Annotated in this window: 98 protein-coding genes and 2 tRNA genes (2 of these 100 running past the window's edge); 27 read left to right on the top strand and 73 right to left on the bottom strand. The window is 71.9% G+C overall.

Translation table 11 applies throughout. The features are described from left to right. On the bottom strand, nt 1–706 hold the 5' portion of the coding sequence (gene dusB, locus AC3AGO_RS23265; protein WP_487822164.1) for a tRNA dihydrouridine synthase DusB. The gene continues 431 nt to the left of window position 1, outside the view; the window shows 706 of its 1,137 coding nt (coding positions 1–706); its start codon is at nt 704–706; the stop codon falls past the left edge of the window. A 137-nt stretch (nt 707–843) separates the two neighbouring features. Beyond that, on the bottom strand, nt 844–1,725 hold the full coding sequence (locus AC3AGO_RS23260) for a helix-turn-helix transcriptional regulator (RefSeq protein ID WP_487822163.1): 882 nt from the start codon (nt 1,723–1,725) through the stop codon (nt 844–846). A gap of 103 nt (nt 1,726–1,828) precedes the next feature. On the opposite strand from AC3AGO_RS23260, the gene AC3AGO_RS23255 reads away from it, so the two are divergent. Next, nucleotides 1,829–3,313 (top strand): MFS transporter, encoded by a 1,485-nt coding sequence (locus AC3AGO_RS23255; RefSeq protein WP_487822162.1) that lies wholly within the window; start codon nt 1,829–1,831, stop codon nt 3,311–3,313. A gap of 99 nt (nt 3,314–3,412) precedes the next feature. Here AC3AGO_RS23255 and AC3AGO_RS23250 read toward each other — a convergent pair whose 3' ends face one another. Beyond that, nucleotides 3,413–4,795, bottom strand: coding sequence for a glycine--tRNA ligase (locus AC3AGO_RS23250; RefSeq protein ID WP_487822161.1), 1,383 nt, complete (start codon nt 4,793–4,795; stop codon nt 3,413–3,415). Between the two features lie 162 nt (nt 4,796–4,957). Here AC3AGO_RS23250 and AC3AGO_RS23245 point away from each other — a divergent pair, with 162 nt between their 5' ends. The 4 genes from AC3AGO_RS23245 to AC3AGO_RS23230 all read left to right on the top strand — a co-directional run bounded on the left by AC3AGO_RS23245 (nt 4,958) and on the right by AC3AGO_RS23230 (nt 8,272). Further along, nucleotides 4,958–5,968: a metal ABC transporter substrate-binding protein gene (locus AC3AGO_RS23245; protein ID WP_487822160.1), complete on the top strand. Its 1,011-nt coding sequence runs from the start codon at nt 4,958–4,960 to the stop codon at nt 5,966–5,968. A 120-nt stretch (nt 5,969–6,088) separates the two neighbouring features. Then, on the top strand, nt 6,089–6,853 hold the full coding sequence (locus AC3AGO_RS23240; protein ID WP_487822159.1) for a metal ABC transporter ATP-binding protein: 765 nt from the start codon (nt 6,089–6,091) through the stop codon (nt 6,851–6,853). Continuing rightward, nucleotides 6,850–7,770, top strand: a complete 921-nt coding sequence (locus AC3AGO_RS23235) for a metal ABC transporter permease (RefSeq protein WP_487822158.1) — start codon at nt 6,850–6,852, stop codon at nt 7,768–7,770. The genes AC3AGO_RS23240 and AC3AGO_RS23235 overlap by 4 nt, the downstream gene beginning before the upstream one ends. A 79-nt stretch (nt 7,771–7,849) precedes the next feature. Then, nucleotides 7,850–8,272: a Fur family transcriptional regulator gene (locus AC3AGO_RS23230; RefSeq protein ID WP_487824777.1), complete on the top strand. Its 423-nt coding sequence runs from the start codon at nt 7,850–7,852 to the stop codon at nt 8,270–8,272. Between the two features lie 244 nt (nt 8,273–8,516). Here AC3AGO_RS23230 and AC3AGO_RS23225 read toward each other — a convergent pair whose 3' ends face one another. The 4 genes from AC3AGO_RS23225 to AC3AGO_RS23210 all read right to left on the bottom strand — a co-directional run bounded on the left by AC3AGO_RS23225 (nt 8,517) and on the right by AC3AGO_RS23210 (nt 11,202). Then, nucleotides 8,517–9,326 (bottom strand): isoprenyl transferase, encoded by an 810-nt coding sequence (locus tag AC3AGO_RS23225; protein WP_487822157.1) that lies wholly within the window; start codon nt 9,324–9,326, stop codon nt 8,517–8,519. A 103-nt stretch (nt 9,327–9,429) separates the two neighbouring features. Next, on the bottom strand, nt 9,430–10,215 hold the full coding sequence (gene recO, locus AC3AGO_RS23220; RefSeq protein ID WP_487822156.1) for a DNA repair protein RecO: 786 nt from the start codon (nt 10,213–10,215) through the stop codon (nt 9,430–9,432). A gap of 349 nt (nt 10,216–10,564) precedes the next feature. Beyond that, a complete protein-coding gene (locus AC3AGO_RS23215; RefSeq protein ID WP_487822155.1) occupies nt 10,565–10,960 on the bottom strand; it encodes a hypothetical protein in 396 nt (131 codons plus the stop codon). After that, nucleotides 10,957–11,202 (bottom strand): hypothetical protein, encoded by a 246-nt coding sequence (locus AC3AGO_RS23210; RefSeq protein ID WP_487822154.1) that lies wholly within the window; start codon nt 11,200–11,202, stop codon nt 10,957–10,959. The genes AC3AGO_RS23215 and AC3AGO_RS23210 overlap by 4 nt, the downstream gene beginning before the upstream one ends. Before the next feature lie 180 nt (nt 11,203–11,382). On the opposite strand from AC3AGO_RS23210, the gene AC3AGO_RS23205 reads away from it, so the two are divergent. Then, the gene (locus tag AC3AGO_RS23205; RefSeq protein ID WP_487822153.1) at nt 11,383–12,237 is read left to right on the top strand and encodes a helix-turn-helix domain-containing protein; all 855 of its coding nucleotides are present in this window, start codon (nt 11,383–11,385) and stop codon (nt 12,235–12,237) included. Next, nucleotides 12,218–12,427 (top strand): DUF397 domain-containing protein, encoded by a 210-nt coding sequence (locus AC3AGO_RS23200; RefSeq protein ID WP_487822152.1) that lies wholly within the window; start codon nt 12,218–12,220, stop codon nt 12,425–12,427. Before AC3AGO_RS23205 ends, AC3AGO_RS23200 begins: the two co-directional genes overlap by 20 nt. Here AC3AGO_RS23200 and AC3AGO_RS23195 read toward each other — a convergent pair. The 3 genes from AC3AGO_RS23195 to leuA form a co-directional block, all read right to left on the bottom strand. Then, the gene (locus AC3AGO_RS23195) at nt 12,413–15,739 is read right to left on the bottom strand and encodes a tetratricopeptide repeat protein (RefSeq protein ID WP_487822151.1); all 3,327 of its coding nucleotides are present in this window, start codon (nt 15,737–15,739) and stop codon (nt 12,413–12,415) included. The two genes, AC3AGO_RS23200 and AC3AGO_RS23195, sit on opposite strands and share 15 nt — an antisense overlap. A gap of 194 nt (nt 15,740–15,933) precedes the next feature. Beyond that, a complete protein-coding gene (locus tag AC3AGO_RS23190; RefSeq protein ID WP_487822150.1) occupies nt 15,934–16,632 on the bottom strand; it encodes a TerB family tellurite resistance protein in 699 nt (232 codons plus the stop codon). A 133-nt stretch (nt 16,633–16,765) separates the two neighbouring features. Beyond that, nucleotides 16,766–18,484 (bottom strand): 2-isopropylmalate synthase, encoded by a 1,719-nt coding sequence (leuA, locus tag AC3AGO_RS23185; RefSeq protein ID WP_487822149.1) that lies wholly within the window; start codon nt 18,482–18,484, stop codon nt 16,766–16,768. A gap of 297 nt (nt 18,485–18,781) precedes the next feature. Here leuA and AC3AGO_RS23180 point away from each other — a divergent pair, with 297 nt between their 5' ends. Next, complete coding sequence (locus AC3AGO_RS23180; RefSeq protein ID WP_487822148.1) at nt 18,782–19,870, top strand: M4 family metallopeptidase; 1,089 nt, start codon at nt 18,782–18,784, stop codon at nt 19,868–19,870. Between the two features lie 35 nt (nt 19,871–19,905). Next, complete coding sequence (locus AC3AGO_RS23175) at nt 19,906–20,172, top strand: protealysin inhibitor emfourin (RefSeq protein WP_487822147.1); 267 nt, start codon at nt 19,906–19,908, stop codon at nt 20,170–20,172. 45 nt (nt 20,173–20,217) lie between these two features. Here AC3AGO_RS23175 and era read toward each other — a convergent pair whose 3' ends face one another. From era to AC3AGO_RS23130, 9 genes are all read right to left on the bottom strand, one after another. After that, complete coding sequence (gene era, locus AC3AGO_RS23170; protein WP_487822146.1) at nt 20,218–21,162, bottom strand: GTPase Era; 945 nt, start codon at nt 21,160–21,162, stop codon at nt 20,218–20,220. Nucleotides 21,163–21,228: 66 nt separating this feature from the next. Further along, a complete protein-coding gene (locus AC3AGO_RS23165; RefSeq protein ID WP_487822145.1) occupies nt 21,229–21,582 on the bottom strand; it encodes a cytidine deaminase in 354 nt (117 codons plus the stop codon). Between the two features lie 82 nt (nt 21,583–21,664). Further along, on the bottom strand, nt 21,665–22,027 hold the full coding sequence (locus AC3AGO_RS23160) for an MmcQ/YjbR family DNA-binding protein (RefSeq protein WP_487822144.1): 363 nt from the start codon (nt 22,025–22,027) through the stop codon (nt 21,665–21,667). 74 nt (nt 22,028–22,101) lie between these two features. Next, a complete protein-coding gene (locus tag AC3AGO_RS23155) occupies nt 22,102–23,481 on the bottom strand; it encodes a hemolysin family protein (RefSeq protein ID WP_487822143.1) in 1,380 nt (459 codons plus the stop codon). Beyond that, nucleotides 23,478–23,978 carry an rRNA maturation RNase YbeY gene (ybeY, locus tag AC3AGO_RS23150; RefSeq protein ID WP_487822142.1) on the bottom strand — a complete coding sequence of 167 codons (501 nt, stop codon included), beginning with the start codon at nt 23,976–23,978 and terminating at the stop codon, nt 23,478–23,480. Before ybeY ends, AC3AGO_RS23155 begins: the two co-directional genes overlap by 4 nt. 12 nt (nt 23,979–23,990) lie before the next feature. Next, complete coding sequence (locus tag AC3AGO_RS23145) at nt 23,991–25,085, bottom strand: PhoH family protein (RefSeq protein WP_487822141.1); 1,095 nt, start codon at nt 25,083–25,085, stop codon at nt 23,991–23,993. Nucleotides 25,086–25,177: 92 nt separating this feature from the next. Beyond that, nucleotides 25,178–26,332: a carbohydrate kinase family protein gene (locus tag AC3AGO_RS23140; RefSeq protein ID WP_487824776.1), complete on the bottom strand. Its 1,155-nt coding sequence runs from the start codon at nt 26,330–26,332 to the stop codon at nt 25,178–25,180. Between the two features lie 310 nt (nt 26,333–26,642). Next, on the bottom strand, nt 26,643–27,989 hold the full coding sequence (locus AC3AGO_RS23135) for a glucarate dehydratase family protein (RefSeq protein WP_487822140.1): 1,347 nt from the start codon (nt 27,987–27,989) through the stop codon (nt 26,643–26,645). Further along, nucleotides 27,986–28,927: a 5-dehydro-4-deoxyglucarate dehydratase gene (locus tag AC3AGO_RS23130; RefSeq protein WP_487822139.1), complete on the bottom strand. Its 942-nt coding sequence runs from the start codon at nt 28,925–28,927 to the stop codon at nt 27,986–27,988. Before AC3AGO_RS23130 ends, AC3AGO_RS23135 begins: the two co-directional genes overlap by 4 nt. Nucleotides 28,928–29,195: 268 nt before the next feature. Between AC3AGO_RS23130 and AC3AGO_RS23125 the strand changes: the two genes are divergently transcribed. From AC3AGO_RS23125 to AC3AGO_RS23100, 6 genes are all read left to right on the top strand, one after another. Then, on the top strand, nt 29,196–30,047 hold the full coding sequence (locus tag AC3AGO_RS23125) for an HAD family acid phosphatase (RefSeq protein ID WP_487822138.1): 852 nt from the start codon (nt 29,196–29,198) through the stop codon (nt 30,045–30,047). A gap of 36 nt (nt 30,048–30,083) precedes the next feature. Then, nucleotides 30,084–31,055 carry a pyridoxal-phosphate dependent enzyme gene (locus AC3AGO_RS23120; protein WP_487822137.1) on the top strand — a complete coding sequence of 324 codons (972 nt, stop codon included), beginning with the start codon at nt 30,084–30,086 and terminating at the stop codon, nt 31,053–31,055. Between the two features lie 838 nt (nt 31,056–31,893). Continuing rightward, nucleotides 31,894–32,289: a type II toxin-antitoxin system RelE/ParE family toxin gene (locus AC3AGO_RS23115; RefSeq protein WP_487822136.1), complete on the top strand. Its 396-nt coding sequence runs from the start codon at nt 31,894–31,896 to the stop codon at nt 32,287–32,289. Beyond that, nucleotides 32,286–32,615 (top strand): helix-turn-helix domain-containing protein, encoded by a 330-nt coding sequence (locus tag AC3AGO_RS23110; protein ID WP_487822135.1) that lies wholly within the window; start codon nt 32,286–32,288, stop codon nt 32,613–32,615. Before AC3AGO_RS23115 ends, AC3AGO_RS23110 begins: the two co-directional genes overlap by 4 nt. 453 nt (nt 32,616–33,068) lie before the next feature. Beyond that, nucleotides 33,069–33,233: a hypothetical protein gene (locus tag AC3AGO_RS23105; RefSeq protein WP_487822134.1), complete on the top strand. Its 165-nt coding sequence runs from the start codon at nt 33,069–33,071 to the stop codon at nt 33,231–33,233. A gap of 95 nt (nt 33,234–33,328) precedes the next feature. Beyond that, a complete protein-coding gene (locus AC3AGO_RS23100) occupies nt 33,329–33,877 on the top strand; it encodes a hypothetical protein (protein WP_487822133.1) in 549 nt (182 codons plus the stop codon). Between the two features lie 46 nt (nt 33,878–33,923). Here AC3AGO_RS23100 and AC3AGO_RS23095 read toward each other — a convergent pair whose 3' ends face one another. The 9 genes from AC3AGO_RS23095 to hrcA all read right to left on the bottom strand — a co-directional run bounded on the left by AC3AGO_RS23095 (nt 33,924) and on the right by hrcA (nt 42,925). Further along, nucleotides 33,924–34,307, bottom strand: coding sequence for an alpha/beta fold hydrolase (locus tag AC3AGO_RS23095; protein WP_487822132.1), 384 nt, complete (start codon nt 34,305–34,307; stop codon nt 33,924–33,926). 555 nt (nt 34,308–34,862) lie between these two features. Next, complete coding sequence (locus tag AC3AGO_RS23090; protein ID WP_487822131.1) at nt 34,863–35,786, bottom strand: ribonuclease Z; 924 nt, start codon at nt 35,784–35,786, stop codon at nt 34,863–34,865. Between the two features lie 42 nt (nt 35,787–35,828). Beyond that, the gene (locus AC3AGO_RS23085) at nt 35,829–36,206 is read right to left on the bottom strand and encodes a histidine triad nucleotide-binding protein (RefSeq protein ID WP_487822130.1); all 378 of its coding nucleotides are present in this window, start codon (nt 36,204–36,206) and stop codon (nt 35,829–35,831) included. A gap of 86 nt (nt 36,207–36,292) precedes the next feature. Beyond that, nucleotides 36,293–36,904, bottom strand: a complete 612-nt coding sequence (locus AC3AGO_RS23080) for a hypothetical protein (protein ID WP_487822129.1) — start codon at nt 36,902–36,904, stop codon at nt 36,293–36,295. 854 nt (nt 36,905–37,758) lie between these two features. After that, a complete protein-coding gene (locus AC3AGO_RS23075; RefSeq protein ID WP_487822128.1) occupies nt 37,759–38,685 on the bottom strand; it encodes a carbohydrate kinase family protein in 927 nt (308 codons plus the stop codon). A 173-nt stretch (nt 38,686–38,858) separates the two neighbouring features. Then, a complete protein-coding gene (locus tag AC3AGO_RS23070; RefSeq protein WP_487822127.1) occupies nt 38,859–39,596 on the bottom strand; it encodes a 16S rRNA (uracil(1498)-N(3))-methyltransferase in 738 nt (245 codons plus the stop codon). After that, nucleotides 39,593–40,687, bottom strand: coding sequence for a nitronate monooxygenase (locus AC3AGO_RS23065; protein ID WP_487822126.1), 1,095 nt, complete (start codon nt 40,685–40,687; stop codon nt 39,593–39,595). Before AC3AGO_RS23065 ends, AC3AGO_RS23070 begins: the two co-directional genes overlap by 4 nt. 87 nt (nt 40,688–40,774) lie before the next feature. Beyond that, nucleotides 40,775–41,908 carry a molecular chaperone DnaJ gene (gene dnaJ / locus AC3AGO_RS23060; protein ID WP_487822125.1) on the bottom strand — a complete coding sequence of 378 codons (1,134 nt, stop codon included), beginning with the start codon at nt 41,906–41,908 and terminating at the stop codon, nt 40,775–40,777. After that, the gene (hrcA, locus tag AC3AGO_RS23055) at nt 41,909–42,925 is read right to left on the bottom strand and encodes a heat-inducible transcriptional repressor HrcA (protein WP_487822124.1); all 1,017 of its coding nucleotides are present in this window, start codon (nt 42,923–42,925) and stop codon (nt 41,909–41,911) included. A 183-nt stretch (nt 42,926–43,108) separates the two neighbouring features. Here hrcA and AC3AGO_RS23050 point away from each other — a divergent pair, with 183 nt between their 5' ends. The 3 genes from AC3AGO_RS23050 to hemW all read left to right on the top strand — a co-directional run bounded on the left by AC3AGO_RS23050 (nt 43,109) and on the right by hemW (nt 46,107). Next, nucleotides 43,109–43,846 carry an MBL fold metallo-hydrolase gene (locus tag AC3AGO_RS23050; RefSeq protein ID WP_487822123.1) on the top strand — a complete coding sequence of 246 codons (738 nt, stop codon included), beginning with the start codon at nt 43,109–43,111 and terminating at the stop codon, nt 43,844–43,846. A 153-nt stretch (nt 43,847–43,999) separates the two neighbouring features. Then, nucleotides 44,000–44,824, top strand: coding sequence for a DUF3097 domain-containing protein (locus AC3AGO_RS23045; RefSeq protein ID WP_487822122.1), 825 nt, complete (start codon nt 44,000–44,002; stop codon nt 44,822–44,824). Nucleotides 44,825–44,874: 50 nt separating this feature from the next. Then, nucleotides 44,875–46,107, top strand: a complete 1,233-nt coding sequence (gene hemW, locus AC3AGO_RS23040; RefSeq protein ID WP_487822121.1) for a radical SAM family heme chaperone HemW — start codon at nt 44,875–44,877, stop codon at nt 46,105–46,107. Nucleotides 46,108–46,120: 13 nt separating this feature from the next. Here hemW and AC3AGO_RS23035 read toward each other — a convergent pair whose 3' ends face one another. Further along, complete coding sequence (locus AC3AGO_RS23035) at nt 46,121–47,932, bottom strand: SpoIIE family protein phosphatase (RefSeq protein WP_487824775.1); 1,812 nt, start codon at nt 47,930–47,932, stop codon at nt 46,121–46,123. A gap of 243 nt (nt 47,933–48,175) precedes the next feature. Here AC3AGO_RS23035 and AC3AGO_RS23030 point away from each other — a divergent pair, with 243 nt between their 5' ends. Further along, nucleotides 48,176–50,758 carry an ATP-binding protein gene (locus tag AC3AGO_RS23030; RefSeq protein WP_487822120.1) on the top strand — a complete coding sequence of 861 codons (2,583 nt, stop codon included), beginning with the start codon at nt 48,176–48,178 and terminating at the stop codon, nt 50,756–50,758. Further along, nucleotides 50,755–51,402 (top strand): response regulator, encoded by a 648-nt coding sequence (locus AC3AGO_RS23025; RefSeq protein ID WP_487822119.1) that lies wholly within the window; start codon nt 50,755–50,757, stop codon nt 51,400–51,402. Before AC3AGO_RS23030 ends, AC3AGO_RS23025 begins: the two co-directional genes overlap by 4 nt. A gap of 36 nt (nt 51,403–51,438) precedes the next feature. Here AC3AGO_RS23025 and AC3AGO_RS23020 read toward each other — a convergent pair whose 3' ends face one another. After that, complete coding sequence (locus tag AC3AGO_RS23020; protein ID WP_487824774.1) at nt 51,439–53,334, bottom strand: AMP-dependent synthetase/ligase; 1,896 nt, start codon at nt 53,332–53,334, stop codon at nt 51,439–51,441. 220 nt (nt 53,335–53,554) lie between these two features. Beyond that, on the bottom strand, nt 53,555–55,426 hold the full coding sequence (gene lepA / locus AC3AGO_RS23015; RefSeq protein WP_487822118.1) for a translation elongation factor 4: 1,872 nt from the start codon (nt 55,424–55,426) through the stop codon (nt 53,555–53,557). Nucleotides 55,427–55,623: 197 nt separating this feature from the next. Between lepA and rpsT the strand changes: the two genes are divergently transcribed. Then, the gene (gene rpsT, locus AC3AGO_RS23010) at nt 55,624–55,890 is read left to right on the top strand and encodes a 30S ribosomal protein S20 (protein ID WP_487822117.1); all 267 of its coding nucleotides are present in this window, start codon (nt 55,624–55,626) and stop codon (nt 55,888–55,890) included. 346 nt (nt 55,891–56,236) lie between these two features. Here rpsT and holA read toward each other — a convergent pair whose 3' ends face one another. Then, nucleotides 56,237–57,226: a DNA polymerase III subunit delta gene (gene holA / locus AC3AGO_RS23005; protein WP_487822116.1), complete on the bottom strand. Its 990-nt coding sequence runs from the start codon at nt 57,224–57,226 to the stop codon at nt 56,237–56,239. Nucleotides 57,227–57,322: 96 nt separating this feature from the next. Between holA and AC3AGO_RS23000 the strand changes: the two genes are divergently transcribed. Together AC3AGO_RS23000 and AC3AGO_RS22995 are read left to right on the top strand one after the other, a co-directional pair. Beyond that, on the top strand, nt 57,323–57,577 hold the full coding sequence (locus AC3AGO_RS23000; protein ID WP_487822115.1) for a hypothetical protein: 255 nt from the start codon (nt 57,323–57,325) through the stop codon (nt 57,575–57,577). Between the two features lie 109 nt (nt 57,578–57,686). After that, nucleotides 57,687–58,241: a MarR family winged helix-turn-helix transcriptional regulator gene (locus AC3AGO_RS22995; protein WP_487822114.1), complete on the top strand. Its 555-nt coding sequence runs from the start codon at nt 57,687–57,689 to the stop codon at nt 58,239–58,241. Nucleotides 58,242–58,275: 34 nt separating this feature from the next. Here AC3AGO_RS22995 and AC3AGO_RS22990 read toward each other — a convergent pair whose 3' ends face one another. The 11 genes from AC3AGO_RS22990 to AC3AGO_RS22940 form a co-directional block, all read right to left on the bottom strand. Beyond that, nucleotides 58,276–59,325, bottom strand: a complete 1,050-nt coding sequence (locus tag AC3AGO_RS22990; protein WP_487822113.1) for a Rieske 2Fe-2S domain-containing protein — start codon at nt 59,323–59,325, stop codon at nt 58,276–58,278. Between the two features lie 5 nt (nt 59,326–59,330). Next, complete coding sequence (locus tag AC3AGO_RS22985) at nt 59,331–59,558, bottom strand: recombinase-like helix-turn-helix domain-containing protein (RefSeq protein WP_487822112.1); 228 nt, start codon at nt 59,556–59,558, stop codon at nt 59,331–59,333. A 91-nt stretch (nt 59,559–59,649) separates the two neighbouring features. Further along, entirely contained in the window at nt 59,650–60,570 is a 921-nt protein-coding gene (locus AC3AGO_RS22980; protein ID WP_487824773.1) for a PDR/VanB family oxidoreductase, read from the bottom strand. A gap of 118 nt (nt 60,571–60,688) precedes the next feature. Beyond that, nucleotides 60,689–62,374 carry a thiamine pyrophosphate-binding protein gene (locus AC3AGO_RS22975; RefSeq protein ID WP_487822111.1) on the bottom strand — a complete coding sequence of 562 codons (1,686 nt, stop codon included), beginning with the start codon at nt 62,372–62,374 and terminating at the stop codon, nt 60,689–60,691. A 40-nt stretch (nt 62,375–62,414) separates the two neighbouring features. Further along, nucleotides 62,415–63,212, bottom strand: coding sequence for an SDR family oxidoreductase (locus tag AC3AGO_RS22970; protein ID WP_487822110.1), 798 nt, complete (start codon nt 63,210–63,212; stop codon nt 62,415–62,417). 183 nt (nt 63,213–63,395) lie between these two features. Continuing rightward, entirely contained in the window at nt 63,396–64,166 is a 771-nt protein-coding gene (locus AC3AGO_RS22965) for an SDR family oxidoreductase (protein WP_487822109.1), read from the bottom strand. After that, entirely contained in the window at nt 64,166–64,687 is a 522-nt protein-coding gene (locus tag AC3AGO_RS22960; RefSeq protein ID WP_487822108.1) for a cupin domain-containing protein, read from the bottom strand. The genes AC3AGO_RS22965 and AC3AGO_RS22960 overlap by 1 nt, the downstream gene beginning before the upstream one ends. An 88-nt stretch (nt 64,688–64,775) precedes the next feature. Next, nucleotides 64,776–65,621: an alpha/beta fold hydrolase gene (locus AC3AGO_RS22955; RefSeq protein ID WP_487822107.1), complete on the bottom strand. Its 846-nt coding sequence runs from the start codon at nt 65,619–65,621 to the stop codon at nt 64,776–64,778. After that, entirely contained in the window at nt 65,618–66,487 is an 870-nt protein-coding gene (locus tag AC3AGO_RS22950; protein WP_487822106.1) for an aspartate dehydrogenase domain-containing protein, read from the bottom strand. The genes AC3AGO_RS22955 and AC3AGO_RS22950 overlap by 4 nt, the downstream gene beginning before the upstream one ends. Next, on the bottom strand, nt 66,484–67,548 hold the full coding sequence (locus AC3AGO_RS22945; RefSeq protein ID WP_487822105.1) for a VOC family protein: 1,065 nt from the start codon (nt 67,546–67,548) through the stop codon (nt 66,484–66,486). Before AC3AGO_RS22945 ends, AC3AGO_RS22950 begins: the two co-directional genes overlap by 4 nt. A 101-nt stretch (nt 67,549–67,649) precedes the next feature. Next, complete coding sequence (locus AC3AGO_RS22940) at nt 67,650–69,137, bottom strand: aldehyde dehydrogenase (protein WP_487822104.1); 1,488 nt, start codon at nt 69,135–69,137, stop codon at nt 67,650–67,652. 352 nt (nt 69,138–69,489) lie between these two features. Here AC3AGO_RS22940 and AC3AGO_RS22935 point away from each other — a divergent pair, with 352 nt between their 5' ends. Beyond that, nucleotides 69,490–71,037, top strand: a complete 1,548-nt coding sequence (locus AC3AGO_RS22935) for an MFS transporter (protein WP_487822103.1) — start codon at nt 69,490–69,492, stop codon at nt 71,035–71,037. 244 nt (nt 71,038–71,281) lie between these two features. On the opposite strand, the gene AC3AGO_RS22930 is transcribed toward AC3AGO_RS22935, so the two are convergent. From AC3AGO_RS22930 to AC3AGO_RS22905, 6 genes are all read right to left on the bottom strand, one after another. Beyond that, nucleotides 71,282–73,822 carry a ComEC/Rec2 family competence protein gene (locus AC3AGO_RS22930; protein WP_487822102.1) on the bottom strand — a complete coding sequence of 847 codons (2,541 nt, stop codon included), beginning with the start codon at nt 73,820–73,822 and terminating at the stop codon, nt 71,282–71,284. An 860-nt stretch (nt 73,823–74,682) separates the two neighbouring features. Then, the gene (locus AC3AGO_RS22925; RefSeq protein WP_487822101.1) at nt 74,683–75,444 is read right to left on the bottom strand and encodes a ComEA family DNA-binding protein; all 762 of its coding nucleotides are present in this window, start codon (nt 75,442–75,444) and stop codon (nt 74,683–74,685) included. A 1,381-nt stretch (nt 75,445–76,825) separates the two neighbouring features. Beyond that, nucleotides 76,826–77,671: a DegV family protein gene (locus AC3AGO_RS22920; protein ID WP_487822100.1), complete on the bottom strand. Its 846-nt coding sequence runs from the start codon at nt 77,669–77,671 to the stop codon at nt 76,826–76,828. 21 nt (nt 77,672–77,692) lie between these two features. After that, nucleotides 77,693–78,472, bottom strand: a complete 780-nt coding sequence (locus AC3AGO_RS22915) for a hypothetical protein (protein ID WP_487822099.1) — start codon at nt 78,470–78,472, stop codon at nt 77,693–77,695. 124 nt (nt 78,473–78,596) lie between these two features. Beyond that, nucleotides 78,597–81,491 carry a leucine--tRNA ligase gene (leuS, locus tag AC3AGO_RS22910; protein ID WP_487822098.1) on the bottom strand — a complete coding sequence of 965 codons (2,895 nt, stop codon included), beginning with the start codon at nt 81,489–81,491 and terminating at the stop codon, nt 78,597–78,599. A 264-nt stretch (nt 81,492–81,755) separates the two neighbouring features. After that, nucleotides 81,756–81,828, bottom strand: a tRNA-Ala gene (locus AC3AGO_RS22905). 183 nt (nt 81,829–82,011) lie between these two features. Between AC3AGO_RS22905 and AC3AGO_RS22900 the strand changes: the two genes are divergently transcribed. Continuing rightward, the gene (locus AC3AGO_RS22900; protein ID WP_487822097.1) at nt 82,012–83,463 is read left to right on the top strand and encodes a glycosyltransferase 87 family protein; all 1,452 of its coding nucleotides are present in this window, start codon (nt 82,012–82,014) and stop codon (nt 83,461–83,463) included. On the opposite strand, the gene AC3AGO_RS22895 is transcribed toward AC3AGO_RS22900, so the two are convergent. The 8 genes from AC3AGO_RS22895 to AC3AGO_RS22860 form a co-directional block, all read right to left on the bottom strand. Next, on the bottom strand, nt 83,442–83,675 hold the full coding sequence (locus tag AC3AGO_RS22895) for a hypothetical protein (RefSeq protein ID WP_487822096.1): 234 nt from the start codon (nt 83,673–83,675) through the stop codon (nt 83,442–83,444). The two genes, AC3AGO_RS22900 and AC3AGO_RS22895, sit on opposite strands and share 22 nt — an antisense overlap. 6 nt (nt 83,676–83,681) lie before the next feature. After that, nucleotides 83,682–83,864 (bottom strand): hypothetical protein, encoded by a 183-nt coding sequence (locus AC3AGO_RS22890; protein ID WP_487822095.1) that lies wholly within the window; start codon nt 83,862–83,864, stop codon nt 83,682–83,684. 153 nt (nt 83,865–84,017) lie between these two features. Beyond that, a tRNA-Ala gene (locus AC3AGO_RS22885) sits at nt 84,018–84,090 on the bottom strand. 97 nt (nt 84,091–84,187) lie between these two features. Then, complete coding sequence (locus AC3AGO_RS22880; protein WP_487822094.1) at nt 84,188–84,838, bottom strand: histidine phosphatase family protein; 651 nt, start codon at nt 84,836–84,838, stop codon at nt 84,188–84,190. A gap of 44 nt (nt 84,839–84,882) precedes the next feature. Next, entirely contained in the window at nt 84,883–85,323 is a 441-nt protein-coding gene (gene rsfS, locus AC3AGO_RS22875) for a ribosome silencing factor (protein ID WP_487822093.1), read from the bottom strand. 135 nt (nt 85,324–85,458) lie between these two features. Beyond that, nucleotides 85,459–87,156: an LCP family protein gene (locus AC3AGO_RS22870; protein ID WP_487822092.1), complete on the bottom strand. Its 1,698-nt coding sequence runs from the start codon at nt 87,154–87,156 to the stop codon at nt 85,459–85,461. Continuing rightward, the gene (gene nadD, locus AC3AGO_RS22865; protein WP_487822091.1) at nt 87,153–87,779 is read right to left on the bottom strand and encodes a nicotinate-nucleotide adenylyltransferase; all 627 of its coding nucleotides are present in this window, start codon (nt 87,777–87,779) and stop codon (nt 87,153–87,155) included. Before nadD ends, AC3AGO_RS22870 begins: the two co-directional genes overlap by 4 nt. Nucleotides 87,780–87,823: 44 nt before the next feature. Further along, nucleotides 87,824–87,982, bottom strand: a complete 159-nt coding sequence (locus tag AC3AGO_RS22860) for a hypothetical protein (protein ID WP_487822090.1) — start codon at nt 87,980–87,982, stop codon at nt 87,824–87,826. A gap of 357 nt (nt 87,983–88,339) precedes the next feature. On the opposite strand from AC3AGO_RS22860, the gene AC3AGO_RS22855 reads away from it, so the two are divergent. Next, complete coding sequence (locus AC3AGO_RS22855) at nt 88,340–89,512, top strand: M48 family metallopeptidase (protein ID WP_487822089.1); 1,173 nt, start codon at nt 88,340–88,342, stop codon at nt 89,510–89,512. An 86-nt stretch (nt 89,513–89,598) separates the two neighbouring features. Here AC3AGO_RS22855 and AC3AGO_RS22850 read toward each other — a convergent pair whose 3' ends face one another. The 5 genes from AC3AGO_RS22850 to proB all read right to left on the bottom strand — a co-directional run bounded on the left by AC3AGO_RS22850 (nt 89,599) and on the right by proB (nt 94,712). After that, nucleotides 89,599–90,729 carry an SCO2583 family membrane protein gene (locus tag AC3AGO_RS22850; RefSeq protein ID WP_487822088.1) on the bottom strand — a complete coding sequence of 377 codons (1,131 nt, stop codon included), beginning with the start codon at nt 90,727–90,729 and terminating at the stop codon, nt 89,599–89,601. Between the two features lie 75 nt (nt 90,730–90,804). Beyond that, entirely contained in the window at nt 90,805–91,530 is a 726-nt protein-coding gene (locus AC3AGO_RS22845) for an SCO2584 family spore wall biosynthesis protein (RefSeq protein ID WP_487822087.1), read from the bottom strand. Between the two features lie 101 nt (nt 91,531–91,631). Next, complete coding sequence (locus AC3AGO_RS22840) at nt 91,632–92,921, bottom strand: glutamate-5-semialdehyde dehydrogenase (protein ID WP_487822086.1); 1,290 nt, start codon at nt 92,919–92,921, stop codon at nt 91,632–91,634. 76 nt (nt 92,922–92,997) lie between these two features. Continuing rightward, entirely contained in the window at nt 92,998–93,423 is a 426-nt protein-coding gene (locus AC3AGO_RS22835) for a hypothetical protein (protein ID WP_487822085.1), read from the bottom strand. 179 nt (nt 93,424–93,602) lie between these two features. After that, the gene (proB, locus tag AC3AGO_RS22830; protein WP_487824772.1) at nt 93,603–94,712 is read right to left on the bottom strand and encodes a glutamate 5-kinase; all 1,110 of its coding nucleotides are present in this window, start codon (nt 94,710–94,712) and stop codon (nt 93,603–93,605) included. A gap of 318 nt (nt 94,713–95,030) precedes the next feature. On the opposite strand from proB, the gene AC3AGO_RS22825 reads away from it, so the two are divergent. Next, entirely contained in the window at nt 95,031–97,133 is a 2,103-nt protein-coding gene (locus tag AC3AGO_RS22825) for a hypothetical protein (RefSeq protein ID WP_487822084.1), read from the top strand. A 115-nt stretch (nt 97,134–97,248) separates the two neighbouring features. Here the strand turns inward: AC3AGO_RS22825 and obgE are convergent, their stop codons facing one another. The 11 genes from obgE to mreD all read right to left on the bottom strand — a co-directional run. Beyond that, nucleotides 97,249–98,688, bottom strand: coding sequence for a GTPase ObgE (gene obgE / locus AC3AGO_RS22820; protein WP_487822083.1), 1,440 nt, complete (start codon nt 98,686–98,688; stop codon nt 97,249–97,251). A gap of 206 nt (nt 98,689–98,894) precedes the next feature. Then, nucleotides 98,895–99,155, bottom strand: a complete 261-nt coding sequence (gene rpmA / locus AC3AGO_RS22815; protein WP_487822082.1) for a 50S ribosomal protein L27 — start codon at nt 99,153–99,155, stop codon at nt 98,895–98,897. Between the two features lie 14 nt (nt 99,156–99,169). Continuing rightward, entirely contained in the window at nt 99,170–99,493 is a 324-nt protein-coding gene (gene rplU, locus AC3AGO_RS22810; protein WP_487822081.1) for a 50S ribosomal protein L21, read from the bottom strand. 244 nt (nt 99,494–99,737) lie between these two features. Beyond that, on the bottom strand, nt 99,738–103,988 hold the full coding sequence (locus AC3AGO_RS22805; RefSeq protein ID WP_487822080.1) for an Rne/Rng family ribonuclease: 4,251 nt from the start codon (nt 103,986–103,988) through the stop codon (nt 99,738–99,740). A gap of 277 nt (nt 103,989–104,265) precedes the next feature. Continuing rightward, nucleotides 104,266–105,048, bottom strand: a complete 783-nt coding sequence (locus AC3AGO_RS22800; protein WP_487822079.1) for a TIGR03936 family radical SAM-associated protein — start codon at nt 105,046–105,048, stop codon at nt 104,266–104,268. A gap of 236 nt (nt 105,049–105,284) precedes the next feature. After that, nucleotides 105,285–106,565 carry a hypothetical protein gene (locus tag AC3AGO_RS22795; RefSeq protein ID WP_487822078.1) on the bottom strand — a complete coding sequence of 427 codons (1,281 nt, stop codon included), beginning with the start codon at nt 106,563–106,565 and terminating at the stop codon, nt 105,285–105,287. Nucleotides 106,566–106,702: 137 nt separating this feature from the next. Next, the gene (locus tag AC3AGO_RS22790) at nt 106,703–108,625 is read right to left on the bottom strand and encodes a TIGR03960 family B12-binding radical SAM protein (protein WP_487822077.1); all 1,923 of its coding nucleotides are present in this window, start codon (nt 108,623–108,625) and stop codon (nt 106,703–106,705) included. Nucleotides 108,626–108,769: 144 nt separating this feature from the next. Then, nucleotides 108,770–110,320 (bottom strand): CYTH and CHAD domain-containing protein, encoded by a 1,551-nt coding sequence (locus AC3AGO_RS22785; RefSeq protein WP_487822076.1) that lies wholly within the window; start codon nt 110,318–110,320, stop codon nt 108,770–108,772. Between the two features lie 49 nt (nt 110,321–110,369). Continuing rightward, the gene (gene rodA / locus AC3AGO_RS22780) at nt 110,370–111,569 is read right to left on the bottom strand and encodes a rod shape-determining protein RodA (RefSeq protein ID WP_487822075.1); all 1,200 of its coding nucleotides are present in this window, start codon (nt 111,567–111,569) and stop codon (nt 110,370–110,372) included. Continuing rightward, the gene (mrdA, locus tag AC3AGO_RS22775; protein WP_487822074.1) at nt 111,566–113,728 is read right to left on the bottom strand and encodes a penicillin-binding protein 2; all 2,163 of its coding nucleotides are present in this window, start codon (nt 113,726–113,728) and stop codon (nt 111,566–111,568) included. Before mrdA ends, rodA begins: the two co-directional genes overlap by 4 nt. Then, nucleotides 113,725–114,193, bottom strand: the 3' portion of a protein-coding gene (mreD, locus tag AC3AGO_RS22770; protein WP_487822073.1) for a rod shape-determining protein MreD. 356 nt of this gene lie beyond the right edge of the window; only the last 469 of its 825 coding nucleotides appear in the window; the start codon falls outside the window, past its right edge; the stop codon is at nt 113,725–113,727. The genes mrdA and mreD overlap by 4 nt, the downstream gene beginning before the upstream one ends.

Below are 114,193 nucleotides of genomic sequence, written 5' to 3'. Positions count from 1 at the left end.
AGCCGCGGCCCACCACGACGCCGTCGCAGCCCGTCTCGCACACCATCCGCAGCGCGTCGTCCGCCGACCAGATGTCGCCGTTGCCCAGTACGGGGATCTCCGGGACGGCCTCCTTGAGCGCGGCGATCGCCGACCAGTCGGCGGTCCCGCCATAGTGCTGCGCCGCCGTACGCCCGTGCAGCGCGATCGCGGTGACGCCCTCGTCGACGGCGATCCGGCCGGCGTCCAGGAACGTCAGATGGTCGTCGTCGATGCCCTTGCGCATCTTCATCGTCACCGGCAGCCCGCCCGCGTTGTTCACCGCCTCGTGCAGGATGGCGCGCAGCAGGGGCCGCTTGTACGGGAGGGCGCTGCCGCCGCCCTTCCGGGTCACCTTCGGCACAGGGCAGCCGAAGTTGAGGTCGATGTGGTCGGCCATGTCCTCGTCGGCGATCATCCGGGCCGCCTTGCCGACGGTGACCGGGTCCACGCCGTACAGCTGGATCGAGCGCGGCCGCTCGGTCTCGTCGAAGTGCACGAGCTGCATGGTCTTCTCGTTCCGCTCGACCAGCGCGCGCGTGGTGATCATCTCGCTGACGAACAGACCCTTGCCGCCCGAGTGCTCCCGGCACAGCGACCGGAACGGCGCGTTCGTGATTCCCGCCATCGGCGCCAGCACCACGGGGGGCTGGACACGGTGGGTGCCGATCTGCAGCGCCTGGGTCATCGCGTGCGTTCCTCCTGTTCGGGGCGGGCCGGTTCGGGGCCGGGCAAGGGGGCCGACCTCCTATTGTCCCCCAGCCCTGTGGGTGGTTTGCGCCGTTCCCCGCGCCCCTTGTCGTGCGCCGTTCCCCGCGCCCCTTGTCAGCGCAAGCACTCCAGCCGGTGCCGGGTCTCCTCGTCCGCCGGGACGAACGTGACGATGCGGTGTGCGTTCGGATGCGGGCTCAGCCAGAGGCTGCGGCTCTCCAGCCGGAGCCGGCCCGCGCGCGGATGCTCGTACCGCTTGACGTGCGGCGCGGGGCGCGCCACCTCGAACTCCCGCCACAGCTCCCGGAATTCCGGCGACCCCTCCTCCAGCCGCCGCAGCGCCGCCTTCCACACCGGGTCGTCCACGTGCTCCGCCATCGCCCCGCGGAACTTGGCGATCTGGTCGCGCAGCATCTCGTCCCGGTCCAGGAAGAGGGCGTGCCAGTACGGGTCCGTCAGCAGCAGCCACAGGCAGTTGCGGTCCTCGGGAGGCATCCGCTCGATGTCGCCGAAGACCCGCGCGTGCGGGCCGTTGGCGGCCAGCATGTCGTAGCGGGCGTTCGCCACGACGGCCGGCAGCGGCTCCAGCTCCCGCAGCAGCAGCCGCGCCGAGTCCGACACCATCGGGCACTCCGCGTCCGGCAGCGGGTCCGGCGCCCCCGCCAGCGCGAACAGGTGCTCCCGCTCGCCCCGGTCCAGCAGCAGCGCCCGCGCCAGCGCGTCCAGCACCTGCACCGAGACCCGGATGTCCCGCCCCTGCTCCAGCCACGTGTACCAGGTGACGCCGACCGCCGAGAGGTGCGCGACCTCCTCGCGGCGCAGCCCCGGCGTACGGCGCCGCTGTCCGCGCGGCAGCCCCACCCGCTCGGGCGCGATCCGCTCCCGGCGGCTGCGCAGGAACGCGGCCAGCTCACGCCGCCGCGCCCCGTCGCCGTCGGCGCGGGGCGCCGGTGATGCGGCCGGCGGGGCCGCGGACCCGGGAACTGTCGTCGTCATGCCTCCAGGGTGCGGCAGGAGCCCACCCTGGTTCCAGGTGCTCCCGGTACCAGGATGAAGACTGTCTGGTACCAGGCTGAGAGTTCGACGACCGTCGTACTCCATGAGCCCCAATATCAACACCGTGACGACTCACGGCACTTCATCACGTACACCGCACACCCCCGCCGCCACGGGCCCGGCGGAAACAGCTCCCGCACCGGACTCCGCACCGGTCCTCGGCCCGCTCGGGCTGCTGACCGTGCTACTCGGCGCGGCCCTGCCCATGCTCGACTTCTTCATCGTCAACGTCGCCCTGCCCAGCATCGAACGCGATCTGCGCGCCTCCCCCGCCACCCTCGAAATGGTCGTCGCGGGCTACGCCGTGGCGTACGCCGTGCTGCTCGTCCTCGGCGGCCGGCTCGGCGACACGTACGGTCGCCGCCGGCTCTTCCTGTGGGGCGTGGCCGCCTTCGGTGTCACCTCGCTGGCCTGCGGACTCGCGCCCGGCGCCTGGTGGCTGGTGGCCGCGCGGGCCGCGCAGGGCGCCGCGTCCGCGCTGATGCTGCCGCAGGTGCTGGCGACCATCCACGCGACCACGCGCGGCCCCCGGCGCGCCCGCGCGCTCAGCCTGTACGGCTCGCTCGGCGGGATCGCGGGCGTCCTCGGCCAGGTGCTCGGCGGGGTACTGGTCGCCGCCGATGTGGCGGGCACCGGATGGCGCGCGATCTTCCTGGTCAACGTGCCCGTGGTGGTGGCGGCCCTGCTGCTCGCCATGCGCTCCGTACCCGACAGCCGCTCCCCGCGGCCGGCCCGCGGCGACACGGCAGGGGTGCTGCTCCTCGCCGCCGCGCTCACCGCGCTGCTGCTGCCGCTGACGGAGGGCCGCGCCGCGGGCTGGCCGCTCTGGTCGGTGGCGCTGCTCATCGCGGCGCCCTTCCTCGGCTGGGCGTTCCTCGCGACGGAGCGCCGCGAGGAACGCCGGGGCGGCAGCCCGCTGCTGCCGCCGTCGCTGCTGCGCGAGCCGGGCGTCCGCAGGGGCCTCGCACTCGGGCTGCCGATCTTCCTGGGCTTCAGCGCCTGGATGTTCGTCATCGCGGTGACGCTCCAGCAGGGCCTGCGGTACGGGCCCCTCGCGGCCGGTCTGACCCTCGTCCCCATGGGGCTGCCGCAGTTCGTGTCCTCGCTCCTCGCGCCCCGGCTCGCGGAACGCCTCGGCAGCCGCGTCGTGGTCCTCAGCGCCGCGCTCCAGGGCGCCGGGCTCGTCCTCGTCGGGCTGGCCGCGCTGGCGTACTGGCCGCGCCTCGACGCGCTGCTGCTCGCACCGGGGCTCGCCGTGACCGGTCTGGGCCTCGGCCTCCAAGTCCCCATGTACTTCCGGCTCGTGCTGGCGGCGGTCCCCGCCGACCGGGCCGGCGCCGGCAGCGGACTCGCGGCCACGACACAGCAGGCCTGCCTGGCCCTGGGGATCGCGACCCTCGGCTCGCTGTTCCTGGCGCTGATCCCGGCCGTGGGGATGCGCGACGCGCTGCTCGCAGTACTCGCCGTGCACGTGGCGGGCCTGGCCGGAATGGCGGCGATGGGCCTGCGCCTGCCCCGGGCCCTGTGAGGGCGGGGCGGCTGCCGGCCCGCCCTCACCACACACGCGCAGAGGCCCGGTTCCGACGGCGTCCGTCGGAACCGGGCCTCTGCGCAAGCGAGTTGCGGGTCAGCAGCCCAGGAGGCGGGCGCCCAGGTAGGCCTCGATCTGGTCGAGGGAGACGCGCTCCTGCTTCATGGTGTCGCGCTCTCGGACGGTGACCGCGTTGTCGTCGAGGGTGTCGAAGTCGACGGTGACGCAGAACGGGGTGCCGATCTCGTCCTGGCGGCGGTAGCGGCGGCCGATGGCGCCCGCGTCGTCGAAGTCGATGTTCCAGTGCCTGCGCAGCGCCTCGGAGAGACCGCGCGCCTTCGGCGACAGCTTCTCGTTGCGGGACAGCGGCAGCACCGCGACCTTGATCGGGGACAGCCGCGGGTCGAGGCGCATCACGGTGCGCTTCTCCATCTTGCCCTTGGCGTTGGGGGCTTCGTCCTCGATGTAGGCGTCGAGCATGAAGGCCAGCATGGCGCGGTTCAGACCGGCCGCGGGCTCGATCACGTACGGCACCCAGCGCTCGCCGGCCTCCTGGTCGAAGTACGACAGGTCGTGGCCGGACGCCTTGGAGTGCGCGGTGAGGTCGAAGTCGGTGCGGTTCGCGACGCCTTCGAGCTCGGAGAACTCACTGCCGCCGAAGTTGAAGCGGTACTCGATGTCGGCGGTGCGCTTCGAGTAGTGGGAGAGCTTCTCCTTCGGGTGCTCGTACCAGCGGATGTTCTCCTCGCGGATGCCGAGGTCGCGGTACCAGTTCCAGCGCTCCTGCATCCAGTACTCGTGCCACTCCTCGTCCTCGCCCGGCTTGACGAAGAACTCCATCTCCATCTGCTCGAACTCGCGGGTCCGGAAGATGAAGTTGCCCGGAGTGATCTCGTTCCGGAAGGACTTGCCCTGCTGGGCGATGCCGAACGGCGGCTTCTTGCGCGAAGTCTGCTGCACCTGCGCGAAGTTGGTGAAGATGCCCTGTGCCGTCTCGGGGCGCAGGTAGGTGCGCGAGCCCTCGTCCTGGACCGGGCCGAGGAAGGTGGAGAGCAGGCCGGAGAACTGCTTGGGCTCGGTGAAGGCGCCCTTGTTGCCGCAGTGCGGGCAGTTGAGGTCGGCGAGGCCGTTGGCGGGCAGCTTGCCGTGCTTGGCCTCGTACGCCTCCTCCAAGTGGTCCGCGCGGAACCGCTTGTGACAGGAGGTGCATTCGGTCAGCGGGTCGGTGAAGGTCGCCACGTGACCGGACGCCTCCCACACCTGGGGGGCGAGGATCACCGAGGAGTCGATGCCGACCACATCGTCGCGGGAGGTGACCATGGAGCGCCACCACTGGCGCTTGATGTTCTCCTTGAGCTCCACACCGAGCGGCCCGTAGTCCCAGGCGGCGCGCTGACCACCGTAGATCTCGCTGCAGGGATAGACGAAGCCTCGGCGCTTGCTCAGGCTGACGATGGTGTCGATCTTGTCGGCGGCCACGGTGCTCTCTTCATCAACGACGACGGAATACCTCAGATTACCGAGCACTGAGGGGCCTGAATCAAATCGGTTCTCCCCTCGGACAGATGCCCGGACCCACCGTACGCTCACGCCCCGTAAGGCATTTGACAACGGTTTCCAACTAGACCGAAAATGAGTGTCATGAACGCTCGACGACGCCTCATACGGATCACCGCAGCCACCACCGCACTCGGCCTCGGCACGCTCGCCCTCGCAGGCTGCGGCGGCGACTCCGCGAGCGCCGGCAAGGAGAACGGCAAGCTCAAAGTCGTCGCGTCGTTCTATCCCATGCAGTTCCTCGCGCAGGAGATCGGCGGGAAGCACGTCACCGTCGAGAACCTCACCAAGCCCGGCACCGAGCCGCACGACCTGGAGCTGAGCCCGCAGCAGACCGGCGACCTCAGCAAGGCGGGCCTGATCGTCTACCTCAAGGGCCTGCAGCCCGCCGTCGACGAGGGCATCAAGCAGTCCGGCGCGGAGCACGTGGCCGAGGCCTCCTCCTACACCTCCCTCGAACAGCACGGCGACGACGTACACGGCGAAGAGGGCCACGGTCACGAGGAGAAGGGCCACGGGGAGAAGGGCCACGAGCACGCCGAAGAGGGCCACGAGGGGCACGACCACTCCACCGCCGCCGGCGACCCGCACGTCTGGCTGGACCCGGTGCGCTACGCGCAGGTCGCCGAGGGCGTCGGCAAGCAGCTCGCCAAGGCCGACCCGAAGCACAAGGCGGAGTACGAGAAGAACACCAAGTCCCTCGTCGACCGCCTCGGCGCGCTCGACAAGCGCTTCGAGAAGGGCCTCAAGGACAAGAAGTCCGACACCTTCATCACGACGCACTCCGCCTTCGGCTACCTCGCCGAGCGCTACGGGCTGCACGAGGAGGCCGTCTCCGGCATCGACCCGGAGTCCGAGCCGAGCGCGGCCCGCATGAAGGAACTGCACGGCGTCGCCAAGAAGGACAAGGTCAAGACCGTCTTCTTCGAGGACACCGCGAGCGACAAGACCGCGAAGACGCTCGCCACCGACCTCCAGCTGAAGACCGGCGTGCTGAGCCCGCTGGAGACCGTCAAGGACCCCAAGAAGGACGACTACTTCTCCGAGATGGAGAGGAACCTCACCGCCCTGCAGGGCGCACTCGGCGCACAGTGACATCGCGCAAGAGCGCGGTGACACCACGCGAGAAGTGACACCACAGGGGACAATCGGGCACCGGGCACACCGGCACGGAGCGCCCGGCCACACCGGGGCAACGGAGGAAGGCGGACGCCCATGACCGCACCGGAGAGCGTCATATCCCTGCGCGGCGCGACGGCCTCGCTCGGCGCGCGGCCCGTGCTGCGCGGGATCGACCTGACCGTGGGGCGCGGCGAGGTCGTCGCGCTGCTCGGCGCGAACGGCTCCGGCAAGTCGACGACCGTACGCGCCGTGATCGGCCAGGTGCCGCTCACCGGCGGCAGCCTGGAGCTGTTCGGTACGCCGCGCTCCAAGTTCCGCTCCTGGAAGCGCCTCGGGTACGTACCGCAGCGCTCGACCGCGGCCGCCGGAGTGCCGGCGACGGTCCGCGAGGTGGTGTCCGCGGGGCGGCTCGCGCGCCGCAGGATCGGTCCGCTGGGCAAGGAAGACAAGCGGGCCGTACAGCGGGCGCTGGAGCTGGTGGGGCTCGCCGACCGGGCGAAGGACTCGGTGAACGCGCTGTCCGGCGGCCAGCACCAGCGGGTGCTGATCGCCCGCGCGATGGCCGGTGAGCCCGAACTCCTGCTGATGGACGAGCCGTTGACCGGCGTCGACCTGCACAGCCAGCAGGTGCTGGCGGGCGCGCTGCGCGAACAGGTCGCCGCGGGCACCTCCGTACTGCTCGTCCTGCACGAACTGGGGCCGCTGGCCCCGCTGATCGACCGCGCGGTGGTGCTGCGCGACGGGCAGGTCGAACGCGTCGACCGGCCCGAGCAGTTGCACGACCCCGCCTGCCATCCGCACGACGCCACCCGCGACGCCGAGCCCGCCGCGAAGATCGAGACGGGACTTCTGACGTGACCGAGCTGCTGGACTTCCCGTTCATGCAGCGCGCGCTGCTCGCCGCGCTGCTGGTCGGCATCACCGCGCCGGCCGTCGGCATCTACCTCGTACAGCGCCGCCAGGCGATCATGGGCGACGGCATCGGCCATGTGGCGCTCACCGGCGTCGCGTTGGGCTTCCTGCTCAACAGCAACCCGGTGTGGATGGCCGTGCTCGTGGCGACGCTCGGCGCGATCGTCATGGAGCTGATCCGCTGGTACGGGAAGGCGCGCGGCGATCTCGCCCTGGCGATGCTGTTCTACGGCGGCATGGCCGGCGGCGTCATGATCATCAACTTGGCGCCGAACGGCTCCAACGCGAACCTCACCACGTATCTGTTCGGCTCGATCACCACGGTCTCCGACTCCGACGTGATCGCCATCGTGTGCCTGTCCGCGTTCGCCCTCCTGGTGTCCCTCGGACTGCGCCGGCAGCTCTTCGCGGTGTGCCAGGACGAGGAGTTCGCCCGCGTGACGGGGCTGCCGGTGCGGGTCCTGAACCTGCTGCTGGCCGTCACCGCCGCCGTGACCGTCACCGTCGCCATGCGCGTCGTGGGACTGCTCCTGGTCAGCGCGCTGATGGTGATCCCGGTGGCCGCCGCGCAGCAGGCCACCCGGGGCTTCGCGATGACACTCGCGGGTGCGATGGGCGTGGGGGTGCTGGTCACCGTCTCCGGCACGGTCACCTCGTACTACGCCGACGTGCCGCCCGGCGGCAGCATCGTCGTCCTGGCCATCGCGGTCTTCGCCGTGGTCACCGCGCTGGCCGCGCCGCTCGCGAAGCGGCGGGCACGGCGGGCGCGGGAGCTCGCCGCGCAGGAGGAGTCCGCGGCACCGGGAGCGCCGGACCGGTCCGGCGCCCCGCGGCAGGAGGGGAGTGGCGCCGTACGGGCGTAAGACCCGCTCCTGGTGCGCGCCTGGCACAATGTGCGGGCAAGGCGTGAGCACCATGAGCACGACGAACGAAGGAGCCAGCGTGGCCACCGCAGGTCCCCCTGTACGCGGCCGGTCGACCCGGCAGCGCGCGGCCGTGTCCGCGGCGCTCGCCGAGGTCGAGGAGTTCCGCAGCGCGCAGGAGCTGCACGACATGCTCAAGCACCGTGGGGACTCCGTCGGGCTGACCACGGTCTACCGGACGCTGCAGTCCCTCGCCGACGCCGGCGAGGTCGACGTGCTGCGCACCGACGAGGGCGAGTCGGTGTACCGGCGCTGCCACAGCGACGACCACCATCACCACCTGGTGTGCCGCGCGTGCGGGAAGGCCGTCGAGGTCGAGGGCCCGGCGGTGGAGAAGTGGACCGACTCGATCGCCGCCGAGCACGGGTTCGTCGACGTCGGCCACACGATCGAGATCTTCGGCACCTGCGGCGACTGCGCCGCCGCCCAGGGCCGCCACTGAGCGGCCCCGACTCCCGTACGGGGCACGCCCCTTACGCCTGCCTTTCCCGCCGCGGCGGGAAGTGACCCCAACTCCTCCCCGCCGCAGCGGGAAGTGACCCCAGCGATACCGGCCGGCGGTCCGAGCGTTGACGAGCACAGCTCGCGCTCAGGCCGCCGGCCGGTTCCGCTCAGCGGCTCGCCGCTGTGGCGGGGAAGAGGGGGCTGCCGCGCCACCGCGGAAGGGCGCGGGTTTCACCCGGTCGTCACTCCTTGACGACCGGGTCCGCGCCGCCGAAGCGGCGGTCCCTCTTCGCGTACTCCAGACACGCGTTCCACAGGTCGCGGCGGTCGAAGTCCGGCCACAGCGTGTCCTGGTAGACGTGCTCCGCGTACGCGCTCTCCCAGATCAGGTAGTTGGAGGTGCGCTGCTCGCCGGAGGGGCGCAGGAAGAGGTCCACATCCGGCATGTCCGGGTAGTAGAGGTACTTCTGGAAGGTCTTCTCGGTGACCTTCGCCGGGTCGAGCTTGCCCGCCTTCACGTCCGCCGCTATCGCCTGCGCCGCGTCGGCGATCTCCGCGCGCCCGCCGTAGTTGACGCAGAAGTACAGCGTCATCGCGTCGTTGTCCTTCGTCTGCTCCTGGGCGACCTGGAGCTCCTGGACGACGGACTTCCACAGCTTCGGCATCCGGCCCACCCAGCGGATGCGGATGCCGAGTTCGTCCATCTCGTCGCGGCGGCGGCGGATGACGTCGCGGTTGAAGTTCATGAGGAAGCGGACCTCTTCGGGCGACCGCTTCCAGTTCTCGGTGGAAAAGGCGTACAGGGAAAGGTTCTTGACGCCCATCTCCACACAGCCCTTGAGGACGTCCATGACGACGCCCTCCCCGACCTTGTGGCCCTCCGTACGGGGCAGGCCGCGCTCCTTCGCCCAGCGGCCGTTGCCGTCCATGACGACCGCCACGTGGTTCGGGACCAGTTCGCCGGGGATCTTCGGCGGGCGGGCACCGGAGGGGTGCGGCTCGGGGGTGACGTACTCGCGTCGCTGCCGTGACAGCATTCCGCGACGTGCCATGGGTGTTCAGCTCCAGGGTGCGGGGACGGCGGGCAGTGGCGAGGGTAGCCGCTGACCTGCCGCCCGTCCTAAAAGGCGGTGGCTCGGGCCAGAGGGCGGGTACTCAGGACGGTTCCGGCTGTGCCGGGCGTGCCAGGCGGTCCTTCCTGTCGACGTAGCGCAGGGAGCGCAGACCGCGCTCCAGGTGCCAGTGCAGATAGGCCGACACCAGACCGCTGCCCTCGCGCACGTGCCGCGCCTCGGCTGCGTCCGCGGTGTCCCAGTCCCCGGTCAGCAGCGCGGCCAGCAGCCGCAGCGCCTCGGGGGACGGCACGACGCTGCCGGGCACCCGGCAGTCGCCGCATATCACTCCGCCGGAGGCGACGGAGAAGAAGCGGTTGGGGCCCGGCAGACCGCACTTGGCGCAGTCCTCGAAACTCGGCGCGTACCCGCCGACGGCGAGCGAACGCAGCAGGAAGGCGTCCAGGATCAGGCCCGACGCGTGGGCGCCCTGCGCGAGGGTGCGCAGCCCCCCGACGAGCAGCAGATACTGCTGGACGTTGGGCTCGCCCTCGTGGTCGGTGAACCGCTCGGCGGTCTCCAGCATGGCCGTGCCGGCGGTGTACCGGTCGTAGTCCGCGACGATGCCGCCGCCGTACGCGGCGATCGTCTCGGTCTGCGTACAGAGCGGCAGTCCGCGCCCGACCAGTTCGCTGCCGCGCGCGAAGAACTGCACGTCGACGTGGCTGAACGGTTCGAGGCGGGCGCCGAACTTCGACTTGGTGCGCCGCACTCCGCGGGCGACGGCGCGAACGCGGCCGTGTGCGCGCGTGAGAACGGTGATGATCCGGTCCGCCTCGCCGAGCTTCTGGGTACGGAGCACGATGCCGTCGTCGCGGAACAGGGACATGCGCCCATTCTCCCCCACACCCCGAAGCCCCCGGGAAGGGCGGCGGGAACCCCTCGATTCTGCCGAATTCGGGCTTGAACTCTGCCAAATCCAGGAGGAAACTGGTTAATAACACCAGACAACCGGAGAGCCGCACCGCCGGTGGAGACGTCTTCCGGCAGGAGACGCTCAGCAGGCTCTGGCCAGGCCCCCGACAGCCCCTCGATACCGACCCTCGGCGACGACCGAGGCGGGAAGTACCAGAGCGGACTGTCGGGGACTGTCATGTCCGGCCCCCGTACGGCACAGCCGGACGGCAGGCGGACGTTACGCACTGACCCGACGCACAGGCCTCTCACACACAGCTCCCCTACGCGCAGACTCGCGCCCCGACAGGCACGCCGTGGATGACGCAGGGCCCCACATCGATGCCGTCCAGCGCGAGTTCGAGCGCCCGACGGCGCTGCTGCTGCTCGTACGCGATCAGATAGGGGCGCACGAGCGGCTGCGCGTCCGCATCGATCACAGGCCCCCAGTCGAAGCCGGCGCCACGGGGCCCGCGGCGCACGGGACCGTACGGCGGACCCCACGGGCGCCACACGAGGCGCAGCCCGGAGGCGGTACGGGGCTCGTGTGCCCGTTCCGGCCCGGCGACCCGGTGCCCCCAACCCCTGCCCGGCAACAGCGCATTGAGGAGGCGGCCCAGTACGGCGGGTCCGCGGGCCCGTTGCCGCACGGGACGCGCCGGGGAAGTTCGGCCGGTCATCGTGGCGCCTCCTCCGGCCACGCCGTGCGGAGTACGGCGGCGAGCTTCCGTGCGGTGCCGAGATTGCAGCTGCCCAGTTCCACGAGGGGTGCCAGTGGGTTGCCCGCGAGCGTCAGCAGGTCCGCGCCGAGCGACGGCAGAGTAATGCCGTGCTCTGCCAGCACCGTACGGAGTTCCGCTACGCAGGCGTGGACGTCCTCGCAGTCCGAGGTGGCCTGCCGGTGGCCGTGAAGATCGCGCATGTGCCGCACCTTTCCTGTGCGTTGTGTGACGAACAGCTCACACAATGACGTCAGGCGACGTACGGTGACAGGGGTTCGGGTTCCCGGCCGTGATCTGTGGAATGGCCGAGCAGGACTGTGGAATGGCGTGGAATCGCCGGGCCCGACAGGAATCGGTCGCGGACCCACGGCGGTGAACCCATGCCACGCCCCAAGGACATCGACGGCTCGTCGAGCCTCCCCACCTTCTTCGGCAAGGAACTGCGCTGGAAGCGGGAGGAGGCCGGCCTCACCCAGCACCAGCTCGCCGAGGGCAGTTTCTACGGCGCCAGCCACCTCAGCGAGATCGAGCGCGGCGCCCGGCGCATGCCGTCCGATCTGGCGGAGCACGTCGACACGGTGCTGCGTACCGACGGCTTCTTCCGCCGCGGCTGCGAGGACGTACGGAAGGCCAGGAAGGCCGGACACGCGGGGTATTTCGAGAAGGCCCTGGAGGCGGAGAAGCGGGCCGAGACCATCGAGGAGTGGTGCCCGAGCGTGGTCCCGGGGTTGTTGCAGACCGAGGCGTACGCGCGGGCCGTCGTCCAGGCGACGCATCCACTGGAGCTGCCCGCTGAAGTGGACGCGAAGGTCAACGCCCGGCTGGCCAGGGCCCGCCTCTTTGAGGACGACCACAAGACGCCGGAATACTGGGTGGTTCTGCACGAGCCGCTGCTGTGGCAGGCGGTGCTCCCGCCGGAGCAGATGGCTGAACAGCTGAACCATGTCGCGGGGTTGGCGAGGTCACGGCGGATCGTTCCACAAATTCTCCTGTGGAACGCGGGAGCGCATCCCTTCATGCTCGGCACAGCCAAGATCATGACCTTCCCGGACGCCCCTCCGCTCGTCTATACGGAGTCGCTGCACAGCGGCGACACCATCGACGAACCGGCACTCGTGAAGGAGTACCGCAGATCGTACGATCGGCTCAGGGCCGCCGCGGCATCACCGGAGGCGTCCCTGGCCATGATCGAGGCAGCGGCGGAGGACTACCGAAATGGCAAGCAACCAGGCTGACTTGAGTGCCGCCGTCTGGCGGAAGAGCAGCTACAGCAACGGCAGCGGCGGGGACTGCGTCGAGGTCGCCGAGGGGCTGCGGGGAATCGTGCCCGTACGGGACAGCAAGGTGCCCGACGGGCCCGCCGTCGTCGTCGGAGCCGACGCCTGGGCAGCCTTCGTCGGGCACGTGGGCTCAACCCGCGTCTGACTCCGCGTACTTGGCCCGCACCGCGTCCCGCGCCCCGGCGACCGCCGCGAGGCGCGGGGCTAGGCGGGGCCGGTCGGCGCCGGAGCTGTGAAGAAGTTCGGTGAGGGTGTCGGCCAGCCACGCCAAGTCAATCCACTGACGCGGCGAGACGAACAGCCGATTGAGCTCCGCATCAAGAACGGACCAGTCGGCCAGACCGGCGGCCATCACCACACGTCGGCACAGGTACGCGTCAGGGCGCCATTCCGAGGGATCCACCCGCCGGGCGACCTCTCGCCACAGCGGACGAGCAGCGGCCGTGCCTTCGGAGCCGCATACCGCCAGGGCGAGCCGGAACATTCCGTCCGCATCGCTCCTCGTGCGCCAGCACTCGGCTGTGCGCCGTGCGAGATTCCACCGGCCCAGTTTGCGGTACACCCGCCCGAGCTCTTCCAGATCCCCGTTGTCCGCCACGGCCCCACAGGTCACAGCAGCGCGCACCGCAGCCACCGCCTCCTGGGGACGTCCGTCCAGCAGAAGAATCTCGGCGCGCCTGTGGTGCGCCCACGACGGGTCCGCTACAAGCTCCGCACAGCGCGCGAGGTCGGTCTCAGCCTGCTCCAGCCGTCCGGCGGCCAGACATGTCAGAACCCGCTGTATGAGAAACCAGGGGGTACCGGGCATGAACCCGATGGCTTGGTCCAGATCTCCCAACGCCTCCCGGAACATTCCGAGATCGTGCAGCGCCGCGCCCCGGTACCCGAGGCACCAGACATCGTCCGGCTCCATCTCCAACGCCCGGTCCAGGACGCTTCGTGCCTCTGCCGGCCTTCCCAGACGCCGCAGCACATCTCCGCGTCGACCGAGGACCCATGCGCTGTCCGGCATGAGTTCGCCGACCCGGTCCACATCGAGGAGTGCCTCCTCGTACTCCTGTCGCATGCCGTGCACTGAGGAACGCTGCATGAGCGCCCAGCCATAGTCCGGATCGAGCTCCAGCGCACGACTCAGGTCCGCAAGGGCCTCCTCGGTTCGGTGCAAACCCGCGTATGTGGCGCCGCGGCTCGCATACGCCGAGGTGTACCCGTCCTCGATGCGGAGAGCGCGATCGAACTCCTTGAGAGCCTCCTCGTACCGCTGCGACAACCGCAGGGCATCCCCTCGCTCGCACGCCACGAGCGCTGATTCGGGGGACAGCTCGGCAGCCCGGTCCAAGTCGGCCAACTGGTGGGTGCGTTCCATGCGGGCCCGCCGCACCCGAGCCCTGCGCACCAGCGCCCACACGTACTCCGGGTCGATCTCCAGTGCACGGTCGAGACATGTGAGCGCCTGGTCGTGGCTGCCGAGGCTGTGCCGGCTGGCCCCGAGCGAGGCCCAGGAATGTGCGTGGGACGGGCAGAGTTCCAGCACATCGGTCAGTTCCCTGACGGCTTGGTCGTATTGCCCCAGCAGTCGTCGGCACTCGCCGTGCATAGAGAGATGGTCGACGTTCCCCGGTTCGAGAGCTACGGCACAGCCCAGGTCCGTGAGCGCGGTCGCGTAGTCCTTCCGCAGCATGTGGGCGACTGCCCTGCCGAAGTGCGCACACGCCAGCTCCGGATCGAGCGCGAGGGACCGGTCGTACTCGGCCAGTGCCCGCTCGAGCTCGCTGCTCCTGCGGAACTCCCGCCCGCGAAGCATCCGCACGTACGCCTGCCCCCGTGCATCGAAGTCCGCCCGATTCAGGAGCAATTGGAGCGCGGCGAGGACGCCGCCCTCCGTCAAGGCGACGTCCAGGCTGCGGCCCCACCGGCCCACCGCTTCCGCATCGGCATCCTCCCCCGCCTCGGTGAGCACCTGGGCCCACTGGCGGGCGGCGGCCTCGCCCGCTTCGCAGGCGTTGGGGACATCGCGCAGGATGGCGGGAAGCGCCGCGCGCGGCCCCGCGCACAGCCGGTGGTACGACTCCGCGAGGCGCAGCTCCCGCCACTCCTCGTCGGACCACAACTCCCGTTCCGTGCGGCCCTCTTCGTACTCCGTCCGCCACCCCGCGAACGTCTCCGCGAGCCGCGTATGCCGTTCCGCCCAGCCACGCGGGGAATGCGCCCGCTGGAGGCGCAGCATCGGAGCCCGTACGACGGCGTGGTACTGGACCCGGTCGGGGCGGTCGCTGACGAAGGGAAGGGCGCGGAGCCAGGCGAATAGCGGGGCCGCCTCCCCTTCCGTGCACTCCACAGCAGCCCGGAACACGTCCGCATCCAGGCGTCTCGGCAGCGCGCAGGCGAGGGCGACGGCGCGGCGTGCCGGGTCCCGCTCCCACTTGAGGAACCGGTCCACAGCCGTGGCGCTGGGGTCCCCCACGTCGTCCGGGTCCGCGGGGCGGCTCTCCGCGAGGGTGGAGACCAGGACCGGGAGTCCGCCGGAAAGACGCAGGACCTCCTCCACGACGGGCTCGGCCAACACACCCTTTTCGGCGAGGAGTCCGCGTGCCTCGGACTCCGTGAAGGGGGACAGCGGCACGTCCGTCACGAAGTCCGCGTAATCGCCCCAGCGGGCGGTGTCGAAGGGACGCTGTCCGGCCGTCACGACGACGACGTTGGCGGGGAGGGTCCCGTACCGGTCCGTGGTCATCAGGTCCTGCAGCCAGCCGTCCAGGAACGGCGCGGTTCGCTCGTACGTGTCGAAGAAGAGGACCAGCCAGGAGACCGACTCGGCGGCTTCGGCCAGCTCCTTGAGGAGTACGGGGGTGAGGACGCGTTCCGGAGAGAGGACGAGCTGTACGTCGTCCTGACTGCGGAGGCGGGCACTCAGGCCCGCTCGCAGCCGGTCAGCTCCATACGCAAGCCGGACCGGGTCGACGGCGCCTGCGAAGGGGCCGACACCCGGCATCATGCCAAGGCCGACGAGGCTCGCACGGGCGGCTGTCATGCTGACCGCGGAGGGCTCGGGCTCTGATGCGGTCTCGGTCTCCAGCGCGGCGACCGATGCGGCTTCGGCCTCGTGACGGCGTTCCCGGTGCGCGGCCAGCATCCGGTCGAGCACCTTGAAGCGGTGGCCCTGGCGGGCGAATTCCGCGCTCAGCGCCGTCATCGTCTCCGGCGCGCTGCCGACGGCCTCGTCCACGTACGCCGTCAACGCGCCGTGTTCGACGGCCAGTTGCTCCAGCTCCCGCACGAGGAAGGTTTTGCCGACGCCCGCATCGCCGTGGATGTGGAAGAGGAAACGGTGCCGCTCGTCCTCGGGCGGGATGCCGAAGTTCACTCGGAAGGCGTTGAGTTCGTCGCGTCGGCCCACGAAGCCGGCACGGCGGCGCCCCCGGATGATCTCCTGCATCGACGGCTGCGCACGGCCCATGCGGTGTTTCCCTCCGCCGCGCTCCGGTTCCGTTCCCGTGAGAATAGCCGCCGGCACTTCGCGCCCGTGGCTGCTTTCCGCCGCGGGCGGTTTCCAGGCCGGCGGGCCCCGGCGCGGGGCAGGGGCAATCAGAGGGCAGCCCGTAGCAGGAAGCAGCCCGGTGGGGACGGTAAGCGGTCCGGAACCGGTGGAGCTCAGGAGGGCATGCGGGCCTTCGCGAGGAGGCGGTCGACGTCTTCGGCAGGGATGCAGAGGGTGTCGCCCATCGCCGTCAGCACGACCCGCTCGCGCGCCCGGTACAGCCCGTCGGCCAGCGCGATGCGCGCGCCCTGGAGCAGCAGGCTCTCGCGCCCGGCGGGGGCGAGATGCGGGGCGAGCGGGGCGAGGGCCTCGTGCAGCTCGATCTCGACGGGCACGCCCGTCGAGCCGCCCTCCCCGTCGTCGAATCCGTGCCGCAGCGCGGCGAGGAGAGCCGTCAACTGGTCCTCGGTGCACTCCGGATAGCCCGCGGCCCGCACCACGTCGACGGCGGCCTCACGGGCGGGACGGGACTCGGCGCCGCCCGCCGCGAGGACCGCGAGCGCGACGGCGTGCACGGCGTCGCGGAGCAGCGCGGAGAGCCGCGTGGTGGTGGGGTGGTCGAGCGCGTCGGGGCTGAAGTGCTCCTGGCAGGCGGCACATTCGAGCACCGGCTCCGCGGCGCCGCGGGAGAGCACGGGCATGCCGAGGACGACGAAGCGGCGGCGTCCGGCCCGGCGGCGGTAGCTGCGGTCGCCGCCGCAGCCGGGGCAGAAGAAGTCGCCGTCGGCGACGGTGTGCCACACGGTGCGGGTACCGGCGAGGCTGCGGACGCGGGCGCGAAGGCGGTCACTCTCGCGGGAACGGGAACGCATCACGCCGCACCTCCGTCACGATTCGGCAACGCTGCCGTTGTGAACGTGATGTTAACCACATACCCGACGCCCCGTCAGTACCCCGTACGCGAATGGGGCGGGACCGGTGGTCCCGCCCCACTCGTGCGAGCTATCAGCGCGAGGCGCGGTTGACCGCCGAGACGACGGCCTTGAGGGAGGCGCGGACGATGTTGGCGTCGATGCCGACGCCCCACAGGACCTGGTCACCGACGGCGCACTCGATGTAGGCGGCGGCCTGTGCGCCGGCGCCCTCGCTCATCGTGTGCTCGACGTAGTCCAGCAGCCGTACGTCGACGTCGATGGTCTGCAGCGCGTCGAAGAACGCGGCGAGGGGACCGTTCCCGGCGCCCTGCAGCACGATGTCCTCGCCGTCGACGGTGGCCTCGACGGTGAGCGCGTCACGGCCGTCCGCGGTGCTGGACGTCTGCGCGTGGCGCAGCGCGATGCGGCCCCAGCTCTTGTCGGGCATCGGCAGGTACTCGTCCTGGAAGACGTCCCAGATGTCGGCGGGGGTGACCTCGCCGCCGTCCGCGTCCGTACGCGCCTGGATGATCTTCGAGAACTCGACCTGCATGCGGCGCGGCAGGTCCAGGCTGTGCTCGCCCTTCAGCACGTAGGCGATACCGCCCTTGCCGGACTGCGAGTTGACCCGGATCACGGCCTCGTACGAACGGCCCACGTCCTTCGGGTCGATGGGCAGGTACGGGACGGCCCACTCCAGGTCGTCGACCGTCTTGCCGTCGCGCTCGGCGCGGTTCTCCATCGCCTCGAAGCCCTTCTTGATGGCGTCCTGGTGGGAGCCGGAGAAGGCGGTGTAGACGAGGTCGCCGGCGTACGGGTGCCGGGGGTGGATCTCCATCTGGTTGCAGTACTCGGCGGTGCGCCGGATCTCGTCGATGTCCGAGAAGTCGATGTTCGGGTCGACGCCCTGCGAGAAGAGGTTCATGCCCAGGGTGACCAGGTCGACGTTGCCGGTGCGCTCGCCCTGCCCGAACAGACAGCCCTCGACGCGGTCCGCGCCCGCCATGACGGCCAGTTCGGCCGCGGCGACCGCGGTACCGCGGTCGTTGTGCGGGTGTACGGACAGACATACGTGCTCGCGCCGCGACAGGTTGCGGCCCATCCACTCGAACCGGTCGGCGTGCGTGGACGGAGTCGAACGCTCCACGGTGGCGGGCAGGTTGAGGATGATCTCGCGGCCGGCCTCCGGCTGCCAGACGTCCATGACGCCCTCGCAGATCTCCAGCGCGAAGTCCAGCTCGGTGTCCGTGAAGATCTCCGGGCTGTACTGGTAGCCGAACGTGGTGCGGTCGTCCAGCAGCTTGTCCGCGTACTCCATGACCAGCCGGGTGCCGTCCACGGCGATCTGCTTGACCTGATCACGGGTGCCGCGGAAGACGACCTCGCGGAAGACCGGCGCCGTCGCGTTGTACAGGTGGACCGTCGCCCGGTGCGCGCCCTTCAGGGACTCGACGGTCCGCTCGATCAGCTCTTCGCGGGCCTGGGTGAGGACGGAGATCGTCACGTCCTCGGGGATGGCGTCCTCTTCGATGATGGAACGCACGAAGTTGAAGTCGGTGGCGCCCGAGGAGGGGAAGCCGACCTCGATCTCCTTGTAGCCCATCTTCACCAGCAGATCGAACATCTCCCGCTTGCGGGCGGGGGACATCGGGTCGATCAGTGCCTGGTTGCCGTCCCGCAGGTCGGTCGAGAGCCAGCGGGGGGCCTGGGTGATGCGGTTGTTCGGCCAGGTCCTGTCGGGAATGCCGACGGCCTCGTACTGGCCGTACTTGTGAAAGGGCATTCCGGAGGGCTTCTGCAGATTCCGCATGATGCGTGGGGCTCCTGATCGCGGAGTGCGCTCCGCGCGAGTGGGCTTCGAGGGCCGACGGCAGCACCGGACTCCGCGGGGAGGGGGTCGGCCTTCTGACTACAGACCCTCGCCGCGGCAGCTAAGGAGAAGCAGCCCGTAACGCATGGTGCGGCCATCTTAACGGAGCCGGACGATGCGGCCAGACCCGTATCAGCATGCGGGACGAGGCCTGCCCCCTGCGCGCGACGTACACCATCGAACGAATCATGGCGCCGGGCGGTGACAGCATCATGCCTCAGTGCCACATTGCGGAGTATGAAGCCACACTCCACACGAAACCCCGTGTTCTGCACCATCGTTCCGCCCCACCTCCTCGACCGGATCGCCCGCGGGCCGGACGCCGCGCTGGCCGACACCGCACGCCGCACCCTGGAGCGGGACGCCGCCGAGCGCACCCGCCGCCGGACCGCCACGGTGCGGATGGAATACGCGACGCCGCCGGGCGCCGTGGACCCGAAGGCCGAGAAGAAGCCCAACCGGACGATCTGCGACGCGCAGCAGAAGACGACCCTGCCGGGCAAGAAGGTCCGCACCGAGGGCAGCAAGCCGTCCAAGGACGCCAGCGTGAATCGCGCGTACGCGGGCCTCGGCGCCACCTTCGAGCTGTATCTCGCCGCGTTCAAGCGCTACTCGATCAACAACGCCGGCCTGCCGCTCAACGCGACGGTGCACTACGACGAGAAGTACGGAAACGCCTTCTGGGACGGCAAGCAGATGGTCTTCGGCGACGGAGACGGCGAACTGTTCCGCGACTTCACCCTCCCCGTCGACGTCATCGGGCACGAACTCACCCACGGCGTCACGCAGTACACCGCCAACCTGGAGTACTTCTCGCAGTCCGGCGCGCTCAACGAGTCGGTGTCCGACGTCTTCGGCTCGCTCATCAAGCAGTACGGGCTCGGCCAGACCGCCGACCAGGCCGACTGGCTGATCGGCGCCGAACTGCTCACCGACCGCGTGGAGGGCGTGGCGCTGCGCTCCATGAAGGCCCCCGGCACGGCGTACGACGACGACGTCCTCGGCAAGGACCCACAGCCCGCGAAGATGGAGGACTACGTCCACACCGGCAGCGACAACGGCGGCGTGCACATCAACTCCGGCATCCCCAACCACGCCTTCTACGTCCTCGCTACGGAACTCGGCGGCCACGCCTGGGAGCGCGCGGGCCAGATCTGGTACGACACGCTGACGTCGGGTCAGCTCTCGAAGACCGCGGAGTTCGACGAGTTCGCCGGCGTCACGCTGACCAAGGCGGCCGGCAGGTACGGCGAGGGCAGCACGGAACACGACGCCGTCGTGAAGTCCTGGTCCCAGGTGGGCGTCACCCCGGCGAAGAACGGCTAGCCGCATTCCGCCCGTTGGGAGGTGAAGATGGGCCCATGCGAATTTCCGTGACCCGTACCGGAGGCTTCGGCGGACTGACCCGCCGGGCCACCCTCGACACGGTGGGCCGCCCGGACGCGGACGACCTGGCGGCCCTGGCCCGGGAGGCCGTCTCCCAGGGGAAGGGCGAACGCCCCATAGGAGTCCCGGACGGCTTCCACTACGAGATCGACGCCGACGGCGACGTCGGCTACTGCGCCGACCCCCGGCTCTCCGGGACCCAGTCGACGCTGATCAGCCTGGTGCTCAAGGAAGGGAGCTGACACACGCGCCCCCGCGGGGGCGCACCGGCGGCCGGCGGCCGACGCTCAGAAGCCCAGCCTGCGCAGGGCCTTCGGGTCCCGCTGCCAGTCCTTCGCGACCTTCACGTGCAGGTCGAGATAGACGGGCGTGCCCAGCAGCGCCTCGATGTGCTTCCGCGACCGGCTGCCGACCTCCTTGAGGCGCTTGCCCTTGGGGCCGATCACGATGCCCTTCTGGCTGGGGCGCTCCAGGAACAGCTCCGCGTGGATGTCGATGAGCGGCTTGTCCGCGGGGCGGCCCTCGCGCGGCGCCATCTCCTCGACGACGACCGCGATGGAGTGCGGCAGTTCGTCGCGGACACCCTCGAGCGCCGCCTCCCGGATCAGCTCGGCGATCATGACCTGCTCGGGCTCGTCCGTCAGGTCGCCGTCCGGGTACAGCGGCGGGCCCTCGGGCAGCAGCGGGGACAGCAGGTCGGCGAGGAGCTGCACCTGCCGGTCCGCGGTGGCCGAGACGGGCACGATCTCGGTCCACTCGAAGCCGAGTTCGCGGGCGAGCTGGTCGACGGCGAGGAGCTGCGTGGCGAGGGTGTCGGAGTCCACCAGGTCGGTCTTGGTGACGACGGCGATCTTCGGGACGCGCTTCAGCTCGGCCAGTTCGGCCGCGATGTAGCGGTCGCCGGGGCCGATCTTCTGGTCGGCCGGCAGACAGAACCCGATCACGTCGACCTCGGCCCAGGTCGTACGGACCACGTCGTTCAGCCGCTCGCCCAGCAGGGTGCGCGGCTTGTGCAGACCGGGGGTGTCGACGAGGACGAGCTGCGCCTCGGGACGGTGCACGATGCCGCGCACCGTGTGCCGGGTGGTCTGCGGCCGGTTGGAGGTGATCGCGACCTTCGTGCCGACGAGGGCGTTCGTCAGGGTCGACTTGCCCGCGTTGGGACGGCCGACGAAGCACGCGAAGCCCGAACGGTGCGGCGTGGCTTCGGGGGCGGGGGAAGGTGCGCTCATGGCGTCCATTGTCCCCGATCGTGAGCGGGGTCCGGACCAGCGGCCCGGCCCCGCCCCTGCGGAGGGTCAGCCGCCCGCCGTGGTCCTCGTCCGCAGCTCGCCGTCCGGGCCCGCCAGCAGCACCGGAGCGGCCGGCCCGCCCAGGTCGTGCACGGCGGCCAGGTCCTCGGCCGGCACCTGCTCCGTCTCGGAGACGACGGCGGCCGCCTCCAGCGACTTGGCGCCGGACGCCACGGCCATCGCCACGGCGGTCTGCAGCGCGCTCAGCCGCAGCGACGGCAGCGCGACCGAACCGGCCACGTACGTACGGCCCGTCTCGTCGCGCACAGCCGCGCCCTCGGGGACGGCATTGCGGGCGCGGGCACTGCGCGCCAACGTGAGGATCTTGCGGTCTTCGGGGTCCAGCGCCTGGTCACTCATACCGGCGAGGATATGCGCTCGCCCCCACCAAGCCGCTCCAGGGCCTCCCGGGTGCCGGGCGCCCGACAGGCCGGCCCCGTCCTCAGGGCCGGTCCAGGAGTAGGCGTTCGGGGCGGGGCAGTCCTGCTACGACGAGGTCGTAGGAGTCCTCGATCAGGTCGCCGACCAGGTCGTCGGGGAGGGAGCCGTCGAGCAGGACGGTGTTCCAGTGCCGCTTGTTGAGGTGATAGCCGGGGGTGACCGCGGCATGGGCCTCCCGCAGCTGAAGTGCGAGCTCCGGCTCGCACTTCAGGCTCACCCGCAGCGGCTCGTCGTCCAGAGCGCTGATCGCGAAGATCTTCCCGCGCACCTTGAAGGTCGACAGACCGGGGGCGCGCGGGAAGGGGAAGTCCTCGGCCGCGCCGTTCAGTTCGAGGCAGCGGCCCCTCAGCTCGTCCGGAGTCATGCCCCCAGTATGGCGACGGGGTACGACAGCCCGCCCCGTACCGCGCCCCACCGCCCCGGGCGTCCGCGCGTACGTCAGGGAGCGCCGTCGGAGGGGGCCGGGGCCCGGGGCGGCTCCGGGTCCGTACCGTCCTTGCCGTCCTTGCCGTCCGCGTCCTCTGCGGACTCGCGGACCGGCTCGACCAGCACCGTGACGATGCGGTTCCGGCGGCCCGCCGGGGACTCCGCGGTCAGCCGGAGCGCGGTGAGCTCCGGGTCGGAGCGGTCCTCCGTCACGTCGACCGTGGCCTTCGCACCCGCGATCGGCACCCGGCCGAGGGACTTGGCGAGCAGCCCGCCCACCGTCTCCACGTCCTCGTCGTCCAGCCCGACCAGCCCGTACAGCTCGCCGAGGTCGCCGATGTCGAGCCGCGCCGTGACCCGGTAGCGGCCCTCCCCCAGGTCCTCGACGGGCGGGAGTTCACGGTCGTACTCGTCGGTGATCTCGCCGACGATCTCCTCGAGGATGTCCTCGATGGTGACGACGCCGGCCGTGCCGCCGTACTCGTCGATGACGACCGCGCAGTGGTTCCGGTCCTGCTGCATCTCGCGCAGCAGATCGCCGGCGTTCTTCGTGTCCGGCACGAAGGCGGCGGGACGCATCGCCGTCGAGACGAGGTCGCCCTCCGCCTCCCGGCTGACGTGCACCTTCCGGGCGAGGTCCTTGAGATAGACCATGCCGACGACGTCGTCCTCGCTCTCCCCCACCACCGGGATCCGGGAGAACCCGGACCGCAGCGCCAGGGTGAGCGCCTGACGGACCGTCTTGAACCGCTCGATGGTGATCAGATCGGTGCGCGGCACCATCACCTCGCGCACGAGGGTGTCGCCGAGCTGGAAGACGGAGTGCACCATCTTCCGCTCGTCGGCCTCGATGAGGGACTCCTGCTCGGCCAGGTCGACCATCGCCCGCAGCTCCGCCTCGCTCGCGAACGGGCCCTTGCGGAAGCCCTTTCCGGGCGTCAGCGCGTTGCCGAGGAGGATCAGCAGCTGCGGCACGGGGCCGAGGATGCGGGCCAGCGGCACCAGCACGTACGAGGCGGCGGTGGCGGTGTTCAGCGGATGCTGGCGTCCGATGGTGCGCGGCGAGACGCCGATCGCCACGTAACTCACCAGCACCATCACGGCGATGGCGACGGTCAGCGCCTGCCACGTCGTGTCGTAGGCACGCAGCGACGCGTACGTCACCAGCGCGCCGGCCGCCACCTCGCAGGCGACGCGGAGCAGCAGCGCGAGGTTGAGATAGCGGGTGGGGTCGTCCGCGACCAGCGCCAGCCGGTCGGCGCCGCGCCGGCCCTGGCGGACGGCCTCGTCCGCGCGGTAGCTGGTGGTGCGGGCCAGACCGGCCTCGGCACAGGCCGCCAGCCATGCCACCACCACCAGCAGCACGGCCCACGCGATGAGTTGGGCGGTCACGAGGTGGTGGTGGGCGCCGGGGAGGGGCCCTCCAGGCCCCGGTCGGCGCGCCAGCTGTCGAGGATCGCGGCCTGCAGCCCGAACATCTCGGTGCGCTCGCCGGGCTCCTCGTGGTCGTAGCCGAGGAGGTGCAGCACACCGTGCACGGTGAGCAGCTGCAGCTCCTCGTCCATGGAGTGCTCCGTGGGCGCGTCCGCGCCCTGCTTCTCCGCCACTTCGGGACAGAGCACGATGTCGCCGAGGAGGCCCTGCGGGGGCTCCTCCTCGTCCCGGGCGGGCGGCCGCAGCTCGTCCATCGGGAAGGACATCACGTCGGTCGGGCCCGGCAGGTCCATCCACTGCAGGTGCAGCTGCTCCATCGCGTCGGCGTCGACGACGATCACGGAGAGCTCGGAGAGCGGGTGGATGCGCATCCGGCCCAGGGCGTGGCGGGCGATGTCGAGGAGGGCGTCCTCGTCGACTGTCGTGCCGGATTCGTTGTTGACGTCGATCGCCATGGTGCGGGTGTCTCAGCGCTTTCTGTTGCCGGAGCCGCGGTGGCCGCCGTCGTCGGCGGACCCCGCCTTCGGATTGCCGGTGCCGTTGGTGGTGCCGTTGCGTTCGTCGTAACGCTCGTAGGCGTCGACGATGCGGCCGACGAGCTTGTGGCGGACGACGTCGGAGCTGCTCAGATACGAGAAGTGCACGTCGTCGACGCCGTCGAGGATGTCCTGCACCTGGCGCAGACCGCTCTTGGTGCCGCCGGGCAGGTCGACCTGCGTGACGTCACCGGTGATGACGATCTTCGAGTCGAAGCCGAGCCGGGTCAGGAACATCTTCATCTGCTCGGGGCTGGTGTTCTGCGCCTCGTCGAGAATGATGAACGCGTCGTTCAGCGTACGACCGCGCATGTACGCCAGGGGCGCGACCTCGATCGTGCCGGCCGCCATCAGCCGGGGGATGGAGTCGGGGTCGAGCATGTCGTGCAGCGCGTCGTAGAGCGGGCGCAGATAGGGGTCGATCTTCTCGTAGAGCGTGCCGGGCAGATAGCCGAGCCGCTCGCCGGCCTCGACCGCGGGGCGGGTCAGGATGATGCGGGTGATCTGCTTGGCCTGCAGGGCCTGCACCGCCTTGGCCATGGCGAGATAGGTCTTGCCGGTGCCGGCGGGGCCGATGCCGAAGACGACGGTGTGCTTGTCGATCGCGTCGACATACCGCTTCTGGTTGAGCGTCTTGGGGCGGATCGTGCGGCCGCGGTTGGAGAGGATGTTCTGCGTGAGCACCTCGGCGGGCGTCTCGCTGCCCTGCTCACCGCTGCCGTTCCCCCCTTCGCGCAGCATCGCGATGGAACGCTCCACGGCGTCTTCCGTCATCGGCTGGCCGGTGCGCAGCACCAGCATCATCTCGTCGAACAGCCGCTGGATGAGGGCGACTTCCGAGGCGTCGCCGGAGGCGGTGATCTCGTTCCCCCGGACGTGGATGTCGACGGAGGGAAAGGCCCCCTCGATCACACGGAGGAGGGAGTCGCCGGAGCCGAGCACCGTGACCATGGGGTGCTTGGCGGGAACCGAGAAGCGCGCCGTCTCCTGCTCGCTCCCGGACTGGTTGGTCGTTGTCTGCGTCATGGGCGGCCTCTGGGGCCTGCTCATCCCTCTCTGTGCTGTGCGGCACCTTCGATACCCAGACTACGACGCGGCGGTGACAGCCCGGCAAGCAATTAGCTGCCGGGCGGTGGCCCGGGACGGAAGCCGATGGTCGGAACGGCCCGGGGCAGCGGACCGCGGTTGCCGCAGCCGGCCAGCAGCGTGTCCAGGAAGGCGTACCGGCGCTGCGTACGCGGGTCCTGGTCGGCGTACGCGCGCACGTGCCGCCACCAGGCCGCGATCTCCGCCCAGCCGGGCGCCGACAGCGAACCGCCGAATTCCTGCACGGACAGCGCAGCGGTGAGTCCCGCGAAGGCCGTGCGGTCGGCGAGCGGCCACCCGGCGAGGGAGCCCAGCACATAGCCGGCGACGAACACGTCGCCCGCGCCGGTCGGATCGAGCGCCTCGACGCCGATCGCGGGGACCTCGGCGGTCTCCCCCGTACGGCCGTCGACCGCGTACGCGCCCTCCGCGCCGAGGGTGACGACGGCGACCGGCACGTGCTCGGTGAGCGCGCGGGCCGCGGCGCGCGGGCAGTCGGTGCGGGTGTAGCGCATCGCCTCCCCGGCGTTGGGCAGGAAGGCCTCGCAGTGCCCCAGTCCCGGCAGGCCCGCGAGGTCCCAGCGGCCCGTCTCGTCCCAGCCGACGTCGGCGAAGATCCGGCTGCCGGCGCGGGCCGCGGTGGCGATCCACTCCTGCTGTCCGCCGGGCACCAGGGACGCCACGCAGGCCCGCGCGGGCGGCGGGCACGCGGGCGCGCTCGGGTCGTACGCGGTGGCCGAGTCGGCGGGCGGGCGCTCGCCGGTGGGCGGCGCCGCGTGGCCGTGGGAGACCATCGTGCGCTCGCCCTCGTACGCCATGGACACCGTCACCGGCGAGTGCCAGCCGCGCACAGTGCGGGACAGCGCCAGGTCGATGCCCTCGCCGCGCTCCAGGGACTCGCGGCAGTAGTCGCCGTACATGTCGTCGCCGAACGCCGCTGCCAGGGAGGTGCGCAGGCCGAGCCGGGCCAGCGCGGTCGCCATGTTGGCGACCCCGCCGGGGCTGGAGCCCATGCCGCGGGCCCAGGTCTCGGTGCCGCGTACGGGGGCCGAGTCGAGGCCGGTGAAGACGATGTCGAGGAAGACGGTCCCGGTGAGGTAGACGTCGCACTGCGGGTCACCGGGGCCGCGCTGCGCGGCGAGCGGGTCGAACCAGCCGCCCGGCCCTGCCGCGGCGCCGGGCGGCACACGTCCGCCGTCGGCGCCGCCGCTGCCCGTGTCCGCTCCCGTCCCGCTCACTTCGCACCCTCCGTACGGCCTGCCCTGTGCTCCCCGACCGTCCTGTCGTCGCGGTGCTGCCAGTGTGCCGTACGTTGCCTCTGCGCCGAGGTGCCACCTTGTGTGCCGGTTCGGGTGCCGTTGCGGGTGCCGCTTGGTGTGCCGGTTCGGGCTCGGGGGGTGAGCGTTCACGGGTGCGGACCCGCTGGGGTTTGCGCAGTTCCCCGCGCCCCTTGTTCGCGCCGTTTCCCGCGCCCCGAAGCGGGGCGCGGGGCCGCCGTCACCAGCGGGGGACGGTGGGGGCCGTCCAGGACGGGTCGGCGGTACGCATGGCCGCCGCGTCGTCCCGCTCCCGCATCCGGCCGTCGTCGTCCAGCCAGCGCCGGTGCAGCACGGCGAGCCTCTCGCGGTCGAGGGTGACGCCGAGTCCCGGCGCGTCGGAGACGGTGACGGCGCCGTCCGAGAACGTCAGCCGCTCGGTGAGGACGTCCTCCGTCTGCCAGGGGTAGTGGCTGTCGCAGGCGTGGTGCAGATTGGGCACGGTGGCCGCGACATGGGTCATGGCGGCGAGGCTGATGCCCAGGTGGGTGTTGGAGTGCATGGAGACGCCGACGCCGAACGTACGGCACACGGCGGCCAGTTCACGGGTGTTGCGCAGGCCGCCCCAGTAGTGGTGGTCGCTGAGCACCACCTGTACGGCACCCGTGGTGAAGGCCTCGGGTATCTCCGGGAAGGTGGTCACGCACATGTTGGTGGCGAGCGGCAGCCCCTCCGCACCCGCGGCGACCTCCGCCATGGCCGCTGTTCCGGTGGTGGGGTCCTCCAGATATTCGAGGACGTCCCGCAGCTCCCTGGCGACCTTCAGCGAAGTGCCCGTGCTCCAGGCTCCGTTGGGGTCGAGCCGCAGCGGCATGCCGGGGAACGCCTCGGCCAGCGCCCGGACGGCGGCGATCTCCTCGTCGGGCGGGTACACGCCGCCCTTCAGCTTGAACGAGCCGAAGCCGTGCTCCCGTACGAGCCGCCGGGCCTGCTCGACGACGCCGGCCGGACCGGTCGCCGCGTCCCAGTCGTCCGGCTCGCCCGCGCCGCCGGGGTGTCCGGCCCAGCGGTAGAAGAGATACGCGCTGTAGTCGACGCGGTCGCGCACCTTGCCGCCGAGCAGGGCGTGCACGGGCAGCCCCGTGGCGTGGCCGAGGGCGTCGAGGCAGGCGACCTCGAAGGCGGAGACGACGGACAGCCGCAGCTTGTCCGCCGTCTGCACTCCACGCTGCCCGCCCACATCGAGGGTGCCGGCGACGCGGTCGGCGTCCACCTCGACGGACGCGGCGAGTTCCACGAGCCCGTTCAGATCCGTGATCCGATGCCCGGGCAGCCGCTCGGCCAACGGCCGTGCCAGATCGAGGTACTTGGTGTCCCCGTACGTCTCACCGAGCCCCGTGTGCCCGCCGGCGGTGTCCACCTCGACGATCAGGCGCGGCGTGTACGGCTGGTGCACGCCCTGCGTGTTGAGCAGCGGCGGGTCGGCGATGAGGATCGGCGTGAGCCGTACGGCGGTGACCGTCAGGGACGCGGGGGCCGGGGCCGCACCGGAGGGCGCGGGGCCGGTGTGCTGGGCCGATGCGGTCATCGGGCGGCTCCGGTGATGAGGTCCAGTCCCGTGTTCAGCAGCTTCTCCAGCTCGTCGAGGTCGGCGGGCACGGGGTCGGTGAGCGGCGCACGGACCGGCCCCACCGGGCGGCCGCGCAGCCGCGCCGCGGCCTTGACCAGCGACACGGCGTACCCGGGCACCCGGTCCCGCAGTTCGACGAGCGGTACGTAGAACTCCCGCAGCAGCAGGTCGACTTGTGCGTCGTCGCCGGCGTGCAGGGCGGTGAAGAACGCGTCGGCGATCTCCGGCGCGAAGGCGTGCACGGCGGAGGAGTACGCGGGCACGCCGACCGTCGCGTACGGCTTGGCCTGCATCTCCGCCGTGGAGGCGCCGTTGAAGAAGAGGAAGCCGTCCGGCGCGGAGAGGGTGAGGCGCTGGAGCCGGTCGAGGTCGCCGTGCCCGTCCTTCAGCCCGATGACGTTCGGGATCTCCGCGATCGCGCGCAGCGACTCGGGGGTGTACGCGACCTGGTCCCGCTGGTACGCGATCAGCGGCAGGTCCGTACGCGAGGCGAGCTGCCGCAGCTGGCCGACGAGGCCCTCCTGCGGCCCCTTCACCAGATAGTGCGGCAGCACCAACGCGGCGTCGGCGCCCGCCTGTTCGGCGATGGCCGCGAAGCGTGCCGCCTGGGCCCACCCGTAGCCGACCCCGGCGACGACCGGCAGCGTACCGTCGGCCGCCTCGACGGCCGCCGTGATCACCTCGCGGTACTCGTCCTCGTCGAGGGAGAAGAACTCGCCTGTGCCGCAGGCGGGAAAGAGCGCGCCGGGCCGGGTGGCGACCTGCCCGGCCAGATAGTCGCGGTAGCCGTCCGCGTCGAGAGAACCGTCACGGGCGAAGCTGGTGAGCGGGAACGAGAGGACGCTGCGGTCCATTCCGTCGCGCAGCCGGGCCGCGGTGCGCGCTGCGTTCGTCATCAGGGAGTCTCCGTATGTAGATGACGTCCATGTATGAGAATGGAGGCTATGGATGCCGAACACCCGGGGTCAAGAGGTGCGTTGGGCGTTCATTGGCGCGCCTCGGGCCGGTGACGGCCGGCGATCTCTTCGGGGCCACTGCTCCCGGCGGGCGAGCATTTAACAAAATGTTGCATCTCCGCGCGTAGATAGGGGCCTGAGTGGCTGCTACGTTCCCTTCGGTCAGCAGCCCCAATGTCATGTCCGACTCACCGTCAGGAGTGCACAGATGGCCCGGTTCTCCCTTCGTACGCAGCGCACGCGCCTCGCCGCCGCGGCGGTCACCGCAGCGGTCGCCGGCACCGCCCTCTTCGGCATCGGCCAGGCCACGGCGGAGCACGCGGTGCCGCGCAGCGACAAGGAGATCCCCAACCTCGACAAGGTGAAGGACCGCATCGAGGCGTACTACGGCGACACCGAGACCTCCGACGGCGAGCACTACGCGTCGCCGAAGAGCGCGTACGCCGAGCAGACCCGCGGCATCGCGGCGGGGGCGCAGCGGGATCTGCGGCATGCGCTGGAGGGCGGGTCGGATTCGAAGGGTTCGGGTTCCGGTCCTGCTTCCGGTTCCGGTTCGGGTTCCGGTTCCGGTTCCGGGAAGCCCGCCATCGTGCTGGACGTCGACGACACGACGCTGCTGACGTACAACTTCGAACGCCGCGTCGACTACGCCTTCTCCGACAAGGCGCAGGACGACTACCTGCGGACCACCGACATGCACCCCGTATTCGGCATGAAGAAGCTCGTCAACTGGGCGCACAGCAAGGGCGTCACGGTCTTCTTCCTCACCGGGCGCAAGGAGCACCAGCGCGACTGGAGCGTACGGAACCTCAAGAACGCCGGCTACAAGGCCCCCGTCGACAAGACGCACTTCTACCTGAAGAACAAGGAGAACCCGCCGCCCTACCTGTCCTGCGGCGCGGACTGCACCACCATCGAGTACAAGTCGGGCACCCGGAAGCACATCGAGTCGCAGGGCTACGACATCCTGGGCAACTTCGGCGACCAGTACAGCGACCTCCGGGGCGGGCACGCGGCAAAGACGTACAAGATCCCGAACCCGATGTACTACCTTCCCTGAGCGTCACTGTCGTACGACGCACTCAGGGAGCTCTCCGTGCCCGCAACCGCCTCACCCGTCACTCTGGACGACATCCGTGCGGCAGCAGAGCAGCTGAAGGGCGCGGCGCACCGTACGCCGGTGCTCCGCTCCCGCACGCTCGACCGCCTCGTGGGTGCCGAAGTCGCCCTGAAGTGCGAGAACTTCCAGCGGGTCGGAGCGTTCAAGTTCCGCGGCGCGTACAACGCGGTGTCCCGCCTCGACCCGGAACGGCGGGCCCGCGGCGTCGCCGCGTACTCCTCCGGCAACCACGCCCAGGCCGTCGCCCTCGCCGCCCGCGAGCTGGGCACGAAGGCCGTCATCGTCATGCCGGAGGACAGCCCCCGCTCCAAGCTGGAGGCGACCGCCGACTACGGCGCGGAAATCGTCACCTACGACCGCTACACGGAGGACCGCGAAGCGATCGGCGGGCGCATCGCCGAAGAGCGCGGACTGGCCATCGTGCCGCCGTACGAACACCCGCACGTCATCGCGGGCCAGGGCACGGCCGCGCTCGAACTCCTCGAGGAGGCCGGCGAACTCGACGCGCTCCTCGTCCCCGTGGGCGGCGGCGGCCTCATGGCCGGATCCGCCACGGCCGCGACGGGGCTGCAGCCCGGCATCCGCATGATCGGCGTCGAGCCGGAGGCGGGCGACGACACGAAGCGGTCGCTGGAGGCGGGGCACCGGGTCACCCTCGACTCCGTGCCCCGCACGATTGCCGACGGCCAAGGCGCCGTCACCCCGGGCGAGTTGACGTTCTCCGTGAACCAGCGGCTCGTCGAGAGCGTCACGCTGGTCACCGACGACGAGATCCGCGCGGCGATGCGGCTCGCCTTCGAACGCCTCAAGATCGTGATCGAGCCGAGCGGAGCGACGGGGCTCGCGGCGCTCCTCGCGGGCCACCTCGACCCGCTGCCGCGGCGGGTGGGGGTCATCGTGTCCGGGGGCAACATCGGGCTGGAGCGGTTCATGGAACTGATGCGGTGACGCGTTTGCGCTCGCGCTGTGCGGTGTTCCGGTGCTGCGGTGCGGGGGCGCTTGCGGTGTTGCGGTGCGGCGGTGGAGGCGTGTTGCGGTGTGCGGGGGTGGGGGTGGTGGCTCCGGGGGACCCCGGGACGCATGATTTACGGGCCGCGCCCCCGGTCACGTCCGGGCCGGCCCGTCATTGGCTGTGCACGGCCCGAAAATCACGCTCTATTGTCCCGGGGCGCCCCCTACACCCCCACCCCCACCCGCGACCACGCAAACGGCGGAGGGAAACTTCGGTGTGGGCAGCTGGTCCGCCCAAGGGGCGGAACGGGTGGGCACACCGGACCGCACCCGCCAGGTCTGTCCCCCACGCACCCAGCCCACGCGCCCCGGTACCGCCCGCCCCGCAGGGCCCGGCACCCAACGCCCGCGCCCCGACGAGGGGTTGCCCCGCACAGGGCCCCCGCGCCCCGCTGAGGGGCTGCCCCGCACAGGGACCCGCGCCCCGACGAGGGGTTGCCCCGCACAGGGACCCGCGCCCCGATGAGGGGCGTGGGGAAGCCCTCACCCGCCCCTACGGCAGCGGCACATGAACCGGGTCCCGGAGACGCTTGTGAACCGGTAACACCCCACGCGGAGCGGCCCGCACGGCCGCCACCCGCACACGGCCAGTGACCCGCTTCGCCCCTCAGCCGCGGCGCGGTGAGGGGTCCATCGTGCGGACTATCCGGCTCACCTGGGCCTCCATGCCATGACCTCGGAGAACGTGACGCCGCAGGCCCCAGTCCGCAGGGCCACTGCTGCGACGAGGATGCCGGCCCTGGCAGAAGTATGAGTCGTGGGTTATATTGGCCGCGTGGCGTGGGAAATCGTGCTCCTGGAGCCAGTCGACGAGTGGTTCCTTGATCTGGTCGATTCCGATCCGGAAACGGCTGTGCTGGTGGAGCGCGCCATCGATCGGTTGGCGACTGTCGGTCCAGCACTGGGCCGCCCCTTGGTCGACACTCTGACCGGCAGTGAACTGCCGAACCTCAAGGAACTGCGGCCTGGTTCCCGCGGGCGTAGCGAGTTGCGCTTACTGTTCGTTTTCGACCCCGACCGCGAAGCGGTCTTTCTGGTGGCGGGCGACAAGGCAGGCCGTTGGTCTCAGTGGTATCCGGAAGCGATCGCTCTCGCAGAGAAGCGCTACACCGCCTATCGCGAGGAAAGGCAAGCGTCACAGGAACGGTCCTCGAAGGGAGACAAGCCATGAGCCCCGCCCGTCGCTGGCAGGACGTGAAGGCAGAGGCACGTCGACGCAATCCCGAGATGGACGATCCCCGGCTCCAGGACCAGGCGGATGCCACGCTGGACGCCCAGGTCACCGGCTATCACCTGCGGGAGCTGCGCAAGCTGGTCGGCAAGACCCAGGCCGAGGTCGCCGCTGTCATCGGCGTCTCCCAGTCCCGTGTCTCGCAGATCGAGAACGGCGATGTCGATGCCATGGAGCTGGAGACCCTGCGCGCCTACGCCGCCGCCCTCGGCGGCCATGTCGACATCACCGTGAGCGTCGGCCCGCACGCCGTAAAGGTCGCATGAGCGAGCGGAGTCCAAGCGCTGGGGTCGCTCCCCAGCAGCCGGAAGACGGCTCACATTGTCCACCGCATTTACGAGTTCCGCCCGGGGGCAACAAGCGGGCTCGGTGTGCCGTTCTTGACGGCTGGTCACCTCGGCGGCGATGTGCACGATGGGCGGGCTGGTCGTGAGGCTCGGGGAGTTCAGGGCTGCGTACTTGCCGGCCGGGGTCTGCGTGGGCGACCGGCCGGACGGCAGCTTCGACGAGCGGGAAGACAGAGAGCTCGCACGTCACCCTCGGATGCGCCGGATCCTGGTCTCCTTTTCTCGCAGCAGAGCCCCTGCCTACTACCTCCTGCATTGGAGCGACGGCAGCGATCTCGAGCTGCTGGACGAGTTGTTGGCCATGGATCCTCAGGACACGGATTGTCTTTCCGGCGCCGTCGTGGGGGAATCGCGCAACATGATGTGCCTGCGATGCCACGCAAGCGTGCGGACAATCGCTCACGAGCACGTTGTTACCGGTCTCCTCTTCGGCCCCGGGACCGGGAGAGGGAGGCCGGTCATGCGTACGCGGAGAACTGCCCCGCATGTGGCGAGCCGTGGGGCGCGCGGATACTTGAGCAGGGCAGCTTCACATGACGTGACCTCGGCGACCCCCGGGCTTTCGCCACCAAGTGCCGCTGCACTGCGGCCCGTTCTGCGCCAGTAGGCAAGAAAGGTGACTCCGTCCCGCTATGATCCACGACCTCGAAAGCCTCGGTTCGGAACGGAGTCGCCTGCGAGGCCGGCACGACGTGACCGGTGCGCCACCCGTGCTGTCGGTGTTCGAGGTCGGGCCGGAGGGGCTCGCGGCTGAATACGGACGCCGCGTCCGCGCGGCAATTGCTGCCGCCCTGGATCTGGGGCTTACGCAGTCCTTCGACGACCGGGACCTCCCACTGGAGGGGGTCCCCGTCTGGTTCAGTGCGGTGAGTGGAGCCGTGAGTACGCCGGTGCCGGATTTCGCGCGTCGGGGGAAAGAGCGCTATCTGCAGTTGCCCGGTACCCGGGCCTGGACGGTGCAGGAGTGGTTGTACCGGTTCGATCCCGACGAGGAGTCGAGGGGATGGTCCTGGTGGGATATCACCGTGACGGCCGACGGCAATGTCCGTGTCTGGGTCGACAGTTGGGGTGAATCATTCTTCGGCTGTGACGAGCTGCGCTGGGTCCTCCATACGGCAGGCGCGCTGAATGCCGAGGGGCCTTTACTGGCTGACGTCAGGGAGTGGAAGCGGACGGACTGAGCGTGTCTCCCGGTGCTGTTCCTCGCGCACGCTGCCCGCGCCGGCCTCACACCATCCGGAGGAAGTCGGCGACCACCGTGGCGAAGTCCGTCGGGGCGTCGTCGTGGATCCAGTGGGTGGTGTGGGGGAACTCCACGCGACGGGTGGCGGGGCGGTGGTGGGCCATGGCGGTGGGCAGCATCGTGGAGTGGGCGGCGTGCAGGACGAGGGCCGGGCAGGTGGGGGCGAGCCAGTCGGGCCGCCAGTCGCCGCAGCCGCTCTCCTGGACGGCCATCATGTCGTCCCAGGAGAAGAGGAGGCGCCAGCCGTCCTCGTACGGTTCGGCGCTCTGGAGGAAGTAGGCCGCGTCCGGGACGCCCCGCGCCTGGATGGGGGCGTGTTGCGGTGTGCGGGGGTGGGGGTGGTGGCTCCGGGGGGCCCCGGGACGCATGATTTACGGGCCGCGCTCCCCCTCCCGTACGGGCCGGCCCCACATTGGCTGTGCACGGCCCGAAAATCACGCTGTAGTGTCCCGGGGCGCCCCCTACACCCCCACCCCCACCCGCGACCACGCAAACAGTGAGGGTGGGAGGGGGTGAGACCTCGGTGTGGGCAGCTGGTCCGCCCTGGGGGCGGAACGGGTGGGCACACCGGACCGCACCCGCGCAGGGAACGCACCCCGCACCCAACGCAGGCGCACCCGCGCCCCGCTGAGGGCTTGCCCCGCACAAGGTCCCGCACCGCGATGAGGGGGTACCCGCACAAGGGTCCCTGCCCCAAAGACGGTTGCCCCGTACAGGGAAACGCACCCCGTAAGGGGCCCCGCACAGGGACCCGCGCCCCGCTGGGGGGGGCTGCCCCGCGCAGGGATCCGCGCCCCGCTGGGGGTTGAACCGTACAGGGGCCGCGCCCACCCGTACGGGGTGGCCCCGCGGGCTCGGCGCTTCGTACCAATGGCCGGACCGTACCGGGCTGTTGTGGGCACATGGGGCGGGAGCGGGCGCGGCTAGCGGCGCTTGGGGACGGGGATTCTGGCGAGGTCGGAGGCGATGGTGAGGTCGCCCTCGAAGCCTGCCGCGCGGGCCTGGTCGGCGAAGGCCGACGGGTCGGTGTAGCGCTGCGAGAAGTGGGTGAGGACGAGGCTGCGGACGCCCGACTCGGCGGCCACGCGCGCCGCCTGACCCGCCGTCAAGTGGCCGTGCTCCTTGGCCAGATCGGCGTCCTCGTCGAGGAACGTGGACTCGATCGTGAGCAGGTCGCAGCCCTCGGCCAGTTCGTACACGCCCTCGCACAGCCGGGTGTCCATGACGAACGCGAACCGCTGGCCGCGCCGCTGTTCGCTGACGTCCTCCAGCCGTACGCCGTTCAGTTCGCCGTCCCGCTGGAGCCGGCCGACATCAGGACCGCTGATGCCGTGCGCGGCGAGCCGGTCGGGCAGCATGCGGCGCGCGTCGGGCTCGACGAGCAGATAGCCGAACGCCTCGACGGGATGGGACAGTTTGCGCGCCGAAAGGGTGAACGGCGGGGCGGGGTCCGGGTCTTGGGGTGAGGCGAGGACGCCGGACTCGCGGACCGGTTCCTCGCGCAGCTGCACCGTCTCCTTGTACGCCGTCGCGTACCGCAGCCGCTGGAAGAAGCGGCGGCCGCTCGCCGGGTAGTGCGCGGTGACGGGGTGCGGCACCCGGTCCAGGTTGATCCGCTGGATGACGCCCGCGAGGCCCAGCGAGTGGTCGCCGTGAAAGTGCGTCACACACAGCCGGGTCAGGTCGTGCGCGGCGACGCCGGCCCGCAGCATCTGCCGCTGCGTGCCCTCGCCGGGGTCGAACATGATGCCGTGGCCGTCCCACAGCAGCACATAGCCGTTGTGGTTACGCTGCCGGGTCGGGACCTGGCTGGCAGTGCCGAGCACGACCAACTCTCGTACGGACAACTGGATTTCCCGCCTGTGGTTCGCTGGTGTGTACGGCGGCCGTTATCCGGGAGGCCACTCGAGGCCGCGACCGCCGAGAACGTGCGCGTGCGCGTGGAACACGGTCTGGCCCGCGCCCGCGCCGGTGTTGAAAACGATGCGGTACCCCGTGCCGGGGCCGCCCTCCGCGGCGACGATCTTCTCCTGCTCGGCGACGTTGCCCGCCTCGCGCAGCACGTCGGCGGCGATGGCGGGCTCGGCGGCGGCGAGCGTCGCCGCGTCCGCGTAGTGCTCCCGCGGAATCACCAACACGTGGGTGGGCGCCTGCGGGTTGATGTCCCTGAAAGCCACCGTCGTCTCCGTCTCCGAGACGACCGTGGCCGGAACCTCACCTGCGGCGATCTTGCAGAACAGGCAGTCAGCCTGGGGTTCTCCAGCCATGCCCGCATGGTATCGGGGCGCGGACACGGGTTCGCGCGCACGGGTCGCCGTACGGGGCGGCGCGCGTTCCGTACGGGCGGAGCCGGTCAGGAGTGGCCCGCTCGCTTCGCGTCGTCCTCACAGCCGCAGGTGGGCGGCGGGTCCGGGCTGGGGGTTCCCGGGGGCGGGTCAGGGGACGCCGTCACGGTGACCGTCACCGGCGGGGTGTTCGGCGGGTGCGTCGTCGGCTCCTGGGTCGGCGTGGGCGGTTGTACGGTCTGCGTCACGGTGGGGCGCGGGGTGCCCGGCTCTTCGGGCTCCTCGGTCTGGGTGGCGGTGGGCCTGCCCGTGGACGGCGGCGCGCCGCAGTTGCCGAGAACGTTCGCCTGGAAGACGGTGCTGCCCGCGACGCGCGCGGTCAGATTCCCGCGTACGCAGCGGCCGTTCCGCTCCTCCGTCACCCGGCCCTTGAGGGTGATCTTCTTGTTGTCGGTGGTCTCGCCCTGGCAGTCGACCGTGGCGACGTTGCGTACGGAACTGTTGCTCGTGCCCTGCGTTTTCGTCGGGGAACGCTCCCCCGTCTGCGAAGTGCAGCTCATCCACTGCACCTTGAGGCCGGTGCGCTCCAGGGCGCGGGTGCCGGTCTGGTCGGTGGTGAGTGCGACGGCGGCGGAGTTGAGGCCGTCGGCCGTCGGTTCACAGGCCGTGCCTATGGCCACGGTGGCGCCGATTGCCGCTGTGGCGAACAGTAAGCGTGTCCTCCGCTTTTTCCTTTTGGCCCCCATGGGGGGAGGGTCCCACCGTCGTGGGGGCGTCGGTAGGTGAGAGTCGGCCGCGTGTGGGGCTACGCCCCTCTTTGCTCCCCGGTTCTTCGCCCCCTTCGCCCCCTCCCCTGTGCGGGGCCCCCTTGCGGGGTGCGTTCCCTTGCAGGGTGCGGGGGCCCTTGCGGGACGCGTTTTCCTGTACGGGGCAACCGTCTTTGGGGCAGGGGCCCTTGTGCGGGTGCCCCCCTCCTCGCGGTGCGGGGCAACCCCTTAGCGGGGCTCGGGCTCCTGTGCGGGGCAAGCCCTCATCGGGGCGCGGGTGCGCCTGCGTTGGGTGCGGGGTGCGTTCCCTGCGCGGGTGCGGTCCGGTGTGCCCACCCGTTCCGCCCCTTGGCGGACCGCGTGCCCACACCGGGGTGGGAGCGTTCCGCGCATTGGTTGCAGCCGCCCACACCGAGGTGGGGCGTTGGCCCCACAGCGCACAGCGGACCAGCTGCCCACACCGGGGCGGGAGGTGGGGACCGGAGCGCGGAGCGGGTCCTCGTCCCTCCCCCACCCCCACCGTTTGCGTGGTCGCGGGTGGGGGTGGGGGTGTAGGGGGCGCCCCGGGACAATAGAGCGTGATTTTCGGGCCGTGCACAGCCAATGTGGGCCCGGCCCGAACATGACCGGGGGCGCGGCCCGTAAATCATGCGTCCCGGGGTCCCCCGGAGCCACCACCCCCACCCCCGCACACCGGCAAACCCCGCCCCCACCCGCACCACAGCACCGCACAGCGCGAGCGCCCCCGCACGCCGCGAACCCCCACCTCACATCGCAAGCTCCGACGCGTACGGCGGCCGCGCCCCCGCGCGGCTGCACGTGATCGCCGCCGCGCGCGCCGCGAAGGTGAGGACGTCGCGCCAGTCCTCCTCGCCGAGCGCCCGCACCGCGTCGGGCGTCAGCGCGCCGCCCGCGTGCGCGTCGAGCCGGTGCAGGAGCGCCGCGTTCACCGTGTCGCCCGCGCCGATCGTGTCGGCCACGTCGACCCGTACGCCCGGCACGTTCACCTCGCCGCCGTCGGCGGTGTGCACGGTCAGCCCGTCACCGCCGCGGGTCAGCACGACCGCGGCGGGCCCGGCGGCCAGCCATTCCTTGGGTGTGCCGCCGAGCCACTCCGCGTCCTCCTCGGAGAGCTTCAGCAGTCCCGTGTGGGGCAGCCACGCGCGGAACCGCTCCCGGTACGCGTCGGCGTCCGGGATGATCCCGGCACGGATGTTGGGGTCCAGCGCGGTGAAGACGCCGCGCCCCGCGGCGTCCCGCATCAGCTCCTCGTACGCGCTCGCGCCGGGCTCCAGGACCAGCGAACAGGTGCCGAAGGAGACGGCGCGGGTGCCCTGGGGCAGCGCGTCGGGGACGGCGAACAGCCGGTCGGCGGTGCCGTCGACGTAGAAGGAGTAGCCGGCGGATCCGTCGGCGCCGATGGTGGCCACGGCGAGCGTGGTCGGTTCGCTGCCGCGCTGGACGTACGAGGTGTCGACGCCCGCGTCGCGGAGCGCGCCCAGCAGCGCTTCGCCGAAGTTGTCGGTGGAGACGCGCGAGCAGAAGGCGACGGGTGCGCCGAGCCGGCCGAGCGCGACGGCGGTGTTGAACGGGCCGCCGCCCAACTGCGGGGCGAGTGCGGGCATTTCGCCGCTCTCGTCGCCCGCGTTCTGCGGTACGAGGTCGATCAGGGCCTCACCGGCGACGACTATCACGAAGGTTTCCTTTCGGACCGCTGTCAGGACGTACGGCTGGCGCACGGGGCGCGTACCGGAGTAGCGCCTCAGGCATTGTGCCCCACGTCTCAGCGGGCCCCGCCCGCCAACCCCGGCGGCCCGTCAACCCCGGCGGCCCGTCAGTCCAGCCGACCCGTCAGCAGGCGCAGCCGTCAGCCCCAGCGGCCCGTACGCCCCATCAGCAGCGCCGTCGCCGCCGTGCCGGCGGTGGAGGTGCGCAGGACGCTCGGGCCCAGCCGGTACGGCTTCGCGCCGGCTTCGGCGAAGGCGGCGAGTTCCTCCGGGGAGACGCCGCCTTCGGGGCCGACGACGAGCACCAGCTCGCCGTCGGCGGGAAGCGGCGCGGAGGCGAGCGGTTCGGCGCCCTCCTCGTGCAGCACGGCGGGCAGCGCGGCGCGCGACAGCAGTTCGCAGACCTGCTTGGTGGAGGCGAGGTCGGCGACTTCGGGGAAGCGCATGCGGCGGGACTGTTTGCCCGCTTCGCGGGCGGTATTGCGCCATTTGGCAAGGGACTTGAGGCCGCGTTCGGCCTTCCACTGGGTGACGCAGCGGGAGGCGGCCCACGGCACGATCGCGTCGACGCCGGTCTCGGTCATCGTCTCGACGGCGAGTTCGCCGCGGTCGCCCTTGGGCAGTGCCTGGACGACGGTGAGCCGCGGCCGGGGTTCGGGCTCGGCGCGTACGTCGGTGACCTCGACCTCCAGCCGGTCCTTGCCCTCGACGGAGGTGACCGTGCCGTACGCACCCGTCCCGGCGCCGTCGGTGAGCACGAGCTCCTCGCCCGCGCGCAGCCGGCGTACGGATACCGCGTGCCGTCCCTCGGGGCCGTCCAGTACGACGGTGCCGAGGGCCAGTTGCGCGGGGTCGGCGAGGAAGACGGGGGCGGTCACGCGGGGCCGCCCGGGGAGAGGGCCATGCCCTCGCGGGCCACGGCCAGTTCGGCGGTGAGCACCTCCATGAGCTGCGCCGCCGGCAGTTCGCGGGCCATGCGGTGACCCTGGCCCGCCCACAGCGCCATGCCCTGCGGGTCGCCGGCCTTCGCCGCGGCCTTGCGCAGCCCGGAGGTCAGGAAGTGGAGCTCCGGGTAGGCGGCCGGCGCGTACGGGCCGTGTTCGCGCATGAAGCGGTTGACCAGGCCGCGTGCGGGGCGGCCCGAGAAGGCGCGGGTCAGTTCGGTGCGGGTGAAGAGGGGGCTCGTCATGGCCTGCTTGTGCAGCGGGTTGGCGCCCGACTCGGGGCACACCAGGAAGGCGGTGCCCATCTGCGCGGCGCTCGCACCGGCGGCCAGGACGGCGGCGATCTGGCCGCCGCGCATCAGCCCGCCGGCCGCGATGATCGGAAGCTGCACGGCTTCCTTGATCTGGGTGACCAGCGACAGCAGTCCGAAGCTGCTGCCGGGGCCGTCGCCGTGCGGGTCGTCGCGGTGGGTTCCCTGGTGGCCGCCGGCCTCGACGCCCTGGACGACGACGGCCGCGGCGCCGGCCCACTCGGCGGCCTGGGCCTCGGCGACTGAGGTGACGGTGACGACGGTGACGGTGCCGAGCCGCGCGAACCGCTCCAGCACGCTGCGCACCGGGCAGCCGAAGTGGAAGGAGACGACGGGCACCGGGTCGTCGAAGAGGATGGCCAGCTTCGCCTCGTACGCGTCGTCGCCGTCACGGTCGGTGTCGCCGAGCGCCGTCTCGTACCAGGCGGCCTCGCCGGCGAGCTGGTCGCGGTACACCTCGACGGCGGCCGGGTCGCTGGTGGGCGGCTGCGGCATGAAGAGGTTCACGTTGAACGCCGCGGAGGTCAGCCCCCGCAGCTGTTTGATCTCCTCGTACATCGCCTCGGGCGTCTTGTAGCCCGCGGCGAGCGACCCCAGACCGCCGGCCTCGCTGACGGCCGCGGCCAGCTCGGGACAGGAGACCCCGCCGGCCATCGGTGCCTGCACGATGGGGTGATAGATCAGCTCGGAGAGCTTGCTCAGCGCGGACGACATGGCCACATCCTGTCACGGTCGCCGCATGCGAATACGCCGAGGGCCCCGGGGAGTCCCCGGGGCCCTCGGCGTGGAACGAACCGCTCGTCAGCGGCCGTTGAAGGCGTCCTTGAGGCGGTGGAACAGGCCCTGCTGGCCCGGCTGGAACTGGCCCTGGGGGCGCTCCTCGCCGCGCATCTTGGCGAGCCGGCGCAGCAGCTCCTCCTCCTCGGCCTCCAGGCCCGTCGGGGTCAGCACCTCGACGTGCACGATGAGCTGGCCTCGGCCGCCGCCGCGCAGGTGCTTCACACCGCGCTCGTGCAGCGGCACCGACTGGCCGGACTGCGTGCCGGGCCGGATGTCGACCTCTTCCATGCCGTCCAGCGTCTCCAGCGGCACCTTCGTGCCGAGGGCCGCGGCCGTCATCGGGATGGTGACCGTGCAGTGCAGGTCGTCGCCGCGGCGCTGGAAGACCGGGTGCGAGTTCTCATGGATCTCGACGTAGAGGTCGCCGGCGGGGCCGCCGCCGGGGCCGACCTCGCCCTCGCCCGCGAGCTGGATGCGGGTGCCGTTGTCGACGCCGGCCGGGATCTTCACGGTCAGCGTGCGCCGCGACCGGACGCGCCCGTCTCCGGCGCATTCGGGGCAGGGGGTCGGCACGACGGTGCCGAAGCCCTGGCACTGCGGGCACGGCCGCGAGGTCATGACCTGGCCCAGGAAGGACCGGGTGACCTGCGAGACCTCACCGCGGCCTCGGCACATGTCGCAGGTCTGCGCGGAGGTGCCGGGGGCCGCGCCCTCGCCGGTGCAGGTGTTGCACACGACGGCGGTGTCGACCTGGATCTCCTTGGTCGTGCCGAACGCGGCCTCGTCCAGGTCGATGTCCAGCCGGATCATGGCGTCCTGGCCGCGCCGGGTGCGCGAGCGCGGGCCGCGCTGCGAGGCGGTGCCGAAGAAGGCGTCCATGATGTCGGAGAAGTTGCCGAAGCCGCCGCCGAAGCCGCCCGCTCCGCCGCCCGCGGCGCCGGAGGCCGGGTCACCGCCGAGGTCGTAGACCTGCTTCTTCTGCGGATCCGACAGCACCTCGTAGGCGGTGTTGATCTCCTTGAAGCGGTCCTGGGTGTCCGCATCCGGATTGACGTCCGGGTGCAGCTCGCGCGCCAGCCTGCGGAAAGCCTTCTTGATCTCGTCCTGCGAGGCGTCGCGCTGAACGCCGAGGACCGAGTAGTAGTCCGTCGCCACTTACGACTCCGCCAGGATCTGTCCGACGTACCGTGCCACTGCGCGTACAGCTCCCATCGTTCCGGGGTAATCCATGCGGGTCGGTCCGACCACGCCGAGTTTGGCGACTGCCTCGTCGCCCGAACCGTAGCCGACTGATACGACAGATGTGGAACTCAGGCCCTCGTGAGCGTTCTCATGCCCGATCCGTACGGTCATGCCCGGATCCTTTGCCTCGCCGAGCAGTTTGAGGAGCACGACCTGCTCCTCGAGTGCCTCCAGCACCGGCCGGATGGTCAGCGGGAAGTCGTGGCCGAAGCGCGTGAGGTTGGAGGTGCCGCCGATCATCAGGCGTTCCTCCGTCTCCTCGACCAGCGTCTCCAGCAGCGTCGCCAGGACGGCCGAGACGGTGCCCCGGTCGTCCGCGTCGAACGCCTCCGGCATGTCCTGCACCAGCGAGGGCACTTCCGTGAACCGCTGTGCGACGACCCGGCTGTTCAGCCGGGCCCGCAGGTCGGCCAGGGTGGCCTCGCCGATGGGGGCCGGGCAGTCGATGAGGCGCTGCTCGACGCGTCCGGTGTCGGTGATCAGGACGAGCATCAGCCGGGCGGGCGCGAGTGACAGCAGTTCCACGTGCCGCACTGTCGAGCGGGTGAGTGAGGGGTACTGGACGACGGCGACCTGCCGGGTCAGCTGCGCGAGCAGCCGCACCGTACGGCCCACCACGTCGTCGAGGTCGACGGCGCCGTCCAGGAAATTCTGGATGGCGCGCCGCTCGGGCGAGGAGAGGGGCTTGACGCCTGCCAGCTTGTCGACGAAGAGGCGGTATCCCTTGTCGGTGGGGACACGGCCCGCGCTGGTGTGCGGCTGGGCGATGTACCCCTCCTCCTCCAGTGCGGACATGTCGTTCCGCACCGTCGCGGGAGAGACCTGAAGGTTGTGCCGCTCCGTCAGGGCCTTGGACCCGACGGGCTCTTCCGTGCCGACATAGTCCTGGACGATGGCGCGCAGCACCTCGAGCCTGCGTTCGTTGAGCATCTGGCGCACCTCCCGTCCGGCCGCTGCTCCGGTCTTCCAGTTCTGGCACTCTCACCGGGGGAGTGCCAACTTCCCCTGAGCCAGTGTACGGCCGGTCGTCCTGGCCGGGGCAAGGTGGCCCGGACCGACGTGCCGGACCGACGGTATCGCGCCGCAGCGGGCGGCTGCGGATAGCGTCGTTGTATGGCGGCACGATGTGAAGAGGCAGAGCAGTCCCGGTGGGAGCGGCCGGCCCCCGGCGTGTGGCGGCGGAGGCTGCCGCACTGGGATGCGACGGCCGGTGCCGTGGCCGGCTCCGACGGACTGCTGGTGATCGACACGGGGGCCTCGCTGCGGGAGGGCGCGGAGATCCGCACCGGCCTGCGCGAGCTCACCGGACTCCCGGTGCGGCACGTGGTGCTGACGCATCCGCACTTCGACCACGTACTGGGCACGGCGGCGTTCGCGGGGGCACGGGTGTACGGCGCCGACGGGCTCGCCGGCCTGCTCGGCAGCTCCGCGGAGCGGGAGGCGCTGCGCGCCTCGGCCGCCGCGCACGGGGCGGAACCGGAGGCGGTGGCCGAGGCCCTCGACGTGCTGGTGGTGCCGCGGTATCCGGTCACGGACGAGCTGAGCGTGGACCTGGGCGGACGCGCGGTGCGGCTGGTCGCCATGGGGGCCGCGCACTCGCCGTACGACCTGGTGGTGCTGGTGCCGGGTACGGAGGGGGCGCCGCCGGTGGTGTTCTGCGGAGATCTGGTGGAGGAGTCGGGTGCGCCGCAGGCGGGTTCCGACGCGAGCCCCGCGCGGTGGCCGGACGCGCTGGACCGGCTGCTGGAGTTGGGCGGCGAGGACGCGGTGTATGTGCCGGGGCATGGCGCCGTTGTCGGCGCGGACTTCGTGCGGGCTCAGCGGGACGAGTTGGTGCGGCGCGCCGGCTGACGCTTCGTGCTTGTGCGGCGGTTCGTGTGGCGTGTGCGGCTTGCGCTGTGGTTTGCGCAGTTCCCCGCGCCCCTTATCTGCGCCGTTCCCCGCGCCCCTTGTTCGCGCGTGCCCCTTGCCTGTTGGCGGGGGACGCCGGTGAAGAATGGCGGTATGCGCAGCCGTGAATATGACGCAGATCTGACGCCGCCGTGGAAGAAGCCGCAGGCCGTTCCCGAGGTGCCCGCCGACCCCGAGCTGGTCGTGGAGGAGGTGACGACCGGCTTCTGCGGTGCGGTGATCCGCTGTGAGAAGTCGGCGCAGGGCCCGGTGGTCACGCTGGAGGACCGCTTCGGCAAGCACCGGGTGTTCCCCATGGAGCCGCGCGGGTTCCTGCTGGAGGGGAAGACCGTGACGCTCGTACGTCCGCAGGAGGGCGCGGCTCAGGCGGGCCCGCGGCGTACGGCGTCCGGGTCCGTCGCCGTGCCGGGGGCGCGGGCGCGGGTCGCACGCGCCGGGCGGATCTACGTGGAGGGCCGGCACGACGCGGAGCTGGTGGAGCAGGTGTGGGGCGACGACCTGCGGATCGAGGGCGTCGTCGTCGAGTATCTGGAGGGCGTCGACGATCTCCCGGCGATCGTGCGGGAGTTCGGGCCCGACGCGGAGGCGCGGCTGGGTGTGCTGGTGGACCATCTGGTGCCCGGTTCGAAGGAGTCCCGGATCGCGGCGGAGGTCACCGGCGAGCACGTGCTGGTGTGCGGCCATCCGTACATCGACATCTGGGAGGCCGTGAAGCCGTCCTCGCTCGGCATCGCGGGGTGGCCGCGGGTGCCGCGCGGGCAGGACTGGAAGACGGGCGTGTGCCGTGCGCTGGGCTGGGAGGAGAACACGGGCGCCGCGTGGCGGCGGATCCGGGGCGCGGTGCACTCGTACAAGGACCTGGAGCCGGAGCTGCTGGGGCGGGTCGAGGAGCTGATCGACTTCGTGACGGCTCCGTAGGGGCGGGGCGGCGGGGCGGGCTTCCGCGCGCGTGCCGGACAATGGGACGCATGCCCTCCGTACTGCCCGACGGCGAACCCGTGCCCGACGACGGCTCGCTCCCGCCCGAGGCCCTCGGCTCCACCGCGCCGCTGGGCTTCTATCTGCACGTGCCGTACTGCGCGACGCGCTGCGGCTACTGCGACTTCAACACGTACACCGCGGACGAGCTGCGCGGCCGGGACGGCGCGGTCGCGTCTCGCGAGAACTACGCGCGCACGCTGGCCGGGGAGATCCGGCTGGCGCGCCGCGTGCTCGGGGACGATCCGCGGCAGGTGTCGACGGTGTTCGTCGGCGGCGGTACGCCGACGCTGCTGCCCGCCGAGGACCTGACGTACGTGCTGGGCGTGATCCGTGAGGAGTTCGGGCTGGCCGCGGACGCGGAGGTCACCACGGAGGCCAACCCGGACTCCGTCACCCCCGAGTCGCTGGCCGGGCTGCGCGCGGGCGGCTTCAACCGGATCTCCTTCGGCATGCAGAGCGCCCGGCAGCACGTGCTGCGGGTGCTGGAGCGCACCCACACGCCGGGGCGGCCCGAGGCGGCGGTCGCGGAGGCCCGCGCCGCGGGCTTCGACCACGTCAACCTCGACCTGATCTACGGCACGCCCGGCGAGTCCGACGACGACTGGCGGGCCACGCTGCGCGCCGCGCTGGGGGCGGGCCCCGACCATGTGTCGGCGTACTCGCTGATCGTCGAGGAGGGGACGCGGCTGGCGGCGCGCATCCGGCGCGGCGAGGTGCCGATGACGGACGACGACGTACACGCAGACCGCTACATCATCGCGGACGAGATGCTGTCGGCGGCGGGTCTGACCTGGTACGAGGTGTCCAACTGGGCGCTGGACGGCGACCCTTCGGCCCGGTGCCGGCACAACGAGCTGTACTGGACGGGCGCCGACTGGTGGGGCGCGGGTCCCGGTGCGCACAGCCACGTCGGCGGGGTGCGCTGGTGGAACGCCAAGCATCCGGCGGCGTACACGCAGGCCCTCACGGCGGGCCGGTCGCCCGGCGCGGGCCGTGAGCTGCTCACCAGTGAGGACCGGCGGGTCGAGCGGATCCTGCTGGAGCTGCGGCTCGTGGAGGGCTGCCCGCTCGAACTGCTCGCCCCGGCCGGGGCGAAGGCGGCACGGGCCGCGCTGGACGACGGGCTGCTGGACGCGGCGGCGTACGAACAGGGCCGCGCCGCCCTCACGTTCGCCGGCCGGCTGCTCGCCGACGCCGTGGTCCGCGACCTGGTGGACTGACCGGCCGGGCGGCTCAGCTCTCCGGGAGCCGGAGGACGAGCAGGGCGAGGTCGTCCGTCGGCGGTTCGGCGGCGAAGGCGTGCACGGTGTCGCGCACGCGGTGGGCCGTACCGGTGGCGTCGAGGTCACGGCACTCGGAGAGGATCGCGGCGAGCCCGTCCCCGTCGTCGAACTGCCGCCGCCCGGCGCGCCGTTCGGTCACCCCGTCGGTGACGCACAGCAGCGTCTCGCCCGGCGCCAGCGTGAACGTCTGGCTCTCGTACGCCACGTCCTCGACGACGCCCAGCAACAGCTGCGGCACGGCCGGAGCGCGCACCTCTCCCCCGGCGGAGCGCACCAGCGGGAGCGGATGTCCGGCGCACACGAGCGTGCACTCCGCGCCGCCGCCGTCCGCCGGGGAACGCAGCACGAGTTCGCCGTAGACCAGGGACAGGAACCGGGCCTGCTCGCCCACTTCACGGTTCAGCCGGTTCAGCACCTCCGGCACCGAGTACCCCTCGCGGGCCAGCAGCCGCAGTACGGGGCGGGCGAGGCCGGTGACGAGGGCGGCCTCGGGGCCGTTGCCGCAGACGTCGCCGAGGGCGAACCGCCAGTGTCCGTCGGCGGTGCGGAAGAAGTCGTAGAAGTCGCCGCCGGCCCAGGACCCCTCGCCTGCCGGTTCGTAGACGACGGCGGTGTCGACGCCGGGGATGGCGACCTCGCCCGTGGGCAGCAGTCCGCGCTGCAGCACCTTGCTGATGGTGGCCTGCCGGGTGTAGCGGCGGGCCGAGAGCACGGCGAGGGCGACGCGGCGGGCGAAGTCCTCGACTATGGCGAGGACTTCGCCCGCGACCTTGGTCAGCCCGGCGCGGCCGATGGCGAGTGAGCCAACGGTTCTGCCGCCCGCCACCAGGCCGCACGTGACGGCGGCGCCGCCCGGCCCGTACGCCGAGGCCTCGCCCGGCCAGGGCAGCGGAACGGCCTGTCCGGGCACCGCCGAGAGCGTCCGCGGCGGCAGCTCCGCCTGCAGCGCGGCCCGCAGTTCGTGCAGCCGGTTCTCCTGCGAGTGCCACACGCGGGCCAGCCGGGGCGGTCCCGGATCCCCCGGCGTGTCCAGCCAGACGGCGCACCAGTCGGCGAACCGCGGCACGAGCAACTGCCCCGCCAGGGAGGCGACCATGTCCTCGTCGGTCTGCCCTGCCAGCATGTCGGACGCCTCGGCCAGGAAGGACAGCGCGCCGTGGCTGACCCAGTACGGGCCGGACCGCGGCGCTCCCGTGCGGCGGTCGACGGGGGCGAGCAGCGCACCGTGGTCGACGCCGGAGGGCGTCTCTCCGTACGCGTCCCGGCCGGGCTGCGGGAGTCCGGTCCCGGCGCCCTCCGGCTCCATGCGGAACCAGACGGTCTTGCGCGTCCGGCGGTAACTGATGCCCCACTCGGCGGCTATGCCGGCGACGAGCTGCAGCCCGTGCCCGTACGCGGCGTCCGCTCCGGGGCGGCCCCGGGTGGCGACGGCCCGCGCCGGATGGCCGTCGGAGACCTCCGCGAGGAGGGTGCCCGCCTCGTCGCGGCACTCCAGCTCGACGGCGGTGCCCGCGTGCACCACGGCGTTCGTCACCAACTCGCTGACGAGCAGCACCGCGTCGTCGGCCGGCGCCCCTTTCATCCCCCAGCCGTCGAGGGCGGCCCGCACGAACGTGCGGGCGGCGGACGCCGCGAGGGAGTTGCCCGGCAGCTCGGTGCGGACGGTGCGGTGCGGGCCTTCGGCGGGGGCGGCGGGTCCGACAGGGGCGGAGAGGGCGGCCGTTGAGCCCGCGGAAGCGGCCGGAGCTGCGGCGGAGGGCATCCCGCCGGGCGGCTCGGCGGGCCGGGCCGCAGGTGCGGTCAGGGGCTGCGCGGGACGTGACGGGGGCGCGGCACCGGCCGGTGGCTGCACGCCACCGGCCCCCTCCGTGGCAGCCGCTCGCTGCCTTGGCATCGTCCCCACGTGCAACTCCCAGGAGTTCTGTCATTGGGTCCAGCGCGGTACCGCAAGAGTGACAGACTGACGGCGCTCGTACGCACCGAGTTACGGAAGTGGTGGCTGTCCATGGCTGCAGAAACCGCCGCGCCTCCCGGGGAACACGCCGGGGACACGTGGGTGCGCGCTTCCGAACTCCGGCCCGTGCTGCACGCGCTGCACTCGCTGCGGGACGGCGACTTCACCGCACAGGTTGCCCTGCCGGAAGCCGCCGGCCTGGGCATTCCCGCGCAGCTGGCGCGCGCCGTGAACGATGTCGCGGCGCGCTCCCGGCATTTCTCGGGTGAACTGCGGAATGTGCACAGGGGCATACTGCGGCACGGCAGGACGGACGAGCGGCTGAGCGAGAGCCCCGGCAGGGGGGAGTGGGCGGACTCGGTGCACGCCGTCAACGCGCTCCTTGACGCCCTCCTCGCCACCCGTGCCGACGCGACCCGGGTGTTGTCCGCCATCGCCGACGGCGACCTGTCCCAGCGCGTGCAGCTGTCCGAGTCCGGCCGCCCCGTCCGCGGCGAACTCCGGCTGCTGGGCCGCACGGTGAACCGGATGACCGATCAGCTGTCCCTGTTCACCAGCGAGGTGACCAGGGCCGCGGAGGAGGACGGCGAGGGCGGCCGCCGCTCCGCGGCCAGCGCCCCGCACACCACCACGAGCGGGCTGTCCGGCAGCTGGCGGGACGCGGCCGAGGCGGTGAACCGGATGGTGTCCGACCTGCGCGAGACCACCCGCGCCAAGGAGTGGCTGGAGTCCAACATCACCCGGCTGGCCGCCCTGATGCAGGGCCGCCGGGACATCCGGGACGTGGCCGAGCTCATCATGCGGGAGCTTCCACCGCTGGTGGACGCCCAGTTCGGGGCGTTCTACCTCGCCGGGTCCCCGGAGGCCGAGGCCGCCCCCGAGCCGGCCCGGCTGTCGTACGTCGCCGGGTACGGCACGTCCCTGTACCGGGTGGGCGAGCGGCCGCTGCCGGGCACACCGGGCAGCGGGCTGATCGCCCAAGTCGCCTCGCAGCGCCGCCGGGTGCTGCTCACCGAGGTGCCGCCCGGCTATCTGCCGATCGCCTCCGGGCTGGGGGCCGCCGCGCCGGCCTGTGTGGTGATCCTGCCGGTGCTGTACGAGGAACGTGTTCTCGGCGTGGTCGAGCTCGCCTCCTTCAGTACGTTCAGCGACATCCACCTGGCCTTCTTCGACCAGTTCGTGCACACCATGGGCGTCGCCCTGCACACCGTCCGCGCGAACACCGAACTGTCCGAGAAGGCCGCCCTGCTGGCCGCCTCCTCGCAGTACAAGTCGCAGTTCCTGGCGAACATGTCGCACGAGCTGCGCACCCCGCTGAACTCCCTGCTCGTGCTCGCCCAGCTGCTCGCGGACAACGAGTCGGGCAATCTCTCCGACAAAGAGGTCAAGTTCGCGCAGACGATCTACCGTTCGGGCAACGACCTGCTCCAGCTGATCAGCGACGTGCTGGACCTGTCGAAGATCGAGGCGGGCCGGATGGACGTACGCCCGCAGCGGCTTCCGCTGCTGAAGCTGCTCAACTACGTGCACGAGACCTTCCGTCCGCTCGCCCTCGACCGCGGCCTCGGCTTCTCCGTGACCGTCGCCGAGAACGCGCCCCGCGATCTGCACGCGGACGAGCGGCGGATCCAGCAGATCCTGCGCAATCTGCTCTCCAACGCCTTCAAGTTCACCGCCGAGGGCACCGTCGCCCTGCACGTCGCGCTCGTGGACCGGGAGGAGGACGGCGAGAGCGGGGACATGCTGGCCTTCACCGTGTCCGACAGCGGCATCGGCATCGACGCCGACCGGCTGCCGCACATCTTCGAGGCGTTCCAGCAGGCCGAGAGCTCCACCCACCGTACGTACGGCGGCACCGGGCTCGGGCTGTCCATCAGCCGCGAGCTGGCCGCGCTGCTCGGCGGCCGCATCACGGCGGAGAGCGATCCGCACCGGGGCAGCTCGTTCACGCTGTACGTACCGGCCGCGAACAGCTGCGAGGAGGCGGGCGCCACCGCGGTGCCCGCGAAGGACCCGGCGGACGTGCCCGCGGAGCCGGAGGCGGCCACGCTTCCCGTTCCCTCCGTCCCCGCACAGGACTTCCCCGCGCAGGACCTCCCGGCGCGGGGCCTCCCCCGGCAGGACGGCGGCGCGCAGGACCTCCCCGCGCAGGAGCCTCCCGCTCAGGACGCCGGCGGGGTGGCACGCGACGAGGTGCCGACCCTCGGCCCCTGGCAGCAGGGTCGGGCGGCCGAAATCCTGGGCGGGGCACGGGTGTTGATCGTCGACGACGACATCCGCAACGTCTTCGCCCTCACCCACGTGCTGGGCCGGGTCGGCATGGCGGTGCGCTATGCCGAGAACGGCCGCGACGGCATCGACAGTCTCGACCGCGACCCCGTGGTCGACCTGGTCCTGATGGACATCATGATGCCGGTGATGGACGGCTGCGAAGCCATGCGCGCGATGCGCGCCGACCCGCGCTTCGCGCAGCTGCCGGTGATCGCCCTGACCGCCCAGGCGATGCCCGGCGACAGTGAACTTGCCCTGACCGCGGGCGCGTCCGCATACGTGCCGAAGCCGGTCGACACCCGCCGGCTCCTCGACACGGTGCTCGCGCTGCTCGACCCGCAATCTTCCACGAGGCAGAAATGACCCAAGGGACCACGGACACCGCCCCGCACGGCGACGCGGGCATCCTGCTCGTCGACGACATGGAGGACAACCTCGTCGCCCTGGAAGCCGTGCTGGGCGCGCTGGACGTGCCGCTCGTGCGGGCCACTTCGGGCGAGGAGGCGATGAAGGCGCTGCTGCGCCAGGAGTTCGCGCTGATCCTGCTCGACGTGCTGATGCCCGGCATGGACGGCTTCGAGACCGCCTCGCACATCAAGCGGCTCGACCAGACCAAGGACGTGCCGATCATCTTTCTGACCGGCGCGGAGTCGGCGGCCGACGCCGGCTACGCCTTCCGCGGTTACGCCTCGGGCGCCGCCGACTATCTGACCAAGCCCTTCGACCCGTGGGTGCTGCGCACCAAGGTGTCGGTCTTCCTCGAACTGCACCGCAAGAACCGGCAGTTGGAGCGGCTGCTCGCGGTCGAGCGCGGCCGCCTCGACGAATTCGCCGAGCGGCTCGGCGCGGTGGAGCGGCAGCTGTCCGGCGAGGCCGCGGAGCCGAGCTCCGACGAGGACGGCGGGACCGGCCCGGTGCCGGACGCGGCGGAGCTCGCGCAGCACGTCGCCCGCATGGCCGACGTGCTGCGCGAGCTCTCCGAGCGGCTGCCCGGCCGGATGCCGTGAACCGGGCCGGGCAGACCGCGTGCGGACGGGCGGGCGTCAGGCCTCGCGGGAGCCCGCGTACATCTCCTCGATCAGGTCGCCGAACTCCCGCTCCACGACGGGGCGCTTGAGCTTCAGGCTGGGCGTGAGCTCGCCGTGCTCCACGTCCAGGTCGCGCGGCAGCACCCGGAACTTCTTGATCGTCTGCCAGCGCTGCAGCGTGCCGTTGAGCTGCTCGATGTACTCGTCCATCAGCTCGCGCACCGCGTCGGAGGTGACGACCTCGGAGTACGGCTTGCCCTTCAGGCCCTCCTGCTCGTCGGCCCAGGCCTGCAGGGACGGCTCGTCGAGGGCGATCAGCGCCGTGCAGTAGTTCCGGTCGGCGCCGTGCACCAGGATGTTGGAGACGTACGGGCAGAGCGCCTTGAACTGGCCCTCGACCTCGGCCGGCGCGATGTACTTGCCGCCGGAGGTCTTGATCAGGTCCTTCTTGCGGTCCGTGATCTTCAAGTAGCCGTCGTCGGACAGCTCGCCGATGTCGCCGGTGTGGAACCAGCCGTCGTCCTCCAGGACTTCGGCCGTCTTCTCCGGCAGGCCGTGGTAGCCCGCCATCACGCCGGGGCCGCGCAGCAGGATCTCGCCGTCCTCCGCGATCCGCACCTCGGTGCCGGGCAGCGGCTTGCCGACGGTGCCGGTGCGGTAGGCCTCGCCGGGGTTGACGAAGCTGGCGGCGCTGGTCTCGGTGAGGCCGTAGCCCTCCAGGATGTGGATGCCGGCGCCGGCGAAGAAGAAGCCGATGTCCGGTGCCAGCGCGGCCGAGCCGGAGACGCAGGCCCGCAGCCGGCCGCCGAACGCCTCGCGCAGCTTGGCGTAGACGAGCCGGTCCGCGACGGCGTGCTTGGCCTTGAGCCCGGCGGGCGCGGTGTTCCGGCCGGTGCGGCGGAAGTTGTCCTGGGTGACCTTCGCGTACTCGCGGGCGACGCCGGCCGCCCACTGGAAGATCTTGTACTTGGCGGGGCCGCCGGCCTTCGCCTTCGCCGCCACCCCGTTGTAGACCTTCTCGAAGATCCGCGGCACGGCGGCCATGTACGTCGGCTGCACCACCGGCAGATTCTCGATGATCTTGTCGATCCGGCCGTCGACCGCGGTGACGTGCCCGACCTCGATCTGGCCCGCGGTGAGCACCTTGCCGAAGACGTGCGCCAGCGGCAGCCAGAGGTACTGCACGTCCTCACTGGTGACGAGGCCCGTCTGCGCGATGGCCTTGGCCATGTACGACCAGCAGTCGTGCGGCAGCCGGACGCCCTTCGGCTTCCCGGTGGTACCGGAGGTGTAGATGAGCGTCGCCAACTGGTCGGCGCGCAGCGCCTGCACCGTGTTCTTGATGGCCTCCGGGTTCTTCTCCCGGTAGACGGCGCCGCGCCGCTCCAGCTCCTCGAGGGTGAGCACCCAGCCCTCGGGGTCCTCCCCCGCGCCCTCCTCGGACCCTTCCGGGTCGATGAGCACGACGTGCGCCAGGTGCGGGAGTTCGGCGCGCCGCTCCCGTACCTTCGCGAGCTGCGAGACGTCCTCGGCGATCAGCACGCGGCTGTCGGAGTCGGCGAGGATGTACGCCGTCTCCTCGGTGTTGGTGCTGGGGTAGACCGTGGTGGTGGCCGCGCCCGCGCACAGGATTCCGAGGTCGGCGAGGATCCAGTCGACGCGGGTGTTGGAGGCGATGGCGACCCGCTCCTCGGGGTTCACCCCCAGGTCCATCAGGCCGGCGGCGATCCCGAAGACGTGCCGGGCGGCCTCGCCCCAGCTGTAGGAGCGCCATTCGTCGGGGCCGTCCCCCGAGGCGGGCGGCACGGGATAGCGGTAGGCCTCCGCCGCGGGCGTGGACTCGACCCGCTCCAGGAAGAGTGCCGCCACGGAGGGCGGGCGGTTCTCGGTCATGGGTTGTGCGTCGCTCACGACATCCTCCGGGCCCAGCAGCACCATTGCTTGATGACTCACGAGTAACTCTTGAGTGCCGGTCAGCCTAGGCGTCCGAGTCCGCTGATGTAAGGGGAGGGCCGTCGTCGGAACACGAGCACTCCCGGATCACCCCGCGATCGTCACACGGCGCAGGACAGCACTCCGCCCCCGCGCCCCGGGAACACCGGGACAACGGGGGCGGACGGGGCGGAGCGGGCTACTTCTTGGGCTTCGTCTCGCCGCCGGTGCTGTCGTCGGTGGAGAGCGCCGCGATGAAGGCTTCCTGCGGGACCTCGACCCGGCCCACGACCTTCATCCGCTTCTTGCCCTCCTTCTGCTTCTCCAGCAGCTTCCGCTTCCGGGAGATGTCGCCGCCGTAGCACTTGGACAGCACGTCCTTGCGGATCGCGCGGACCGTCTCGCGGGCGATGACGCGGGCGCCGATCGCCGCCTGGATGGGCACCTCGAACTGCTGCCGCGGGATGAGCTCGCGCAGCTTGTTCGCCATGCGGGTGCCGTACGAGTAGGCCTTGTCCTTGTGCACGATCGCGGAGAAGGCGTCGACCTTGTCGCCCTGCAGCAGGATGTCGACCTTGACCAGGTCGGCGTTCTGCTCACCGGACGGCTCGTAGTCGAGGGAGGCGTAGCCGCGGGTCTTGGACTTCAGCGCGTCGAAGAAGTCGAAGACGATCTCGGCGAGCGGCAGCGTGTAGCGCAGCTCCACCCGGTCCTCGGACAGATAGTCCATGCCCTGCATGTTGCCGCGGCGGCTCTGGCACAGCTCCATGATCGCGCCGACGAACTCGCTGGGGGCGATCAGCGTCGCCTTCACCATCGGCTCGGTGACCTTGTCGGTCTTCCCCTCGGGGAACTCGGTCGGGCTGGTGACGATGTGCTCCTCGCCGTCCTCCATCGTCACGTGGTAGATCACGTTCGGCGCCGTGGCGATCAGGTCGAGGCCGAACTCCCGCTCCAGGCGCGCCCGGATGACCTCCAGGTGCAGCAGGCCGAGGAAGCCGACGCGGAAGCCGAAGCCGAGCGCGGCCGAGGTCTCCGGCTCGTACGTCAGCGCGGCGTCGTTGAGCAGCAGCTTGTCGAGCGCGTCGCGCAGCAGCGGATAGTCCGAGCCGTCCATCGGGTAGAGCCCCGAGAACACCATCGGCTTGGGGTCCTTGTATCCGGGCAGCTGCTCCGTCGCGCCCTTGTTCAGCCGGGTGACGGTGTCACCGACCTTGGACTGCCGGACGTCCTTCACACCGGTGATCAGATAGCCGACCTCGCCGACGCCGAGGCCCTCGACCGGGGTCATCTCGGGCGAGTTGGTGCCGATCTCCAGGAGCTCGTGCTGCGCCCCTGTGGACATCATCCGGATCTTCTCGCGCCTGCCGAGGTAGCCGTCGACGACCTTGATGTACGTGACGACGCCGCGGTAGGCGTCGTACACCGAGTCGAAGATCATCGCGCGGGCCGGGGAGTCCGCCTCGCCGACCGGGGCCGGCACCAGCTTGACGACCTCGTCCAGCAGCTCCCCGACGCCCTCGCCGGTCTTCGCCGAGACCTTCAGCACGTCCTCCGGCTCGCAGCCGATGAGGTGCGCCAGCTCGGCGGCGAACTTCTCCGGCTGCGCCGCGGGCAGGTCGATCTTGTTCAGCACCGGGATGATCTGGAGCTCGTGCTCCATCGCCAGATAGAGATTGGCGAGCGTCTGCGCCTCGATGCCCTGTGCCGCGTCGACCAGCAGGATGCAGCCCTCGCACGCGGCGAGGGACCGGGAGACCTCGTACGTGAAGTCGACGTGGCCCGGGGTGTCGATCATGTTGAGGACGTGCGGGCTGTCCTTGGCGTCCGTGGGCGCCCAGGGCATGCGTACGGCCTGGGACTTGATCGTGATGCCGCGTTCGCGCTCGATGTCCATCCGGTCGAGGTACTGGGCACGCATCTGCCGGTCCTCGACGATCCCGGTGAGCTGGAGCATCCGGTCGGCAAGCGTCGACTTGCCGTGGTCGATGTGCGCGATGATGCAGAAGTTACGGATCAGCGCCGGGTCGGTACGGCTCGGCTCCGGCACGTTCGATGGGGTCGCGGGCACTCAGGGTCCTGTCGGGTCGCTGCGTCGGTCACGTCGGTGCCCCCATGGTCCCATGCGCGAGGGGCTCCGCCGGGATTGGGAGGCGGGAGAGGGCCGCTGGTAGGCTGGGCCACTGTGCCTGCTGCCGGTTCCCTCGCAAGAGAGCGCCGGTCGGCAGGGTCTCTGAACGGAAATCATCGAACCGTAAAGGCTCTTTCGTGGCGAACATCAAGTCCCAGATGAAGCGGATCAAGACCAACGAGAAGGCGCGCCAGCGCAACAAGGCGGTCAAGTCCGAGCTGAAGACGGCCATCCGCCGTACCCGTGAGGCCGTCGCCGCCGGCGACAGCGCGAAGGCCCTCGAGGCCCAGCGTCTCGCGGACCGCAAGCTCGACAAGGCCGTCAGCAAGGGTGTTCTGCACAAGAACAACGCGGCCAACAAGAAGTCGGCCCTCGCCAGCAAGGTCGCCTCCCTCAAGGGCTGACCCGCTCTCATCGGCCGGCGCGGTCCACGGCGGGCCCTCTCATTCCGCCGCGCGCCGACCTCTGGCTCACAGCTCTTCTGTGAACAGGCGCCGCACGCGGCCTGCGTTCGCCACGCGGGTGCGGCGTAAAAGGATCGCTACGCGATTTCTGATCAGACGAAGGCCCCGCCTCGCTCTTCCCCAGAGCGCAGGCGGGGCCTTCCTCTTGTCCAGGGGGCGCGGGGAACGGCGCGATCAGGGGGCGCGGGGAACTGCGCGGATAAGGGGCGCGGGGAACTGCGCAAAACCACAGTGCGAGCCGCACCCGCCCCACAGAGCCGCGGGGCACACGAAACGGCTCACGCGCTCAGCGAGAACGCGCCGCCCCCGCGATCGTGATAACGGCCTGCTCCAGCGCGTACTCCGGATCGTCGCCGCCACCCTTGACCGCCGCGTCGGCCGCGGCCACCGCGCGCAGCGCCGTCGACACCCCGTCCGCGCTCCAGCCGCGCATCTGCTGGCGCACCCGGTCGATCTTCCACGGGGGCATGCCCAGATCGCGGGCGAGGTCACCGGGCCGGGCGCCGCGCGGCGCGGAGGCGAGCTTGCCGATCGCGCGCACGCCCTGCGCCAGCGCGCTGGTCACCAGCACCGGCGCGACGCCGGTGGCCAGTGCCCAGCGCAGCGTCTCCAGCGCCTCGGCGGCCCGGCCCTCCACCGCGCGGTCCGCGACGGTGAAGCTGGACGCCTCGGCGCGGCCCGTGTAGTACCGCCCGACGACGGCGTCGTCGATGGTGCCCTCGACGTCCGCCGCCAACTGCGTGACCGCGGAGGCCAGCTCGCGCAGATCGCTGCCGATCGCGTCGACCAGGGCCTGGCACGCCTCGGAGGTCGCGGAGCGGCCGATACGGCGGAACTCGTTGCGCACGAAGGCGAGCCGGTCGGCCGGCTTGGTCAGCTTCGCGCAGGCGACCTCGCGGGCCCCGGCCTTGCGCGCCGCGTCCAGCAGCCCCTTGCCCTTGGCGCCGCCGGCGTGCAGCAGCACCAGGGTGATCTCCTCGGCGGGCGAGCCGAGATACGCCTTCACGTCCTTGACGCTGTCGGCCGCCAGATCCTGCGCGTTCCGCACGACGACGACCTTGCGCTCGGCGAACAGCGAGGGGCTCGTCAACTCGTCCAGCGTGCCGGGCTGGAGGTCGGCGGAGGCCAGGTCCCGCACGTCCGTGTCGGCGTCGGCGGCGCGGGCCGCGGCGACCACCTCCTGCACGGCGCGGTCGAGCAGCAGCTCCTCCTGGCCCACGGCGAGCGTGAGCGGCGCGAGGGCGTCGTCGTTGGTCTTCTTGCTGTTCCCGGCCATCGCGGACAAGCATCCCACGCCGCTCCGACAGGCCGGGGCGACCGGCCGCCCGGGGCCCTGTGACCTGCGCCCGCCGGTCTCGCGGACAATGGCCGGGTGACTGACGTACGACACATCCTGGTGCTGCCGGACCGGGACGCGGCCGAGGACGTGGCGGAGGAACTGGCGGACGGCTTCGGCCTGCCCGAGGAGCCGCAGGTGGTGCGCGAGGCGCTGGCCGGTGAGGACGACGCGGAGGACGCGCAGTGGCTGGTGGTCCTGGAGGGGCCTGTAGCGCGGTTCGGGGCGGAAGTGCTTGGTGCGCTGGATGCGTTGGCCGAGAAGTACGAGGGGTGGGTGGAGCGGGAGTGACACCTGCGCGGGCGCCCGACGCGGACCGGGCCGCATCACTTGAGGGCTAAGATTTCCCTGTCGAGGGGTACGGCAGCGACGGGGACTTGTCGCAGGGAGGAACGCCCGAATGGACCGGAAGAGGACCGCGGACGCACGCCGGGACGCCGTGGCGTCCATCGTCGAGGACTGGCGGCGGGAGCGGCCCGAGCTGGACACCTCCCCGCTGGAGGTGTTCGCGCGGCTGCACCGCAGCTTCATCCGCTACCAGGCGCAGATCTCCAAGCCCCTGGAGGAGTACGGCATTTCGATGGCCGGCTTCGACGTGCTCACCGCGCTGCGCAGGGCGGGAGCACCGTACCGGCGGACGGCGGGCGAGCTGGCGGACTCCGGCCTGATCAGCTCGGCCGGGGTGACGCTGCGCATCGACCGGCTGGAGAAGGACGGGCTGATCGTGCGCGAACGCGGCCCCGAGGACCGGCGGGTGGTGCACTCGCGGCTCAGCGAGGAGGGCCGCAAGCAGATCGACGAGCTCTTCACCGAGCATCTGGAGAACGAACGCCGCATGCTGGCCGGGCTGAGCCCCGCCGAGTGCCGTCAACTGGCGCGCCTGCTCGGCAAGTTGGAGCGGTCCCTGGAGACGGCAGAGGCGGAGGGGGCGGAGGACGCGGACGGGGCGGCCTGAGGGGCCCGTCGGTCCGGGCCCCTCCCCCCGGGGTCTATCCCTTCGCCGCCAGGGCCGCGGCCTGTTCCTCGGCCGCCGCGCGGTACAGCCGGCGGAGGCGGACGACGCCCAGGTCGTGCTGGTAGAGGTTCTCCGCCTGGTCGGCGTCCCGCGGCATCCGCTCCAGCATGGTGCGGTCCTGCTCCAGGACCGCCCAGTGCCGCTCCTCGATGAGGGTGCGGTACAGGAAGCGCCAGCTGTCCCGCTCCCAGCCCTGCACACGCCGGTAGCGCCAGAAGAAGACGCCGCTGCGCTTCTCGTCCACGGGGCAGATCATGCCGACGATGCCGAACGGGCCGCCGGGGCCCGCGGACGGCGGGTACGGGATGGACAGGTCCACCCAGTCGACGCCCGTACGGCACAGCTCGACCCAGTCGAAGTTCACGCCCCGCTGGTCGGTCTTCTCGAAGAAGTAGCCGCGCTCCGTCTCGCGGATACGGAACTTGGCCGTGGTGTCGCCGTCGTACATGGTGTGCGACTCGTGGTGCAGGAACGCGCCGTGCATCGGGTCGAGCAGGTTCTCCATGCCGTACCGCCAGGGCGCGTCCCACTCCGCGTAGCAGAGGAAGGCGTCCACGTCGGGGTCGGTGAGCGGCTCGGGGAGGGTCAACTCGCAGGGCTCGGGGTGCTGTTCGTCACCGATGTACGCCAGGATCGCGCCGCTCACCTCGCGCACGGGCGGGCTCGTCACGAGCTGCTTGCCCTCCAGGTTGCAGCCGGGCAGGCCCGGTACGGAGGTGACCGTGCCGCCGCCGTCGACCTCGACGCCGTGATACCAGCAGGCGATCCGGTCGCCGAGGTGCTTGCCCAGCGAGAGCGGAGCGCCGCGGTGCGGGCAGCGGTCGGCGAGCATGTGCAGGGTGCCGTCGGCTCGGCGGAACAGCAGCCACTGTTCGCCGAGCACGGTGACGCGCCGCATGCCGCCGGGGGCGACGAAGTGCGAGGGGACGACGGGGTGCCACTGGTTGCGCAGCCCCGTGGCGTAGATGTGGTCCGCGGTCTGTTTCGCGGTGGTGGCAGAGGCGTTCGGGGTGGTGGTCGGCACGGTCGTCACGCTCCCAGGCGGTGCATCTCGGCACGGAAGGACTGCTCGGTCCACTGCGCGCCGTCCGGCGCCGGAACCTGACGGGCATTCAGCCCGGCCACCACGGCGGGCAGTTCGTGCCCCTCCTTGGTGAAGACCTCTTCGAGAGTGGCGGCGAGCTTGAGTTCGTACGGGGTCGGCTCGTGGGTGCGGCTCTGGTGCACCTCGAGATAAGGGCTGTCGCTGCCGGTCATCACGGCTCCTTCGGACACGGTGGTCGAGCGCGGCGGGTGGTCGGGAACGGCCGGGGGTGAGGAACGGCCGATGGTCAGGAACGGCCGGGGGTCACAGGTCGAGGGCGAGGGAGCCGGAGGCGCAGCGCGAGACGCAGATCATCATGGTCGCGCCCGCCGCCTGTTCGGACTCGCTGAGGAGGAAGTCGCGGTGGTCGGGGGTGCCTTCCAACACCCGGGTCTCGCAGGTACCGCAGATCCCGTCGCGGCAGGAGCTGGGCACGGACACGCCGGCCGCCTCGACGGCCTCCAGCACGCTGGTGCCGGGCTCCACCCGTACGGTGCCGCCCGTACGGCGCAGCTCCACGTCGAACGCGCCGTCGTCCGCGGCGGGTTCGGCCGGCGGGGCCGCGAAGCGCTCGACCCGCAGCCGGTCGGCGGCGCCGCGCTCCGCGCAGTGCGCCTCGACGGCGGCGAGCAGCGGTTCGGGGCCGCAGCAGTAGACGAGGGTGCCGTCGTCGAGGCCGTCGAGCGCGGCGTCCAGGTCGATGTGGCCGTGCTCGTCCTGCGGGTGGAAGCGCACCTCGCCGGCCGGGCCCGCGAGTTCGCCGAGCTCCGTGCCGAAGGCCATCGCGGTACGCCGCTTCCCTCCGTGCACCAGCCGCCAGGGCGTGCCGCCGCGGGAGGCCTCCCGTGCCATGGCCAGCAGCGGCGTGATGCCGATGCCGCCCGCGACGAACACGTACCGCTCCGCGGGCTCCAGCCGGAAGTGATTGCGCGGGCCCTGCACCGTGACGGTCGCTCCCGGGCGCAGCGCGGTGTGGACGTAGCGCGAACCGCCGCGCGAGGACGGCTCGTCGAGCACGGCGACGCGGTAGCGGCCGCCGTCGCGGGGGTCGCCGCACAGCGAGTACTGGCGGGTGTGGCCGCCGACGGCCAGGTCGAGATGGGCGCCCGGCTCCCAGCAGGGCAGCGGCTTGCCGTCGGGGTGGGTCAGCTCGACGGACAGCACGCCCTCGGCCTCCCACGTCATGCGGTGCACGAGCAGGTCGGCGGTCCAGTCCGCCGGTTCCTGAGACGTCGCCGTCGGGTGCGTCGCGTCGCGAGTCGTCGCGTTCTGGGTCATCGCGGTCCTCCTGGTCCTCTTCCCGTCACGCGGTGGGGAGCTTGACCGGCGGGGTGAACGGGGTCTTCATGGGGCCGAGCGCGGCGAGGTCCACCTCGACCAGCACGGGCCCGCCTGCGGCGGTGGCCTCCGCCAGGACGGGGCCCGCGTCCTCCTCCGCCGCGATGCGCGCGTACGGCAGGCCCGTCGCCTGCGCGAGGAGGGCGAAGTCCGGTGCGGCGAGGTCGACTCCGGACCTGCGGGTGAAGTAGCGGTCCTGCATGTTGCGGAGCACCCCGTAGCCGCCGTCGTTGAACACGAGCAGGGTGAGCGGGGGCCGGGCCTCGGCCAGTGTGAGCAACTCGCCGAGGTGTACGGCGAGTCCGCCGTCGCCCGCCATCACGACGGTGGGGATGTCGGGCCGGGCGAGCGAGGCCCCGATGCCCATGCCGAGGCCCTGGCCGATGCCGCCGCCGCGCGGGAAGACGTTGTCGCGCGGGTCGTAGATCTCCAGCAGCCGGTTGCCCCAGCTGCTGGACGCGATCGTCACATCGCGGGCGACGACGGCACGCCGGGGCAGCGCTGCGCGCAGCGCGTCGCAGACGGCGGCCTGCGCCCCGAGGCCCTCGCGCTGCGTGGCACGGACGTCGTCCCGTACGGCGGTGACGCGCGCGGCCCAGGACGGGTCGGGTGCCGGCTGCTCGGTTTCCGGCAGCCGGGTCTCCCGCAGCCGGGCCAGGAGCGCGTCGAGGACGTCCGGGGCATGGCCGTGGAGGGCGTGCCGGGCCGGGTAGACGCGGGACAGGGCCGCAGCGTCGATGTCGATCTGGAGGTGCGCGCCGGGGAGCCGGAGGCTGTAGTCCGCCGTCTCGTTGGAGCGGAAGTGGGTGCCGACCGAGACCAGGACGTCCGCCTCCGCGAGCAGTTCGCGTCCCGCGGGTGTCGTGGCGTAGTTGCCGACGACGCGGGGGTCGTCCTCCGGGACCGTGCCGCGGCCCGAGTTGGAGGTCAGCAGTCCGGCGCCGGTCGCCTCCAGGAGCGCGGCGATCTGCGGCCGGGCGCGGGTGGCGCCGCCGCCGGCCCACACCAGGGGGCGGCGCGCACCGGCCAACAGCGCGGCCGCCGCGTCCAGTTCAGCGGATGCCGGGGATGCTTCGGCGACGGAGGCTTCCGTGTCCACCGGCTCCGCGCTGACGGGCTCCTGGGGCGCGTACTGCAGGTCGATCGGCCACTCCACGCTCGCCGGGCCCGCCGGGTCGGTCAGCGCCGTGCGGGCCGCCGCGCGCAGGATGCGGCCCGCCTCACCGGCGTCGGTGACGGTCTCGGCATACGCGGAGACCGCCCGCAACATGCCGAGCTGGTCCTTCGTCTCGTGGATGAACCCCCGCCCCGCGCCCAGGTGTTCACTGTCGATCTGCCCGGTGACGTGCAGCACGGACGTACCGGCGCTGAGCGCCTCGATGAGCGAGCCCGCCGCGTTGCCCGCGCCGGTGCCGGTGCTGGTGAGCGCGCAGCCGATGCCGCCGCGGGCCCGGCCGTACGCGTCGGCGGCGCTGACGGCGGACGCCTCGTGCCGTACGGGGACGAAGCGCAGCTCACGGTCGACGGCCTCGACGAGCGGCAGGTTGTGCACGCTGACGATGCCGAAGACGGTGCCGACGCCGAGTTCGCGGAGGACGGCGACGAGCAGGTCGCCGCCGTTGAGGGCCGCGGGGGATGCGGGCTGGGTCATGGGTGAACGCTCCAGGGGGCAGAGGGCCGGGCGGGCCCGGTCAGGCGAGGCCGCGGCCGACACCGCCGCCGACGTCGAGGCTGGTGCCGGTGATGTACGAGGCGCGGGGCGAGAGCAACGAGGTGACGGCGTACGCCACTTCCTCGGCGCGGCCGAGCCGGCCGAGCGCGATGCCGCGGTCGTCGGCGAGGTCGCGCTGCCACTCCTCGTACGTGAGCGGGCTGCCGGACGCCGCGTACCGGCGCTCCCACTGTCCGGTGTCGATCAGGCCGAGGCAGACGGAGTTGACGCGGATGCCGTCCGGGGCGAGCTCGGCGGAGAGGGACTTGGAGAGGTTGAGGATGCCGGCGCGGGCGGCGCTGGTGGTGATCAGGCGGGCTTCGGGCTGCTTGGCGAGGATGGCGTTGATGTTGACGACGGAGGCGCCGGGAGCGGCCGCCGCGGAGGCGCGGAGCAGCGGCAGCGTGGCGTGCAGCGGGTTGAGCACGCCGGCGAACTTCAGCTCCAGCTCCTCCCTCCAGTCCTCCTCGGTGGTCTCCGCGAAGCGCTTCATCCGGGAGGCGCCCGCGTTGTTCACCAGTGCGTCGAGGCCGCCGAAGTGCTCTCCGGCGCGGGCGGCGAAGGCGCGGGTGGCCTGTGCGTCCCGTACGTCGCACACGCCCGTCAACAGCCGTTCCCGGTACGGGAGTCCGGCGGCCGCCTTCTCCAGGCGGGCCGCGTCACGTCCGCAGGTGGCGACGTGGGCGCCCTCCTCCAGCAGGGCGCGGACCGTGGCCAGGCCGACGCCCGAGCTGCCGCCGGTGACGAGTACGGTGCGGCCGGCGAGGCCGAGGTCCATGGGTGTTCCCTTCCGGGGTGCGGGGTGGGGTACGGGTGGGTGCGGGGTGGGGTACGGGCCCCCGGTGCACCGGGGGGGCGGGGCCGGTGCGGGCCCGGCACGGGTGCCGGTTCGGCGCCGGATCCCGGCGTTCCGGCCGGCGAAGCCGGTGCCGGCCTTGGCGGCCCTGCACGCCGCACGGCGTCACCGCATGGTGAATCCGCCGTTGACGGCGATCACTTGGCCCGTGAGGTAGCGGGACTCCTCGCTCAGCAGGAACGCGATCATGCCCGTGAGGTCGTCGGGCTGCTGCGGCCGGGAGACGGCCCGGTTCAGCCGGTACAGCTCGTGCCGCTCGGCGGGCACCCGCTCCGTCGACTCGCCCTCGGTGATGCCGGGCGCGACGGCGTTGACGGTGACGCCCTTGTCGCCGGTCTCGCGCGCCATGGCCCGGGTGAGGGAGATGACCGCGCCCTTGGAGGCGATGTAGTGCGCGAGCCGCGGCGAGCCGTAAAGGGCCGCGTCCGAGGCGAGGTTGACGACGCGTCCGCTGCCCGAGGCGACCAGCTGCGGCAGCAGCGCCCGCGCCACGAGCCAGGGGCCGCGCGCGTTGACCGCCATGATGCGGTCCCACTCCTCGACGCCGATGTCCTGGAACTCCTTGCCGCCCACGGCGTCCGCGAGACCCGCGTTGTTCACCAGGCCGTGCAGCACGCCGCCGGTCAGCTCCGCGACGCGGTCCGCCATGGCGGCGACCGACTCGGGCTCCGCGACATCGGCCCGTACGGCATGCGCGTCGATCCCCTCGGCGCGCAGCTCCGCCGTGGCCTTCTCGCCGCGCTCCGCGTCGACTTCGGCGACGACGACGCGGTGCCCGTCGGCGCCGGCCCGGCGGGCCGTGGCCAGTCCCAGGCCACGGCCGGCGCCGGTGACGACGACCGTACGGATGCCGCCGGTCTGCTCCGTCGCGGTCATCAGTCGCGAGTCACGCCGTGCATCGGCGAGTGCTCGGGGTACGTGGGGACCTGCGGCTTCTGCGTGCCGATGATGACGCAGAACAGCGCGTCGGTGTCGCCCTCGTTCTTCAGGCTGCGGGCCACCCCGGCCGGGACCACGATCATGTCGCGGTAGCCGAGGGTGCGGTACTCCGCCTCGCCCTCGCCGCGGTGGATACCGACCCTGACCCGGCCCTCCAGGACGAAGAACGCCTCCTCCACGTCGTGGTGGGTGTGCTCGGGGCCCTCGGCGCCGGGCGGCAGCAGCATGTTGGAGAACGTGAACCCGCCGGAGGGCAGGACCCGGTTGTCGCCCTCGTGATTGCCGGTCGCGCCGGAGCCCACGTAACGGATCTGCGCGCGGCGGTACTGGTCGCCGGCCTTCGCCTGGAAGGCGAGGGTGTTCCAGTCGGGCTCGCGGGAGTCCTTGCTGGCGATGAGGGAGTCGGTGTACTTGGCGAGGTCTCCGCCGTTGTCGTACTCGGTGGTGGTGACAGGCATGAGGGTCTCCTTGTCTACGGTGAACCGGCGCGTGGGGGCGGGCGGTTCAGGACTGTTCTCCGGGGGGCTCAGGGTGTTGCGGAGGTGTTCAGGATGTGGCGGGGGTTTCCGGCTGTTCGGGGATGCGCGCTGTGATCCGCAGGTGGGAGAGCACCCAGGCGTTGAAGGCCTCGGGGCGCTCCTGGTTCGCGAGGTGACCGGCGCCTTTGACGATCACGTACGCGGACTTGTGCACGGCGCCCGCGATGACCTGGCTCGCCTCCGGACCCGTCACCCGGTCCTCGTCGCCGCACAGCACCAGCACGGGGGCGCCGACGGAGGGGAGTTCGGGCCGCAGGTCGGCGGCGGCCATGGACTCGGCGGCGTACGCGTAACCGGGCAGCCGTACGGCACCGGCCATGGTGTCCGTGACGCGCCGCACCAGCTCCGGCGGCGCGTCCGGCGAGAGCAGCCGGGGCGCGCGCCGCGCGGCGAACGCGGCGGGGCCCGACTCCTCCAGTTCGGCGGCCCGTTCACGCATGGCGGCCGCCTTCGCCTCGTCCGTGCCCGAACCGGGGCCGGAGTCGGCGACGATCAGGCTCGCCACCAGTCCGGGGTGCCGGGCTGCGAGGCGCAGCGCGATGACGCCGCCCCAGGAGACGCCGAGAACATGGGCCGGTTCGCCGTCCGGAGCGTGCCGGCGGATCAGCGCGGCGACGGTGTCGGCGTACCCGTCCAGGGCCGGCGGCTCCGCCGGATCGGCGGACGCGGCATACCCGGGGGCGTCCCAGGCGACGACGCGTACGTACGGGGCGAGGGCCTCCAGCTGCGGGGCGAACGCGGCCGAGGACGAGCCGATGCCGTGCAGGCAGAGCAGCAACGGGCCCCGGTCACCGGCACGTTCGACGTGCAGGCCCTCGACGTCGTAGGGGGTTTTCACGGGCTGTGTACTCACAAGATCTGTCCCGTCCGTCCGGCGAGCGCGGCGAGGCTGCGCAGCACGGCGTACGGCACGACCTGGCTGGTGGCCGGGTTGCCGGGGTCGGGCAGGTGCTCCGCCTCGAAGCGGTAGCTGCCGTGCGCGCCGGACGCCTCGATGACGTGCCGGGTACGGGACGCGGCGGGGTCGGCGACGACGCTGACCCGTACCCGGCCCGGGTCGCCGACGGCGAGCGCGACGGACGCGGCCACGTTGGTGGACTTGGGGAACTTCACCGGCACGTCCCGCGCCGTGCCCCGCATGACCTCCACGGGTCCGGTGGCGGTGCGCATCCGCTCCAGCAACTCCTCGTCCATCCACGGCTGTTCGAGGGTGGAGGGGAGCTTCGTGGTGGTGAGCCGCACCTCGTCGAGGGGGCCCAGGGCCCGTACGGCCTGCAGCAGGTCGAGGCCGCCGACGGCGCCGCCGGTGAAGTAGGCCCGGCCGGGTCCCGCGGCGAGCAGCCGCTGCGCGAGGTCCTCGTCGGTCAGGGCGCCGGTGGAGGCGATCAGCAGATCGGTGCCGGAACGCAGGACCTGCTCGCCGCGCTCCCGTACGACGGCCTGGCCCGCGGCCTCGACGATCAGATCGCACGCTTCGAGTGCCTCCTCGAAGCCGAGCTGCGGTGCGGGGGCCGTGCCGTCGCCGAGCGCGCGGTTGTCGACGATGCAGGTCAACTCGGCGCCGGGGACGGCTCCTTCGGCGACGGCCCGGCCGACGACGCGGCCGATGGCGCCCCAGCCGACGAGTCCCACCCGGCGGGTCCTGCGGGCTCCGGCAGTGACCTCCGCCGCGGGGCTTTCAGCGGGCGTTTCGGCGGGTGTTTCGGTGGGGGCGGTCATACGGTGGCCTCCTCGCTGCCGGACTGCACGGCTGCCGGCGCGGTGCCCGCGGGCGAGTCCGGGGCGGTACCCGGAGTGGTGTCGGGGGCGGCGAGGGGGCCCGGGTCGGGGATGCCCGCCATGTGGTCGCGGATCTCGGCGGACGGCGGCCCGGCCGTGCCCCACAGGTCGGAGAGCTCCGGAACGCGCCGCCACACGCGGGCGATCCAGGCGTCCTCCACGATCTGCGCGACCTCGGAGGTGTATTCGCAGACCAGCCCGGCGGGGTCGGTGAAGTAGGAGAACGTGTTGTTGCCGGGGCCGTGCCGGCCCGGGCCCCAGTGCGGGGTGATCCCGTGGTGGCGGAGCCGGCCGAGGCCGCGCATGAAGTGGTCGACCGAACTCATCTCGTACGCCACGTGGTTGAGCGACGCCCACTCCGCCTGGTTGAAGGCGATGCAGTGGTGGTCGGCGTTGCAGCGCAGGAACGCCATCTGGTGCTCGGACCAGTCGGAGACGCGCAGACCCAGCACGTCGCAGTAGAAGGCCACGAGGGCGTCGATGTCGGTGGTGTTGAGCACCGTGTGGGTGACGCCGACGGGCACGGCGGCGTCCCGGCCGCGCGGCGGTACGGCCTCGACCTGGGTGCTCAGCTCGATGAGCCGGCCCTCGGGGTCGGTGAAGCGCAGCCCGTACCCGCCGCCGTTCTGGTCCAGCGGGCCCGGCTCCGTGACGGGCACGATGCCGCGGGCGAGCAGCCGGCGCGCCGCCTCGTCGATCTCGGCGGGGGTGGCGACGGCGAAGCTGACCCGGCCGAGGCCGTTGCGCTCGGCGCGGCTGAGGCTGAGCACGTGGTGCTCGGGCCCGGTGCCGCGCAGCCAGGCGGCGCCCGACTCCCGGTCAGTGTCGACGACTTCGAGGCCCCAGACCTCTTGGTAGAAGTCGGCCGCCTCGGTGAGGGCGGGGGTGCGCAGCTCGACGGCGCGCAGGGCGCGCAGCCGGGCGACGGGCGGCCGCTGCGGGCCGGCGGCCGGGACCGCGCCGGCGGTCGCGGCGGGGTCCGGCGGGGCGGGTACGGACATGGCGGATGCTCCAAGCGATGTGGCGTGACCTGCTCGGGGGCGGGAAGTCGGGCGGACGGAAGGTCGCGGAGGGCGGGCCGGGGCCGTTGCGTGCGGGCCGGTCAGCCGGCCCAGGGCAGGGGGCTGTCGTCGGTGCCCCAGTAGAGGCTCTTCTGGCGCTGGTAGGCGCGGATGCCGTCACGCCCCTTCTCGCGGCCGAGGCCGCTGTCCTTCATGCCGCCGAAGGGGGTGGCGATGCTGAACTGCTTATAGGTGTTGATCCAGACGGTGCCCGCGTCGATCCGGCGGGCTATTCGCCAGGCGGCGCGGTGGTCGCGGGTCCACAGGCCGCAGGCGAGCCCGTACACCGTGTCGTTGGCCTGGGCGACCAGGTCGTCCTCGTCGTCGAAGGGCAGCGCGACGAGCACCGGACCGAAGATCTCCTCCTGGCAGGTGCGGGCCGAGTTGGGCAGCCCGTCCAGGACGGTGGGCAGGTAGTACGCGCCGTCCGCGTACTCCTCACCCTCGGGCGCCGATCCCCCGCACAGCACCCGCGCACCCTCGCTGCGGGCGAGGTCCACGTACGCGGCGACCGCGTCCCGGTGCCGGTGGTGCACGAGCGGGGCGACCTGGGTGGCCGGGTCGGCGCCGGGTCCGACGCGCAATTTGCGGGCGCGCGCGGTGAGTTCGGAGACGAACTCGTCGTACCGGGAACGGGCCACGAACAGCCGCGACCCCGCGATGCAGGACTGTCCGCTGGAGGAGAAGACCCCGAACAGCACGCCCGCGAGGGCCTGTTCGAGGTCGGCGTCGTCGAACACGACGGTGGGCGACTTGCCGCCCAGCTCCAGCGACACCGGCATCAGCTTGTCGGCCGCGGCGTGCGCGATGGTGCGCCCCGTGGCGGTGCCCCCGGTGAACGTGACCTTGCCGACGCGCGGATGGCGCACGAGCGCGTCCCCGACGACGCTGCCGCTGCCGGCCAGCACGGACAGCAGACCGGCCGGCAGACCGGCCTCGTGCAACGCCGTGCTGACGAGCCGGCCCAGCGCGAGTGCGACGAGCGGGGTCCACTCGGCGGGCTTCAGCAGCACGGCGTTGCCGGCGACGAGCGCGGGGGCGAGCTTCTGCGCGTCGCTGGCGATCGGCGAGTTCCAGGGGGTGATGGCCGCGACGACCCCGATGGGCTCGTGCACGCTCATGGTGACGTAGCCGCCGCGCGAGGGGGTGAGGGCGTCCTCGGCGGTCTCGACGGCGGCGGCCGTGTACCGGAAGGTGCCGGCGGCGGAGAGCACGAGGGCGCGGGTCTCGGTGCGGCTCTTGCCGGTGTCGGCCGTCTGGAGCGCGGAGAGCGCCTCGGCGTCGCGCTCGATCAGCTCGGCGATCCGGTGCAGCAGCAGGGCCCGGCGGTGAGCCGGCAGTTCGCGCCAGCCGGGGTCGGCCGCGGCCCGCGCCGCACGCTCGACGGCCTCGTCGACCTGGGTGGGCGAGGCGGCGTGCACGGTGGTCAGCGGCCGGCCCGTGGCGGGGTCGGCGGTCTCGACCGGTGCGCCCGCGCCGCGCCGCCACTCCCCGGCCAGCAGCACTTCGTCCGCGGGGAGTTGAAGCATCCTCCGGCCTCCGATCCATGAGCTGTTTCGCCGGCAGATCCCGCCAGCACCAAAAAGCTAAGTGCTTAAGTAATTCTTGGCAAGGCCTCAACTCCGGCACAGTTTCGGGTCGCTACCTCTTGACGCTCGCCGGGGCGGAGCCGATACAACTTAAGCCCTAAGACGTTTTGCGGTTACCTGTCATGCACCGCAGTACGGCGGCGCGACCGCGCGGCAGCGCCGTGCGGCACATGCCGCACCCCTTCACGGGCGCCGTCGGCGGCGCCCGCCCCTCCCCGCCAGCCGCGCCCGCCCTTCGCCGCGGCCCGAACCGCTCCGCCGCCTCCCCGCGGCGGCGCTGGAGGACATCTGGATGAGTGTCGACACCTCCCCCGGCAGCGGCTCCCGCGACAGCCGAAAACCCGACGCCGCGGCGGCACGTGCCGCCATCGCCGCACGCTTCGAACGGCTCCCCGTCTCCCGCTGGCACGTCACGGTGCGCCTCGTCGTCGGCGTGGTCACCTTCTTCGAGGCCTTCGACCAGCTCCTCATCGCCTACGCCATGCCGGAGCTGCGCCAGGAGTGGCACCTCAGCACCGCGGGGACCACCGCCGTACTGACGGTCGGCTCCCTCGGCATGCTGGTGGGCGCGCTGTTCTCCGGGCGGCTGGCCGACCGCATCGGCCGGGTCAAGGTGATCGCGCTGTGCGTGGCCGTCTCCGGCGCGGCCAGCCTGGCACTGGCCGCCTGCACCTCCGTCACCCCCTTCATGGTGCTGCGCTTCGTCCAGGGCCTGGCCATCGGCGGTGAAGTACCGGTGGCCGCCACCTTCATCAGCGAGATCACCCGCAGCTTCCGCCGCGGACGGTTCGTCCTCCTCTACGAACTTGTGTTCCCCGCCGGGCTGACCGTGGGCGCGGTCGTCGCCGCGTGGGTGGTGCCCGCGCTCGGCTGGCGGTGGATGTACGTCATCGCCGCCGTACCCGGCCTGTTCTGTTATCTGGTGCAGCGCACGGTGCCGGAATCGCCCCGCTGGCTCGCCGAACACGGCCGGCTCGACGAGGCCGCCACGGTGATGACGGAGATCGAGGCCAAGGTCGCCCGCACCACGGGCCCCCTCCCCGACCCGGCCCCCGACGCCGCTCCGGCTCCTGGTTCGGCTGCCGCTGCCGGCCAGGGGGCCGGCGCGGGTGGCGACTTGGGCGCCGCGGGTGGTGGCTTGGGCGCCGCGGGTGTGAAGCCCGCCGCCGTGTCACCGGGCCGGCGAGTCGTCGACGCCCCCGCCACCACGGCGGAGGCCGCCGCGACCGGACTGCGCGGTCTGTTCACCGGCCGCTACCGGCGCCGCACCCTGATGGTGTGCGTCCTCTGGTTCACCGGCTACTTCGTCAACTACGGCATCACCTCCTGGCTTCCGACCATCTACGGGAGCCACTACGGGCTCTCCCTCTCCGACGCCCTCGTCTACTCGACCGTCACCTCCAGCGCCGGCTTCCTCGGCTGTCTGTTCGTCGCGCTGACCGTGGACAGGGCGGGCCGCCGCAGGGTGGTCACGGTATGTCTGGGGGGTACGGCGGCCGTCCTGCTCACCCTCGCGCTGCTCGGTGCGCACACCCCCCTTCAGGTCCTGATCTGGACCTCGCTGTCCGCGGTGTTCTTCTTCGGCTCCAACATCTGCCTGTACCTCTACACACCCGAGCTGTTCCCGACCCGGATGCGCGCCCTGGGCAGCAGCGTCGGCGGCGCCGTCAACCGGCTGGGCCTGATCCTCGGCCCGATCGTGGTCGGCTCCGTCTACGCGGCGGGCAACGTGCCCCTCGTCTTCGCGATGCTCGCCGCGGTGGCCCTCGTGGGCGCCCTCGTGGCGGGCCTGTTCGCCGAGGAAACGGCCAACCGACGCCTGGAGGACGTCTCCCCGTGAGCGCCGACGTCTTCTTCCGACCCCACCTCCTGCCCGCCGACGTCTCCCTCCGGTCCCAGACGTCCTGACCGCCGACGTCTCCCTCTGGCCCCAGGCCCTTCCGGGGCCCGCCCCGGAAGGGCCTGGGGCCGGGGGCACGCCTGCGAGGCGCACTCGCGGGTGGCCTTCCGGAACCTTTCCGGAGCGACTTCGAGGGTCCCGCCCGCATCGTGGGGGCTTTCCTCGCGGGGCTTCCCCGGGCGCCTCACCAGGGCGGCCCCCGGCTCGTTCGGCCAACTCCCCGTATCCGGGGGCCTTGTGGGGGCACGGCGTGCGGGGGCAGGCCTTGTGGGGACAGAGGCTTCCCGTGTGCCCGGTGCGGGAGTTCCCCGCGTGACCGGTGCGGGAGTTTCCCGCGTGGATGCTTCCCGCGCGGGAGTGGGCGTCGTCGGGTTGTGCCGCGGGCGGGGGTGCCGCGTTCTGTCACCAGGGCGGGTGCGGTGCCGGCTTCCGTCGCGGTCACGGCCAGGGCGCCGTTCCGGTCGGTGCGGGCCACGAGGGCACCCGTCGCCCGCAACGCCTCCAGCGTCCGCGGAGCCGGGTGCCCATAGGGGTTGCCCGCACCTGCTGACACCACCGCGATACGGGGCCGGACCCGCTCCACGAGGCCGGGCTCCTGATACGCCGAGCCGTGATGCGGCACCTTCAGCACGTCGGCCTGCGGCAACGCCGGGTACGCCGTCAACAGCCCCTGCTGCGCCGGTGGTTCCAGGTCACCGGGCAGCAGCAGCGTCAGCCCCGCCGTGCGCACCAGCAGCGTGACACTCGCGTCATTGGCACCCTCCGCGGCCGGCCCGCCGGCGTACGACGAGGGGCCGGCACCCATGACGCCGCCGGGGCCGGGAACGGGCGCCGGCGGCCAGAGCACCGTCCAGCTCACAGCACCCGCACGGCCCCGCTCCCCCGCCTGCGCCGCGGCGACCCGCACACCGTTCCGCCGCGCCGCGTCCCGTACGGCCCCGGCCTGCCCGGGCGGATCGTCCAGCGACGACGTCAGAAGCGCACCGACCGCACGGCCCTTCAACACACCCTGAAGGCCGGCCACATGGTCGGCATGGAAATGAGTAAGGACGAGCAACGGCACGGCCGTCACTCCCAGCACCCGCAGACACCGGTCCACCGCCCCCGGATCGGGGCCCGCGTCGACGACGACCGCCGAACCGCGCTCCCCCGTGGACAGCACCAGCGCGTCGCCCTGCCCCACATCGCAGACCACCAGCCGCCAGTGGGGCGGCGGCCAGCCGGTGAGCGGCCGCACCAGCGGCACGGGACGCAGCACCGCCAGCACCAGCAGCAGTCCGCAGAGGGCGCACCACCAAGGGTGCCGGTGCAGCCTGAGCCGTGCGGCACACAGCACCACGACCACGGTGAGCAGCGCGAGGAACAGCCCGCCGAGCCAGCTGCCCGGCCAGGGGACGGAGGCCCCGGGCAGCCCGGCACCCGTACGCGCGACGGTGGCGATTCCTCCCGTGGGCCAACTCGCCAGCCAGGCCAGGACCTTGGCCACCGGCATGGCGAGGGGCGCGGCGGCCAGCGCCGCGAAACCGAGCACCGTGGCGGGCGCGACGGCGAACTCCGCGAGGAGATTGCAGGGGACGGCGACCAGGCTGACGTGCGCGGCGAGCACCGCCACCACGGGGGCGCAGGCCAACTGGGCCGCCGCGGCGGCGGCGAGGGCCTCGGCGAGCCTGCCGGGCACACCGCGCCGCCGCAGCGCATCGCTCCAGCCGGGCGCGATGGTCAGCAGCGCGGCGGTGGCGAGCACCGACAGCAGGAACCCGAAGTCGACGGCGAGCCACGGGTCGATGAGCACGAGCGCCAGAACAGCGGCGGCCAGCGCGGGAAGCAGCGCCCGGCGCCGCCCCGTGGCCAGGGCGAGCAGTGTGATCAGCCCGAACGCGGCAGCCCTCAGCACGCTGGGCTCCGGCCGGCACACGACCACGAAGGCGAGAGTCAGCAGCCCGCCGCACACCGCGGTCGTCCGCAGCGACAGCCCGAACACCGGGGCGATGCCGCGCCGTTCGGCCCGCTGCGCCGTACCGGGCGGGCCGAGCAGCAGAGCCAACATGATCGTCAAGTTGCTACCGCTGACAGCCAGCAAATGCGTCATGTCCGTGGCGTGGAAGGCCTCGTCCAGGCCGACGGGAAGCCGGGAGGTGTCGCCGACGACCAGCCCCGGAAGCAGTCCGCGGGAGTCCCTGTCGAGACCGCCGCTCGCCTCGCGCAGTCCGGCCCGCAGCCCGCCGGCAGTGCGCTGGAGGGAAGTGGGAGGCCCGACGATGCGCGGCGGCTCCTCGCCGCTCACGCGCAGCACGGCCGCGATGTCCCGGACCGGTCCCGACCCCGTGGGTGTGCTGAGCCGTGCGGAGACCCGCAGCCCGGTCGAGGGCAGCAGGGACAGCCACTCGGAGACCCGCGAAGGGCCCTCGCCCTGCTGGAGGATGACGAGCACCGGCGTACGGACGGCCTGCGGGGCCGTCCCGCCGCCGGTGTCCGCCGCGACCCCGCGTGGCGTGACGCGGGTGGCCTCGGCCTCGAACAGGACGGTGCCGGGCCGCTGTTCGCTGCCCCGTACGGCGGGCGGCAGCCGGCGCGGATCTCCGGTGACGGTCAACTCGACGGTGCTCTCGGCGTACTTGTCGGCCAGCCGGGGCACCGGGCCCCGGTGCAGATCTGCCGCGTGCAGTGCGGCGACCCCGGCACCGGCCGCAACGGCGAGCAGGACCATGGCAGCCGTGACGTACAAAGCGCGGCACCGCCACCGCCGCCGAACGAACAGCCCCGCCGCGGCCGCGCAGCAGGCAACGGCACCCACCGCCACGGCGCCACCGGCCACGCACAGTCCGGCCGCGGCCCCGCCCCACGCGGCGAGCGACACCGGCACCAGCCGCAGATCCGGCGTCCCCTCCTGACGGGGCCGCGCCTCCCCGAGCGGATTCCCCGCCCCGGCGTGCACCCCGGCCCGCGTCCCGGCCTCAACATCCGCACCGGCTCCACCCCCGCTGCCCGTCCCGGCTTCGGGCCCGGGTCCGGATTCCGGCCCTACGCCGGGGTACCCCCGCTCCCCCGGCCGCACCGCTGCACCAGCCCCAACCCCCGCACCGGGGCTTCCCCGCCGTCCCTCACCCCGCCACATCGCCGTGCCGACGCTCGCACCGGCCCCAACTTCCGGGCCGGGTTCAGCCCTTGAGCCGTCCCCGGTTCCCAGGCCGACGCCGAGGTTTCCCTGTCCTCCTTCACCCGGCCGCGCCGCCGCGCCGGCCCCAGGACCCGCCCCGGCTTCCGGACCCGCACCAGGGATTCCCCGTGCCCCTTCACCCGGCCGCCGCGTCCCGCCGCTCCCAGGGGCGGTCCCCACTTCCGGTCCGGACCCAACTCCCGGCCCTGCACCGAGGTTTCCCCGCTCGCCCTCACCCGGCCGCACCACCCCACCGGCCCCGAACCCCGTACTGGCCTCAGCCCCTGGGCCGGCCCCGACTTGCACCCCGGCGCCGGAATCTCTCCGCTCCCCCTCGGCCGGCCGCACCACCCCGTCCCTCCCCGTCCCGGCCCGCCCTGTCGCGCTCCGCCCCGGAGGGCCCGTCCTGGCCCTCCCCCGTGCCCGGTTCACGGAGTGACCTGCGGCTTGATGTCCGCGAAGCGGCGATCGCCGATGCCGTCGACGTCACGGAGCTGGTCGATGGAGGTGAACCCGCCATGCTGCGTGCGGTAGTCGATGATGTGCCGGGCCAGCACGGGCCCCACGCCGGGGAGAGAGTCGAGCTGTTCGGCCGTCGCCGAGCTGAGGCTCACCGTCCCGGCGGCCCCTCCCGGCCCCGCGGCCCCACCCGATGCCGCAGACCCGCCCGAGGACGCAGCCCCACCCGACGAAGCACCGCTTCCCGGGGATGCCCCTCCGCCCCCTCCCGGCGGGACCGGTCCCGGGGCGGGCGCACCGGCCGAGCCGACCACGATCTGTTCCCCGTCCACCAGCAGCCGGGCCCGGTTGAGGTTTCCGAGCTTCGCACCCCGTCGCGGGCCGCCCGCGGCGTCCAGCGCGTCCTCGACGCGGGAACCGGACGGCAGCCGGTGCACCCCGGGGTCCTCGACCTTGCCCGTCACATCGACGACGACCCGCTTGCCCGCGGCCCCTCCCGGCCCGCCACGGGCACCCGGCACGAACACGGCGTTCCCTCCGGGGCGTTCGGGTCCGGGCCGGGCCTCCGCGCTCCGCACCCCGGCCGGGGCCGCGACGCTCCGGGGCCGCCCCGACCAGAAGTGCTGCACGGCGAACCCGACGGCGAGGACCAGCACCACGGTGAGCGCCAGCACGGTGCGCGGCTCCACCCCGAACCGCATACGCAGCCACAGCGCGGGCCGTTCCCGCAAAGCGATCCGCGACGGCTCAGCACCAGACCGCCCCGCCAAGCCACCCCCAGATCCCGCCCGGTGGTCACCCCGTCGGCCCCTCAAGTCGCCCCCAGAGCCCGCCCGATCACCCCGCCCACCGCTCAAGTCGCCCCGGGAACCCGCCCAGTCATCCCGCCGTCCGCTCAAGCCGCCCCGAGAACCCGCCCAGCCATCCCGCCGGCCCGCCAAGTCACCCCGAGGCCCCGACCACTCGCCCCGCTGCCCCACCGACTCGCCCAGAGAGCCCGCCCGGTCATCCCGCCGGTCCGCCAAATCGCCCCGAAGACCCGCCCGCTCCTCGCCCCGGCCCCCCACGTCACCCCGAGAGCCCGACCGGTCATCCACCTGCTCGTCCCGCCGGCCCCCCAAGTCACCCCGAGAACCCGACCGGTCATCCACCTGCTCGTCCCGCCGGCCCCCCAAGTCGCCCCGAGAGCCCGACCGATCGTCCACCCGCTCGCCCCGGCGGTCTCCCCGCCGGTCCCCCCGCTGGTCCCTCGCGGCGCGGCGGGCACGGCTCTCCCGTACCGCGGCACGCGCGGCAGCGGCGGCTTCGGCCCGCGACAAGGTCGCCGGGGGCTCGCCGGAACTGCCAGCCTCCTGCTCCTCCTCCCCCGGCACAGCCCGCCGCCCGGGAACGGCGCCCGGAGCGGGCCGAGGCGAGGGCCACGGCACCCGGTCCGGGGCGAACCCCGGCAGCGGCTCCGCCACGGCACCCTTCAGCGAACCCGGCGCGGAAACGGTGGGCGAACCGGCCACGCGGTCCGCTACAGATCCCCCGCCTGAACCGGCCACGCAGTCCGCCACAGATCCCCGAGCCGAACCGGCCACGCGGTCCGCCACAGGCCCCCGAGCCGAACCGGCCACATGCTCAGCCCCAGCACCAGCCCCAGCCCCAGCCCCGGTCCCAGCCCCAGACCCAGACCCGTCCCAGGAGTCCCGCACCAGCGGGTCCTCCCCCACCGGCTCCACCCGGGAACCGTCCGAAGCGCCGCCCGGGCCGGTCCGACCGCCCCCGCCGTCGGACTCCGACTCGCCCTCCCCCGGCGCCACTTCACAGACAGGAAAGAGCTCCCCCACCCGGGCCGCCGGCCCACCACCCAGCCCACCACCAGGCACGCCACCCTGCCCGGCCACGGAGGAAGCGGCCGGGGAAGGGGCCGCTTCGCGGCGGGCCGGGCGGCGGCGTGAGCGGCGGGCACCGCGACCGGGGCCCGGAGACGGGGGCCGGCCGGCCTGGCCCTGCGGAGACGTACGCGATCGGATGCTCATGCCGACCGACGGTAAAGAGCCTCAGCCCCAACAGCTGATCTTGCTCAATTTCCGTGGATAACCAGGGAGTTGTGGAAAACTCCGTCACTCACCTCAGCGACACCACGGCGCCGAGCAGCCCCGGCCCGGTATGGGCGCCGATCACTGCCCCGACCTCGCTGACGTGCAACTCGCCCAGCCCGGGGACGCGTTCACGGAGCGCCGTCGCGAGCCGTTCCGCGCGTTCCGGCGCGGCGAGGTGGTGCACGGCGATGTCCGCGTCGGCGTTCCCCGCACGCTCGACGACGATCTCTTCGAGCCTGGCTATCGCCTTGCCCGCCGTGCGGACCTTCTCCAGCATGCCGATCCGGCCGTCCACCAGCTCCAGCAGCGGCTTCACCGCCAGCGCCGAGCCGAGCAGCGCCTGTGCCGCACCGATGCGCCCACCGCGGCGCAGATAGTCGAGCGTGTCGACATAGAAATACGCGGAGGTTCCCTCGGCCCGTTTCTCGGCCGCGGCCACCGCCTCGTCCAGCGAACCGCCCGCCTCGGCGGCCTCCGCCGCCGCCAGCGCGCAGAACCCCAGCGCCATGGCGACCACTCCGGTGTCCACCACCCGTACGGGCACGGGTGCTTCCCGCGCGGCGACGACCGCCGCGTCGTATGTACCGGAGAACTCCGCCGACAGATGGAGGGACACGATGCCGTCCGCACCGGCCTCGGCCGCGGCCCGGTAGGCGTCGGCGAAGGTCTGCGGGCCGGGACGCGAGGTGGTGACGGCACGTCGCTGGCGCAGCGCCTCGGCCAGCGAGCGGGCCGAGATCTCGGTGCCCTCCTCCAGGGCCTGGTCACCGAGCACCACGGTCAGCGGGACGACGTGGATGCGGTGTTTCTGCAGTGCCGATGGCGGCAGGTAGGCCGTTGAATCAGTAAGGATCGCGACATGGCGGGGCATGGAAAGGAGGCTACCGCCGACTCAGGACGCGCTCCTCGGACGCCCCTTCTCGAAGCGGGCGTCGAAGCGCTCGGAACGCGCGAAGTCCGCGCGCGGATCTCCCGTTCCGTCCGCCTGCTGCTGAGTGCTCCGGGGCAGTCCGGGCCGCGGCTCCTCGCCCGGCCCGGCCTGCTCCGCGGGCCGCGCGGAGGGACCGGCGCCGGAGGAGCCGGCACCGGAGGGGTCAGCGGCGTACGGACCGGCGGCGGGCTCGGCGCTCTCCCAGTGCCGCAGCGCACCCGACTCGACCTCGATCTGCCGGCGGAGCGCCTCGACGCCCTCCTGGTCGTACTGCCGGGCGCGGTCCAGCGCCGCGTGCCGGAGGGAGTCCGCCGACTGCTTGATGTGCGCGACGCGTTCCCGCGCTTCGGGCAGCTGCTGCGTCATCCGCGCCCTGTCGGGCTCACGCTCCATCAACGTCTGCAGTTCGCCGTCGACTTGCCGGGCGTGCTCGTGCAGCCGGTCCAGCAGGCCGAGGGCCTCCCGCAGCGACGGGTCGTCCGCCACCCGGGCCTCCAGGGCCGCGCGGGCGTTGTCGATGGAGGCGCGCAGATCCAGCCGGTGGCGCGCCGCCTCCCCCACGGGGCCGGGCTGCATGCTCTTCGCCTTCAGCGTCGTGTCCTCGACCGTGCGCCGCACCTGCGTGCCGGTGCGCTCCACTCCGCGCTTCACCGCCCGGACGGTCTTCACCGTGACGAAGATCCCGGCCGCCACGAACAGCACGAAGATCAGCAGCGCCACCGCCAACATGACTTCCTCCACGCCGTGCTCCCTCGTCGGTCTGCCCGAACCGTCTCCCGTCCAGCGTAAACGGCCGGGGGCGGCCCGTGGTTCCTCCGAACCCCGGACCGCCCCCGCAGAAAACCCTTAGGGGTCGGGCGTCAGCTCACGCCGGGACGATGTTCACCAGCTTCGGGGCGCGCACGATCACCTTGCGGATGCCCGCGCCGTCCAGCGCGGCGACGACGGCGGGGTCGGCCAGCGCCTGCTCCTCCAGCTCGGCGTCCGCGATGGCGGGCGAAACCTCCAGCCGGGCCTTGACCTTGCCCTTGATCTGCACGACGCAGGTGACGGTCTCGTCCACCACGTACGCCGGGTCGGCGGCCGGGAAGTCCTCGTGCACGACCGTCTCGGTGTGCCCCAGCTTCCGCCACAGTTCCTCGGCGACGTGCGGGGCCAGCGGCGCGATCAGCAGCAGCATCGGCTCGACCACCGAACGCGGCACCTCGCGCAGCTTGGTGACGTGGTTGTTCAGCTCGGTGATCTTGGCGATGGCGGTGTTGAAGCGCAGTGCCGCCATGTCCTGCCGGACGCCGTCGATCGCCTTGTGCAGGGCGCGCAGGGTGTCCTCGTCGGGCTCGGTGTCCACGACGGACACCTCGCCGGTCGTCTCGTCGACGACGTTCCGCCACACCCGCTGCAGCAGCCGGTACTGGCCGACGACCGCGCGCGTGTCCCACGGGCGGGAGACGTCCAGCGGGCCCATCGCCATCTCGTACAGGCGCAGGGTGTCCGCGCCGTACTCGGCGCAGATCTCGTCCGGAGTGACGGCGTTCTTCAGGGACTTGCCCATCTTGCCCAGCAGCCGGGAGACCTTCTCGCCCTGGTAGTAGTAAGCGCCGTCGCGCTCCTCCACCTCGGCCGCCGGAACGGCGATCCCGCGCGCGTCACGGTAGACGTACGCCTGGATCATGCCCTGGTTGTACAGCTTGTGGAACGGCTCGCACGAGGAGATGTGCCCCAGGTCGTACAGCACCTTGGACCAGAAGCGCGCGTACAGCAGGTGCAGCACGGCGTGTTCGGCGCCGCCGACGTACAGGTCGACACCGCCGCAGCGCTGCCCGTCGCGCGGGCCCATCCAGTACTGCTCGACCTCGGGGTCGACCAGCTTCTCGCTGTTGTGCGGGTCCAGGTAGCGCAGTTCGTACCAGCAGGAACCCGCCCAGTTGGGCATGGTGTTGGTCTCGCGGCGGAACCGCCGCGGGCCCTTGCCGTCGCCCAGGTCCAGCGTCACGTAGACCCAGTCCTCGTTGCGGGACAGCGGGGTCTCGGGCTGGGTGTCGGCGTCGTCCGCGTCGAAGGTGCGCGGCGAGTAGTCCTCGACCTCGGGCAGCTCCAGCGGCAGCATCGACTCGGGCAGCGAGTGCGCGATGCCGTCCTCGTCGTAGACGATCGGGAAGGGCTCGCCCCAGTAGCGCTGCCGGCTGAACAGCCAGTCGCGCAGCCGGAAGTTGACCGTCCCGGCGCCGATGCCGTGCTCCTCCAGCCACTGGCTGGTGCGCTCCTTGGCCTCGGCCACGCCCAGGCCGTCCAGTGTGATGTCGGCGTGCGTGGAGTTCACGATCTTCGCGTCGTACGAGACGAACGCGTCGTCCCACGCGGAGGGGTCCAGGCCGCGGTCGTCGCTCGGCTCGACGACACAGCGCATCGGCAGCTCGAAGGCGCGCGCGAAGGCGAAGTCGCGGTGGTCGTGCGCGGGCACGGCCATGATCGCGCCGGTGCCGTAGCCCATCAGCACGTAGTCGGCGATGAAGACCGGCACGGCCTCGCCGCTCACCGGGTTGGTGGCATAGGCGCCGGTGAAGACGCCCGTCTTGTCCTTGGCTTCGGCCTGCCGCTCGACGTCCGACTTGGCGGCGGCCTGCGCGCGGTACGCGGAGACGGCCTCGGCCGGAGTGGCGTACCCGCCGGTCCACACGTCGTGCGTGCCCTCCGGCCACTGCTGCGGCAGCACCGCGTCGACCAGGGGGTGTTCGGGCGCCAGCACCATGTAGGTGGCGCCGAACAGGGTGTCCTGGCGGGTGGTGAAGACCTCGACGGCGCGCTGCTTGCCGGCCTCGTCGGTGCCGTCGACGGGGAAGTCGATGCGGGCGCCCTCGCTGCGGCCGATCCAGTTGCGCTGCTGCAGCTTGATGGCGTCCGGCCAGTCCAGCGCGTCCAGGTCCTCGATCAGCCGGTCCGCGTACGCGGTGATCCGCATGTTCCACTGGCGCAGCTTGGCCTTGAACACGGGGAAGTTGCCGCGCTCGGAACGGCCCTCGGCGGTGACCTCCTCGTTGGCCAGCACGGTGCCCAGACCGGGGCACCAGTTGACCGGCGCGTCGGACGCGTACGCCAGGCGGTACTCGCCCAGCACCTCCGCGCGCCGTACGTCGTCCAGTTCGGCCCACGGGCCGAAGCCCTCCGGGGTGTCCCGCTCGCCGGCGTCGAACTGCTCGATCAGCTCACCGATCGGCCGGGCGCTGCGGGCCTCCGTGTCATACCAGGAGTTGAAGATCTGCAGGAAGATCCACTGGGTCCACTTGTAGTAGTCCGGGTCGATCGTCGCGAAGCTCCGCCGCTGGTCGTGGCCCAGACCCAGGCGCCGCAGCTGGGTTTTCATGCCGGCAATGTTGGCGTTGGTGGTCTCGCGCGGGTGCGCACCGGTCTGCACCGCGTACTGCTCGGCGGGCAGGCCGAACGCGTCGAAGCCCAGGGTGTGCAGGACGTTGTAGCCGCTCATCCGCTGGAAGCGGGCGAAGACGTCGGTGGCGATGTAGCCCAGCGGGTGGCCGACATGCAGACCTGCACCCGACGGGTACGGAAACATGTCCATGATGAACTGCTTGGGCTTGTCGACCTGTTCGGCGTCGCCCGCCAGATCACCCGTGCCCGGGTTCGGCGCCTCGTAGGTGCCGTGCTTGTCCCAGAAGTCCTGCCAGCGTGCCTCGATGTCGGCGGCCAGGGCCGCCGTGTAGCGATGCGGGGCCGCGGTCTCGGCGGCGGTCGTGGTCTGGCTCATCGTCCTCAAGGCTCCATCGGTCGTCTCTGCCGGGCGGGGAAATGAAAAATCCCCTCGCACAGGAGGGGACGCCGCGCCGATTCCCGGCTCCGGAGCTCACGTCGGGAGCCGGGGACTGATCAGCGCGGCCCGCTAAGCAGAAGGCGTACGGCACGCATGCGGTCAGAGTACCGCAACGCAAGGAGGCACCCGCACGCGGTCCGCGGAACGGGCGGAGACGACAATGAGCGGGCTGCCCGGTCGGGCGGCCCGCTCATCCTGAGGTGGAGCTACGGAGAATCGAACTCCGGACCTCTTGCATGCCATGCAAGCGCTCTACCAACTGAGCTATAGCCCCAGGTGCTGGTCCGCCGGGGTGTTCCCCGCGGCGGCTTCGCCAACATTACACGGCCACCACCTGCTTTCGCCAAATCGGTTTCCGGTTGCGGCCACTCCGCCGGGGTACTGTCGGCCACCGGTGCCCGTCACCACCGTGCCCGTCCGTACCCAGCCGTCACCGAAGCCCCGGGAGCCGTACGCCGTGAGCACGCTGCAGCAGGCCGCGGACAGCCGGTCCGTCACTGCCGTCAAGACCTACGTGCTGCGCCGCCCTGTGCTGATCGCCGGTCTTGCCTGCCTGCTGTCGTTCGGCGCGTTCTGGGCCGCGCAGCGCGCCGCCGGCGTCTCGATGATCGACCTGATGGTCTACCGCTCGGAGGGCTGGACAGTACGCAACGGGCAGGACCTGTACGCGATGCGGGCCACCCACGCGGAACTGCCGACGACGTACCCGCCGTTCGCCGCGCTGCTGTTCATGCCGCTCACCCTGTTCGGCGTGACGGCGATGCGCACCCTGGCAACGGTGGGGAACCTCGTGCTGCTGGTCGCCCTGCTGCACTTCTCCCTGCGGCTGGTCGGCCGCCCCGCACGACTGCCCCGCCCCGCGGTCACACTGCTGCTCGCCTCGCTGGCCGTCTGGTGCGAACCGGTGTGGACGACACTGCGGTACGGACAGATCAACCTGCTGCTCGCCGTGCTCGTCCTGTGGGACCTCTCCCGGCGGGAGGGACACCGGTGGGCCGGCGTGGGCATCGGCATCGCCGCGGGCATCAAGCTGACGCCCGCCCTGTTCGCCGTGTCCCTGGCGCTGTACGGACTGGTGCGCGGCGGGCTGCGGATGCGGCACACGGGCAGCACGGCGGACCTGTGGAACCCGCGGCTGCGCCAAGCGGCCGTCGCCACCCTGGCGTTCCTCGGCACGGTGCTCGTCTCGGCAGTGCTGCTGCCGCGCGACTCACGGGAGTTCTGGACGGACGCCGTCTTCCGCTCCGACCGGGTGGGGCACACGGTCATCACCGACAACCAGGCGCTCAGCGGGCTGGCGGCACGCCTGTTGCACACCCAGCAGCCGGGCGCCGTATGGCTGTTGGGAGTGGCGGCCGTCCTCGTGCTCGGGCTGGGCGCCGCCACGGCGGCAGGCCTCGCAGGGCCGCGCAGGCTGCCGAACGCGCCCGCCTGGTCGGCGCTCGCGTGCGCCGTGACCGCACTGCTGGTGAGCCCCATCTCTTGGTCCCACCACTGGGTTTGGTGCGTCCCCGTCGCCGTGCTGCTGGGCGCGGAAGCCGCACGACGGGGCACGGCAGGATGGCGGACGGTGACCGTGGCGACAGTTCTGCTGTTCTGCTCGTACGCGATCTGGTGGGTGCCGCACAGCCCGGGCGCCGCTTCACCGCCCGAACTGCACCAGAACGCGGGCCAGATGGCGCTGTCCGCGCTCTATCCGGCCGCCGGCGCGGCCTTCCTGCTGCTCGCCGCCACGGTGTCCGTACGGGCACTGCGGCGTCCCGCACCGTACGAACCGGGCCCCCTTCCGTCCGCGCGGCGGGGCAGAACTGTGGACCGGTCTGCGGGCAGGACTGTGGACCGGTACGCGAGCAGAACTGTGGGCCGGCCTGCGAACAGGACCGCGGGTCAGGCCGTCACGAAGGAGTAGAACCGCTTCAGGGTGCAGTGCTCGTCCAACAGCCGCCCGTAGATGGGCTCTCCGTCGAGTTCGCGGTAGGTCTCGATGGGGTCGCCTTTTATGATCAGGGCGAGGGCGCAGTCCGCGCACCAGTACTGGTAGGCGGAGTTGGGCGGCTCCATGTCACGGACGATCGGCGTCCCGCTGCCGCACCAGTCGCACTTCCGGCTGTGTGCACCCATCAGTCATCAGCTCCAGCTGTGGCCGCACGCCGTGCACACGTAGGAGATGCCTCCGTTGTCACCGAGCACCTGAGCGACGTTGGGCGAACCGCACGCCGGGCACTGCAGGGCACTCGGGAAGCCGGTCCGGTGCGGGCGTTGAGGGCATGCTGTCTGCCCACCGTCCTCCATGAGGACCCTCGCCGACATCGCACACGTCCCTCCCCTCGGGCTGCCCCCGTTCAGCCGTCACGATTCTGCCACGCCTCGGGCCGTCCCAGGAGTCCCGGTCGGCGATCTCGGCGAGAGCGAATGCAGCGGGCCCGCCCCTCGATGAGGGGCGGGCCCGGGCTGCTCGGACTGTGGAGCTACGGAGAATCGAACTCCGGACCTCTTGCATGCCATGCAAGCGCTCTACCAACTGAGCTATAGCCCCGTGCTCCCGGCGGCTGCGCGCCGTGAACGAGAAGAAGCTTAACCGGTGACCAGGCCGGATGGGAAATCCGGCCCCGAGGCCCCCGGCCGGCCCCGCCTCAGGTGTCGTCGCCGAGCACCGGCTCCGGCAGCGTACCGGCGTTGTGCTCCATCAGCCGCCAGCCGCGCACCCCTTCACCGAGCACGGACCAGCAGCAGTTGGACAGCCCGCCCAGCGCCTCCCAGCTGCCCGACGGCAGACCGAGCAGGCGCCCGATGGTCGTACGGATGGTGCCGCCGTGGCTGACGACGACCAGCGTGCCGCCCTCGGGCAGTTTGTCCGCGGTGCGCTCGACGACGGGGGCGGCGCGGTCGGCGACCTCCGACTCCAGTTCGCCACCGCCGCGGCGCACAGGTTCGCCGCGCTTCCACGCGGCGTACTGCTCACCGAACCGTCCGACGATCTCCTCGTGCGTGAGGCCCTGCCACTCGCCGGCGTACGTCTCGCGCAGCGCCTCGTCGTGCGTGACCTCCAGGCCGCTGAGCGCGGCCAGTTCGGCCGCGGTCGCCGCGGCGCGCTGCAGGTCGGAAGCGATGATCGCGTCGGGCTGGAGCGCGGCGAGCAGCCGTGCCGCGCGCTTGGCCTGGGACACGCCCGCCTCGGTCAGCGCGATGTCGGTGGTGCCCTGGAAGCGGCGCTCCAGATTCCACGCGGTCTGGCCGTGCCGCCACAGCACGACCCTGCGGTCGCGGTGCACAGGTCCGTCCATCAGTCCGCCCTGCGGCCGCCCTGCCGTGTTTCCCGTGCCAGAGCTCACCGGGCGCCTCCGGTCTCCTCCACGTCCGCCCCTGTCTCCTGCGCGTGCTCGGCGGCCTTGCCGCGGGTGGCCTTGGCCTCCTCGGGCAGATCCAGCTCGGGGCAGTCCTTCCACAGCCGCTCCAGCGCGTAGAAGACGCGCTCTTCGCTGTGCTGCACGTGCACCACGATGTCGATGAAGTCCAGCAGCACCCAGCGTCCGTCGCGCTCGCCCTCGCGGCGCACCGGCTTGGCACCCCGCTCCTTGAGCAGGCGCTCCTCGATCTCGTCGACGATGCCCTTGACCTGCCGGTCGTTGGGCGCCGAGGCGAGCAGGAAGGCATCGGTGATGGCGAGCACGTCACTGACGTCGTAGGCGACGATGTCGTGCGCGAGCTTGTCGGCCGCCGCCTGGGCGGCGGTGTTGATCAGCTCGATGGAACGGTCCGTGGCGGTCACAGGCAAGGCTTTCGGATCAATGACAACAGTGGTCTGAGTGACAACAGCGGTCATGCGTGCGGGTCAGCGGTGTACGTATCGGAGTCAAGGGTCTCACGCCTGTCAGGCCGCTCCGCCGGATCCGTGACACACCCCTCAGCCGCGGTAGTCCCGGCCCAGCAGCACCGACACGTCGGCGTTCTGCTCCGCCCTGCCCTTCCGCACCGCGCTGCCCGGCAGATCGAGGGTCTTGGCGACCTCCACGGCCTTCGCCTTCTGCGCCGCGTCGCCGTACGTCACCCGTGAGCTGCCGCCGGCCGCGCCGCCCTTCCCGCCGTCGACGACCGTGTAGCCGCCGTTGGTGAGCGCGGCGGAGGCCGTACTGCCGGCGCCGCTATGGCCGCTCGCGTCGGTCACCTTGACGCGCAGCGCGGAGCCCGGGTCGGAGTTCTTGACGGTGCCGCCGAGCACCTGCTTGACCAGGCCGTCGCTGGTGCTGCGGCTGAGGGTGCCGTTCGCCTGCACAGGCAGCAGCTCCGTGCCGTAGGAGCCGTTCTTCGCCCGCTCGGCGAGCTTCGCGAGGGAGGCGCCGAGCTGCGATTCGGAGAGCGAGGGGTCGGGGATCTGGCCCAGCGACTGCACGGTCCGCGTCGCGCCCTGCGGATCGCTGGACATCTTCCGCAGAGTCCCCTGCATGACCTTGCCGAACCGGGTGAGCTGCGCGGACTGCCGCTCGCCCGGCGCGCGGTACGTCGCGTAGGCCACCGCGGCCCGGCCGTCCAGGTCCTGCGCCCTGCCCTTCGGGACCTGCGCCGCCTCGCCCTTCTTCTCGCCGGGCACCGTGACGTCGGTGTCGACGGAGATGCCGCCGACGAGATCGACGAGGTTCTCCAGGAACGGGGTGTCCAGCCGCCAGGTGCCCTTGATGTCGGCGCCCAGCAGGGTGCCGAGCGCTTCCCGGGTCGGTGAAGCGCCCTCCCCCACAACGGACTTGGCGAGCGTCGTGGTGCCGGCGCCCTCGGGGCTGACGGCCATCGAGTTGGGCAGCAGGACGGTGTTGCCCTTCTTGGCGTCCGCGTTGTCGACGAGCAGCGCCGTGGAGCTCTCGTTGCTGCCGGTGGTGCGCAGATGGACGGCGATGACATCGCGCTGCTGTCCCGGCGAGGTGGCGCTGCCGCCGCTCTTCTGCCCGACGCCGGGAAGGTCGCCCGCGTACCAGAGGTAGCCCGCGCCGCCCGCGGCGACGAGGACGAGCACGACGACGAGTGCCGTGATGCGGTGGCGTCCGCGCCGTCTCGCCTCCTCGCGCCGCTCGGTGCGGCTCTCGGTGAACTTCAGCCAGTCGATGACGTCTTCGGACTGCTCCGTGGGCTCCTCGACGAAGGAGAACTGCTCGGTGCGGTACTCCTCGTCACCGCCCTGCCGCTGCCCCGGGACCGGACGGCTCTGCTGCGCGGCCTCCGGCTGCTGCCGGTGCTCCTCGCGGTACCGCTGGTCCGGCTGCGCCTCCTGCGGCTGCTGTGCGTACTGCTGTCCGCCGTACTGCTCCTGCGCGTACGGGTCCTGGACGGACTGCTGCTGCGCGTAGGGGTCCTGCGCGTACGGTGCCTGGACGGACTGCTGCTGCGGGATCCACTCCTGCTGCTGCACGTACGAAGTCCCGTACGGGTCAGGGGAGTTCCCGTAGGGGTCGGACTGCTGCCCGTACGGGGTCTGCGGCTGGTATCCCGGATAGCCGTGCGCCGGCTCCTGCCGGTAGATGGGCTGCCCGTACTCGTCGTAGCCGAGCATCTCCGGCTGCTGGGCCTGCGGTTGCTGCTGTCCGTACGGATCGTCTCCGTAGCGCCCGTTCACGCGTGCGGCCCCTCCTTCTGGTACAGCGCCCGCTTGCTGATGTACCGCACGACGCCGTCCGGAACGAGATACCAGACGGGGTCGGCCCGTTCCACCCGCTCGCGGCAGTCCGTGGAGGAGATGGCCAGCGCCGGCACCTCCACCAGCGAGACCCCGCCGTCGGGCAGACCCGGGTCGGCCAGAGCGTGACCCGGACGGGTGACCCCGATGAAGTGCGCGAGGGAGAACAGCTCTTCGGCGTCGCGCCAGCCGAGGATCTGGGCGAGCGCGTCCGCACCGGTGATGAAGAAGAGATCGGTGTCGGGGTTCGCGGCGCGCAGATCGCGCAGCGTGTCGATGGTGTACGTCTTGCCGCCGCGGTCGATGTCGATGCGGCTCACCGAGAACTGCGGGTTGGACGCGGTCGCGATGACCGTCATCAGATAGCGGTCCTCGGCGGGCGAGACATCCTGGTGGCTCTTCTGCCACGGCTGCCCGGTCGGCACGAACACCACCTCGTCGAGGTGGAACCGCGCGGCCACCTCACTCGCGGCGACCAAGTGGCCGTGGTGGACCGGATCGAAGGTCCCGCCCATCACCCCGAGGCGCCGTTTTCCGGTGCCGGGCACTATGTCCTCTCCCATGCGAGCCGACCCTAACCGCTACGCCGTCCGGCCGTGGCCGCGGCTCAGCGGTCCCGGTTGAACCGCGTGGTGATCCAGAGCAGCAGGAGCAGCGCGACGAACGCGCCGCCGCCGGTGAAGTACGGCGTGAGGTGGTGGCCGCCGGACTCCTCCGCGGAGGCCAGGGCCGTCAGGGCGTCGGGGGCGGAGCTCAGAAGAGTCATCGTCGGCAGGTCCTGTCCACATGTCGTCGGGCGGTCCGCACAGTCCGCTGTGCCGTGCGGCGCACTGCTGTGCAGGCACATCGTATGCGGCGGGCCCCTCGCGGCTCACGCCGACTCAGCCGTTCACCCGGCGTCACCCGCCGCACGGCGGGTTCTCCGGCCTCCTCCGCAGCTCCCCGGTGTCCGTGCCGACGAACCGTACGGGCCGGGCAGCACACGGAGTGTGCGTGTCAACTGCACCCCCTGTCACAGGAGTTCACCGAGCCGTCACAGGGCCGCGCGCTCCCCTGCCACTGTCGCCCGCTGCGTCTACGCTGGAGCTCCAGCCGACCGGCAAGGCCGACGAGGGGGATCTCCATGACGGACGACAGCAACGGCACAGGCGGCACGGAGGGCGCGGGCGGGGAGGACCGGCTGCCGGGCCGTGAGCGGCGCGCCTTCCCGGGCATCTCGTCCCGGACGTACGAGCATCCCGCCGACCGCTCCGCGCTGGTGGCCCTGCGCAAGCTGACCGGTTTCGACACGGTCTTCAAGGCACTGAGCGCTCTGCTCCCGGAGCGCAGCCTGCGGCTGCTCTTCCTCTCCGACTCGGTGCGGGTCTCGGACGAGCAGTTCCGGCACCTCAACTCCATGCTGCAGGACGCCTGCCGGATCCTGGACCTGGAGAAGGTCCCCCCGATGTACGTCAATCAGGACCCGCAGCCGAACGCGATGTGCATCGGCCTCGACGAGCCGATCATCGTGCTGACCACCGGGCTGGTGGAGCTGCTCGACGAGGAGGAGATGCGGGCGGTCGTCGGCCACGAGACCGGGCACGCCCTGTCGGGCCACTCCGTGTACCGCACGATCCTGCTGTTCCTCACCAATCTGGCGCTCAAGGTGGCGTGGATCCCGCTGGGCAACGTCGCGATCATGACGATCGTGACCGCGCTGCGCGAGTGGTTCCGCAAGTCCGAACTCTCCGCGGACCGCGCCGGACTGCTCGTCGGCCAGGATCTCCAGGCGTCGATGCGCGGCCTGATGAAGCTCGCCGGCGGCAACCACCTGCACGAGATGAACGTGAACGCGTTCCTCGCCCAGGCCGACGAGTACGAGCGGGGCGGCGACCTCCGCGACTCCGTACTGAAGATCATGAACGTGCTGCCGCGCACCCACCCCTTCACGACGGTCCGCGCCGCCGAGCTGCGGAAGTGGGCGACGAGCCGCGAATTCCAGCGGGTCATGGACGGTCACTACGAGAAGCGCGAGGACGACAGCAGCCAGTCCGTCGGGGACTCCTTCCGCAAGTCGGCCGACCACTACTCCGAGTCGATGCGCACCAGCAAGGACCCGCTGATGGGCCTGGTGCGGGACATCGCGGGCGGCGCGGGCGACCTCGGCGGCAGGCTGCGCGACACCTTCACCGGCAGGAGCGCGGGCTCCTCCGGCGGCCGGGACAGCGGCCGGGAAGGCGGCGAGGGCGAGAACGGCGAAGGCACGAACGGCAACGGTACGAACGGGAACGGCACCGGCCCGGAGGGCCCCCGCTAGGGGCGCGGGGAACTGCGCGGGCCTTACGCGGACCGCACCCGCCCCCACACGGCCTCAGGGCACACGAAGCGGCACACGCGAAGCGCTCAGTGCGACGGGTGGGCGGGGCTCGGCTGGGCGTTGGCCGCCAGCACGCCGCACATGGACTGCGTGGACCGGCTCCCCGCGTAGGGGTCGGTCCCCGCGGTCTGGTCGTCCTTTGCCCGCTGGCCCGCCAGCAGCGGCGCCATCGCGTCGGACGGGTCGGCCGAGCACGGCAGCGGGCCGGCCCGCATCGCGACCTGCTGCACGCTCATCTGCTGGTCGCGCAGATCCGACCGGTCGAAGCGGAAGTGCACCTCGCGCCGCACGTTGAAGAGCGACGCGCTGTCCGCCGCTTTCTTCCCCTTGCCCGCGTCGGCGGGCCGCAGCGCGTACACGAACACGTGGTCCGCCGTGACCTCCAGCGCGTCCGCGCCCGACTCCCGTACGGAGAGCGTGCCGTTGACCCGCACACGCGGGTCGGCGACGGCCGCCTTCGACGGGTCGAAGCGGACCATCCAGCCGGTCGCCGCGTGCCGCCCGTCGCTGCGCGGGTGGTCCACGCTCTGGTCGAACTGCTCGTGCTGCGCGGGGTCCAGCATGATGCGCACGCCCCGTACGGAGCCCCCGGTCAGCACGTTGGGGTCGAGCGAGCTCTCCACGACGTACTCCTTGGCGCTGGTGAGCGCGGCGAGCACCTGGCTCTCGGAGAAGTGCGGGGTGCGGCGCACCGGCGGCAGCGTCACACCGGCGGCCCCGGTGCGGAACTGCGCGGCGGGGCTGTGCTGGAACAGATCGCCGGGCTTGGCGCCGGGCACCGGCTCGCGCGGGGCGAGCGGCAGCATCGTGAGACGCATCGGCTCGGTGGGCGGCTCGGCCGGGGACTGGTACGGATTCCGGATCCCCATGTAGATGGCGGTGCCGAAAGCGAGAACTATCAGGAGAACCAGGACAATTCCCTGCTTTGATGCAGCTATGCCCGTTTTATCCGGATCGGGTTCGCCGGGCTGACGGGTGCGCACCGCAGCGTGCTGCTCGTCCTCCATGCGCTCCCGCGCCGAGTACTCCTGCAGCCGCGCGGCCTCGATGAAGGACTCGTCAAAGACGACGGAACGATACTCGTCCCGAAATTCGTCATCGCCTCCCGGAGTGCCGCCTTCAGGTGTGCCCTCGGGAGGATCTCCTCGCCCGGCCATAAGAACAGGGTAGGTCGGCGGGCCGGATCGTAAACGCCCCGGTACCCCACAAGTTCCCCCGGTACGCCGCAGGACTCAGCGCGGGTCCGCCGAAGCGGCAGGCGGCCCCGTCTCGGCGGACGCGGAAGCGGAGGGCCCGGTCCCGGAACCGGCGCCAGGCCCGGCGTCCACCCCGGTCGACGCGGGCGGCGGCGCGGGCTCCTCGCGCTGCCCGCCGGCGCTGCGCACCGCGCTGAAGGCGAGGGCCACCATGCCGATGCCCATCACCACAGCCAGCACCCACGCCACGGGGCGCTGCCAGCGGGCGTGCCCCCGGTACGGACGCAGCGAGCCGCCGTGCGTCCCGTAGGGGCGGCCCCGGACGCCGTACGCGGCGCCGTGCTCGGCGTAGCCGTAGTCACTGCCGTGCTCGTAGGCCGGATCGACGGCGAACCCGTAACGGTGCCCGTAGGGGTCGGCCTCGCCGAACTCGGTGTAGTCGGAGCGGTCGAAGCGGCCCTCGTCGTCCTCGAACTCGTCGAACTCGCCGTCCGCGTCGGCCTCGTCGAAGTCGTCGGCGCCCGGCTGCACATGGCCGTAGCCCTCGTCGCGCGGATCGCGGCCGCGCGCGGCCTCGCTCTCCGCGTGCTTCTGCGCCGCGGCGAGGATGCGCTCGGCCGCCGTGGGCTCGTGCACCTCCGCGGCCCGTACGAAGGCCTCGTCGAACACCACGGCCGCGAACTCCTCGTCCGCGTCACCGTGGTGGCGGTTGTCGGGCTCCTCACCGTCCTCGAACGGCTTGCCCCCCACGTCGTCCGGCACGCGGCCCAGCGTAGTCCCGGACGGTCAATTTGGGCAGGCCCCACAGGAATTCGGCCGACCAGGCGGTACGGGAGCCGCCCCCGCACCGCCGCAGCAGCACTTCAGCGGATGTGACCGTCGCCCGTCACCACGTACTTCGTGGACGTCAGCTCGGGCAGTCCCATCGGACCGCGCGCGTGCAGCTTCTGCGTCGAGATGCCGATCTCGGCGCCGAAGCCGAACTGGCCGCCGTCCGTGAACCGCGTCGACGCGTTCACCATCACCGCGGTCGAGTCCACCAGCGACGTGAAGCGGCGCGCGGCCCCCGTGTCCTTGGTGACGATCGCCTCGGTGTGCCCCGAGGTCCAGCGGCGGATGTGCCGCACCGCCTCGTCCAGCGAGGGCACGACGGCGGCGGCGATGTCGTACGAGAGGTACTCGGTGCCCCAGTCCTCCTCGGTGGCCGGGACCACGGCCGTGCCCGCCCGCTTGCCCGCGTCCTGCCAGGCCGCGTCGCCGTGCACGGTCACACCGGCGGCGGCCAGCGCCTCGACGGCGCGCGGCAGGAAGGCGTCCGCGATGCCCTCGTGCACCAGCACGGTCTCCGCGGAGTTGCACACGCTGGGGCGCTGCGCCTTGGAGTTGACGAGGATCTCCACGGCGGTGTCCACGTCGGCGGCCTCGTCCACGTACACATGGCAGTTGCCGACGCCGGTCTCGATGACCGGGACGGTCGACTCCTCGACCACGGTCCGGATGAGCGAGGCGCCGCCGCGCGGGATGAGCACGTCGACCAGGCCGCGCGCCCGCATCAACTCCTTGACGCTGTCCCGGCTTTCGCCCGGCACCAGCTGCACCGTGTCGGCGGGCAGACCGGCGCCGGAGACGGCGTCGCGCAGCACACCGACGAGCGCCTCGTTCGACGCGTACGCGGAGGAGGAGCCGCGCAGCAGCACCGCGTTGCCGGACTTCAGACACAGTGCGGCGGCGTCGACGGTCACGTTCGGACGGGCCTCGTAGATGATGCCGACCACGCCGAGCGGGACCCGCACCTGCCGCAGCTCCAGGCCGTTCGGCAGGGTCGAGCCGCGCACGACCTCGCCGACCGGGTCGGGCAGCGCGACGACGTCCCGTACGTCGGCGGCGATCGCCGCGATCCGCTCCGGCGTCAGCGTCAGCCTGTCGACGACCGACTCGGCGGTGCCCGCGGCCCGCGCCTTCGCAACGTCCTGCGCGTTCGCCGCGACGATCTCCTCGGTGCGGGAGGTGAGCGCGTCCGCGACGGCCAGCAGCGCCGCGTCCCGTACGGTCCGCGGCTGCGGAGCGAGGGCGGCGGCCGCCTCCTTGGCACGGCGGGCGGTCTCGGTCACGGCGGACGCCTGGCGGTCCTGGGATTGCTGCGCAGCGCTCATGCCGCGCAGCATAGCCGCCGTGCCGGAGGCCCAGAACGGGAAGGTCCCGGGCCGTCACCTCAGGGGCCGGACCGGGTCAGAAGGGGTGCACTCCGACCGGTGCGGCGGGCGGCGGGCCCCAGCCCTCGGCGACCCGCTGGTGGTACGTCTCCCGGCCGATGACCTCCAGGCCGACGATCTCCCACGGCGGCAGCTGGGCCGTCGCCCGGTGCTCGCCCCACAGCCGCAGCGCGACGGCCGCGGCGTCGTGCAGATCGCGCGCCTCCTCCCAGTACCGGATCTCGGCATGGTCGGTCGCGTACCGGCTGGTGAGCAGAAACGGGTGGTCGTGCGCGAGCTGCTCCAGGCCGCGGCGCACCTCGGGCAGGGGCGCGGCCGGGCCGGAGACGCTGAGCGTGATGTGCCACAGCCTCGGTCCCCCGTGCGCCGCGGGCCCGTCCGTCTCCTCCTGCTGCCGGGAAGAGGGAGAGGTCCCCATGTCGACGCTGGCCAGTCGTCTCACCGGTGGCCTCCTGTTGTGGTGCTCAGTCGTGCTGCGTGCTGTCCCCGGGCCGCCCGATGGAAACGGCCCCCTCCCAAAGTTGACCAGCCTCGCGGGGAACGTGTGGCGGTTTTCGGGAAGGTGTCCGCTGAAAGTCCGCAGTTTGCACGAACCAGTTGTCCGGACAAGTGGACTGTGCGTCAGCTCCCGTGCAGCAGTACGAGATCGTCGCGGTGCACGACCTCACGTTCGTATGCGGGCCCGAGTTCCCGCGCCAGTTCCCGCGTGGAGCGGCCCAGCAGCTGCGGGATCTCGGCCGCGTCGAAGTTCACCAGACCGCGCGCGACGGCGTGCCCGTTCCCGTCCCGCAGCTCCACCGGGTCGCCCGCGGTGAACTGGCCCTCCACACCGGCGATCCCGGCCGGCAGCAGCGACGTGCGCCGTTCGGTCACCGCGCGCACCGCGCCCTCGTCGAGCGTCAGCGCGCCGCGGGGCGTCGAGGCGTGCGCCAGCCACAGCAGCCGCCCCGCGGTACGCCGTCCCGTACGCCGGAACAGCGTGCCGGTGCCGCGCCCGGCCAGGGCGTCGGCGGCGTGTATGGCGGAGGTCAGCACCACGGGGACCCCGGCGGCCGCGGCGATGCGGGCGGCCTCCACCTTGGTCACCATGCCGCCGGTGCCGACTCCGGCCCGGCCCACGCTGCCGATCTCCACGCCGTCCAGGTCCTCCGGTCCCGCGACCTCGTCGATGCGGGAGGTGCCGGGCTTGGCGGGGTTCCCGTCGTACAGCCCGTCCACGTCGGAGAGCAGCACCAGCAGGTCGGCGCGGACCAGGTGGGCGACCAGGGCCGCCAGCCGGTCGTTGTCGCCGAACCGGATCTCGTCGGTCGCGACGGTGTCGTTCTCGTTCACGACCGGCACGGCGCCCATCGCGAGCAGCTGCTCCAGCGTCCGGTAGGCGTTCCGGTAGTGCGCGCGCCTGCTGGTGTCGTCGGAGGTCAGCAGCACCTGCCCGACCCTTCGCCCGTAACGCGCGAAGGAGGCGGTGTAGCGGGCGACGAGGAGCCCCTGGCCCACGCTGGCCGCGGCCTGCTGCCGTGCCAGGTCACGCGGCCGCTTGTCCAGGCCCAGCGGCGCGAGGCCCGCGGCGATGGCGCCCGAGGAGACCAGGACGATCTCCTTGTCGTCGTGCTCGCCGTGTTTGGCGAGCACGTCGACGAGGGCATCCACCCTGTCCGCGTCGAGTCCGCCGGCCGCCGTCGTCAGCGAGGAGGATCCGACCTTGACCACGATCCGGCGCGCGTCCCGCACGTCCTGCCTGAGCTTCTCTTCGCCCGCTGTCCGCGCCACGCTCGTGTGTCTCCCACCACTCGCCGTCCGCACCGGGGGCACCGCCCGCCGGAATTCCGCCGGTGAGCAATCTACGCCAGGACCTGGCAATACCTGTCATCAGTGCTCCCTCAAGCGAACTCCAGGGAAAATTCCGTTTGACGCTGTTATGCAGTGAGGCGTCCCACCGAAGATTGTCACTGGGCACGTGGCCGTCATACGGTCAGTGGTCGACTACGGCCCACCCCCCACGGCCGCCCCCGTCCATTCCGCTTCGACCTCCTTGCAGGAGCCCAGCCCGTGCCCTCTGCCGGACGACTCTCCCCCCGTCGCGCTGTTCAGCTGGTGGCGTTGATCACCCTGATGGCGTGCTTCACCGCGCAGCTCGTCGGCGCGCTGCTGCCGAACGTTCCCACGTTCATCGCAGCCTCCCTCGCGGGCCTCGCCCTCGACATCTATCTCACGCACAAACAGCCGGGCCTGCTGGCCCTGCTGGGCAAGGTCCGCTTCGACGTCACCACGCGGCAGCTGCTGCGCGACATGCTGATCGTCATCGCCCTGGTGCGGCTCCCCGACGTACCGCCGGACTTCGAGCGCCCGCTCACGCTGCTGCTGCTCGTGGCCCTCGCCGCGCACTTCCTGTGCCAGGCCGTGGCCCAGCTCGTACGCCGCCGCCGCACGCTCCCCATCCTCACCCGCAACATCGACGCCTCGGCGCTGCGGCTCAGCCCGGCTCCGCCGCGGCTGCTGGCCCGCCAGCCCAGCCGGCGTCTGCTGCGCTACTCGATCCCCGGCACCGCCGGGCTGATGCTCACCGCTGCACTGGGCAACGAGGCATGGGGCCTGACCGGCGTCATCGTCAGCTTCGCGCTGTCGTTCGGCAGCGCCGTGTACCTGGCCACCTGGCTGCTGCCGAAGAAGCGGCTGGCCGACGAGCGCCGGGCGCTGGAGTGGCTGGAGAATTGGCTGGCCGAGTACCAGCCGACCGTCGGCATGTACTTCTCCGGCGGCACCACCTCCGCGTACCAGGCGAACATGTGGCTCTCCACGCTCGCCCAGCTCGACGGGAACCCGATCATCGTGCTCCGTGAGCGCTTCATGGTGCAGAAGATCGACGCGACCGACATCCCGGTCGTGTGCATCCCGAAGGTCTCCCACCTGATGGCGCTGGAGCACTCCACGCTCCAGGTGCTGCTGCACCCCGCGAACTCCGGCAAGACCTCGCAGGTGCTGCGGATCCCCACCATCAAGCACGCCTTCATCAACCACGGCGAGAGCGACAAGCTCTCCTCGTGCAACCCGTACGCCAAGGCGTACGACGAGATCTGGGTCGCCGGCCCCGCGGCGCGCGAGCGCTACCAGCTGGCCGACATCGGTGTCGACGACCGGGACGTGGTCGAGGTCGGCCGCCCGCAGCTGACGCCGATCCGGCCGTACGCGGGTCCGCCCGCCGGCGCGTACACCACGGTCCTCTACGCCCCCACCTGGGAGGGCTGGACCAACGACCCGGGCAACACCTCGGTCATCCTGGCCGGCGAGAACATCGTCCGGGCGCTGCTGGAGGACCCGTCGGTGCGGCTGCTCTACAAGCCGCACCCGATGACCGGTTCGGTCGACCCGCGCGCCAAGGAGGCCAACCGCAACATCCAGGCGATGATCCGCGAGGCCAACGCGGAGCGTGCCGCCCGCGCCGGCGCGGAGCGTCCGGGGCCGGAGGCCGCCGCCGAACTGGAGCTGCGCACGGCCGAGTTGAAGGAGCTGACCACCACGTCGTTCCGCAAGGGCGCGGACGAGGTGGAGCGGATGATGACGCAGTCCATCCCCGAGGCCGGCCGCACCCGGCACGTCGACGAGGCCACCCTCGCCTGGCAGCAGGCGTACTGGGCGTCCTTCCCCGAGTGGGAGCACCAGATCATCACCCGGCCGCGGCCGGCGATCTACGCCTGCTTCAACGAGGCGGACGTGCTCATCTCCGATGTGTCCTCGGTGGTTTCGGACTACCTGACCAGCGAGAAGCCGTACGCGGTGGCCAACACCAGCGGTCTGACCGAGGCCGAGTTCAAGGCGGGCTTCCCGACCGTGCGCGCGGCCACGATCCTCTCCCCCGAGGCGACCGAGGTGCCGGCCCTGCTGGACTCCGTGCGCGACCCGGCGAAGGACGCCCACGTGCAGGACCGCGCCGCGCTGAAGGTGCAGCTGCTGGGCCCGTCCGACCCGCCGTCGCTGACCCGCTTCAACGCGGCGGCCGTCGCGCTGTGCGCCGAGGCCGACAAGCGCAACGAGCGCGTCGCCCGCCGCGCCGCCGAGCTGGGCGAGCACAGCCCGGAGCAGGACAAGGAGCACGCGGATCCCGACGAGGCCGACGAGGCCGGTCTGGAGTCCCTGACGGGCCAGGAGGCCTGAGCCCCGTCACATGGCACAGCGGACGGCCCCGGGAGATCGGATCTCCCGGGGCCGTCCGCTGTCTGCTGTCTGCTGCCCGTACGCGGTGCTGTCCGTCCGCGCGGGGCGGCAGGGGTCACTCGAAGGGGTCGAACTCCTCGTACGCGCGGGACGCGTCGTCGCGCTCGGCCTGCGCCTCCCGGCGGCGCTGCGCCGCGGGCCGCGGGCTCTCCATACGGTGGTCCTCGCCGCGCCGGCCGAGCATCTCCGCGCCGGCGGCCAGCGTCGGCTCCCAGTCGAAGACGACGGCGTTGTCCTCGGGGCCGATGGCCACGCCGTCGCCCTCGCGGGCGCCGGCCTTCACCAGCTCGTCCTCCACGCCGAGGCGGTTCAGCCTGTCCGCGAGGTAGCCGACGGCCTCCTCGTTGGCGAAGTCGGTCTGCCGCACCCAGCGTTCGGGCTTCTCGCCGCGCACCCGGTACAGACCCTCTTCCTCGCGCGTGACGGTGAAGCCGGTGTCGTCGACGGCCTTGGGCCGGATGACGACGCGGGTCGACTCCGTGGCGGGCCGGGCGGCACGCGCCTCGTCGACGATCTTCGCGAGGGCGTACGAGAGTTCCTTGAGCCCCTGGTGCGAGACCGCGGACACCTCGAACACGGGGAAGCCGCGGGACTCCAGGTCGGGCCGGATGATGTCGGCCAGGTCCTTGCCGTCCGGGATGTCGGTCTTGTTGAGCACGACCAGCCGCGGCCGGTCCTCCAGACCGCCGTACTGCGTCAGCTCCTCCTCGATCACGTCGAGGTCGGAGGCCGGGTCCCGGTCGGACTCCAGCGTCGCGCAGTCCAGCACGTGCACGAGGACCGAGCACCGCTCCACGTGCCGCAGGAACTCCAGGCCCAGGCCCTTGCCCTCGCTCGCGCCGGGGATGAGCCCCGGCACGTCGGCCATGGTGAAGACGCTCGAACCGGCCGTCACCACACCGAGGTTGGGCACCAGCGTCGTGAACGGATAGTCCGCGATCTTCGGCTTCGCCGCGGACAGCACCGAGATCAGCGAGGACTTGCCGGCCGACGGGAAACCGACGAGCGCGACGTCCGCGACCGTCTTGAGCTCCAGCACCACATCGCGGGTCTCGCCCGGCTCGCCCAGCAGCGCGAAGCCGGGGGCCTTGCGGCGGGCCGAGGCCAGCGCGGCGTTGCCGAGGCCGCCGCGGCCGCCCTGCCCGGCGATGAACGTGGTGCCCTTGCCGACCATGTCGGCCAGCACATTGCCCTTGCCGTCGAGCACGACGGTGCCCTCCGGCACGGGCAGGACGAGGTTCTTGCCCTCGGCGCCGGAGCGCATACCGCCCTCGCCGGGGCGGCCGTTGGTGGCCTTGCGGTGCGGGCTGTGGTGGTACTCCAACAGCGTCGTCACATCGGGGTCGACGACGAGCACGACGTCGCCGCCGCGTCCGCCGTTGCCCCCGTCGGGGCCGCCCAGCGGCTTGAACTTCTCGCGGTGGACGGAGGCACAGCCGTGGCCTCCGTTACCCGCGGCGATATGCAGTTCGACGCGGTCCACGAAGGTGGTCATGAGGGTGCCTCCCGGCGGAATCAGGGTCTGTCCGTACTGCGGTGATGCTTGGTGCCGCCCTGCGTGATGCTCGGCGGTCTGCTGTGTCCAGTGGTGTAACGCGCCGAGGGCGGACCGGCTTCCTCATCCGTACGCGGGGAGCATACGGAGCGAGGAGGCGCGGTCCGCCCTCGGAAAGAATGCGCTGCCGAACCGGCTGCGGCTGATTACTCAGCGGCCGCCGGAACGATGTTGACGACCTTGCGGCCGCGGTGGCTGCCGAACTGCACCGCGCCGGCGTCCAGAGCGAACAGGGTGTCGTCGCCACCGCGACCGACGCCCGCGCCCGGGTGGAAGTGGGTGCCGCGCTGGCGGACCAGGATCTCACCGGCGCTGACGACCTGACCGCCGAAGCGCTTCACGCCGAGGCGCTGTGCGTTGGAATCGCGACCGTTCCGAGTGGACGATGCGCCCTTCTTGTGTGCCATGTCTCCTCAGTCCCTTACTTCTTGGCCGGGGCGGGGATGTCGGTGACCTTCAGCGCGGTGTGCAGCTGACGGTGGCCGATCCGCTTCTTGTAACCGGTCTTGTTCTTGTACTTCTGGATCCGGATCTTGTCGCCCTTGTGGTGGTCCACCACCTCGGCCGAGACCTTGACGCCGTCCAGGACCCACGGGTCGCTGGTGACCGCGTCGCCATCGACCACGAGCAGGGTCGAGAGCTCGACGGTGTCGCCGACCTTGCTCTCCGAAAGACGGTCAACCTCGATGACGTCGCCGACAGCAACCTTCTGCTGGCGGCCGCCGGTGCGCACGATCGCGTACACGTTCAGCTCTCTCTCTAACTCGTGAGGAAACCTCTGATGCCAGCCGCCCAGCACGAACCGGGGTCCGCGGACTGATCCGAAAGGATTGAGCGGCCTCTCCCTGACGGGAGGTAGTTGCTCAGAAGCGGGTGTGTCCTGTGACGACACACCGAAGGGCAAGGTTACGGGGGCGCTGTCCCGCCGGTCAAACCCCGCCCGTCCCGGCGGACCGGGACGGGCGGAACAGACCGTGTCACCGCGTGTGTCAGTCCTCGGCGGGAGCCGACACGGACGGGAACTGCTGCTGCTCGGCGGCGGCCGTCTTCTGCGTCTTCTTGGCCGCCGTCTTCTTCGCCGGAGCCTTCTTGGCCGCGGCCTTCTTCTCCGTCGACTTCTCGGCGGTCTTCTTCGCCGGAGCCTTCTTCGCGGCGGCCTTCTTCGCCGGGGCCTTCTTGGCCGCCGTCGTCTTCTTGGCCGCGGTCTTCTTCGCCGTGGACTTCTTCGCGGCCGTCTTCTTGGCCGGCGCCTCCGTCTCCGGCGCGGATTCCGTCTCCTGCGCGGATCCGGTCTCCGGTGCCTGTCCGGCGGGCGCGACGACCGTCTCCGGCGCATCGTCCGTCACCGGCGCCGACACCTGCCGCGTCGCCCGGCGCCGGGCACGCGCCGGCGCACCGGCGGGCTGCGGCTCGGGCGCGGCCGCCACCGGCTCGGGCCGCTGCTCCGCCGCGGGCTCGGCCGGGGTGACCACCGTGGCGGCGGGCTCTTCCGAGACGTTCGGCGAACCCGCGGGCACCGACACCGCGCGACGGCGGCGGGCGGGCGGCGCCGCCTCCGGCGTCACCTCGGCCGTGCCGTTCGGCGCGGGCTCCGCCGCCGGGACGGCCTGGGCCGCCTCCTCCGACGCGGAGATCACCGTGACACCGGCGTCCTGCGGACCCGCGGCCTTCGGCGAACCGGCCGGCACCGACACCGCACGACGGCGGCGGCGCCGCGGCCGCCCGGAGTCACCGGACTCGGCAGCGGCTTCCGCCTCGGCCGCCGCGGGCTCCCCTACGGGCTCGGACTGCGGCTCGGGCTGCGGTTCCTGCCGGGACCCGGACTGCGGCTCGGGCTGCGGGGCCGGCTCGACGTGCTCCGGCTCGGCCGCGGCCTCCGGCTGCGGCGGGGTCTCCGCCGGCGCCTCGGCCGTACCGGGCGAGCCCGCCTTGCGGCCCGCGCGCCGCCGCGTACGGCCGCCGCGCCCGCCGCCGGAGCCGCCGGAACCACCGGCTGCCGCCTCGGCCTCGGCCGCGCTGCTGTACAGCTCGTCCTCCGGCTGCTCCTGCGGACCGTCGGCGACGGACTGGCCGTCCTTCGCCTCGCCGCGGGACTCCGTGCCGGTCTCCGCCCCGTCGGACTGGCCGCCCTTGGCGTCCCTGTCCCGGTCCTTGTTCTTCTTCTTGCTCTTCTTGCCGCCGCCACCGCCGACCGCGGTGGGCATCTCCATGTGCACATGGACACCACGGCCGTTGCAGTGCACGCACGGCTCGGAGAAGGACTCCAGCAGGCCCTGGCCGACCCGCTTCCGGGTCATCTGCACCAGACCCAGCGAGGTGACCTCGGCGACCTGGTGCTTCGTACGGTCCCGGCCCAGGCACTCCAGCAGGCGCCGCAGCACCAGGTCCCGGTTGGACTCCAGCACCATGTCGATGAAGTCGATCACGATGATGCCGCCGAGGTCGCGCAGCCTCAGCTGGCGCACGATCTCCTCGGCCGCCTCCAGGTTGTTCCTGGTGACCGTCTCCTCCAGGTTGCCGCCCTGGCCGGTGAACTTGCCGGTGTTGACGTCGACCACGACCATCGCCTCGGTCCGGTCGATCACCAGCGAACCGCCGCTCGGCAGCCACACCTTGCGGTCCAGCGCCTTCAGCAGCTGCTCGTCGATCCGGTACGTGGCGAAGACGTCGGTCTCCGACGTCCACTTCTGCAGCCGGTCCTGGAGATCGGGCGCGACGTGCGAGACGTACCCGTGGATCGTCTCCCAGGCCTGCTCACCGCTGACGATGACCTTGGAGAAGTCCTCGTTGAAGATGTCCCGGACGACGCGGACGGTCATGTCCGGCTCGCCGTAGAGCAGCGTCGGCGCGTTGCCCTTCTTGGACTTCTTCTGGATGTCCTCCCACTGCGCCTGCAGCCGCTCGACGTCGCGGCGCAGCTCGTCCTCGCTGGCGCCCTCGGCGGCCGTACGGACGATCACGCCGGCGTTCTCCGGGACGACCTTCTTCAGGATCTGCTTCAGCCGGGACCGCTCGGTGTCCGGCAGCTTGCGGCTGATGCCCGTCATGGAGCCCTCGGGCACGTACACCAGGTAGCGGCCGGGCAGCGAGACCTGGCTGGTGAGCCGGGCGCCCTTGTGGCCCATCGGGTCCTTGGTGACCTGCACCAGCACGGACTGACCTGACTTCAGCGCGGTCTCGATACGGCGCGGCCCGTTGGCCATGCCGAGCGCCTCGAAGTTGACCTCGCCCGCGTACAGCACGGCGTTCCGGCCCTTGCCGATGTCGACGAAGGCGGCCTCCATCGACGGCAGGACGTTCTGCACCTTGCCGAGGTAGACGTTGCCGACGTACGAGGTCGACTGCTCCTTGTTGACGAAGTGCTCGACCAGCACGTCGTCCTCGAGGATGCCGATCTGCGTACGCTCGCCGTTCTCGCGGACGATCATCTCCCGCTTCACGGCCTCGCGGCGGGCGAGGAACTCGGCCTCGGTGATGATCGGCACCCGGCGGCGGCCCTGCTCGCGTCCCTCGCGGCGGCGCTGCTTCTTCGCCTCCAGCCGGGTCGAGCCCTTGATGGCCGTGACCTCGTCGGTGGACTCTTCCTTCTTCTTCCGCGGCTCACGGATCTTGACGACGGTGCGCTCCGGGTCGTCGCCCTCCGCGGGCGCCTCCTGCTGGCCGCCGTCACCGCTGCGGCGGCGACGGCGACGGCGGCGGCGCGAGCTGCTGGAGGAGCCGCCGTTGTCGTCGCGCTCCTCGTCGTCCTCGTCGTCCACGTCGGCGGAGCCGTTCTCCGGCTCCTGCGCGCCGCCGTTGCTCTCGTCCTGCTCCTCGCCGTCCCGCTCGGCGGCGTCGGCGTTCTCGCCGCGACGGCGGCGACGGCCGCCCCGGCGACGGCGGCGGGCCGGACGCTCGCCGTTCTCCTCGCCGTCGGACTGCGCCTGCGTGTCCTCGTCGTCCTCGGACTCGTCGGTGTCCTCCGCCTTGCCGGCGGCCGGCCGGCTCTGCTGCCGGTCGTCACGGCCGCCGTCGCGGCCGCCGTTGCGGGCGGCCGTTTCACCGTCGCCCGCCGAGTCGGCCCTGCGGCGACGGCGGCGGCGCGAACCGGCGCTGCCCGCCGTGTCCTTGGCGTCCGCCTCGTCCCGCTCGTCGCGCTCGTCCTCGTCGTCCGGCTCGTCCTGGCCGGTGTCCACCGCCGCGGCGGCCGCCGCGGCAGCGCTCTGCGGCGTCTGGAACGTGGGCTCGGTGAAGACCGGAGCCTGGAACACGGCCACGGGCGGTACGGACTTCTTGCCGGACCTGCCCTTCCTGCCCTCGGCCTTGCCGTCCGACCCGTTGTCGGTCTTGTCTGCCTTGTCGGCCTTGCTGTCGGCTTCGGCGCCCTTGCCGGCGGACTGGCCGCCCTGCTCCGGGGCCTCCGCGGCGGCAGCACGCTCACCGCGCCGGCGGGTACGGGCCGGGGCCGCGCTCTCGCCGGAGGCGGCCTGCTCGCTCTGCTCCGGCGTGGCCTCGGCAGCGGCAGCCTCCGCGGCACCGGCGGCACGCGAGGAACGGCGGCGCGTACGGGCGGGGGCCGCGCTCTCGGCGGGCGCGGACTGCTCTTCCGTGCTGCCGGCGGCGTCACCAGCCTGCTCGTTCTGCGTACCGGCGGCGGCCTCGGCGGCGCCTGCGCCACGCGAGGCACGGCGGCGCGTACGGGCGGGCGCCGCGCTCTCGGCGGGCTGCTCCTCCGTGGCGGGTGCCGCGTCGCCCGCGCCCTGCTCCTCGGCGGGCTGCGGGCTGCCCGCGGCGGCGGACGCCTTGCGGGTGGTGCGGCGGCGGGTACGGGCCGGGGTGGCGGGCGCCGGAGTCTCCTCGTCGGCGGCCGCGACGGCGTCCTGCTCCGGTGCGCCCACTGCGGCGGCCTCCGTGGTCGACTGCGGCGGTCCTGCGGGTGACGAGGCCTTGCGCGCGGCACGGCGGCGGGGCGGCGGGGCGGTCTCCGCGCCCGGCTCGTCCCGTATGGCCGCGGCCTCCGCGGCTTCGTTTCCGGGCGTTTCCGCCGCGGACGGTGCGGCGGCGGTCACTTCCGGCACTCCGGACGTGTCACCTGCCGCGGCCCCCGGCGGGCCCGCCGGGCGGGTCGCCGCGCGACGGCGGCGACGCGGGGGAAGCGTGTCGCTCGGGGTGCTGTTGTCCTGCTCAGCACCTGCGGCGGCAGGCTGTGTCGACTGGTTCTCGGCACTCTCCGCGTTTGCGGATTCGTTCGGCTCGAGCATGCGGGCGGTTCTCCCGTCACGCTCCCGGGCGCCGCGCCTCGTTCGTACCGGCAGCGGCCCGATTCCTCTGCGGGGCCGCTCTCCGGGGCGCGGGCGCCGCGCGGGAGCTGTTGTCTCAGCTCGCCGGTTCCGGTCCTTCTCGAAGCCCGGCTACGGCGAAAGTCTCCTGGTCAATGCGCCTGCCTGCCGGACAGCTGACCCGGGTGGCTCCCTGGCGCGTGCGTCGGCGGTGGCGCTTCGACGGCTGTCCTCAAGTCCGGGGCCCGTGGGTCCCGGACTACGCGCTGCCGCCCGGCGCCGTCGCGACGGGGGTTGCGTCGCGGTCGGGCGCCAACGGGTCGGTCACCGTGCCGGTCTCCTCATCGAGCGGCCCCTGCGCCAGCCTGGTCACCGCTGCGGCGACCGGCGGCGCCAGGTCGGCCGTAGCTCGGAGGCCGGACAGGACGTCGTCGGGTCGTACGGCAGGTGTCAGGTGCCGAACCACCAGGCGCAGTATCGCACAGGGACCGGCGCCGGGCCTATCGCCCCCGGCCGACGGGTCTGCCGCGGAGGCTCCCTCAACGGCCTTGTCCGCCACGCTCAGAGAGGCCACGGCGGCCCGGGCGTCGAAGGTGCGGATGCCCTTCTTGGTCTGCCGCTGGACCTCGACGGACTCGGCGGCGAGGAACGCCCCGACGGCCCGTACGGCCTCCTCGGTGGCCACTCCGTCCAGCCGCAGCTCCCACTGGGAGGCCTGGAGCCGGTCGGTGAAGTCGGAGGTGCGGGCCTCCACGGCGTCCGTGATGTCGAGGCCGTCGGGCATGTACTCATCGAACAGCGCGCGCAGTGCGGCGGGGTCCCGCCGCTCGGTGAGGGCGATCTCCAGATACTCGGCCTCACTGGCGGTGCCGGTCGGCGCGGCGTTGGCGTACGACACCTTCGGGTGCGGCGTGAAGCCGGCGGAGTACGCCATGGGCACCTCGGCCCGGCGCAGTGCCCGCTCGAAGGCGCGCTGGAAGTCGCGATGGCTGGTGAACCGGAGGCGGCCGCGCTTGGTGTAGCGCAAGCGGATGCGCTGCACAGCGGGTGCGGGCGGCGGGCCTTCGGGCTGTCGCTTGCCCAGAGCTTCTCTCTCCTCGGTACTGCCGGGCGCGCGCCGCGCAGTGCGCGGGGCGCCGTCGGTTCGGATGTCGGTCGACGTGCTCGAAGGGGGCGGAAGTCCGCACGTGGCGCACGCTCCGCGGGGCTGTGGGGCCGCGCCGGTGTGCGGTTGTGCGGATGATCCTTCCGACCAGGGTACGCGCCGCTGTCGCGGCGTCAGCTTCCGCTCCCGCCTCCGGAGGTGCCGAAGAGGGCCCGGCGGACCTCGGCGCGGGTCTCCCGTACGGAGGTGCGCGCCGAGCGGAGGGCGGCGCGGGCGCTGCGGCCGGCCTCGCGCGCGGCGCGTCCCGCGGGCCGCAGCACGTGCTCGCGTACGGCGCGGCCCACGGGGACGAGGACGTCGTCCCGGAGCCACACCACGGGGACGACGAAGAGGAGCCGCAGCACGCGGCCGAGGAAGCGGAACACGGCGCGGGAGATGTAGCCGGCCACTCGCCAGGCGTGGCCCAGCGCGGTGCCGGTCTCGCGGGCGATCAGGGCGAGGGCGTGGCCCACGGGGGTGAGGACCCAGCGGTACAGGGCGACGGCCGGAACAACGAGCAGCATCCGGACGAGCCGGCAGAGCGCCGTCCACACGGCGACGGCCGGAACGACGAGGAGGTACCGGCCGAGCCAGGCCATGGCGGTGCCGAAACCGCGTACTGCCGCACGGAGCGCGTGTCCGGCGGGGGTCAGTACATGGCGGTACAGGGCGACCGCGGGAACGACGAGGAGGACCCGGCCCAGCCAACGGGCCGCCGTCCACAGGGCACGTGCCGGGATCACGACGCCGTACGTGCCGAGAAAGCGCAGCGCCGTCCAGAGGGCGAGCGCCGGAACGGCGAAGAGGTAGTGGCCCAGCGCGCGGAGCACGGCGCGGAGGCCGTGCCCCGCCGGGGCCAGCATGCGGCGGTAGAGCCAGGTCAGCGGGAGCGTGACGAGGTGCAGGGCGAGCCATGCGAGGCCCGCGCCGGTCCCGCGCAGCACGGCGGCGAGGGCGCGGCCGACGGCGGACAGACCCTGCCCCGTCATCCGGCCCGCCCAGGAGATTCCTGCCCAAATGGCGCTGCCCGTACGGGAGATGCCCGCCCACACGCCCCTGCCCAGCCAGGCGAGGGCGCGGCCCGCGGGGGCGAGGACGTAGCGCCACACGGCGACGAAGGGCCACACGAAGACGGCGTACAGCAGCGGTGCGAGGACGCGTCTCCACACCTGCCGGGCCGCACCGGCGAGCGGGCGCCACAGGGCCCGTTCCAGCACGCGGCCGCAGGCGGTGAGCGCGTCCCAGAGCAGCCGTACGGGGACGACCAGTACGAGCGTGATGATCCGTACGGGCAGCCGGACCGCGACCGTGAGGCAGCCCTCCTGCGATGCGGGCGCGGCAGGGCGCCGCCCCTCCCCCACGGGAGGCTCGGACTTGACCAGGTTCACCGGCTGCTGCGGCGGATCGTCGCTCATACCGGCTGGGACGTTACCGTCTGCCCGCAGGTTTCAAGGAGTTGGAACCGAAGGAGCCGTGGCCCGGGCGGTCCCGGAACGCACCGGTGCCCCGCCCGTCCGGGCGGGGCACCGCGCGAATCACCGTGCTCGCGGGGCTACTTGACGCTGAGCGGCAGCAGCTTCCGGCCCGTCGGGCCGATCTGGATGTCCGTGTCCATCTGCGGGCAGACGCCGCAGTCGAAGCAGGGGTCCCAGCGGCAGTCCGGCACCTCGGTCTCGTCGAGGGAGTCCTGCCAGTCCTCCCAGAGCCAGTCCTTGTCCAGACCGGAGTCCAGGTGGTCCCAGGGGAGCACCTCCTCGTGGCCCCGCTCGCGCGTGGTGTACCAGTCGACGTCCACGCCCAGCTCGGGGAGCCGCTCGCCGGCGGACTCCATCCACAGGTCGTAGCTGAAGTACTCGCGCCAGCCGTCGAACCGGCCGCCCCGCTCGAAGACTTCGCGGATCACGGCGCCGACGCGGCGGTCGCCGCGGGACAGCAGTCCCTCGACGATGCCGGGCTTGCCGTCGTGGTACCGGAAGCCGATGTTGCGGCTGTACTTCTTGTTGCCGCGGATCCGGTCGCGGAGCTTCGTGAGCCGCGCGTCGGTGTCCTCGGCGGACAGCTGCGGCGCCCACTGGAAGGGGGTGTGCGGCTTGGGGACGAATCCGCCGATGGACACGGTGCAGCGGATGTCGTTCGACCCGGCGACCTCGCGGCCCTTGGCGATGACCCGCTCCGCCATGTCGGCGATCTGGAGCAGGTCCTCGTCGGTCTCGGTGGGCAGCCCGGCCATGAAGTAGAGCTTCACCTGCCGCCAGCCGTTGCCGTAGGCGGTGGCCACGGTCCGGATGAGGTCCTCTTCGGAGACCATCTTGTTGATGACCTTGCGGATGCGCTCCGAGCCGCCCTCGGGCGCGAAGGTCAGGCCGGACCGACGCCCGTTCCTGGTCAGCTCGTTGGCCAGGTCGACGTTGAACGCGTCGACGCGGGTGGAGGGCAGGGACAGGCCGACCTTGTCCTCCTCGTACCGGTCGGCGAGGCCCTTGGCGATGTCGCCGATCTCGGAGTGGTCCGCCGAGGAGAGCGAGAGCAGGCCGACCTCCTCGAAGCCGGTGCTCTTCAGTCCCTTGTCGACCATGTCGCCGATGCCGGTGATGGAGCGCTCGCGCACCGGCCGGGTGATCATGCCGGCCTGGCAGAAGCGGCAGCCGCGGGTGCAGCCGCGGAAGATCTCCACGGACATCCGCTCGTGCACGGTCTCGGCGAGCGGCACCAGCGGCTGCTTCGGGTACGGCCACTCGTCCAGGTCCATCACGGTGCGCTTGGAGACGCGCCACGGGACACCCGAACGGTTCGGCACGACACGGGAGATGCGGCCGTCGGGCAGGTACTCCACGTCGTAGAACTTCGGCACGTACACCTCGCCGGTCTTGGCGAGGCGCAGCAGCAGCTCGTCGCGGCCGCCGGGGCGGCCCTCGTTCTTCCAGCCGCGGATGATCTCGGTGATCTCCAGGACGGCCTGTTCGCCGTCACCGACGACCGCGCAGTCCAGGAAGTCCGCGATCGGCTCCGGGTTGAACGCGGCGTGGCCGCCGGCCAGCACGATCGGGTGATCGTCGGTGCGGTCCTTCGCCTCCAGCGGGACGTCGGAAAGCTCCAGCGCGGTCAGCAGATTCGTGTAGCCGAGCTCCGTGGAGAAGGAGACGCCGAGGACGTCGAACGCGCCGACGGGCCGGTGTGCGTCGACGGTGAACTGCGGGACCTCGTTCTCCCGCATCAGCTTCTCCAGGTCGGGCCAGACGCTGTACGTCCGTTCCGCCAGCACCCCTTCGCGCTCGTTGAGCACCTCGTAGAGGATCATGACGCCCTGGTTGGGGAGCCCCACCTCGTAGGCGTCGGGGTACATGAGCGCCCAGCGGACGTCGCAGCTGTCCCAGTCCTTGATGGTGGAGTTGAGCTCGCCGCCGACGTACTGGATCGGCTTCGATACGTGCGGGAGGAGGGCCTCCAGTCGCGGGAAGACCGACTCGACAGGCATGGGTGATGTCCTCGGGGCAGGTGATCTCTCGTACAGGGGTGACCCTTCAGCGTAACTCCACCGGAGGTACGCCCATGCCGGGCCCGTCCCCGGCCGCTCTCCCGGGGGACTCCCCCGCCGTCGCGCCGGTCGTCACACCGCCCGTCACACCGCCTCGGGGCCGAGCTGTTCCGCGGCGGTCACCTCCCGCCACAGCTCGGGCAGCTGCCGCTCGCACCCGGCGGCCAGCCCGCACTCGCGCTCGTACAGCACGCCGTACGTGAAGGACTGCTCGCCCGCGGCGTGCGCCTGGACGGCGATCTCGCGCAGCGCCTCGCGGGCGACGACGCTGTCCTGGTGCTCCCCCAGCAGGTCCTGGAGGTAGGTCATCCGGGCCACGTACTCCTTGGCGGCCCTGCCGAAGACGGGGCGGGCGGCCTCCGCCGAGTAGCGGGCGCGCTTGGCGGCCTTGCGGGCCTCGTGCAGGGACAGGTCGCGGAGGTCGCCGGACGGTGCGGCGAGGGCCTTGCCGATGTGTCCGGCCAGCCTGTCGAAGTCGCGCCGTACGGCGCTGGAGATCACGTGGTCCGGCGGTGCCTCCGCCGCCTTCTCGCGCAGCGGCGGACGGGCCAGCAGCGCGTCGAGCGTGTCGAGCAGCGCCAGGTAGCGGCCGCCGTCCAGTACGGCCAGCAGCCGGCGGCGGGAGCCTCCGCGGCGGGCGCGGCCGAAGGTGCGCAGCCGGCCGCGCACCGGGCCGAGCGTCAGCTGCCGGGGCAGCTCGGCGATCCGCTGTTCCAGCCGGGCCGTGAGCACCTCGCGGTCCCGGTCGACGCCCAGTTCGGCGGCGAGCCACCGGAGTTCGGCGCCGGCCGGCTCGGTGACGGTGCGGTCGAGGACCTTGCCGTACGAGCGGAAGCAGCTGCGCAGCCTGCGGGTGGCGACGCGCATCCGGTGCACCGAGTCGGGGACGTCGCGGCGTACGGCGGGGTCGAGGGCGACGAGGACGCGCACCTGCTCCCGGGCGTACCCCAGCACGACGTCGCCGGCGGTCAGCGGCGCACCGTCCGCCTCGCCCCGGCCGGCCGTGCGCACGGGCCGCGGGTCGGTCTCGGCGAGGGCGCGGGCCAGCTTGGAGTCGTGCCCGGCCCGGGTGAAGCCGGCGGCGAGCAGCCGCTCCTCCACCCGGTCCAGCAGGGCGGGGTCCTGCCCCTCGGCCAGTTCGGCCTCGGTCTCGCTCCACTCGGCGGTGCCGCGGGCCGGGCCGAACCGTTCGGCCGACACCCGGTCCTGCCCGATCTCGACCAGCAACTCGCCCCCGGCGCCCCGCAGATGGTGCCGCTCGCGCCGCTGCCGCAGCCGCATCACGGGTGCCAGCGGTTCGCCGCGCAGCCGGGACCTCAGCAGGGAGGTCAGCACCCGCGGAATGTCCGGGCCCTCGCTCAGGGGTGCCTGGATCTCGTCCCGTACGCCGGGGGCGACCGGCAGCTTCAGATGCCAGCCCGCGTCCTCGCCGCCGGTCCTGCGGCGCAGGGTGACCCCGTCCGCGGCCAGCCGCTGGTCCACGGTGTCGTAGTAGACGGCGTCGAGTTCGACGGTGCCCGCCCCGACGACGGAGTGCACTCCCCGTACGCCGAGGCCGGGCAGTTCCGCCCCGGTGCTGTCAGCGGCCTTCGCAGCCTGGTATTTCCGCTCGGTCTCCCGCACAACGTCCGCCATGCGGGGAACGTATGCGCGCCCTCACCCGCCCGCAATGGCCCGGTCGGGACTACGCCGACACGGGTCTGCGCGTGGTGATCGACTGCAGCAGTCCGAGGGCGATCCAGGTCGCGAACATGGAGGTGCCCCCGTACGACACAAAGGGCAGCGGAAGCCCCGCGACGGGCATGATGCCCAGCGTCATCCCGATGTTCTCGAAGGACTGGAAGGCGAACCAGGCGATGACGCCCGCGGCGACGACCGTGCTGTACAGGTCGGTCGAGTCCCGGGCGATGCGGCAGGCGCGCCAGATCACCACGCCCAGCAGCAGGATGATGAGCCCGGCACCGAGGAAGCCCAGCTCCTCGCCGGCGACGGTGAACACGAAGTCGGTCTGCTGCTCGGGCACGAACTGCCCGGTGGTCTGGTCGCCCTGGAAGAGCCCCTTGCCGGCCAGCCCGCCCGAACCGATGGCGATGCGGGCCTGGTTGGTGTTGTAGCCGACGCCGGCCGGGTCGAGCGCCGGGTTGGCGAAGGCGGCGAACCGGTCTATCTGGTACTCGTCCAGCAGGCCCAGCGCCCAGATCAGCACCGCGCCGCCGGCGCCCGCCAGGCAGAGACCGGCCACCCAGCGGTTGGAGGCTCCGGAGGCGAGCAGCACACCGAGCACGATGACGCCCATGACCATCACCGAACCGAGGTCCGGCATCAGCATGATGACGACGATCGGGAGGGTGGCGATACCGAGCGCCTTCAGCACGGTGCGGTGGTCGGGGAAGTCCCGGTCGCCCGCGTCGACCTTGGCGGAGAGCAGCGTCGCCATGCCCAGGATCACGGTGATCTTCATGAACTCGGCGGGCTGCAGGGAGATTCCGGCGCCCAGGTGCAGCCAGGCGCGCTGGCCGTTGATGGTGGCGCCGAGCGGTGTGAGCACCAACAGGCCGAGCAGCACCGTCAGTCCGTAGAGCACCGGCACCGCGCCGCGCAGCCTGCGGTGGCCGAGCCAGACGGTGCCGCCCATCATGACGATGCCGACGACCAGGCTGATCAGGTGGCGGGTCAGGAAGTAGTACGGGTCGCCCTGGTTGATGTCGGTGCGGTTGCGGGTGGCGGACCACACCAGCAGCGTGCCGATCACCGACAGGCCGACACCGGACAGCACTATCACCCAGTCCAGCCGCCACAGCGCGGAGTCGCGCGCGGTGAACCGCTGCCATACGGTGCGGCGCTGCGGTCCGTAGCCGCCGAGGGAGTAGGAGTGCGTGCTCAACCGTTGCTCCCCGCTTCCGCTTCGGCCGCCTTGCGCTTGTCCGCTGCCGTGGCCGCGTTCTTGTCGCGCTGGGCCTCGATGGTGCCGTCCTTGTTGACCTTCGGGAGGTTCTTCTCCGGCGTGGGCAGCAGCGCCTTCTTCGGGTCGATGGCGCCCTTCTTGCCGACGCCGTATATGGCGTCGTAGATCTTCCGCACGGCGGGACCCGAGGCGCCGGAGCCCGTACCGCCCTGGGACATCGTCATGACGATCGAGTAGTCCTTGGTGTACGTCGCGAACCAGGACGTCGTCTGCTTGCCCGCGACCTCCGCCGTACCCGTCTTGGCGTGCATCTTGATCTTGTCCTGCGGCCATCCCGCCTGGCCGAACCGCCAGGCGGCGGTGCCGCGTTCGGCGACGCCCGCGAGCGCCTTGTCCATCGCCGCGAGGCCCTTCTTGCCGATGGGCAGCTTGCCGTGCGACTTCGGCTCGATGTTGCTGATGTGCTGCCCGTCCGGGCTGACGGTCGCCTTGCCCAGCGTCGGGTCGAACATCGTGCCGCCGTTGGCGATGGCCGAGTAGATGGTCGCCATCTGGATGGGCGTGACGAGGGTGTCGCCCTGCCCGATGGAGTAGTTGACGCTGTCACCGGCGCGCATCTTCATGCCGGAGACGCAGTTCTCCTTGGCGATCTTGTCGGCGTAGGACTTGGGGTCCTTGCCCTGCGAACACCAGGCGTCCTTGTTCGCGTTGTAGTAGTCCTTCTTCCACTTCCGGTCCGGGACCCGGCCCTCGACCTCGTTCGGCAGGTCGACGCCGGTCCTCTTGCCCAGCCCGAAGTCGTGGGCTGTGCGGTAGAACCAGTCCTTGGTGTTCTTCTTCGGCTTGTTGCCACCGTCCTTCTTCCACTGCTCGTACGCCAGCCGGTAGAAGACGGTGTCGCAGGAGACCTCCAGGGCGCGGCCGAGGCTGATCGGTCCGTGCCCCTCCGACTCGAAGTTCTTGAACACCTGTCCGCCGACGTTGAACGAGGGCGAGCACTGGTACTGCCCGTTGAACGGGTAGCCGGCCCGCAGCGCCGCGGTGGTGGGGATGACCTTGAAGATGGAGCCGGGCGCCGCCAGGCCCTGGATGCTCCGGTTCAGCAGCGGGTAGTTGGACTGCTTCCCGGTGAGCTTCTTGTAGTTGGCGCCCGAGATGCCGCCGACCCAGCTGTTCGGGTCGTACTCCGGGTTGGAGGCCATCGACACGACCCGGCCGGTCTTGTTCTCCATGACCACGACCGCGCCGGCGTCCGCCTTGTAGTTGGTGCCGGTGTTCTTGTCGTGCTGCTTGCGCGCGTCCTTCATCGCCTTGTCGAGCTGCTTCTCGGCGACAGCCTGGACGCGGGAGTCGATGCTGGTGACGAGGTTGTCGCCGGGGTGCGCCTTGTCGCTCTTGGCGCGGCCCATGACGCGGCCCAGGTTGTCCACCTCGTACCGGGTGACGCCGGAGGAGCCGCGCAGTTTGTTGTCGTACTCGCGCTCCAGACCGGAACGGCCGATCTCGTCGGAGCGCAGGAACGGCGAGTCGGTCTTCTCCGACTTCTGCACTTCCTCGTCGGTGACCGGCGACAGATAGCCCAGCGCCTGCGCGGTCTGCGAACCGTACGGGCCGGGGTAGCGGCGTACGGCGGTGGGCTCCGCCGTGATGCCGGGGAAGTCCTCGGCGCGCTCCCGGATCTGCAGCGCCTGCTGCGTGGTGGCCGTGTCGCTGACCGGGATGGGCTGGAAGGGCGAGCCGTTCCAGCAGGGCTGCGGCGTCTTGGCGTCGCAGAGCCGGACCTTCTTCTTGGCCTCGTCCGGCGACATCCTCAGCACGTGGGCGAGGCGGGTCATCACCGCGTCGCCCCCGTCGTCCATCTTCATCAGCTCGGTGCGGGAGGCGGACACCACGAGGCGGGTCTCGTTGTCGGCGATGGGCACGCCGCGCGCGTCGAGGATCGAGCCGCGGGTGGCGGGCTGGACGACCTGCTGCACGTGGTTACCGGAGGCCTTCTTCTGGTACTCCTCGCCGTTCCGCACCTGGAGATACCAGAGGCGGCCGCCGAGGGTCAGCAGCAGGGAGAGCACCAGGACCTGAAGGATGATCAGCCGGATCGTGATCCGGGGCGTGCGGCCGGTCTCCGGAATGTTGCTCACAGCCGCTTGACCCCCTTCAGCCGTCCCGTCGCCTTCCGCCCGGAGCGGCTCAGGAGGGAACCGCGCTGGCTGCCGATGCTCGCGGCCTTCGCCGGCTTGTCGGCCGACTTGGACGGCTTCGGGGTCTTCCCCGGCTTGGGGGGCTTGGGGCCCTTGCCGGGTTTGCCAAAGATCCCGTTCTTGCCGCCGGTCCCGCTCTTGCCGCCGAACCGGCCCGCGTCACCGAGAGTCAGCCCGGTGCCGGTGGTCAGCCAGCCGTACGCCCGGCCGCCGGTGCTGGCGCTGCCGCCGCCGGTGGCCTCGGCCCCGCCGAGCGGGTCCGGTTCGGAACGCCGGGCCAGCGCCATGATCAGCGGCACGGTGAATGGCGCCAGCAGCAGGTCGTACAGCGTGGCCGAGAACAGCAGCCCGAGCAGGCCCACCTGACGGGCCGCCGTGTCCCCGACGAGGGCGCCGACTCCCGCG

This window comes from Streptomyces sp. BL1 (genome assembly GCF_057628045.1).
This window is presented reverse-complemented; position numbering and strand designations above follow the sequence as displayed.

What these genes read in the sequence shown, in the direction of transcription:
- AC3AGO_RS22840 (WP_487822086.1), bottom strand. Translation starts at nt 92,921, where the DNA reads ATGAGCGCTGCGCAGCAATCCCAGGACCGCCAGGCGTCCGCCGTGACC.
- AC3AGO_RS23045 (WP_487822122.1), top strand. Translation starts at nt 44,000, where the DNA reads ATGCGCAGCCGTGAATATGACGCAGATCTGACGCCGCCGTGGAAGAAG.
- AC3AGO_RS22890 (WP_487822095.1), bottom strand. Translation starts at nt 83,864, where the DNA reads ATGTCGGCGAGGGTCCTCATGGAGGACGGTGGGCAGACAGCATGCCCT.
- AC3AGO_RS23160 (WP_487822144.1), bottom strand. Translation starts at nt 22,027, where the DNA reads ATGACTCCGGACGAGCTGAGGGGCCGCTGCCTCGAACTGAACGGCGCG.
- AC3AGO_RS23175 (WP_487822147.1), top strand. Translation starts at nt 19,906, where the DNA reads ATGCGAATTTCCGTGACCCGTACCGGAGGCTTCGGCGGACTGACCCGC.
- hemW (WP_487822121.1), top strand. Translation starts at nt 44,875, where the DNA reads ATGCCCTCCGTACTGCCCGACGGCGAACCCGTGCCCGACGACGGCTCG.
- AC3AGO_RS22895 (WP_487822096.1), bottom strand. Translation starts at nt 83,675, where the DNA reads ATGGGTGCACACAGCCGGAAGTGCGACTGGTGCGGCAGCGGGACGCCG.
- AC3AGO_RS22805 (WP_487822080.1), bottom strand. Translation starts at nt 103,988, where the DNA reads ATGCTCGAGCCGAACGAATCCGCAAACGCGGAGAGTGCCGAGAACCAG.
- AC3AGO_RS22860 (WP_487822090.1), bottom strand. Translation starts at nt 87,982, where the DNA reads ATGACTCTTCTGAGCTCCGCCCCCGACGCCCTGACGGCCCTGGCCTCC.
- AC3AGO_RS23100 (WP_487822133.1), top strand. Translation starts at nt 33,329, where the DNA reads ATGATCCACGACCTCGAAAGCCTCGGTTCGGAACGGAGTCGCCTGCGA.
- AC3AGO_RS22975 (WP_487822111.1), bottom strand. Translation starts at nt 62,374, where the DNA reads ATGACCCAGCCCGCATCCCCCGCGGCCCTCAACGGCGGCGACCTGCTC.
- AC3AGO_RS23125 (WP_487822138.1), top strand. Translation starts at nt 29,196, where the DNA reads ATGGCCCGGTTCTCCCTTCGTACGCAGCGCACGCGCCTCGCCGCCGCG.
- AC3AGO_RS23225 (WP_487822157.1), bottom strand. Translation starts at nt 9,326, where the DNA reads ATGGCACGTCGCGGAATGCTGTCACGGCAGCGACGCGAGTACGTCACC.
- AC3AGO_RS23095 (WP_487822132.1), bottom strand. Translation starts at nt 34,307, where the DNA reads ATGCGTCCCGGGGCCCCCCGGAGCCACCACCCCCACCCCCGCACACCG.
- AC3AGO_RS22980 (WP_487824773.1), bottom strand. Translation starts at nt 60,570, where the DNA reads ATGACGTGGGAGGCCGAGGGCGTGCTGTCCGTCGAGCTGACCCACCCC.
- AC3AGO_RS23210 (WP_487822154.1), bottom strand. Translation starts at nt 11,202, where the DNA reads ATGCGCGATCTTCACGGCCACCGGCAGGCCACCTCGGACTGCGAGGAC.
- hrcA (WP_487822124.1), bottom strand. Translation starts at nt 42,925, where the DNA reads ATGCTCAACGAACGCAGGCTCGAGGTGCTGCGCGCCATCGTCCAGGAC.
- obgE (WP_487822083.1), bottom strand. Translation starts at nt 98,688, where the DNA reads ATGACCACCTTCGTGGACCGCGTCGAACTGCATATCGCCGCGGGTAAC.
- AC3AGO_RS23200 (WP_487822152.1), top strand. Translation starts at nt 12,218, where the DNA reads ATGGCAAGCAACCAGGCTGACTTGAGTGCCGCCGTCTGGCGGAAGAGC.
- AC3AGO_RS23240 (WP_487822159.1), top strand. Translation starts at nt 6,089, where the DNA reads ATGACCGCACCGGAGAGCGTCATATCCCTGCGCGGCGCGACGGCCTCG.
- AC3AGO_RS22945 (WP_487822105.1), bottom strand. Translation starts at nt 67,548, where the DNA reads ATGTCCGTACCCGCCCCGCCGGACCCCGCCGCGACCGCCGGCGCGGTC.
- era (WP_487822146.1), bottom strand. Translation starts at nt 21,162, where the DNA reads ATGAGCGCACCTTCCCCCGCCCCCGAAGCCACGCCGCACCGTTCGGGC.
- AC3AGO_RS23255 (WP_487822162.1), top strand. Translation starts at nt 1,829, where the DNA reads ATGAGCCCCAATATCAACACCGTGACGACTCACGGCACTTCATCACGT.
- AC3AGO_RS22965 (WP_487822109.1), bottom strand. Translation starts at nt 64,166, where the DNA reads ATGACCGCGACGGAGCAGACCGGCGGCATCCGTACGGTCGTCGTCACC.
- AC3AGO_RS23030 (WP_487822120.1), top strand. Translation starts at nt 48,176, where the DNA reads ATGGCTGCAGAAACCGCCGCGCCTCCCGGGGAACACGCCGGGGACACG.
- AC3AGO_RS23105 (WP_487822134.1), top strand. Translation starts at nt 33,069, where the DNA reads ATGCCACGCAAGCGTGCGGACAATCGCTCACGAGCACGTTGTTACCGG.
- AC3AGO_RS22855 (WP_487822089.1), top strand. Translation starts at nt 88,340, where the DNA reads ATGACGGACGACAGCAACGGCACAGGCGGCACGGAGGGCGCGGGCGGG.
- recO (WP_487822156.1), bottom strand. Translation starts at nt 10,215, where the DNA reads ATGTCCCTGTTCCGCGACGACGGCATCGTGCTCCGTACCCAGAAGCTC.
- AC3AGO_RS22935 (WP_487822103.1), top strand. Translation starts at nt 69,490, where the DNA reads ATGAGTGTCGACACCTCCCCCGGCAGCGGCTCCCGCGACAGCCGAAAA.
- AC3AGO_RS22880 (WP_487822094.1), bottom strand. Translation starts at nt 84,838, where the DNA reads ATGGACGGACCTGTGCACCGCGACCGCAGGGTCGTGCTGTGGCGGCAC.
- AC3AGO_RS22920 (WP_487822100.1), bottom strand. Translation starts at nt 77,671, where the DNA reads ATGCCCCGCCATGTCGCGATCCTTACTGATTCAACGGCCTACCTGCCG.
- AC3AGO_RS22850 (WP_487822088.1), bottom strand. Translation starts at nt 90,729, where the DNA reads ATGGCCGGGCGAGGAGATCCTCCCGAGGGCACACCTGAAGGCGGCACT.
- AC3AGO_RS23065 (WP_487822126.1), bottom strand. Translation starts at nt 40,687, where the DNA reads ATGTCGTCCGCGCTGAGCAAGCTCTCCGAGCTGATCTATCACCCCATC.
- AC3AGO_RS23205 (WP_487822153.1), top strand. Translation starts at nt 11,383, where the DNA reads ATGCCACGCCCCAAGGACATCGACGGCTCGTCGAGCCTCCCCACCTTC.
- AC3AGO_RS23130 (WP_487822139.1), bottom strand. Translation starts at nt 28,927, where the DNA reads ATGACGAACGCAGCGCGCACCGCGGCCCGGCTGCGCGACGGAATGGAC.
- holA (WP_487822116.1), bottom strand. Translation starts at nt 57,226, where the DNA reads ATGGCCGGGAACAGCAAGAAGACCAACGACGACGCCCTCGCGCCGCTC.
- leuS (WP_487822098.1), bottom strand. Translation starts at nt 81,491, where the DNA reads ATGAGCCAGACCACGACCGCCGCCGAGACCGCGGCCCCGCATCGCTAC.
- AC3AGO_RS23215 (WP_487822155.1), bottom strand. Translation starts at nt 10,960, where the DNA reads ATGACCGGCCGAACTTCCCCGGCGCGTCCCGTGCGGCAACGGGCCCGC.
- AC3AGO_RS23145 (WP_487822141.1), bottom strand. Translation starts at nt 25,085, where the DNA reads ATGACGCAGACAACGACCAACCAGTCCGGGAGCGAGCAGGAGACGGCG.
- AC3AGO_RS23050 (WP_487822123.1), top strand. Translation starts at nt 43,109, where the DNA reads ATGGCGGCACGATGTGAAGAGGCAGAGCAGTCCCGGTGGGAGCGGCCG.
- ybeY (WP_487822142.1), bottom strand. Translation starts at nt 23,978, where the DNA reads ATGGCGATCGACGTCAACAACGAATCCGGCACGACAGTCGACGAGGAC.
- AC3AGO_RS23135 (WP_487822140.1), bottom strand. Translation starts at nt 27,989, where the DNA reads ATGACCGCATCGGCCCAGCACACCGGCCCCGCGCCCTCCGGTGCGGCC.
- AC3AGO_RS22795 (WP_487822078.1), bottom strand. Translation starts at nt 106,565, where the DNA reads ATGAGCGACGATCCGCCGCAGCAGCCGGTGAACCTGGTCAAGTCCGAG.
- AC3AGO_RS23260 (WP_487822163.1), bottom strand. Translation starts at nt 1,725, where the DNA reads ATGACGACGACAGTTCCCGGGTCCGCGGCCCCGCCGGCCGCATCACCG.
- leuA (WP_487822149.1), bottom strand. Translation starts at nt 18,484, where the DNA reads ATGCGGAATCTGCAGAAGCCCTCCGGAATGCCCTTTCACAAGTACGGC.
- AC3AGO_RS23190 (WP_487822150.1), bottom strand. Translation starts at nt 16,632, where the DNA reads ATGCGTTCCCGTTCCCGCGAGAGTGACCGCCTTCGCGCCCGCGTCCGC.
- AC3AGO_RS22995 (WP_487822114.1), top strand. Translation starts at nt 57,687, where the DNA reads ATGGACCGGAAGAGGACCGCGGACGCACGCCGGGACGCCGTGGCGTCC.
- AC3AGO_RS22790 (WP_487822077.1), bottom strand. Translation starts at nt 108,625, where the DNA reads ATGCCTGTCGAGTCGGTCTTCCCGCGACTGGAGGCCCTCCTCCCGCAC.
- nadD (WP_487822091.1), bottom strand. Translation starts at nt 87,779, where the DNA reads ATGGGAGAGGACATAGTGCCCGGCACCGGAAAACGGCGCCTCGGGGTG.
- AC3AGO_RS22985 (WP_487822112.1), bottom strand. Translation starts at nt 59,558, where the DNA reads ATGACCGGCAGCGACAGCCCTTATCTCGAGGTGCACCAGAGCCGCACC.
- AC3AGO_RS22950 (WP_487822106.1), bottom strand. Translation starts at nt 66,487, where the DNA reads ATGACCGCCCCCACCGAAACACCCGCCGAAACGCCCGCTGAAAGCCCC.
- AC3AGO_RS23085 (WP_487822130.1), bottom strand. Translation starts at nt 36,206, where the DNA reads ATGGCTGGAGAACCCCAGGCTGACTGCCTGTTCTGCAAGATCGCCGCA.
- AC3AGO_RS22785 (WP_487822076.1), bottom strand. Translation starts at nt 110,320, where the DNA reads ATGGCGGACGTTGTGCGGGAGACCGAGCGGAAATACCAGGCTGCGAAG.
- rpmA (WP_487822082.1), bottom strand. Translation starts at nt 99,155, where the DNA reads ATGGCACACAAGAAGGGCGCATCGTCCACTCGGAACGGTCGCGATTCC.
- AC3AGO_RS22960 (WP_487822108.1), bottom strand. Translation starts at nt 64,687, where the DNA reads ATGCCTGTCACCACCACCGAGTACGACAACGGCGGAGACCTCGCCAAG.
- AC3AGO_RS23110 (WP_487822135.1), top strand. Translation starts at nt 32,286, where the DNA reads ATGAGCCCCGCCCGTCGCTGGCAGGACGTGAAGGCAGAGGCACGTCGA.
- AC3AGO_RS22940 (WP_487822104.1), bottom strand. Translation starts at nt 69,137, where the DNA reads ATGCTTCAACTCCCCGCGGACGAAGTGCTGCTGGCCGGGGAGTGGCGG.
- AC3AGO_RS23035 (WP_487824775.1), bottom strand. Translation starts at nt 47,932, where the DNA reads ATGCCCTCCGCCGCAGCTCCGGCCGCTTCCGCGGGCTCAACGGCCGCC.
- AC3AGO_RS23245 (WP_487822160.1), top strand. Translation starts at nt 4,958, where the DNA reads ATGAACGCTCGACGACGCCTCATACGGATCACCGCAGCCACCACCGCA.
- AC3AGO_RS23180 (WP_487822148.1), top strand. Translation starts at nt 18,782, where the DNA reads ATGAAGCCACACTCCACACGAAACCCCGTGTTCTGCACCATCGTTCCG.
- AC3AGO_RS22970 (WP_487822110.1), bottom strand. Translation starts at nt 63,212, where the DNA reads ATGGACCTCGGCCTCGCCGGCCGCACCGTACTCGTCACCGGCGGCAGC.
- AC3AGO_RS23165 (WP_487822145.1), bottom strand. Translation starts at nt 21,582, where the DNA reads ATGAGTGACCAGGCGCTGGACCCCGAAGACCGCAAGATCCTCACGTTG.
- AC3AGO_RS23025 (WP_487822119.1), top strand. Translation starts at nt 50,755, where the DNA reads ATGACCCAAGGGACCACGGACACCGCCCCGCACGGCGACGCGGGCATC.
- AC3AGO_RS23195 (WP_487822151.1), bottom strand. Translation starts at nt 15,739, where the DNA reads ATGGGCCGTGCGCAGCCGTCGATGCAGGAGATCATCCGGGGGCGCCGC.